The sequence below is a fragment of the Flavitalea flava genome, assembly GCF_054461575.1.
The window spans coordinates 115,344-230,686 of sequence record NZ_JBTLQH010000002.1; the positions used below are offsets into that span (position 1 = coordinate 115,344).

At 46.3% G+C, this 115,343-nt stretch carries 88 protein-coding genes (2 of these 88 cut by a window edge); 38 read left to right on the top strand and 50 right to left on the bottom strand.

Features of this window, described 5'->3' with window-relative positions; translation table 11 throughout:
- From ACX0G9_RS03040 to ACX0G9_RS03095, 12 genes are all read right to left on the bottom strand, one after another.
- On the bottom strand, window positions 1-644 hold the 5' portion of the coding sequence (locus tag ACX0G9_RS03040; RefSeq protein ID WP_459063371.1) for a polysaccharide deacetylase family protein. Its footprint begins 460 nt before the window's first position; only the first 644 of its 1,104 coding nucleotides appear in the window; its start codon is at window positions 642-644; its stop codon lies beyond the left edge, outside the window.
- A 76-nt stretch (window positions 645-720) separates the two neighbouring features.
- A complete protein-coding gene (locus ACX0G9_RS03045) occupies window positions 721-2,394 on the bottom strand; it encodes a glycerophosphodiester phosphodiesterase family protein (RefSeq protein ID WP_459063372.1) in 1,674 nt (557 codons plus the stop codon).
- A 30-nt stretch (window positions 2,395-2,424) separates the two neighbouring features.
- Complete coding sequence (locus tag ACX0G9_RS03050; protein ID WP_459063373.1) at window positions 2,425-3,789, bottom strand: PhoPQ-activated pathogenicity-related family protein; 1,365 nt, start codon at window positions 3,787-3,789, stop codon at window positions 2,425-2,427.
- A 57-nt stretch (window positions 3,790-3,846) separates the two neighbouring features.
- Window positions 3,847-5,184: a hypothetical protein gene (locus ACX0G9_RS03055; RefSeq protein WP_459063374.1), complete on the bottom strand. Its 1,338-nt coding sequence runs from the start codon at window positions 5,182-5,184 to the stop codon at window positions 3,847-3,849.
- A gap of 192 nt (window positions 5,185-5,376) precedes the next feature.
- A complete protein-coding gene (locus ACX0G9_RS03060) occupies window positions 5,377-7,095 on the bottom strand; it encodes a SusD/RagB family nutrient-binding outer membrane lipoprotein (RefSeq protein ID WP_459063375.1) in 1,719 nt (572 codons plus the stop codon).
- A 22-nt stretch (window positions 7,096-7,117) separates the two neighbouring features.
- The gene (locus ACX0G9_RS03065; RefSeq protein WP_459063376.1) at window positions 7,118-10,795 is read right to left on the bottom strand and encodes a SusC/RagA family TonB-linked outer membrane protein; all 3,678 of its coding nucleotides are present in this window, start codon (window positions 10,793-10,795) and stop codon (window positions 7,118-7,120) included.
- Between the two features lie 163 nt (window positions 10,796-10,958).
- Entirely contained in the window at window positions 10,959-12,365 is a 1,407-nt protein-coding gene (locus tag ACX0G9_RS03070) for a FecR family protein (protein ID WP_459063377.1), read from the bottom strand.
- 74 nt (window positions 12,366-12,439) lie between these two features.
- Window positions 12,440-13,045, bottom strand: coding sequence for an RNA polymerase sigma factor (locus ACX0G9_RS03075; RefSeq protein WP_459063378.1), 606 nt, complete (start codon window positions 13,043-13,045; stop codon window positions 12,440-12,442).
- Between the two features lie 64 nt (window positions 13,046-13,109).
- Window positions 13,110-13,640 (bottom strand): hypothetical protein, encoded by a 531-nt coding sequence (locus ACX0G9_RS03080; protein ID WP_459063379.1) that lies wholly within the window; start codon window positions 13,638-13,640, stop codon window positions 13,110-13,112.
- Between the two features lie 371 nt (window positions 13,641-14,011).
- Entirely contained in the window at window positions 14,012-14,509 is a 498-nt protein-coding gene (locus ACX0G9_RS03085; RefSeq protein ID WP_459063380.1) for a MarR family winged helix-turn-helix transcriptional regulator, read from the bottom strand.
- 79 nt (window positions 14,510-14,588) lie between these two features.
- The gene (locus tag ACX0G9_RS03090; RefSeq protein WP_459063381.1) at window positions 14,589-15,098 is read right to left on the bottom strand and encodes a GNAT family N-acetyltransferase; all 510 of its coding nucleotides are present in this window, start codon (window positions 15,096-15,098) and stop codon (window positions 14,589-14,591) included.
- A gap of 798 nt (window positions 15,099-15,896) precedes the next feature.
- Window positions 15,897-16,922 carry a helix-turn-helix transcriptional regulator gene (locus tag ACX0G9_RS03095; RefSeq protein ID WP_459063382.1) on the bottom strand — a complete coding sequence of 342 codons (1,026 nt, stop codon included), beginning with the start codon at window positions 16,920-16,922 and terminating at the stop codon, window positions 15,897-15,899.
- A gap of 144 nt (window positions 16,923-17,066) precedes the next feature.
- Here ACX0G9_RS03095 and ACX0G9_RS03100 point away from each other — a divergent pair, with 144 nt between their 5' ends.
- Window positions 17,067-17,747: a GIN domain-containing protein gene (locus ACX0G9_RS03100; RefSeq protein ID WP_459063383.1), complete on the top strand. Its 681-nt coding sequence runs from the start codon at window positions 17,067-17,069 to the stop codon at window positions 17,745-17,747.
- A 312-nt stretch (window positions 17,748-18,059) separates the two neighbouring features.
- Here ACX0G9_RS03100 and ACX0G9_RS03105 read toward each other — a convergent pair whose 3' ends face one another.
- The 4 genes from ACX0G9_RS03105 to ACX0G9_RS03120 all read right to left on the bottom strand — a co-directional run bounded on the left by ACX0G9_RS03105 (window position 18,060) and on the right by ACX0G9_RS03120 (window position 28,207).
- On the bottom strand, window positions 18,060-20,417 hold the full coding sequence (locus ACX0G9_RS03105; RefSeq protein ID WP_459063384.1) for a hypothetical protein: 2,358 nt from the start codon (window positions 20,415-20,417) through the stop codon (window positions 18,060-18,062).
- 151 nt (window positions 20,418-20,568) lie between these two features.
- Entirely contained in the window at window positions 20,569-22,302 is a 1,734-nt protein-coding gene (locus ACX0G9_RS03110; RefSeq protein WP_459063385.1) for a tetratricopeptide repeat protein, read from the bottom strand.
- A 158-nt stretch (window positions 22,303-22,460) separates the two neighbouring features.
- Window positions 22,461-24,911 carry an ABC transporter permease gene (locus ACX0G9_RS03115; RefSeq protein WP_459063386.1) on the bottom strand — a complete coding sequence of 817 codons (2,451 nt, stop codon included), beginning with the start codon at window positions 24,909-24,911 and terminating at the stop codon, window positions 22,461-22,463.
- A gap of 17 nt (window positions 24,912-24,928) precedes the next feature.
- Window positions 24,929-28,207 (bottom strand): alpha/beta hydrolase family protein, encoded by a 3,279-nt coding sequence (locus tag ACX0G9_RS03120; protein ID WP_459063387.1) that lies wholly within the window; start codon window positions 28,205-28,207, stop codon window positions 24,929-24,931.
- A gap of 209 nt (window positions 28,208-28,416) precedes the next feature.
- On the opposite strand from ACX0G9_RS03120, the gene ACX0G9_RS03125 reads away from it, so the two are divergent.
- Window positions 28,417-29,253, top strand: a complete 837-nt coding sequence (locus tag ACX0G9_RS03125; RefSeq protein ID WP_459063388.1) for an aldo/keto reductase — start codon at window positions 28,417-28,419, stop codon at window positions 29,251-29,253.
- A 107-nt stretch (window positions 29,254-29,360) separates the two neighbouring features.
- On the opposite strand, the gene ACX0G9_RS03130 is transcribed toward ACX0G9_RS03125, so the two are convergent.
- Window positions 29,361-29,843 (bottom strand): glutathione peroxidase, encoded by a 483-nt coding sequence (locus ACX0G9_RS03130; RefSeq protein WP_459063389.1) that lies wholly within the window; start codon window positions 29,841-29,843, stop codon window positions 29,361-29,363.
- Between the two features lie 114 nt (window positions 29,844-29,957).
- Here ACX0G9_RS03130 and ACX0G9_RS03135 point away from each other — a divergent pair, with 114 nt between their 5' ends.
- Window positions 29,958-30,995, top strand: a complete 1,038-nt coding sequence (locus ACX0G9_RS03135) for a glycoside hydrolase family 43 protein (protein ID WP_459063390.1) — start codon at window positions 29,958-29,960, stop codon at window positions 30,993-30,995.
- Between the two features lie 125 nt (window positions 30,996-31,120).
- Window positions 31,121-32,287 (top strand): THUMP domain-containing class I SAM-dependent RNA methyltransferase, encoded by a 1,167-nt coding sequence (locus ACX0G9_RS03140; RefSeq protein WP_459063391.1) that lies wholly within the window; start codon window positions 31,121-31,123, stop codon window positions 32,285-32,287.
- Window positions 32,288-32,392: 105 nt separating this feature from the next.
- Here ACX0G9_RS03140 and ACX0G9_RS03145 read toward each other — a convergent pair whose 3' ends face one another.
- From ACX0G9_RS03145 to ACX0G9_RS03160, 4 genes are all read right to left on the bottom strand, one after another.
- Complete coding sequence (locus ACX0G9_RS03145; RefSeq protein ID WP_459063392.1) at window positions 32,393-32,755, bottom strand: hypothetical protein; 363 nt, start codon at window positions 32,753-32,755, stop codon at window positions 32,393-32,395.
- 305 nt (window positions 32,756-33,060) lie between these two features.
- Complete coding sequence (locus ACX0G9_RS03150) at window positions 33,061-33,969, bottom strand: hypothetical protein (RefSeq protein WP_459063393.1); 909 nt, start codon at window positions 33,967-33,969, stop codon at window positions 33,061-33,063.
- On the bottom strand, window positions 33,966-35,090 hold the full coding sequence (locus ACX0G9_RS03155; protein ID WP_459063394.1) for a relaxase/mobilization nuclease domain-containing protein: 1,125 nt from the start codon (window positions 35,088-35,090) through the stop codon (window positions 33,966-33,968). Before ACX0G9_RS03155 ends, ACX0G9_RS03150 begins: the two co-directional genes overlap by 4 nt.
- Window positions 35,087-35,662, bottom strand: a complete 576-nt coding sequence (locus ACX0G9_RS03160) for a plasmid mobilization protein (RefSeq protein WP_459063395.1) — start codon at window positions 35,660-35,662, stop codon at window positions 35,087-35,089. Before ACX0G9_RS03160 ends, ACX0G9_RS03155 begins: the two co-directional genes overlap by 4 nt.
- Before the next feature lie 406 nt (window positions 35,663-36,068).
- Between ACX0G9_RS03160 and ACX0G9_RS03165 the strand changes: the two genes are divergently transcribed.
- Window positions 36,069-37,337 (top strand): exo-beta-N-acetylmuramidase NamZ family protein, encoded by a 1,269-nt coding sequence (locus tag ACX0G9_RS03165; RefSeq protein WP_459063396.1) that lies wholly within the window; start codon window positions 36,069-36,071, stop codon window positions 37,335-37,337.
- A gap of 207 nt (window positions 37,338-37,544) precedes the next feature.
- On the opposite strand, the gene ACX0G9_RS03170 is transcribed toward ACX0G9_RS03165, so the two are convergent.
- Together ACX0G9_RS03170 and ACX0G9_RS03175 are read right to left on the bottom strand one after the other, a co-directional pair.
- Window positions 37,545-37,841 carry a type II toxin-antitoxin system RelE/ParE family toxin gene (locus ACX0G9_RS03170; protein WP_459063397.1) on the bottom strand — a complete coding sequence of 99 codons (297 nt, stop codon included), beginning with the start codon at window positions 37,839-37,841 and terminating at the stop codon, window positions 37,545-37,547.
- Window positions 37,823-37,993 carry a hypothetical protein gene (locus ACX0G9_RS03175; RefSeq protein ID WP_459063398.1) on the bottom strand — a complete coding sequence of 57 codons (171 nt, stop codon included), beginning with the start codon at window positions 37,991-37,993 and terminating at the stop codon, window positions 37,823-37,825. Before ACX0G9_RS03175 ends, ACX0G9_RS03170 begins: the two co-directional genes overlap by 19 nt.
- Window positions 37,994-38,101: 108 nt before the next feature.
- Between ACX0G9_RS03175 and ACX0G9_RS03180 the strand changes: the two genes are divergently transcribed.
- The gene (locus tag ACX0G9_RS03180; protein WP_459063684.1) at window positions 38,102-38,290 is read left to right on the top strand and encodes an IS66 family transposase; all 189 of its coding nucleotides are present in this window, start codon (window positions 38,102-38,104) and stop codon (window positions 38,288-38,290) included.
- A gap of 494 nt (window positions 38,291-38,784) precedes the next feature.
- Here ACX0G9_RS03180 and ACX0G9_RS03185 read toward each other — a convergent pair whose 3' ends face one another.
- From ACX0G9_RS03185 to ACX0G9_RS03195, 3 genes are all read right to left on the bottom strand, one after another.
- Window positions 38,785-39,483, bottom strand: coding sequence for a hypothetical protein (locus ACX0G9_RS03185; RefSeq protein ID WP_459063399.1), 699 nt, complete (start codon window positions 39,481-39,483; stop codon window positions 38,785-38,787).
- Window positions 39,484-39,554: 71 nt separating this feature from the next.
- On the bottom strand, window positions 39,555-41,108 hold the full coding sequence (locus ACX0G9_RS03190) for a hypothetical protein (RefSeq protein ID WP_459063400.1): 1,554 nt from the start codon (window positions 41,106-41,108) through the stop codon (window positions 39,555-39,557).
- A 65-nt stretch (window positions 41,109-41,173) separates the two neighbouring features.
- The gene (locus ACX0G9_RS03195; protein ID WP_459063401.1) at window positions 41,174-44,194 is read right to left on the bottom strand and encodes a triple tyrosine motif-containing protein; all 3,021 of its coding nucleotides are present in this window, start codon (window positions 44,192-44,194) and stop codon (window positions 41,174-41,176) included.
- Between the two features lie 237 nt (window positions 44,195-44,431).
- Between ACX0G9_RS03195 and ACX0G9_RS03200 the strand changes: the two genes are divergently transcribed.
- From ACX0G9_RS03200 to ACX0G9_RS03220, 5 genes are all read left to right on the top strand, one after another.
- Window positions 44,432-47,497 (top strand): SusC/RagA family TonB-linked outer membrane protein, encoded by a 3,066-nt coding sequence (locus ACX0G9_RS03200; RefSeq protein WP_459063402.1) that lies wholly within the window; start codon window positions 44,432-44,434, stop codon window positions 47,495-47,497.
- A gap of 26 nt (window positions 47,498-47,523) precedes the next feature.
- Window positions 47,524-49,092 carry a RagB/SusD family nutrient uptake outer membrane protein gene (locus tag ACX0G9_RS03205; RefSeq protein WP_459063403.1) on the top strand — a complete coding sequence of 523 codons (1,569 nt, stop codon included), beginning with the start codon at window positions 47,524-47,526 and terminating at the stop codon, window positions 49,090-49,092.
- Between the two features lie 80 nt (window positions 49,093-49,172).
- Window positions 49,173-50,012 (top strand): glycoside hydrolase family 16 protein, encoded by an 840-nt coding sequence (locus ACX0G9_RS03210; protein ID WP_459063404.1) that lies wholly within the window; start codon window positions 49,173-49,175, stop codon window positions 50,010-50,012.
- A gap of 240 nt (window positions 50,013-50,252) precedes the next feature.
- Window positions 50,253-51,050, top strand: a complete 798-nt coding sequence (locus ACX0G9_RS03215) for an acyl-CoA desaturase (RefSeq protein WP_459063405.1) — start codon at window positions 50,253-50,255, stop codon at window positions 51,048-51,050.
- 65 nt (window positions 51,051-51,115) lie between these two features.
- A complete protein-coding gene (locus ACX0G9_RS03220; protein WP_459063406.1) occupies window positions 51,116-52,195 on the top strand; it encodes an SAM-dependent methyltransferase in 1,080 nt (359 codons plus the stop codon).
- Here ACX0G9_RS03220 and ACX0G9_RS03225 read toward each other — a convergent pair.
- The 4 genes from ACX0G9_RS03225 to ACX0G9_RS03240 form a co-directional block, all read right to left on the bottom strand.
- Window positions 52,176-53,516 carry an MFS transporter gene (locus ACX0G9_RS03225; RefSeq protein ID WP_459063407.1) on the bottom strand — a complete coding sequence of 447 codons (1,341 nt, stop codon included), beginning with the start codon at window positions 53,514-53,516 and terminating at the stop codon, window positions 52,176-52,178. The two genes, ACX0G9_RS03220 and ACX0G9_RS03225, sit on opposite strands and share 20 nt — an antisense overlap.
- A gap of 56 nt (window positions 53,517-53,572) precedes the next feature.
- Window positions 53,573-55,786, bottom strand: coding sequence for a peptidase domain-containing ABC transporter (locus ACX0G9_RS03230; RefSeq protein ID WP_459063408.1), 2,214 nt, complete (start codon window positions 55,784-55,786; stop codon window positions 53,573-53,575).
- A gap of 15 nt (window positions 55,787-55,801) precedes the next feature.
- On the bottom strand, window positions 55,802-56,497 hold the full coding sequence (locus ACX0G9_RS03235; protein ID WP_459063409.1) for a hypothetical protein: 696 nt from the start codon (window positions 56,495-56,497) through the stop codon (window positions 55,802-55,804).
- Window positions 56,498-56,579: 82 nt separating this feature from the next.
- A complete protein-coding gene (locus tag ACX0G9_RS03240; RefSeq protein WP_459063410.1) occupies window positions 56,580-56,771 on the bottom strand; it encodes a hypothetical protein in 192 nt (63 codons plus the stop codon).
- A gap of 334 nt (window positions 56,772-57,105) precedes the next feature.
- On the opposite strand from ACX0G9_RS03240, the gene ACX0G9_RS03245 reads away from it, so the two are divergent.
- The 3 genes from ACX0G9_RS03245 (at window position 57,106) to ACX0G9_RS03255 (ending at window position 59,074) form a co-directional block, all read left to right on the top strand.
- Window positions 57,106-57,567: a helix-turn-helix domain-containing protein gene (locus ACX0G9_RS03245; protein ID WP_459063411.1), complete on the top strand. Its 462-nt coding sequence runs from the start codon at window positions 57,106-57,108 to the stop codon at window positions 57,565-57,567.
- A 95-nt stretch (window positions 57,568-57,662) separates the two neighbouring features.
- Complete coding sequence (locus tag ACX0G9_RS03250) at window positions 57,663-58,094, top strand: helix-turn-helix domain-containing protein (RefSeq protein ID WP_459063412.1); 432 nt, start codon at window positions 57,663-57,665, stop codon at window positions 58,092-58,094.
- 11 nt (window positions 58,095-58,105) lie between these two features.
- Window positions 58,106-59,074: an MBL fold metallo-hydrolase gene (locus ACX0G9_RS03255; RefSeq protein WP_459063413.1), complete on the top strand. Its 969-nt coding sequence runs from the start codon at window positions 58,106-58,108 to the stop codon at window positions 59,072-59,074.
- Here the strand turns inward: ACX0G9_RS03255 and ACX0G9_RS03260 are convergent.
- The gene (locus tag ACX0G9_RS03260; RefSeq protein ID WP_459063414.1) at window positions 59,071-59,478 is read right to left on the bottom strand and encodes a hypothetical protein; all 408 of its coding nucleotides are present in this window, start codon (window positions 59,476-59,478) and stop codon (window positions 59,071-59,073) included. The genes ACX0G9_RS03255 and ACX0G9_RS03260 overlap by 4 nt on opposite strands.
- Before the next feature lie 220 nt (window positions 59,479-59,698).
- Window positions 59,699-60,703 carry an Rpn family recombination-promoting nuclease/putative transposase gene (locus ACX0G9_RS03265; protein ID WP_459063415.1) on the bottom strand — a complete coding sequence of 335 codons (1,005 nt, stop codon included), beginning with the start codon at window positions 60,701-60,703 and terminating at the stop codon, window positions 59,699-59,701.
- A gap of 502 nt (window positions 60,704-61,205) precedes the next feature.
- Here ACX0G9_RS03265 and ACX0G9_RS03270 point away from each other — a divergent pair.
- Genes ACX0G9_RS03270 through ACX0G9_RS03280 form a run of 3 tightly spaced genes read left to right on the top strand, consistent with a single transcriptional unit; the run spans window position 61,206 to window position 65,833 of the window.
- Window positions 61,206-63,875, top strand: coding sequence for an XrtN system VIT domain-containing protein (locus ACX0G9_RS03270; protein WP_459063416.1), 2,670 nt, complete (start codon window positions 61,206-61,208; stop codon window positions 63,873-63,875).
- On the top strand, window positions 63,875-65,434 hold the full coding sequence (xrtN, locus tag ACX0G9_RS03275; RefSeq protein ID WP_459063417.1) for an exosortase N: 1,560 nt from the start codon (window positions 63,875-63,877) through the stop codon (window positions 65,432-65,434). The genes ACX0G9_RS03270 and xrtN overlap by 1 nt, the downstream gene beginning before the upstream one ends.
- Before the next feature lie 27 nt (window positions 65,435-65,461).
- Window positions 65,462-65,833 carry a winged helix-turn-helix transcriptional regulator gene (locus ACX0G9_RS03280; RefSeq protein ID WP_459063418.1) on the top strand — a complete coding sequence of 124 codons (372 nt, stop codon included), beginning with the start codon at window positions 65,462-65,464 and terminating at the stop codon, window positions 65,831-65,833.
- On the opposite strand, the gene ACX0G9_RS03285 is transcribed toward ACX0G9_RS03280, so the two are convergent.
- The 4 genes from ACX0G9_RS03285 to ACX0G9_RS03300 all read right to left on the bottom strand — a co-directional run bounded on the left by ACX0G9_RS03285 (window position 65,830) and on the right by ACX0G9_RS03300 (window position 71,241).
- Window positions 65,830-66,801: an alpha/beta hydrolase gene (locus ACX0G9_RS03285; protein ID WP_459063419.1), complete on the bottom strand. Its 972-nt coding sequence runs from the start codon at window positions 66,799-66,801 to the stop codon at window positions 65,830-65,832. The genes ACX0G9_RS03280 and ACX0G9_RS03285 overlap by 4 nt on opposite strands.
- 108 nt (window positions 66,802-66,909) lie before the next feature.
- Window positions 66,910-69,333 (bottom strand): alpha-L-rhamnosidase-related protein, encoded by a 2,424-nt coding sequence (locus ACX0G9_RS03290; RefSeq protein ID WP_459063420.1) that lies wholly within the window; start codon window positions 69,331-69,333, stop codon window positions 66,910-66,912.
- A 53-nt stretch (window positions 69,334-69,386) separates the two neighbouring features.
- The gene (locus ACX0G9_RS03295; protein WP_459063421.1) at window positions 69,387-70,496 is read right to left on the bottom strand and encodes an acyltransferase family protein; all 1,110 of its coding nucleotides are present in this window, start codon (window positions 70,494-70,496) and stop codon (window positions 69,387-69,389) included.
- A gap of 118 nt (window positions 70,497-70,614) precedes the next feature.
- A complete protein-coding gene (locus ACX0G9_RS03300) occupies window positions 70,615-71,241 on the bottom strand; it encodes a class I SAM-dependent DNA methyltransferase (protein ID WP_459063422.1) in 627 nt (208 codons plus the stop codon).
- A gap of 397 nt (window positions 71,242-71,638) precedes the next feature.
- Here ACX0G9_RS03300 and ACX0G9_RS03305 point away from each other — a divergent pair, with 397 nt between their 5' ends.
- From ACX0G9_RS03305 to ACX0G9_RS03335, 7 genes are all read left to right on the top strand, one after another.
- Window positions 71,639-72,736, top strand: coding sequence for a TIGR03118 family protein (locus ACX0G9_RS03305; protein WP_459063423.1), 1,098 nt, complete (start codon window positions 71,639-71,641; stop codon window positions 72,734-72,736).
- A gap of 146 nt (window positions 72,737-72,882) precedes the next feature.
- Window positions 72,883-73,719 (top strand): ABC transporter ATP-binding protein, encoded by an 837-nt coding sequence (locus tag ACX0G9_RS03310; RefSeq protein WP_459063424.1) that lies wholly within the window; start codon window positions 72,883-72,885, stop codon window positions 73,717-73,719.
- Between the two features lie 15 nt (window positions 73,720-73,734).
- On the top strand, window positions 73,735-74,598 hold the full coding sequence (locus tag ACX0G9_RS03315) for a hypothetical protein (protein ID WP_459063425.1): 864 nt from the start codon (window positions 73,735-73,737) through the stop codon (window positions 74,596-74,598).
- Between the two features lie 17 nt (window positions 74,599-74,615).
- The gene (locus ACX0G9_RS03320) at window positions 74,616-74,987 is read left to right on the top strand and encodes a GntR family transcriptional regulator (protein ID WP_459063426.1); all 372 of its coding nucleotides are present in this window, start codon (window positions 74,616-74,618) and stop codon (window positions 74,985-74,987) included.
- Between the two features lie 16 nt (window positions 74,988-75,003).
- A complete protein-coding gene (locus tag ACX0G9_RS03325) occupies window positions 75,004-75,810 on the top strand; it encodes a hypothetical protein (RefSeq protein WP_459063427.1) in 807 nt (268 codons plus the stop codon).
- 43 nt (window positions 75,811-75,853) lie between these two features.
- Window positions 75,854-76,867, top strand: a complete 1,014-nt coding sequence (locus tag ACX0G9_RS03330) for an ABC transporter ATP-binding protein (RefSeq protein ID WP_459063428.1) — start codon at window positions 75,854-75,856, stop codon at window positions 76,865-76,867.
- A 62-nt stretch (window positions 76,868-76,929) separates the two neighbouring features.
- Window positions 76,930-80,661 carry an ABC transporter permease/M1 family aminopeptidase gene (locus ACX0G9_RS03335; RefSeq protein WP_459063429.1) on the top strand — a complete coding sequence of 1,244 codons (3,732 nt, stop codon included), beginning with the start codon at window positions 76,930-76,932 and terminating at the stop codon, window positions 80,659-80,661.
- 60 nt (window positions 80,662-80,721) lie between these two features.
- Here the strand turns inward: ACX0G9_RS03335 and ACX0G9_RS03340 are convergent, their stop codons facing one another.
- Window positions 80,722-81,756, bottom strand: a complete 1,035-nt coding sequence (locus ACX0G9_RS03340; protein WP_459063430.1) for a DUF3500 domain-containing protein — start codon at window positions 81,754-81,756, stop codon at window positions 80,722-80,724.
- A gap of 176 nt (window positions 81,757-81,932) precedes the next feature.
- Between ACX0G9_RS03340 and ACX0G9_RS03345 the strand changes: the two genes are divergently transcribed.
- The 8 genes from ACX0G9_RS03345 to ACX0G9_RS03380 all read left to right on the top strand — a co-directional run bounded on the left by ACX0G9_RS03345 (window position 81,933) and on the right by ACX0G9_RS03380 (window position 89,242).
- A complete protein-coding gene (locus ACX0G9_RS03345) occupies window positions 81,933-82,550 on the top strand; it encodes a TetR/AcrR family transcriptional regulator (protein ID WP_459063431.1) in 618 nt (205 codons plus the stop codon).
- 114 nt (window positions 82,551-82,664) lie between these two features.
- Window positions 82,665-83,327, top strand: coding sequence for a nitroreductase family protein (locus ACX0G9_RS03350; RefSeq protein ID WP_459063432.1), 663 nt, complete (start codon window positions 82,665-82,667; stop codon window positions 83,325-83,327).
- A gap of 178 nt (window positions 83,328-83,505) precedes the next feature.
- Complete coding sequence (locus ACX0G9_RS03355; RefSeq protein WP_459063433.1) at window positions 83,506-84,087, top strand: YceI family protein; 582 nt, start codon at window positions 83,506-83,508, stop codon at window positions 84,085-84,087.
- Window positions 84,088-84,244: 157 nt separating this feature from the next.
- Window positions 84,245-84,781 (top strand): YceI family protein, encoded by a 537-nt coding sequence (locus ACX0G9_RS03360; protein WP_459063434.1) that lies wholly within the window; start codon window positions 84,245-84,247, stop codon window positions 84,779-84,781.
- A 10-nt stretch (window positions 84,782-84,791) separates the two neighbouring features.
- Window positions 84,792-85,184 (top strand): hypothetical protein, encoded by a 393-nt coding sequence (locus tag ACX0G9_RS03365; RefSeq protein WP_459063435.1) that lies wholly within the window; start codon window positions 84,792-84,794, stop codon window positions 85,182-85,184.
- 173 nt (window positions 85,185-85,357) lie between these two features.
- A complete protein-coding gene (locus tag ACX0G9_RS03370) occupies window positions 85,358-87,367 on the top strand; it encodes a RagB/SusD family nutrient uptake outer membrane protein (RefSeq protein ID WP_459063436.1) in 2,010 nt (669 codons plus the stop codon).
- 153 nt (window positions 87,368-87,520) lie between these two features.
- On the top strand, window positions 87,521-87,898 hold the full coding sequence (locus ACX0G9_RS03375; RefSeq protein ID WP_459063437.1) for a response regulator: 378 nt from the start codon (window positions 87,521-87,523) through the stop codon (window positions 87,896-87,898).
- A gap of 132 nt (window positions 87,899-88,030) precedes the next feature.
- Entirely contained in the window at window positions 88,031-89,242 is a 1,212-nt protein-coding gene (locus ACX0G9_RS03380; protein WP_459063438.1) for a DUF1624 domain-containing protein, read from the top strand.
- An 18-nt stretch (window positions 89,243-89,260) separates the two neighbouring features.
- Here ACX0G9_RS03380 and ACX0G9_RS03385 read toward each other — a convergent pair whose 3' ends face one another.
- The 4 genes from ACX0G9_RS03385 to ACX0G9_RS03400 are packed head-to-tail and all read right to left on the bottom strand — an operon-like array spanning window position 89,261 to window position 95,561.
- Window positions 89,261-89,833 (bottom strand): chemotaxis protein CheB, encoded by a 573-nt coding sequence (locus ACX0G9_RS03385; RefSeq protein ID WP_459063439.1) that lies wholly within the window; start codon window positions 89,831-89,833, stop codon window positions 89,261-89,263.
- On the bottom strand, window positions 89,820-90,653 hold the full coding sequence (locus tag ACX0G9_RS03390) for a CheR family methyltransferase (RefSeq protein ID WP_459063440.1): 834 nt from the start codon (window positions 90,651-90,653) through the stop codon (window positions 89,820-89,822). Before ACX0G9_RS03390 ends, ACX0G9_RS03385 begins: the two co-directional genes overlap by 14 nt.
- Window positions 90,654-90,664: 11 nt before the next feature.
- Window positions 90,665-94,324 carry a response regulator gene (locus ACX0G9_RS03395; protein ID WP_459063441.1) on the bottom strand — a complete coding sequence of 1,220 codons (3,660 nt, stop codon included), beginning with the start codon at window positions 94,322-94,324 and terminating at the stop codon, window positions 90,665-90,667.
- 55 nt (window positions 94,325-94,379) lie between these two features.
- Window positions 94,380-95,561 carry a hybrid sensor histidine kinase/response regulator gene (locus ACX0G9_RS03400; protein WP_459063442.1) on the bottom strand — a complete coding sequence of 394 codons (1,182 nt, stop codon included), beginning with the start codon at window positions 95,559-95,561 and terminating at the stop codon, window positions 94,380-94,382.
- A gap of 262 nt (window positions 95,562-95,823) precedes the next feature.
- On the opposite strand from ACX0G9_RS03400, the gene ACX0G9_RS03405 reads away from it, so the two are divergent.
- The 4 genes from ACX0G9_RS03405 (at window position 95,824) to ACX0G9_RS03420 (ending at window position 100,723) form a co-directional block, all read left to right on the top strand.
- A complete protein-coding gene (locus tag ACX0G9_RS03405) occupies window positions 95,824-96,630 on the top strand; it encodes an MlaE family ABC transporter permease (RefSeq protein WP_459063443.1) in 807 nt (268 codons plus the stop codon).
- 7 nt (window positions 96,631-96,637) lie between these two features.
- Entirely contained in the window at window positions 96,638-97,432 is a 795-nt protein-coding gene (locus tag ACX0G9_RS03410; RefSeq protein WP_459063444.1) for an ABC transporter ATP-binding protein, read from the top strand.
- Window positions 97,433-97,445: 13 nt separating this feature from the next.
- Entirely contained in the window at window positions 97,446-98,201 is a 756-nt protein-coding gene (locus ACX0G9_RS03415) for an MlaD family protein (protein WP_459063445.1), read from the top strand.
- Window positions 98,202-98,350: 149 nt separating this feature from the next.
- On the top strand, window positions 98,351-100,723 hold the full coding sequence (locus tag ACX0G9_RS03420) for an ABC transporter permease (protein WP_459063446.1): 2,373 nt from the start codon (window positions 98,351-98,353) through the stop codon (window positions 100,721-100,723).
- Window positions 100,724-100,728: 5 nt separating this feature from the next.
- On the opposite strand, the gene ACX0G9_RS03425 is transcribed toward ACX0G9_RS03420, so the two are convergent.
- Together ACX0G9_RS03425 and ACX0G9_RS03430 are read right to left on the bottom strand one after the other, a co-directional pair.
- Window positions 100,729-101,946 (bottom strand): DUF1624 domain-containing protein, encoded by a 1,218-nt coding sequence (locus ACX0G9_RS03425; protein ID WP_459063447.1) that lies wholly within the window; start codon window positions 101,944-101,946, stop codon window positions 100,729-100,731.
- Window positions 101,947-102,014: 68 nt separating this feature from the next.
- Entirely contained in the window at window positions 102,015-102,812 is a 798-nt protein-coding gene (locus tag ACX0G9_RS03430; protein WP_459063448.1) for a DoxX family membrane protein, read from the bottom strand.
- A gap of 150 nt (window positions 102,813-102,962) precedes the next feature.
- Between ACX0G9_RS03430 and ACX0G9_RS03435 the strand changes: the two genes are divergently transcribed.
- Window positions 102,963-104,258, top strand: coding sequence for a hypothetical protein (locus ACX0G9_RS03435; RefSeq protein WP_459063449.1), 1,296 nt, complete (start codon window positions 102,963-102,965; stop codon window positions 104,256-104,258).
- Between the two features lie 17 nt (window positions 104,259-104,275).
- On the opposite strand, the gene ACX0G9_RS03440 is transcribed toward ACX0G9_RS03435, so the two are convergent.
- A complete protein-coding gene (locus tag ACX0G9_RS03440; RefSeq protein WP_459063450.1) occupies window positions 104,276-106,702 on the bottom strand; it encodes an ABC transporter permease in 2,427 nt (808 codons plus the stop codon).
- Between the two features lie 155 nt (window positions 106,703-106,857).
- On the opposite strand from ACX0G9_RS03440, the gene ACX0G9_RS03445 reads away from it, so the two are divergent.
- Window positions 106,858-107,502, top strand: a complete 645-nt coding sequence (locus ACX0G9_RS03445) for an alpha/beta fold hydrolase (RefSeq protein ID WP_459063451.1) — start codon at window positions 106,858-106,860, stop codon at window positions 107,500-107,502.
- A 20-nt stretch (window positions 107,503-107,522) separates the two neighbouring features.
- Here the strand turns inward: ACX0G9_RS03445 and ACX0G9_RS03450 are convergent, their stop codons facing one another.
- The 6 genes from ACX0G9_RS03450 to ACX0G9_RS03475 all read right to left on the bottom strand — a co-directional run.
- Window positions 107,523-107,888, bottom strand: a complete 366-nt coding sequence (locus ACX0G9_RS03450; protein ID WP_459063452.1) for a helix-turn-helix domain-containing protein — start codon at window positions 107,886-107,888, stop codon at window positions 107,523-107,525.
- Between the two features lie 2 nt (window positions 107,889-107,890).
- Window positions 107,891-108,199 (bottom strand): type II toxin-antitoxin system HigB family toxin, encoded by a 309-nt coding sequence (locus tag ACX0G9_RS03455; protein WP_459063453.1) that lies wholly within the window; start codon window positions 108,197-108,199, stop codon window positions 107,891-107,893.
- Window positions 108,200-108,297: 98 nt separating this feature from the next.
- Window positions 108,298-110,781 carry a hypothetical protein gene (locus ACX0G9_RS03460; RefSeq protein ID WP_459063454.1) on the bottom strand — a complete coding sequence of 828 codons (2,484 nt, stop codon included), beginning with the start codon at window positions 110,779-110,781 and terminating at the stop codon, window positions 108,298-108,300.
- A gap of 53 nt (window positions 110,782-110,834) precedes the next feature.
- Window positions 110,835-111,968 (bottom strand): DUF4249 domain-containing protein, encoded by a 1,134-nt coding sequence (locus ACX0G9_RS03465; protein ID WP_459063455.1) that lies wholly within the window; start codon window positions 111,966-111,968, stop codon window positions 110,835-110,837.
- The gene (locus ACX0G9_RS03470) at window positions 111,968-114,766 is read right to left on the bottom strand and encodes a TonB-dependent receptor (protein ID WP_459063456.1); all 2,799 of its coding nucleotides are present in this window, start codon (window positions 114,764-114,766) and stop codon (window positions 111,968-111,970) included. The genes ACX0G9_RS03465 and ACX0G9_RS03470 overlap by 1 nt, the downstream gene beginning before the upstream one ends.
- A gap of 20 nt (window positions 114,767-114,786) precedes the next feature.
- Window positions 114,787-115,343, bottom strand: partial view of a hypothetical protein gene (locus tag ACX0G9_RS03475; protein ID WP_459063457.1) — the 3' portion only. It continues 154 nt past the right edge of the window; only the last 557 of its 711 coding nucleotides appear in the window; its start codon lies beyond the right edge, outside the window; its stop codon occupies window positions 114,787-114,789.

A 115,343-nucleotide genomic window follows, 5' to 3' on the forward strand; every position in this document is an offset into this window, starting at 1 on the left:
AGCAATTTATTATTCCCTCCCGGAAACATAACCGGTATCCCATATTCGATACCCACCTTTATATACCGCTCCAGGTAAGCCTGGGTAGCAAAAAGGGTTCCCATATGCGAATCCAGGTGAGTTGGTTTCAGACCGACCGCCAAGGCCCTTTCCACCTGGGAACGGATCTCCGCTTCCACTTCGTCCGCACTGGCATGTGCCACCACATCTTCTACCTCCGGCCACAGACACCATTGTTTGTCCACCAAACCCGGCACCTGTTTAATACCGGCCAGCGGAGGCCAACGATAAGACTCCCACTCCGAGGTAAGGGTCAGATGTAATCCCGCATCATATCCTTTGCCCTGGGCATATTGTGCAAAACTTGCCGCCCAGGGGCAAGGCATCATGATACTGGTAGAAGTAGCCAGTCCCTTTTCAATAGAGTTGATAGCCCCCTGGTTGGAGTTATAAGACATCCCTGCATCGTCGACATGGAAGATGATCACTTTGGATCCTTTTGGAAAACCCAGCTTTTCGGCATAGGTTGGTTTAGCCTGGGCGGAGGCAGGTGAAGCCTGTTGCGCAAAGACTGGTCCTCCATTGGAAATAAACAGGGACAGTACGGTTGACACCGCAAGGATGCCGCTATTTTTCAGGGACATAATCATTTATTTAGATGCATTTATTTAGAAGCAATTATTTAGGGGCATTGATTTAGAGACATTTATTTAGAGACATTTATTTAGAAGGGTAATATTTTTCCAGCCATACCAAGGTCTTTGAAAAAACATCCACTGCCGATGCCGGGCTCATACCGTGTTTATCATGCGGGTAAAGCTCGTATTGGGTTGGGATATTCAGAGACAATAGTTTTTTGTACATTTTTTCGGCCTGGCTCACATGCACCAGGGGATCTTCACCGCCATGGAACAGGATAGTGGGAACTCCGGTCTCTTTGGTGATCCGGTAATAGGGACTGGCATCCAGACAGATCTGCGCCTGCGGATCCGATACGCCCAGTAAGGTGACCACCTTGCTGTCGGCATCTTTATTATCCGCCCGAACTGCTTTATCGGACAAATCGGTCGGACCCCAGAAATCCACCACGGTCTTGACCTGTTTGAGGGAATCGTATCCATAGGCATAGAGCATCGCCAGATGTCCGCCTGCACTTCCGCCCATCAGCGCGAATTCGTTGCCTTCGTAATGATATTTGCGCGCATTACCGGAAAGAAAGGACAATACTTTTTTAACGTCTTCGATCTGCGCAGGGAAAAGATTTTGTCCATCTCTGACCAGGCGGTAGTTCATCGATACCACTATATATTTCCGTTTGCCAACGAGCTCTTCCAGCAAGGGTTTGGGAAATTCTGCCTTATCTCCCCCCGTCCAACCGCCTCCATGGATATATACGATCACCCGCGCATTCTCATATTCAGCCGGTATATAGGCATCCAGGTAACAATCCTTATCGTCCTTGCGGTAGGCTATATCCCGAAGCGCCCGGTAGGTAGGCAGATTGTAACCTTGTGCCGGCAGGTTGGCTGCTTTGAAGGCAACCGGTCCGTTACGTAAATTGTTTTGTTTTAAATAATCAATCAGCGCCTTGGGGTGATCTGTCTGAACACCCTGTATGTTTTTCCCAAGAGCCGCATTCCAGGTAACCGGGCCTTCGTCGGGTGCCTCTACATCCAACCAGACCGCCACGCCGGCTTTCCGGGTTACGGCAAGCATGGCCGAATCCATTACATTATCCAGTACTTCTATCTGTATCTGGCCCAGGAAAAAACCCAATTGCTCCGGAGTCCTGATCTCATCGGGCACGCTTGCCATCAGGGGCATATCCGGTGCCGCTTTTTTCCATAGTTTGTAATGGTCCGCTTTGTTGAGATAAACGACCACCTGCTTTTCCATTCCCGCAGCCTTGATCTGGTTGTAGGTCTCCTGGGGATCTGCGTCCTTAAAGTCCAGGTAGATATTAATACGTTTCTTACAAACTTTTAAGACATCTTTAAATTCAGGAACGCGGTAGATTTTTGTATCGGAGGCCACCGGGCTCTTCAATTTCAGTTGTTTTATTTCCTCCAGGGTAAGGTCTTTTACATTCCCTTTCCCGTCTGTCATCCGGTCCACCGATCCGTCGTGACTCAACACGAGAAAACCATCTTTTGTCGTCCGCAGATCCAGCTCCACATAATTAGCACCGCATTTAACGGCTTCGTTGATGGCCGCAATGGAATTCTCCGGGACTTTTACATGATTGGCACGATGGGAGATCACTACAAAACTGTCTTTAATGAAAGGCAAAGGCGACAACCCTTGTTGCGCCTTTGCCCCGGACGGGGAACCGAGAATTCCGCCGAACAATGATAAAAATGCTGCTAACCTGAATATTTTTATGCTATTACACATACCATGCTGTTTGTTCTCCGGATGAATGATTTAATGCAACTTCAATTCGTTCTTATCGGCTACGAACATGCGGGTGCTCTCCGTATACTCACCACCATTAGGGTCCTGGTATTTCAGATCCAGGTAAAAAGCCCTGAAACCTGATTCAGGATAGGGTTCAGTGAATTTGATCTTGGATTTATGGGCGCTACCGAGGCTTTTCCCCTTCCATTCCGCTTTGCGGAAGACCATGTCTTTGGAATCGGCCGACCAGAGAATGGCATCCACCAGGATATCCGGTGTAGTCTTCACCGTAATGTCCACCGCTCCTTTTTTGACGGACGTGCTCCAACTGCATTCAGGATAGGGTTTGTGTGCGAGGGTCAGTCCAAAAAAAGCACTCAGCCCGGTAAATGCCTGTTTGCCATCGCCCAGGCTATGTCCTACATTGGGTACATAATGAATCATATTTCTTCCGGGAATGCTGTCATAATAGTTCTTGATCGCATCGACCACCCAATATTCGTCATTGGTTCCCATAAAGATCATTTTGGGCATCGTGAGATTTTTCCGGTAGGTATAAGGATCAACCATCGTATTGATCGCGTTGCCGCTAGCCGTATGCGAGCCCTGGGGAATCCCCAGTTTCACATAATCCTCGATCTGAATGCTGTATTCATTCCAGGCCTTGATCTGGTAATCCAGGTTGACGGGCATATTGAGGATATCGATGACCATCGGGCCGATCGCCTCGACTCTTTTATCATTAGCACCGGTAAGCCAGGTGGTCCATCCGCGTTTGGAAGCACCGGCAATAGTAAACCGGGTTACCGGATGCTGCAATTTATCGCTGGCTAATTGCTGGATGGCATCCATGGCGCGAACTGCGCTCTTTACCATTGGAAACAACAAAGGCCAGGTATAATCCCCGTCTTTTTGAAAGTTGTGGAGGGTAAAGGAGATCAGGGCATCTTCGCCCAGGTCATTGAACAGGGGCTGATTGGGCGTCTGTTTCAGAACGGCCGTGATCGCCTTGTTCTTCGCAGCCACACCGCTCATGGCTACCATGAATTTATCGTCTTTGTCCGACCAGTTCGGCAAACCATTCTTAACCGATCCGCCGGTGATGAACAACAATGCTCCATCAAAATTATTTTCCTTGGGTACGAATACAGCCAACTGGTGCGTCCAGGTGAATTCCCTCCATTTCTGGGAGGTAAGCAACAGATCGTATACCCGTACATCGCCAACCATGTAATCATTTTTTATTTCCCAATGAAAGGTCGTATCGCCATTATGCAAATAATGCTGTAGGGCATTGGCGGGAGTGGTTACCTCCGATTGCGCCTGAACGCCAAGTATAAAAAATAGCTGTACGGTAAATAATAAGGACAGGGACAGGAATCTTTTTTTCATGTATTTGCTGTTTATGAGTGTAATCTTGAATTTCCGTTTGTATGACTCTCTTTTGATTTATTTTACGCCTGCCGCCAATGGAGCACCGGGAGCGCCGGTAGCAGGTGGACTCGATGCGACCAGTTCAAGCGCTTCTTTCATATAGATCTCCCCGGTCATTTCCCCCAGGCTGGTTCCGCTGACATAATCATAGCGTTTGAAACTTTTAAAATCCACTTTGTCCAGCATGTACCCGAAGGCATCATTGGTCAACCCGAACAGAAATGGAGACTTTGTATGCATATGACGTTTGACATAAAACCCGATATTGGGCAGGGCTTCTCCGGGGATGGTCAGTATCTGGGCCGTTCCGATATTTAACAGGTTTAAGCGCGTAGTAATGGAACTGTCTGTGGCAGCCGGGCTTTTTAACGGCGAATTTTTCAGGATGAATTTCATCATCGCCGATTCGATGGGGAAAGTGATGGTCCTGGAAGTACAGTACAATACCGGATCTTTCTGAATGTCAGCGCCATCGACGATCCGGAGAGCCTCATCGGCCAGGAGTTCACCGATCCGGATACATTCTTCCCAGTTATTGGCTTCTTTTCCATTTTCGCGACGGTTATCCGCCGTTACCATTCCACCCTGAGCACCATTCATAAACAGGGCCACTCCCCCAACTTTGGTTTCGATCCTTGTGTAAAGCGGTCCGCAAAGGTCAGGGCTCAGGATCCCTCTCCCCGATCCGATGACTTCCGGATGGATGGCATAATTGACCAGGGTGGCTATAACCTTACCCTTATCTGTACCTGAAGAAGAGATGGCCTGAATGACCCCGCAACGGGGATCGTATAATTCGCTCGCATAATAATTGTAAGAGATCTTTCCTTTTGCCTCGCCGACCGCGATCTTCAGGGATGCCGGGGCCAGTTTGCCAATAGCTTCATTTACCGCATCGGCCACCTGCCGGGTACACCAGTCCAGGTATTTGAGATCGGCACCGGTCCTGCCTTTTTCATCAGGAAAGGCATAGGCATCCGGAGCGCTATGGGTATGGGTAGCGCCGATAAGTATGTTCTCCGGGGGGATTCCTTTGATCAGTGCCCGTGACCGGTCTCCCAATATGGAGGACCAACCCAGGTTATCGATGCCAACGATCGCTATCCGCGTCCCTCCTTTTTCCATAACAAAAGCCCGGACATAGAGGTCTCCCTTTTTTTCATTGCTTGGTTTGGGGATACCAACGCCGCCCGATACCGGCAATAAAGGATCCGGGGTAAGTATCCTTAGGGCTGCGCCCGCCTTCAGGTCCTGGGCATGCAGCGGAGAAACGGAGAAGATCGTTGCCCCGATCAGGAGGCAGATCCAACCTAAACCGGGCAGGGCCCGGTAGTACACATGGTTTTTTTTCATTGTCTTTTACATTGAGTTTGCCTTATGAATTTGTATGCACAAGGCCTTAACCAACTTAGCCAATTTATTTAACCGCTCACTAGAGTCATTTTAAACAAATCGCTTTCACGGGTTCCGGATTAAGTTCATGAGTAACGGGATTGTTTTCATGAATAACCGGATTTGGGTATAGATAGGCGGATCAGTAAGGGTTTACCAGGGTTTGCCGGTGCCTTGTATAATCCAAGGTTTGGACCAGGCGCTGTTCTTAAATCCATTGGTAGCGTCCGCTCCGTATCCTGAATTGGTGGTTACCTCCAGGTTGCCTTCGGCAGCCAGGGTATTTACCGGGTTCAGATTCCGTTCATCCAGCATATAATAGAACCTTACAGGGAGCACCGGGCCTTTGGAAGCAGGACCTGTTGTCAGAGCGGGATAACCGGTCCTTCTATAATCGAACCAGGATTCCTCTCCAACCGTCCAGAACGATATCCACTTCTGTGTGATCAGTCTTTCCAGCGTGCCATCCCAGGCTACCTGCGGCTGGGCAATATATGCGCCGTAAGAGCCACCTACTCCCCAGGCAGTCAGTGATTGCTGAATGGCCATATTATAATGCATCTGTGCATCACCGGCAGCCCATCCCTTCAGGGCAGCTTCTGCCAGAATAAAATGAACTTCAGCGGCGGACATTATTCTTGCTTTTAACAGGCCGCCCTTGGCGCCCATATAGGTGCTGTTCAGCCAGGATACATGCGGGTTATGTGCCCCCTGGTTGGCATCCGGCCCCATATTATAAACCTGTCCGCCCACAATGGCGGTTGGAATTCCAACATAATCCGGATCCTGGTCGATATCGGCTTCGGTCAGGCCTTTTCCGGCCAGGATATCAGGGGAGAGGTAACGTACTTTTCTGTTTTCTCCGTTAACGACGGTATCCCTGATCTTATCGGTGCCGGTCGGGAAATTGGGATCGACATGCAAAAAAATCTGGACTTTATTGGCCCAAACTCCCAGGCGGGGGTCATTCAATGGCTTAAGGGCATTGATAAAAGTCGCCGCCATTTTATTGACCCGGTAAGTACCGCTGTCGGAATTGTAGTTGACATTCGTAGGCCAGGAATCCGCGGAGCTATTGCCGGCAAAATCCATCAGGGCATCGTCGGAAACCGTGTTCATGATCGGATAGGTTGTTGGATCGGCTACGATCTTTTCTATACCTGCTTTGGCGACATCGGGTAATTTTTCCGATAACCGCATATAAAAACGAAGGGCAAGGGAATTGGCCAGTTTTCTCCATTTGGCCGGATCACCTTTGAAATAAACGTCTACTGCATCCGCAGGGCTTGTATAGGCACTTTTCGGTTTGGAAAGAAGGGTATTGGCCTTTTCCAGGTCGGCGAGTATTCCGGTATAGATATCTTTCTGTGCGTCGAAGACAGGATAGGTATTTTCCAGACCGCCTTCGCCGGACAGCAGGGCATGGCTATAAGGAGCATCTCCCCAAAGATCCGTGATCAAACCGAATATCATCGATTTCATGGTAAGGGAGATACCCTGCTGTAATTCGAATTTCAGATCCACTGACCTGTCATAAACATATTTATTATTACGCAGGATATCATAATATGGAGTCCAGGGGTTGTCACCGCTCCAGTCATATTCATTATGATTGCCCGTCCAGCCATCCACCTGCGTGTACTGCATGATACCGGTGGCATCCCCGAATCCCAGGGTGACGATTTGCTGACCGGCGGTGGTCAGGACTGTAGACAGAACCAGGTTCGGATTCGTCGTGGCAGGATCTGCTCCGTTCGGATTGACGTTGAGCTTCTCCAGGTGTTTTTTACAGGAAGTCATTGCCCCCATGGACAAAATAAGCAATAGCAGGGTTATTTTGTGGCGAAGGAGAAATTTATATACTGATTTCATGATGTAAAGAATTAATGGTTGCTTAAAATATTACGTTCAATTTTATCCCGACAGGTATAACCCATGGGTTGACGTTATATCTTTCTATCCCTTGTTTGAACTGTACGCCCGAGCCCTGCACATCGGTGGAAGGCTGGAAGGCGTTTTCCGGATCGATATTGACCTTGGCTGCCGTCCATAAGATGATGTTGCGGCTGTATACGGAGATACTGGCATTTTGCCCGCCGATCGAATGAATGAACTTCGAAGGCAGCTCATAAGCAAAGGATATTTCCCTCAGCTTAAGATAAGAAGCCGGAAAAGTGAAGGCCCTGGTAAAGCTCCAGGCTGTGGCGCCGGCATAAGGAAGTACCTGCGTTCCATTGGGCTGATTGATATTCTGACCCAGGTTCTCGATATAGCCGGTTGGGTTACCCTGTGCATCGAATCCGGATGCCCGTACGCCCGGCACAAACACACCTCCGAAAGGCAGGGTATAAGGTCCGAAGATGAAAGGATATCCATTATATTGTGGAGTAGGCCCTCCGACCAGCGGAAAGTTATTACCCGTACTTCGGATCATTTTATCCTGGTTGGTTACCAGGTAATCCTTCAAACCCTGTCCCGATTTGTTACCCGGATTGATCAGGTTGTCATAAAACAGGGAGGATTGCCCGTTCTCCTCGCCATAACGATAGGTCTGGGATACAAAATCTCCGCCGCTTCTCCAGTCAAGCGTAAAGCTTAAGGAGAAACTTTTGTAGGAGATCGTGGATTGGAAACCCAGGATAAAGTCAGGGTTAAAATTGCCGATCTTGTTTTTTGTATTGATGGCATCCACGGATTGCCATTTGCCGGTTGCATCCAGCAAAGGATAACCATAATATGGAGAAGCCTTATCCGTAACAGTCACCATTTTTGCATCGTAGATATCACCGATCGTCTCTCCCTTGTAAGTCCAAGCCCCGCCTTTGGCATCTTCCCAAAGCGTGAAATAAGGCATGCCTTCCGGAAGTTCGACGATTTTTGTCCGGGTGCGGGTCAGGTTGGCATTGATATCCCATTTCCAGCTTCTGGTCTGGATAGGTGTACCTCCCAGGGATAATTCGATCCCTTTGCTCCGTAGCAAACCGGCATTGATCGTTTGCGATGAACTGCCTGAGGACGGAGGCAGCTTGGTATTAAAAATCTGATTTTTATTCTCTACCATGTAATAGGTTCCTGCAAAACGCAGACGGCCTTTATACATATTCACGTCGATACCTCCTTCATAAGAAGTGGCGATTTCCGGTTTCAGATTCGGATTGAGCAGGGTGCCGGAGGTACCCAAACGGGGAATACCCCCCCATGCCCCGGAATTGCCCAGCACGGTCTGATACTGATAGGGGTTCGCATCATTACCCACCTGGGCTATGCCGCCGCGTACCTTGATCTGATCAATGGTACGTGAATGAATACCCGCTATTTCATTAACCAGCAGACTTAAAGAAGCCGAAGGATAAAAATAGGGCTGGGCATTAGGCAATGTGCTGGACCAGTCATTACGGGCCGTAACATCCAGGTAGATCATATCCTTATAACCGATATTGGCCAGGCCATACACACTATTAACCCCTTTTTTGTAGGAACTGCTGGAATAGTCCAGGTTATCCGGCAGTATGTTCTGAATGGTAAATACACCAGGCACGATCAGACCGGTACCATTCTTGGTAGCCGTCCGGATATTCGAACCATTCTGATACCGGGTATTGCCGCCACCCGAAACCGACAGGGTGATGTCTCTCCACTCCTTTTTATAAGTAAGCAGGAAGTCTGCATTACTTTCAAAAGTATTCAGGTTGAGAACACCATAGGATCCTCCCGGATCGTTGGTATAACTTTGGGAGATCTTCGTCTCTCTTTTTTCATTATAGGTATCCAGGGCATACCGGGCCATAAAGCTGAAGGCCGGGCTGATCTGCCATTCTGCCTTCACACTTCCGAATACCCGGTCACGCACAAAACCGTTCTTCACTTCATAGGCAAGGAAATAAGGGTTGTTGTATTCTCCCTTGTATTGGGAACGCTGTTGAATTCCTTCCTGTCCGGGCATCCAATAATTTTTCAGATCTCTTATATCCGTATGCGGGGAAACATTATAGGCCCATTGCAAAGGGTTGGTACCTCTTTCGCCGGCAGGACGGTTATTGGAGTTGTTGCGGCTGAAATCCAGATTCGTACTGATACGTAGAGATTTATTGACTTTTATTCCGGAGTTCAGGCTAAGGCTGTTGCGGTAAAGATCGGAACCGGGAATGATACCGCGGTTCGACATGTTCGCATAAGAAAGCCGATAGAACATCTGGTCGTTATTGTTAGCGACAGATACTCCGTTAATGCTGGTGATCCCTGTCTGTACAAAGTTCTTTATATTATCCTTGTGAGAGACCAGCGGCATGGCAATGGGATTACCGGAGGAATCAATCGGGCTGTTCCACTGCACTTCTTCATACCCTCTGTCGAGTTCAGCCCCATAGGTACCTACCACGTTCTCCTGGATCAGGCTTCCAAAGGGATTGGACAACAAATTACCGCTCACCGAAGTGGGTATGCCGGAGAATTGTCCCGAACCGAATTTTTTCTGGAATTTCAGGAATTTATAAGGTTTATCGAAAACCGTATTGGAAGTAACGGTCACGGTCATCTTTTTTGATCCACGTCCTGATTTGGTGGTGATCAGTACGACACCATTACCGGCACGGGATCCATATAACGCCGCGGCGCTCGGTCCTTTCAGGATCGAAACGCTCTCTATATCTTCCGGATTGATACTGGAAAGGGCATTACCATAATCCACCCGGTTGTCATCTCCTACCTGGCTGATATTGTTCAGGGTATTGGCAATGGGTACACCATCTATTACAAAAAGAGGCTGGTTATCGCTGCTCAGCGAAGTTGCCCCCCGGATGACCATACTCACCGATGAACCGGTTCCGCTGGTCGAATTGATCGTAACCCCTGCGACCTTACCGGCCAGACCATTCAGCATATTTTCCTGCGAAACACGGGTAAATTCTTTTCCGCCGACTTCTTCAACAGAATAACCAAGCGAACGTTTGGACCTGGTAATACCCAGTGCAGTAACGACCACATTGGATAGTTCCTGGGAAGAAGTTTCCAGGATCACTTCGATCTGCGTGCGGCCATTCAGTGAAAATTCTACGGTTTTAAAACCAACCGAAGAAAATACCAACACAGCTTCCGGCCCCGAAACCTTTAGTTTGAAATTACCGCTGTTATTGGTTCTGGAGGCATTGGACGTACCCTTTTCCGTAACGGTCACAAATTCGAGCGGACCGCCGTTGACTGTTCGCACATATCCTCTTATCTCCCTGGGCGGAAGAGGGGCGATCTGCGAAGAATCAACCGCCAACGCTACCGGAAGGGGGATATTTTTTTTAATGACAATACTTTTCCCCAACAGCTGGTACCCGATCTGTTGCCCTTTCAGACAATCGTCCAGCACTTCCTGTATGGTGGCATCCTTTACCCGGATACTGACAGGGTCCATTCCCTCCAGTAAGGCTTCTTTATATACAAAAGACACGCCTGTCTGCCGGGTAATTTCTTTGAACACCTTTTTAAGGGAGGCATTCCGGACAGAAAGGGTCACTTTCTGCGAGAAACTACTGGCACTTACCTGTAGACAGATAGCCAAGAGCCAAAAAGCGGTTAGTTTCATAACCAAAAGAGTTTTGGATGACAACCTCCGTTTTATAAACGGATGGTTGCAAAAAGCCCTTAATTGCATAAATTTGCACGAGTTTGGGTGATGTAATATGTGATCCATAACTGTAAGCCGGGGGTGTTCGCAGCACCTTCCGGCCTTTTTTATACCTTATACCTTAAGGAAGTACCAGTACTTTTCTGCCTTCTATCTTAAAATGGTTGATGCCATTCCCTTCCAGCAGTTCAAGCACTTCCTTCAAATTCAAATTCTTACTAAGGCTTCCGCCCAATTCCGTTTCATCGGGGGTAACCCGGTAAACGACCTCGATATCATACCAACGGGCCAACTGGCGCATGATCGAGGCCAGGTCCGTATGATCGAATTCGAAAAGCTCGTTCTTCCAGGCGATCGCCTTGCGGGTATCTGCCTGACTGACGGACAACTGATGACCTGGCCGGTTAAGTGCAGCCTGTTCACCGGGTGCCAGTCTTTTTGCCAGGTCTCCGTCTGAAACGATCACGGCTCCCTGCAACAGGGTCGTATTGATGGTCTTTTCATCCGGATAGGCCATGGCATTGAAACTCGTACCCAATACCTGTATTTTCATGCCTTTCCCTCCGGATGCAGCAGCGATATTCACTTCAAAAGGAATTTTCCCATGGCCACGGGCATTGTTCCCTTCGGCCACTGCCGGCTCTATCTCGAAGTAGGCCTCTCCGGTCAGTTCCACTTCCCGTTTGTCCCCTGAAAAAACAGTCGGAAACCGCAGGGATGAAGACGAGTTAAGCCACACCCTGCTTCCATCGGAAAGCACGATCTCGAATTGGCCGCCACGGGGGGTCAGGATGGTATTATATTGTCTTTCGGGGTGATTCTCCATGGAGGATACGGACGCGGCTCCTTTTCCAGCACCTCTGGGTCCGGATACGGATAGCATCCCGTTCAGCTTGATGATCTTTGTTGCCCCCTGCCGGGCAATCTGCCCGTTCCCAGCGCTATCCAGCAATATCCGCTCCCCACTGGCCAGGATCAGGACCGCTTTATCGGTTCCGGGGGTCACTATGCTGTCCTGCTGGATTTTATGCAGATCAGTTTTTTTCGCCAATGGGTTTTGCAGGTGTTGGAGACTGAACCACCAGGCCGTTGCCACAAAAAATAAAAGGGATGCTGCTATTGCCGCAAACCGGAGTTTACGTCTAATTGCCAACCGTCTGCGCCGGGGAGAAATGGTAAGACCACCGTCAAAAGCAGCGATCCTCAGCAGATCATTGGAATGATCGCCGGATTGATCTTTGAATGGAAATTGATCTTTGGATGGAATATGCAGTTGTTCCTGCTGAAGCTCTTTTTGTTGATCCGACCGGGACGATCCACGCCTGATCTGCTGCCACATGGCGGCTTCCAGTTCCGGGCTCCAGGTTTCGTGTACCCTGTCGCTTTCCACCAGTTGAAAAAAATCTACCCGCAGTTGTTCGTCATGACTTCCTTCCTGTATAGCCAGACGCAGTTCCTCCCAATCTTCGAAGGCAAGACGGCCTGTCTTGTACAAGTTGAAAAGATATTTAAAACGTTCACGGGTCATTTGCTGGGGCATTCATAGTAAAGACGCCGCAAAAAGATCAATGGCCCAATGAAGGATAAACTTTTTTTGAAAATTTATTGAAAAAGGGAAGCCAGTAAAATAAACAGCGGAAGAAGGGCCTGGCCCTGAAGATGATGATGGATGTACTTGCGCACAAAGCGACGTGCGAGTTCAAGGTGTCTTTTGACGGTAAAACGGGAAACCTGCATGCTGGTGGCTATTTCCTCGTAACTCATTTCCTGTTCGCTGGCCAGCAGATAAACTTCCCGCTGACGGCCGGGAAGACGGGAGATGACCTGATTTATTAAATGTCCGCATTCTCTTTCTTCCATATGCACCATGACATTGTCATTCAACTGGGCTGCATGCTCCCTGAGTCCCGCCAGGCAACGGTTCTCGGCCGTTACCTTTTTGAGATGGTCGAAGGTCGCATTCCGTGCGAGAATAAAAAGGTAGTTCTGTAAACTGCGGACCGCCACGAGATTTTTGCGGTGATCCCAAACTTTGATATAAACTACCTGCACTATTTCGCGGGCGGCATGGGGTTCCTTTACGTAAGCCATGACCGCATTGTAAATCCCCGCATTCGTCTGGTGATAGAACCGGCCGAAAGCCCGCTCATCGCCTTCGGCGATAAGCACAAGCAGCTCCTGATCGTTATATAGGGGGATGGCAGACAAGTTTCGGACCTTTTTTAAAATGATAGAACAAATTCTCCGGCTGCGCCAGGGCGCGGGGCCGGTCTTATTTTTGTTTAACCAATAACAAATTCAGTGGTGCAGTGCCAAGACCGGGAATGTCAACGATCATGGAAAGCGATAAAGAATCCGACGAGATAGCGTTGATCCAATGCGGATCGTTCTTTTTATCGGGGGAAGTCAGTTTCAACACGGCATCATACACATCAAGAGCCCAGACTCCTGCGTTTCCGGCTACAGGCAGGATCACATCCGTCTTTCCATCGATCTTATAAGCGCCATCTCCGGTAAAACTGTAGATATTCGCTGTCGTAGGCTCGAAAAATTGGGAAACCCCGAATGCCTGCAGATAAGGATTGGTGATCACACTGGTACCGGCCGGGAAGGAATATTTTGTGCCGCCGACCTTAACAGATACATCCACACCTAATACAATATCTGATTGCGTCCAGGAGCCTGTTACTATCTTGGTTTTTCCGGAATCAACCGGCTGGTTGTTACTTTTTTTGCAGGAAAAGATTATGAGGGAAAAGGCAAGCATTCCAAGCATGGACGCCGCGAAGAGACTCTTTTTCATAAAGCGTTGTTTTAGGTGGTGGTTAACTTCTTTTTCTGCAAACAGTTAGTTCTTACAAGATATGGGACTCGTACAGGGTAAATGTTTGCGTTTAATCATTTCCGGTATAATTCCGATGCTTATTTTCATCGATTCCGCAAAGCTAATAAAAGGATAGGTCTGAAAATTTAAGTGCAAAGCAACATAACAATTAGTTAATGCCCTGTGTCAAATCTAAAGAAAAAGAATTAAAAGTACAAAGTGCAATTTTAATTCTTTTTTATTTTCCTTCATTTTTTGCACCGGAAGATCTACCAGAAAAAAGAAATCCCATCTTTATCGGCCTTACAAACCGGCACACCTCAAACCTTTACCGGATCTACCTTTCCCGATTATGTCTGCGGCCTGGTTGACACCCTGCTTTTTGCCTGTTGCGCCCGCTGAAAAAAACTTTGCCGCTCCATCTGCTGTTCCACCTCTTCAATGGCCTTCATCAGGTTATTGGTCGTATCGGTAAGGGAGGCGAGCGCCTCCTCCATGATGATCCAGACCGGTTTCATTTGCCCGACCAGCGTCTTTCCCTTGTCTGTAAGGGATAACAGCCGCTTCCTTTCGTCCATTTTATCCTTCCTGGAACGGATCAGCTTTAGTTTTTCCAGTTCTTTTAACAGGCTGATCGTCGAAGGATGACTATACCCAATCTCCTGGGCGATCTCCACGACACTGAGGACAGGCTTCTGTTTCAGGATATAAATCACCGGGAACCACTTTGGCTCAAAATCAATCCCACAAGCCTTATAAATCAGATGTCCATCCTTTCGTAACTGATCTCCCAGTCGTTGTAAACGGGTGGAAATGGCCAAAATACCGGACTGGTCAATGATGTTCATATGCAGCTATTAGATAAGATTTTATAATTTATGGATAAGATATAATAATAATTATGTCCTGGTAGTAATCTGCTTTTGGTTAATGGCCAAGATCCAGATGACAAAAGACATTATCCGCTCCCATAACCGGAAACGATCCGGGCAATTCCGATTTGTTTATTTGACGGAATCCGTTCCGTTCATAAAACCGGAGGGCTGCGTGTAGCCGGTCTACCGTACCCAGATAAAGATCCGTTATATTTTTTTCCCTGCAGGATACGATCAGCGTATCCAGTAATTGTTGTGCAATTCCCAATTCCTTACCCCTGAATTCTTTGCGAACGAACATTTTTCGTATCGCTCCGCCCTTGCCGCCGATGTTGATCAGTCCGATCGTCCCTACTACCCTGCCGTCAACCTTGGCTCCCCAGAAACCGCCACCCGACCCCTGGTAGTTCTTTTCGATGTCCAGCAGATCGGGCTGGTCCTCCAGCGTGATGGGCACATTAAATTCCAGTTGCTGAATGGGTAAGATGATGTCTACGATTTCCTTGCCGTATTTGTTGCCGATTGGCTCTATGGATATGCTCCTTTCTGTGGATTTGTGCATGGTCTGGTGATTTTATGTACAAATATACGTAGTTGACTACATATTTGCAAATTTGCCGGTTGATTTTGTCATTTTGCTGGATTGGCGGGTGGGGTGCATAGGCAGCGGGGTATATAAAAATTTGTCTGTTTTTTCTCATGGGCGATGGATATAGCCGGGCATTTGTTAATAATCGGCCGAGCCACTATTAGGCTTCAGTAACTACTCGAAAAAAATGTCAAATTTTTATATACCCCGCTGCCTTGATGCTTTCGATGCGGCAGTAACTATTACAAAATGAATGGAGTGACCAGAGAAAACAAAATTGGAGCATTTGTGCAAACACCGAATGGTATGCCATCATTGCGATAAGATTGAATATGAAATTGAGCGCAACAAAAAATGAACGTACTGCAACTTATTGCAAGAACAGCATACTGAGGAAATACCCACTGATCGCATTAAATATGGCCATTGTACAATTACCAAGTGGCTGCCCGGCGGTATATCGCAAATGGCGCTTTATTTTCTTTAACTACCATTAAAAAAGACATTGACATTAAAAGAAAATTGGCGACAGAGTTGATATACCCTGGGAGCCATCAGAATATTTGGAAATTGGTGACAGAGGTGATATACCCCGGGAGCCATAAGAATATTTGGAAACAATATCGAGAAAAAAAAGCGCATCGTTTTGCGTGAGGGATTGCAGTGGAAAGCCCGGAGTTTAACCAAGCGAAGCGAAGGATTAGCGAGGACTTGCAACGAAAAGCCCGGTCGGCAGCGGGGCTTAAAGAAGAGCAGCGGACACGCCTGACCTTACCTGATCTTTCCAGGGGAAATACCGAATTTCTTTTTGAAGGCGGCGCTAAAATGCTGTAACGAGGAGTACCCCAGGGCGAAAGCAATTTCTGTCAGGGACTTTTTCTTTTCCAACAGATCGATCCTGGCCATTTCCAGACGCGTATCGGAGAGGTATTCAAATACGGTTTGGTTAAAGGTTTCCTTAAAGCCCCGTTTTAACTTATACTCATTGATACCTGCGATCTTCGACAATTCCGTCAGGGTTGGCGGACATTCCAAATTCTTTATTAAATAATCCCGGGCAAACAGCAGCCGTTCCTTGTCGTAATCCTTTTTAATATATTGGAGCTTCTTATCCATTGACCGGTCAAAGGATTCCGCCTGTAGGACCAACATCTCGATTGACCTGGACAAAAAGAACATCCTTTTCAGCAGATCGGAATATTTACAATGCAGGATGGACCGGATACAATTTTGTAAGTTGAGATCGATATTAAGATTGAATTCGGAAAAAGCGACCGGCTTTCCGGCGCCTACCCTATCTGCAAAGCGTTGTAACGCATCATTGCCATCACCCGCAATTTTTAAAAAGGCGTCCCGCGAAAATTGTATTAAAAAAGAGCTCATATTTAGCTCCTCCACCTTCATTTGCCCCTCCGCCTCTTTTCCATAAAACATATTGTGCTGATTGGCCGATAACTCAAAACCTTGTGGCAGGTCCTTATCCAAAATGGACACTTTTCCCTTCAGGTTAAAATGCATGGTGATCATTTCCGAATCTCCCTTCCAGTCCAATACCATGGGTTTATTAAATACGGATTCGGAAAAACTCATTTTAATCCCATCAAAAAACCATTGGGTCGCCTGTATGGTTCCAAAAGGGAGCGGTACGCTAAAGGATTCCGTTCGGAATTTTTCCGGTGCAGGATTATTTGCAGAGACCTTTGCAGAATACTTGCCGGCATTTTTCCCGGGATCTTCCCCCAAAGGATTTTCTTTATACAAACTATCTCCATCCTTATTTTTTACTTCGAATCCCATAGCTCCGTGATATATAAGTTTTACTCCGTTTGGTACAAGCCTGCCGGAACGGCGCACCCTAGTTTTGTGTCAGAAAGTTACGCTTTTGCAAAAGAGGAACGACAAATTAAGTATTAAATGTTAAACTTTAAAAATCTAAGACAAATGATCGAAGTTAAAGGTGACGGAAACATCGTTTCCAAAGTATTTCCCGTGAGCTCATTCCTACGCCTCCACTTATCAGGGAAAGGATTGATCGAACTACATCAGTCCGAAGAAGAAAAGGTAATCGTCGAAACCGATGCCAATCTGCTGGAATATTTCGAGATCGTCAATTCCGGCAGGACGCTCTATGTGACGACGGAAGGCAAATTCAAAAAACCCGTTTGTACAAGTTGTAAGATACAGGTCTTCCTAAGGCAGATCGATGTATTGTATGTTCGCAACGACGGGGCGGATGTTGTTTGCCCCTCGCCTGTTTCCCTTGCCAGTCCAATCGAAATAAAGATCCAAAGTATCGGGAATACGGAACTGGACCTCATCGCCCCGGCCATTAAGATCTTATGCGCCTCGGTGGGCAATGTACTGATCAAAGGCAAATGTTCCTTTATTACGATTAAAAATCAAAGCGAGGGCAATTTTAACTCCATAGACCTGGAAGCTGACGATCTTTCAATCCTGAACAGGGCCGAAGGAAATGTAGATCTGTATGCCGCTAAAAACATATCCATCAGCCATTATGGAGAAGGATATATTCATTATTCGGGAGATGCCGTACTGAACGATGTGAAACAGTATGGAGATGGGGAAATTAAATATGTTTCTGCGGGGAAGGTAATTGCTTAAGACTGAAAGTAGACTTTTGGCGGTTCCCGGTGCTATATCACCTCTGTCGCGAATTTTCTTTACTAAATATGTCTTTTTTAATGGTAGTTAAGAAAATAAAGCGTCATTGGCGATATAGCATCGGGTCGCCTCTTGAGTAAGTGAGTATAGATGGGTAAAATCAGTCAATTTTTTTAGTACTCGCTGCCTAATGTATAGGAAGCTGCAAAGTAAGACGCACTATGGCTGTGCGACCTTTTTAATCTTACGATTACCTGTATCGCAGATATAGGTTAAAAACAGGCGAAAATCAAAGGAAGACCATAAGTCCAATCATTCAACGGGAGATGAGATTATATCCAGATAACGGCCCATCCAGTAAGGCAAGAGCCATACATCCCCTGGTGTCTCTTCAGAACTACCTTGACCGCTCATACCCAGATCAAAACCGGTCTGATTATGTTTTTTCATGATTCCTTCCGAAGGGGATATGATTTCCTTTGCGGACCGGCCCATAAAATTCTTCGGGAGTCTTTCTATATCATGCCTGCGTGAATTTTCAATGTCCCAATAAATATGATCCAGGGGATGTCTCTTAAGCCACCAAATCGATTCTTCCAGATCAAAATCTTTCGCGCCCGTCATAGCATAAGTAAAATTCCATAAGGGATCTTTTTCCGGTCGCAGCATCTCCCAATGATCACGGATCGCCTCCTTATATTTCCCTTTCAGTTCCTCATTCAGGGCATAGGGATAGAGGCACCAGTAACCCAGAAAATACATTTCGTCATCGGAATGATTCCATTCTTCGGAAAGCATTTCCGACCAGTCACTAATTTTCCCTGCTTCTTTCCTCTCGATTTTTCCGATCTCTTTCATCGGTCGGGCGAGGTTTTCCAGATAACCATGTTTTTTAAATAGCGTCAGTATCTCTTGTTTATACTTCTCGTCTTTGGTAAAATGATAGGCTGCCTGCAGAAATCCGGTAATATTAGACGATGTAATCTTCCGGTCCCCTACCTGAGGGGGAAACCCATTGACATACCCGGGATTCCATTTCCCCCAGGTCGTCGGCTGCCCGTTCCAGTCTATCAGGTAGAGATTATTTTTAATCAGATGTTCGGAAAGCCCTGTCAGTAGTTTTTTTGCCCTGTCTTTCCATATCGGATCATCAGCCAGGTCGGCAAAAAGGGAAAGCGCAAAGAAATGCCCCAGTACTTCATCGCTGCTTGTGGTGGATTTCCAAACCCAGCCACTATCGGTCCCCTTGCGCCATGGAGAAGTTTTGACATCGTATCCGGTTTTTTCAAAAAGCTGCCTGTTCTCTTCATTCAACGCATTGGTATAACCGGAAGATTCATATCCCCTTTTCTCATAAGCCCTTGCCGGCAGACCCGGCATCCCGGTTATGCTGTACAATCTTTCAAAGCCCATGAGCGCTTCTTTACAGTTTTCCCAGGCTTCAGGATCCTTCGTAGCGGCATACCGGAAAAGCTGCCCACCGAGATACATAGCCGTCCATAGGCCATCATTATCCGAATCCGAAAGGGTCATTTCCGACAGATTACCATTTGTCATGCCCCCTCCGCTGCAACTAAAGCCATAACGAATATGGTATTTCCTTGTTTGTTCCTCGAGGACCATGGCCTTTTCCTGAAGGGTCATCTTTTTAAAACAAATCTGGCCCAATCCCGTCTTCGTTAGTATCAGTACACTCCCGTCGGGGCCCGGGGCAATATCCACGACATGGTTATCCGGCAACCAGCGCTGAGATGCATAATAATCATATTTATTTTCTGCGTTCAATTTAAAAGCGCCCTCCGTAGAACCAAACCACAATTCTCCTTTTATCTCCTCCACGTCGGTCAGTTCAGGGCAGGGAATCTGGTTTATCAACTCTCCACCGGAAGCACCGGAAATTTTCAACCATCGATATCCGTTGGTAGTCCCCAATACGATTTTATCTCCGCCCTTCGCAAACGTGACACAGGTCAGTCCTGCACCGGAAAAAATCAGGGAAAGTTTTTTGGCGGCAGGATTAAACGACCATAATGAATCTGGGGAAAGTACCAGGAATTGGTTGCTCGCTCCATTGAATTTAATGGAGGTTACCCGGTCAATCGGTTTCTCCCAGCGTTTCCTGCCTTCCTTATCCGAATAAACCAGGGACCTGCCGTCTGCAATAAGAAAATCAAAATCCTTACCCCCCGCCAGGACGGACGGGTTATGCATTCCATGGTCAAGGGACAAGCTACCTGCCCAGGCATTCGAGAAGACGGCCTTTCTGTCTGTATAGACGAACTGATCCTGGTAAACTATTACAGAATTGATCTGCATGTGTTGCATATAACGATAGGTCTTTACCGGCAGCAACTCGCCCGGCTCAAGAAAATGTCCATGATAAGGTATGAGCAATCCTTCGGAAGAGGAGATCTGTATATTACGATTACGGTCTGCGGATACCTGGTAAAGACTCCTCTTATCTTTTTTATTTTGAGGAAGATAATATTTTATACTGAAATCCTGCCAAAATGCAGTATCCTGATAAATCCGCTGCCCCAGGCGGTTAATAGCCGGTTTGGAATCCTTTTTTCCCGGATCGGAAGCACAGGCCGATAGTAAGATTATCGCTATAAATAAGGCTGCCAGCTTTCCGCCTATATTGGTATGATTTTTTATTTTCTTATCCATGACATTCGTAAGAGACCGGAATGCCTTATCGATACTGTCTCAACCGGAGAATTATTTTCATGCTGTCAAAAATGAATTATTTTGACTATCCTACACAATTTCCGGTATCAGTGTTCAGAAAAAAAACTATTTTGAGCGGCGGATGACGGTTCTAAAACACCGAGGCAACCGGATTCACATCGGAGGCTTCGAATGCTGTTTGGTATTTTAGTTTATACCCTGCGGCTTCGGCAGGTTTGTGCTGAGCCATCAGGCTTTGATAAAGGCCCAGAAGGGACCAGCCATTGCCGGGATTGCGGCTCAGGTCGTCCCTGTATACTTTTTCGGCTTCTTTTGTTTGGTGCATTTTTAAAAGACAGAGCCCTAAATATTGGCGGACTGGAATAAGCCATTCCGGGGGTTCCGAATAGATCAGCTCATCTTCCTCCTGCACGGCAAGATTAAAAGCTGCAAGTGCCTCGTCCTGTTTGCCTTCGGCAAATAAAATTTCTCCACGGAGGATCCCGGCTGCAATACGGCCGCATTGGACGGGCTTATTAAAGGGCATAATACGTATGCCAAGCAGGCTGTCCTGCAGATTCCCTTCCAGGCTATCAAGATCTGCTTTTGCCGTCGGAAGATCTTTGTGATGGACATTGGCAAGACCTGACGCAAAATGATAGAGTATGGATGCATATTTCCATTTATTATCAGGCGCTGGTGACTGCCGTATCTCCTCCCATTTACCCAGTCTTACCCAAGCCAACACAGGAAACATATACACAAATTGCGCATCAGGATCCTGTTCAAAGGAGGGTTTGCCTGCCAATAACCTTTCCCGGGCCCGCAAATAAAGCGGCATTCCCTTGCTGTACATACCGGCGTTCATCGCACAATAGGATTGTACTTCATAAACATGAATGAGTTTGTTTTTACCCAGGCCTATCTCAGGCGACAAAGAATCCTCCCGGTTGACAACGGCATTGGCGTCTTCGTTGACCTTAACACCTTTTACAAAAAGACCGTTTCGTTGATAACTATGCGTAGCCATATGCACCATATGGCCCGCACCCGGCATGTCCTCCTTCAGCACATTTGCCCAGGGCAATGCCAATTCCGGTTTGTCGGAAGCCTCGGTAAGGTGAATATAATAATGCAGGCCGCCGGGATGATGGGGATCTTTTTTAAGTATCGTTTCGCAAATCGTTACCAGCTCAGGTGTCCAGGTTTTCGGGGTTCTGTCCGTATTCCAGAAATCCCATTTATGTTCCAGCATGACCGCATCTATATATAAGGCCTTGATGTCATTGTCTTCGGGGTATTGCCGGATAAGGCCAGACATGGCCATGGCATATGAACTGTCCAATTGCGGGCGGTCTGCATTAGTCGTATCGTAAGAATATCGTTGCTGAATAGCATCCATCAGACCGTTTTCTTTTTCGGTGGCTCCGCCGCGATGTCTGTTCATAGCAGCCAATGCGGCAGGAATGCCCATCTTCAATTTATAGTAATATATGTTATAGTAAGGGCCCATCGATAAAGCCTGCCCCCAGTAGGTCATGGCAGCCGTAGAATCGAACAGTGCGGCTTCCCGGAAGGAGGCCAGCGCTTCCCGGAGATGATAACTATAATAAAAATTCAGCCCCTGGTTGAAAAAAAACCTGGCGCTGTCGTTCTGCGTGGTAATGGCATATTGATGATGGCCCAAACCCGGTAATGCGTGAATGAACCTGCCGCCTGCTCCTGCAAGATTGCTCCCCGGGGAATTGGTTTCACCAGGAGCACATCCTATCGCTGTGCTTCTTTCCACCGCAGAGACTGAGATTTTTTTGGCGGGAAAAATGGTTTTCGCGCTTATAAAGGCGAGGAAACAAATTAAGGAAGTTAGCAGCAGAATGAGTTTCATATAGATGAAAGGTTTGGCGTTTGTATAGGTGGAGGGTAACAGATAATAAGTGATAGCTAATAGGAGACGGGGGGTGTATTGGGCAAAGGGTAACGGAAAGAGGACCTAATAAAGATACAGAAAGATACAGAAAAGATACAGATTTTAATGACCTGTACCTATTCGGCCCTCAAGGTTCTCACCGGGTTGGCTAATGCCGCCTTAATGGCCTGAAAACTTATGGTTAACAGCGTGATCAGCAAGGCTGATGCTCCTGCAAAGGCAAATATCCACCAACTGAGGGTCACCCGGTAGGCAAAGCCCTGCAGCCAGTTATGCATCGCCAGCCAGGCTAGGGGAAATGCAACTATGGCGGAAAGAATGACCAGCTTCATAAAGTCCCGGGAAAGCAGAACTACAATATTTCCGGCGTGCGCCCCCAATACTTTCCGGATGCTGATCTCCCTTATCCTTTGCTGGGTGGCATAAGCGGCAAGCCCCAACAAACCTATACAGGCAATAAATATGGCGAGAAAGGAAAAGATGGTGAACAAACGCTGAATAGTCTGCTCCGCCTTATATTGGGAAGCCAGGTTCTGATCGAGAAAGGAATAATGAAAGGGCCGCTTCGGAACAAATTGTTTCCAGGTCTGCTCAACGGCCAGGATCGTGCTGCGGAAATCTTCCCCCTTTATCCTCACCGAGGTAACCGGAGTAATATCCCTGAATTTTGCCGCATTCGCAAAAACTAACGGCGCAATGGCCTGATGCAGGGTCTGGAAATGAAAGTCCCTTATCACCCCCACAACCGTATAAGTATACGGTGAACCATTGGGTGCATTGAACTCTGGGCTTGTCGTGTTAAGACGGGAACCGATCACCGGATCCTTTAATCCCATGGCCTTCACCGCTCTCTCATTCAACACCACGGAAAGAGAGTCCAGGCCATAAGCTGCCGAGAAAAAACGTCCTTCTTTCAGCTCCAGCCCGAGGGTGGAAGCAAACTGATCATCCACGATGATCCCCCTTCCCGTCATCGGTTCCCTTGCCCCTTCCTGCTGAAAGGTGATTCCCTGGAAACCATTCCCACCGGGTAAGGTACTGGCACCGCTTACGGCCTCTACTCCGGAGATTTTGGAAAGCTCATTGCGAAATGCCCGGGTCCTGCTATCCACCAGGTCGGTACGTTCAATTTCAATAATGTGATCCCTTCTGAAGCCCAGTTTATCACCCAGCATATAACGCATCTGACTGTTGACGACAATGGTACAAATGATAAGGATAATGGATATCGCAAATTGAAAGACAACGAGTCCGTTGCGTAATGCAGTGCCAAATTTATTGGACTGGAATTTTCCTTTTAAAACTTTTATGGGTTGAAAGGAGGATAAGACAAATGCCGGATAAAAACCTGCCATCAAACCTACCCCCAACGCAAAAACAAGTATCAGGCTTATTCGTAAAGGATCAAGCCACCCGGCAAGGCTCAGTTCCTTCCCCGAGATCCTGTTAAAGAGAGGTAAGAGCACCAATACCAGCAATACTGCCAAAACTACGCTCAACAGGGAGACCAGAACCGATTCCAGCAAAAATTGAAGGATAAGCGCTCTTTTCTCGGAACCGAATGTTTTACGGATGCCTACTTCCTTAGCCCTCTCTACGGAGCGTGCAGTGGAAAGATTTATAAAATTGATACAGGCAATTCCCAAAATAAAAATGGCGATGATCCCGAAGATTGTTACGGACCGTTTGCTACCATTGGGTTTGATCTCCGCCTCCAGGTCGGAGGTGAGATGAATCTGCTGCAAAGGCTGCAGATAATAATGATAACCATTTCCTGCTGCCAGGAATTGGGGAAAGGTTTCTCCAAAATTCCGGGCAATATCTCCCGATACATATTTTTCGATGATCGTTGGAAATTTAGCCTCGAGAGCAAAGGAGGAAATGTTCTTACGGACCAGCAAATAGGTATAGGTTGAAAACCCGGTATAGTTCGGTTCCTTTAAAAATGGAAAGCTGGATGCGGAAAGCAGCATATCGAACTGCATATGAGAATTTTCCGGCCAGTCCCTGCAAATGCCAGTGATCATAAATTGACGCTGGCCATCGGTTTCAAAGGTCCTGCCGATCGCAGCAGCGGCAGATCCAAAATATTTTTTGGCCGTCCGTTCGTTCAGGATCGCGGCATTGGGTTTTCGCAGCGCAGTAGCCGTATCCCCTTCCAATAACCCCATATTAAAAACGCAGAAGAAATTTGAATCGGCAGAAAACACCTTTTTTTCTTCAAAGATCCTTTCACCGATCTGTACAAATTGTGAGCCCGTCCCTACGAGATCGATCAGCCCGGTGGAAGCCTCTACTTCCGGAAATTCCTTCCGGATGGCCCCACCGATAGAGGAGGGAATGATAGCATAAGAAGTTGTTCTTTCCGGATATTTCCGGTCAAGCACTACCCGGTATATCCGGTCTCCATTCCCCTGAAAATGATCATAACTGAGCTCATGCCCGATGAACAGGATGATTAGCATACAAACTGCCATCCCTGTCGCCAGTCCCAGAATATTGATCAGTGTGTATACCTTCCTTTTAAGAAGGTTCCTGATCGCCACTTTAAGATAGTTCTTAAACATATGCGGAGATATTTGAATTAATAACCTGGTCCTGCCGTTCCTGTCGTTGCCGGGGCCCCGGAGTTCGCCTGCGGTGTATGTTGTAAAACCTGCGGTGAAGGCGTCTCCAATCCCCAATCGATACCCTTCAGCGTGGCCGGCACTCCTTCTGTGATCCACCTGGCCGGTGGCTCACCTTTCAGATAATAACCGAAAAATTGCCCCAGACGGATGGACCAGTCTTTCCGGTTCCTTCTTTCCGTCAACCCATGGTCCTCGCCGTTATATTGGATCATCCAGACTTTTTTACCCAGCCGGCGGAGCGCGGAAAAGTATTCGATGCCCTGATACCAGGGTACGGCTCCATCCGCATCATTATGCATCATCAACAAAGGGGTCTTGACTTTATCGGCCCTGAACAGGGGAGAATTTTTTATGTACAATTCAGGCCGCTCCCAAAGCGAGTAACCCAGGCGGCTTTGTGATTTTTCGTATTGAAATTGGCGGCTGATGCCGGTGCCCCAACGGATTCCCCCATAAGCGCTGGTCATATTGGCCACCGGTGCTCCTGCCTCGGCCGCTGCAAACAGATTCGTTCGCGTAACCAGGTAAGCAATCTGATATCCACCCCAGCTATGCCCCTGCAATCCCATTTTTGTGCTGTCCACCCATTTGAAACGGCTCATATAGCGGGCGGCAGAAACGACAGCGTTATAGGCATCCTCTCCCGGCCGCCCGGTTTTATAGTAGATATTCGGATCGAAAACGATATAACCATTGCTCACAAACCAGGGAATATTGATCGAGGACCGCACAGGTTGTGGCGCCAGGTAGTTGTAACGGGTTTCGGCATCACGCTCGTAGAAATAGAAGATGACGGGATATTTTTTGGTGCTGTCAAAATTCTCCGGTTTGTATAAAAGCCCCTCGCTCATCCTTCCATCCAGCATTTTCCAATGACATAGTTCGGTAGTGAACCAATTGTAAGTGGATTGTTGCGGATTGATCCTGCTAAGCCGGAGTTCGTCGGAAAGGTCTGCAGAGGATTGACTTCCTGTGTAAGATTGATTGCCGGGAGAGGATTGACTTCCAATGGAGGATTGGTTGCCTGCAGGAGATTGGATGCGGGAAAAAGATTGGGCGGAATCCGTTATAAAAAGATCATACGGTTTGTCAAAGCTTCCTTTCAGATAACCAAGGGTCCAGCTGTCCTTTGCCTTGAAGAAGTTGTTGTAACTGAATGGACCTGTCGGGGATATTACCTGGCCGGCGGAAGATTTTACATTGCCGTTACTGGCTGGAGATTTTACATTGCTGTTAGAGTAGGTTGCCTTATTCAGCGTAAACGGAGTTCCCATCCGGTATAGCTGCCAACCACTGCTCATGTCCTTTCGATTGAACAGGGTCAGCAGAACGAGTTGACCGGGAACCAGGTAACGTTCTTCTTTGTCCAGCTTTATATAACGGAAAGTTATTTTATCCGATCTGCCTATCCCTTTGGTAAGATTGACGGGATTTCTTTGTCCGGCCGGATCTGTCTCCCAGACATCGTAGCGGTCATAGACGTACATAGATCGATCGTTCGCGCTCCATCCCATCATTCCATGCGCAGGCGGATCATCCGGATGGTCATCCTCTTCATCATAAAGAGGTACCAGGATTTGTTGCGTGGGAATGGTGATACGACCGGTCCCCGCTTCATAGGTGAACCAGTTCTTTTTTTTCCAGTCATACCAGCTTATAAACCGGCCTTCCGGAGAGAGGCTCCCTCCTCCCCTTACTTCTTCTTTTACCAGCTTACGGGAACCATCCCGGAGATCGACCAGGTACAATTTCTGCAAACCACTCTGCTCCCATTGTTCCCGCGACCGATAACCCTTCGAGCTTTGCCCAAGTGCAAATTTACCATTGCCTTCTGCAGCTACAATGACCGTTTCGCAATTTTCATCGCCCAGAGGAATGAGTTTGCCGCTCTCCCTGCCGTCTCCCTGATCGATCTGGTTGATCACGGCCAGGTAACTTTTTTTTAATTCGTAATTCAACTGAACCAACTGCTGCGGGGAAAGATAATCGTCCTTATAATTCCAGACATCCAATCTCGCTGTCTCGAACTCAACCAGCGTGGTGTCTTTTGGTCGCCTGACGGGAGCAAGCCCCAGGAAGAGGCGCGAGCCATCCTTGCTGAAGATGTTTTCAAAATCCGAACTGATGGTCAGTCCTGGTTTGTTCAACGCCAAAAGAGTTCTCCTGTCCGCCTTGATTCCCGCGCTATCCATACCGGGGCGGTAGTACCACAAACGGTAAAATTTGACGAGGGCCTTGGTCACGCTGTCCCGCTCGGCCACAAATGCCAGTTGGCGGCCCTCCTCATCTAGTGTGTAATTGCGGGCATCCTGGAAACCCCGCATTACCGTATCGATTTCGGAACTCCGGCTTGCGGATCCGGAACTCCCAATATTCATCCAAAGGATCAATGCCTTGCTCAGGGTATCGCTTTTTTTCCGGGTGGTCTCCACCACCAGGGTGTTCCCCCTGGCAGAGAAAAGATATTCGCTGACCAGGGGAATCTTCTTTTCTTTCCCGTCGTTCAGATTTTTTATGATCAGATCCGTTCCTTCTTCCACCGTTTCTGCGGAGGAAGGGTTTTCTTTTTTGGCGGGGACAGACAGGATTGACATGCCTTTCAATCGAACATCCGCCACTTTTGAACGAAGGCTGTCTGCCACCCTTGTCAAACTATCGGCCTGCGCGAGCAATTGCCGTATCCGGGTCAGCGAATCAGGTTGGGTTGCCGGTTGGACGGCCGGTGGTACGGCAAGCTGGCCCGGTTGGACCGCAGGCTGGCCCGGATTGATCGAGGGCTGGCCCGGATTGATCGAACTGGCAGAATCGGATGATTTACCCGGAGCGGGTGATGATTTCTCAAGGAGATAAGCCAGCCAGGCTTCATCGCCCGCTGAAGGATTTTTCTTTGCCGGGATCTTAAAAGATTTTACCCGGGGAACCTTGACCAGGCTATCCCTTCCCAATTCCAGCCAGGCAAGACTATCTTTTGGGGATTGTTCCGGGGTCTTCTTTTTTATCCGTGCCTCACGACTGTCTTTAAAAAAAGGTTTGATCTGAAATACAAGATAACGGCTATCGGAAGTGATGGCGGCACCCGCGCCCCGGGGAAACTCTTTCCGGTAATGACCATCCGTACTGCTGACCACCAATCGGCCGTCACCCTCCTGGGGAATGATCGTATAAACTACGTATTTCCCATCAGACGAAAAGATATGTTCGCCGATGCTCTCCCATCCATCATACGGCAGCATCCAACGGTTTTTTTTGCGGAAAAACCGGTCCCGCAAAACAAAATAAAAAAATAGTAAAGAAGATTATTCCCGGGCTGTAACGCATGGTATTTGGGTATTGTTACCGAATTTAAATAATGAAGACGGTAATTCCGAACAATTTCCCAGAGCGGGGGGTTATTTTCTTTTTAGCGAATTCATACCAATTATCTATTATAACTATCTGTGCTATGAACAATCAAACATTCAGCATCGGAGGTGACCTGACTGTAAACCGTATGGGCTACGGCGCTATGCGCATAACCGGTGAAGGCATTTGGGGCCCTCCTAAAGACAAGGCAGAAGCGATCCGGGTGCTGCAAAAAGCGCTGGAACTCGGTATAAATTTTATCGACACGGCTGACAGTTATGGCCCTGATGTTTCTGAGGAGTTGATCGCCGAAGCCCTCTACCCCTACCCAAAAGAACTCGTTATTGCTACTAAAGGGGGACTGACCCGGACCGGACCCAATCAGTGGCCCGTCAATGCTCACCCTGACCACCTGAAAAAAGCACTGGCAGGAAGTCTTTCCCGGCTCAAAAAGGACCGCATCGATCTTTATCAATTACACAGGATAGACCCCAACGTTCCCTTCGAGAAAAGTTTGGAATTCCTGCAGGATGCACAGGAAAAGGGATTGATCAAACATATCGGACTCTCGGAGGTAGGTGTGGAGGATATCAAAAAAGCGGAAACCTTTGTCAGGATCGTATCCGTTCAAAATATGTACAGCCCTGACAATCGTAAATGGGAGTCCGTCCTGACCTATTGCGAACAGACCGGCAAGGCTTTTATTCCCTGGTACCCGCTCAATGCCGGGAAGGTGGAACAAATGAAAAAGATCAACCGGGTTGGCACCCGGCTCAAGGCCAGCCCCCACCAGGTTGCCCTGTCCTGGCTGCTGCATCATAGTCCGAATATCCTGCTGATCCCCGGCACTTCCCGGGTCAAGCATCTGGAAGAAAATGTAAAAGCCGGAGAGCTTGCCCTGGATGCGGCGACGATCAGGGAACTGGACGGACTTTGACGATTTTTGAGGATCCTTGAGGAACGTTGAGGATCTTTTGCCGGGATCATTGAGGATAGTTGGAATTTGTGATCTATACAGAAAATAAGGGATTAAACTGAAATAGTCTATTTAAGAAGGGCGCGGATATGCGGTTCGATCTGCTCCGGTTTGGTGACCGGGGAAAATCGTTTGAATGGTTTGCCATTGGTATCAATGAGAAACTTGGTAAAATTCCATTTGATCCGGTTGCCGAAAAAACCGCCTAATTTGCTTTTTAGATATCTGAATACCGGGTTCGTCTCTTTTCCGTTAACATCCGATTTCTCAAATAATGGAAAGGTAACGCCATGATTTACTTTACAGGTCTGCTCCATCACTTCATTCGCCAAGGGTTCCTGATTTCCAAACTGGTTACAGGGAAAACCAAGGATCACCAGCCCTTTGTCCTTATATTCCTGGTATAATTTTTCCAGGCCTTCAAACTGGGGGGTCAACCCGCATTGGGTTGCCGTATTTACCACCAAAACAACTTTTCCTTTAAAGTCGGACATTTCCACTTTTTTGCCACCAGGCGTATTGGCACTGAGCTGATAAAATTCGTTCGGCATGGTAAATGATAAAATTCGTTATAACAAAGGTATAGGATTTGACTACATTTAATTAGTCATTCGTTAACCAGGCAGCCTTTATTAACTCGCCTGAAAAACAGGATGGATCCTTGCATGAAAAAATATAGCTATATCTACTTTTGGTTGGTCATAATAATCAGGCCGCTCGGGCTGAGTTTGTTGGTCATGATTTTCATACTGACCGGAATATTGCCTACGAAAGGACAGTCAGGCCCGCGTAACCTGCCGGGAGATCCTGTTTATTTGTTTGCTTATTTTAAAGATAATGGAGAAGATGGCCTTCACCTGGCCTATAGCCGGAATGGGTATGCCTGGAATGCCCTGAAAAAGGACAGCTCCTTCCTGACCCCTCTCGTAAGCAAGGACAAGCTCATGCGGGATCCCTGTATTATAAGGGGCGGTGACGGATTGTTCCATATGGTTTGGACTGTTAGCTGGGCAGATAAAGGCATTGGTTATGCCACATCCCGTGATCTGATCCACTGGTCGATACAGCAGTTCCTGCCTGTTATGATCCATGAACCCAATGCCAGGAATTGCTGGGCTCCTGAAATAACCTATGATAATTCCACCGGGATCTATATGATCTATTGGGCGACCACCATAACCGGAAAATTCCCGGAGACCGCCTCTGTGAAAGAAAACGGAAATAATCACCGGATTTATTATACGACTACCAAAGATTTTAAAACATATTCCAAAACCAGTCTCTTGTACGATCCAGGTTTTAGTGTGATCGATGCAACGATCATAAAAACGGACAACCGTTTTGTCATGTTCCTCAAGGATGAAACACCGGATCCACCGCAGAAAAATTTGAAAATGGCCTTCAGCAATTCCCTTACAGGCCCATACCTGGCCAGAGGAGATGGCAGTGGAAGTAAAGGGGGCAGTGCCAGTCGCCCTATAACGGGGAAATATTGGGCGGAGGGACCTACCACCCTTCTGAAGGACAAGGAAGTGGTCGTCTATTTTGACAAATACACCGAACATAGGTTTGGGGCCATCCGTTCTTCTGATTGGAGGAACTGGACCGATGTTTCCGATAAGATCAGTCTTCCCCGGGGAATCCGGCATGGTACGATCTTTACGATAAGACAGGAAGAGCTTGGCCCTTTACTGAAGCTTTGAACATTGCTGAAGGTTGGACCTTTACTGAACCTTTGACCTTTGTTGAAGGTTGGACCATAGCTGAGGCTTGGAGGAGTTGGTCCTTACCTGAAAAGTTATGGATTTAGTTTTACCTTCGCGGCTCTATGTCTTTATTCGATACGATTTCACCCATTACGATCACCTGCAATAAACGCCTTGCCCCCTACCTGGAACAGGAAGTGAGGGACCTGGGTTTCAGGATCGAAGAAACCTTCGTGACCGGCCTGCGTCTTAAAGGGACGATCAATGACTGTATACGGCTCAATCTGAACCTGCGTTGTGCCAGCCAGGTCCTGTACAGCCTTAAACAGTTCGAGGCTAATAATGCCGATGACGTCTATAACAGACTGCTCGCCCTTCCCTGGGAAACTATTTTGCCGGATCAGGGGTATTTTTCCGTTACCAGCAACGTGCTCAATCCCACGATCAATAACAGTATGTTCGCCAATCTGCGGGTCAAGGATGCGATAGTCGACCGTCTGCGGGAAAAAACAAATACCCGCCCCACAACCGGGTCCGAACTGAACGGCGCTGTGGTGCACCTGTTCTGGAAAAATGAACGGGCGGAAGTGTTCATCGATACTTCCGGAGATTCCCTGGCCAGGCACGGTTACCGGAAGATCCCCGGCCTCGCTCCTATGCTGGAAGCACTCGCAGCAGCTACTTTGATGGCGACTGTCTGGGACAAACATTCCCCCTTTGTCAACCCGATGTGCGGTTCGGGAACGCTTGCCATCGAGGCTGCCCTTCTGGCCACCAATCGCCGCCCCGGTTTATTCCGGACCAATTATGCCTTTATGCACCTGAAAGGATATGATCCCCTGGTGTACGAAGGAGAAGACAGGAGGCTGGAAGAACAGATAACCGATGTACCCGGGTTACGGATCATCGCCTCCGATTACAGCGAACTGGCCATTGTAAATGCCCGCAAGAATGCAGTGGCTGCAGGAGTAGCCGGCCTGATCGAATTCTCCGTATGCGATTTTGCAGATACCGAAGTTCCGGAGGGGGCAGGAGGTATCGTATTGCTCAACCCCGAATATGGGGAACGTCTCGGGGAGATCGCCGAACTGGAAAATACCTATAGCCGGATCGGGGATTTTATGAAACAAAAATGCCGCGGTTACTATGGTTATATTTTTACCGGCAACCTGGATCTCGCCAAAAAGATCGGCCTGAAAGCCAAAAGAAGGATCGAGTTCTATACCAGCATTATCGATTGTCGTTTACTGGAATATGAATTGTACGGGGGAAGTAAAAGAGCTCCATAGGAAGGGGAAGGATGAGCAGAAAATGCTAAAAGGGCAGGTTCTCAGGAGAATCTGCCCTTTCATTTGTAAAGGTGGTAGGCAATCGTTATTCAAAATTCCGAATCATTAATTCTCAGAGAATCGCAGGGCTTCATTTTTTAATAACCCTTTTACGGTTACTTCAAAATCGCTGACCGTGACTTCAAATTTATTATGAAATTCCTCGTCCAGCGAATCGATGATCCTGTTAATATGGAACACATCACTGACCGAATCCGAATTGGCATTTTGCTGACCTTCCGTAAGATACTTTTTGCTTATCCGTACTTCCTTCCTGTTATCCCCGAACAAACTGCTCATGGATTTTTCCACTTTAATGAGGTATTCACCCGGTTTTACCGGACTTTCTGAAATATAGACCTTTTTTATTTCCCCATTATGAACATCATTTTTCCAGGTGATTAACCGATGTTTTAAATCCTGGCGCATAGCTGACTTTTTAGGTTAGTAAAGAATATAATGGTGCACCTAATACGTAAAAATAGTGCTTTTATTGTTCGCTTTCGCACGCCGGCCCGTTGGCCCATGCATCGCAAACCCTTTATTCACAATACTTTCAGCGCATACATCTTCCATAAAACCATTTTTTAAAAGGTTTTGTATCTAAAAAATCAGTCCTCCCTTCCCGAAAGTTATTTTATTTCGCGAGGGTGAAATGATGAGCCAAGTGGTTGACGATTTTATTTGATATTCAATATTTTTATTATTTGTTCAAAAATAATTTTTATTTTTTTTTAATTTTTCCCTCTTTTGAGGTTTTTGACCTGCTTCTCGAAGGAATTGATCGAATCGGCTAAATCCCGATAACTCATCTTTTGGTATTTTTCTGCCGACCCGGTACCGTTTGAATTTTTGGAATGATCATGCAAGGCCATTGCTCCCAGCGAATACAGGAAAAAGAAAAGGACGATCGCCACCGAAGCTATCATTACGGCTCTTACCAGGTACCGGTAACTTTCACCTTGGTAACTCTCCGGATAAAAGAGAAACCTCCATTGCCGGATTACCGCTTTGGGTTGGCCCTCCACGATCTGACCGACGCGGGTTAATCCATCCGTAACCGCGCCATTTACGGAAGTATTTATTCCGGCAACTTCTTCTTTTACCGATGAATGTATATCTGCCATCCCCTCTTTCACAACACCATTCATGTTGTTTATCCCGTTGGCCATCTCGTCGGCAAGCGGTCTTAAGTCGACAGCAGGAGCTATTAATTGTTTGCCCTCCAGCCATTCCCTAAAATCATCCTGCTGTTGTTCCATAGCCTCCTTATATTCTACCTGCTGTTGATCCATGGCTGTCTTGAATTCCTCCTGCTGCTGATACAGGGCTGCCTTGAATTCTTCCTGCTTTCGATTTAACTCTTTGAGAAGCTCCAGATGCATGGCCACTATTTTCTCCTGCAACTCTGCAATGATCTGTTTGTTTTCCTCCCGTTCTCTTTTCCCATCCTTGATTACTTCCAGAAGGCTACGCTCGAAAATCGCCTGCTGATTAATGGTATTTGTGAGGTGTACTTCGAATTGGTACATTTTAGCGGCAACCGATTTAACTAATTCCTGGAGACCCAAAAAAGCGTTGTTTGTTTCACGGGACTCGTTGGCCAGTTCCTTTAATATTTTTTCTATTATTTCTATGTTCATAAACCTCGAATTTTAAAATGGTGAGTTAATGTTTGTTGATTTTCTTCGGCAAGATTTTCTTCGGCAAGATTTTCTTCTGTAAGACATTCCGTTGCCAGATTTCCCTTTGCCAGGCTTTCATTTAACCGGATTGCCTCCGACGGTAGAATTTGCAACAGATCTTCTCTGAGTAGGATTTCTTCCTCCAAATTTTCTTTCCGCAGATCTTCTATCAGGATATCTTCTTTTGGGAGGGTTTCTTTTGGGAGATCCTCATTCAACAGATGTTCTTTCAACAGATGTTCTTTTTCCAATTGCTGATCCAGTAGATTTTGTTTGTGCGTGGCCTCCTTTTCTTTTTGATGTAATTGTTGAATCCAGTTATTTTCTTTTTGAGCAAGTTTTTCCCGGTTTTCTTTGATAATACCGGTAATGACCCTGAAAGGATATCCTGCCTCAGAACCTTTGTAGACGACCTTTTTGGAATCCATAAAAGCGTAGCCCTGTGATTTATATACCGTATACCCGTTTTGCCGCATGGTCCTTTCAAACTCATTCAGGTCCCGGCATCCGTTCAGGGCGTCTGCGATTTCCTCTTTCAGCCTGTCCAGACGAATACCCGACCTTTTGCGCTGGCCCTGCTCTTTTTTGAGATAGCGGGAAGGACCTAATTCCTTTATAAGGCCATGTTTGATCTCGGACGCCCGGCTGTAATCCGCAATCCGGCCTTTCGAAAAACTATCCGATACTGTCTTTTTGTAAAAGCCAATCCGGTTAACCACTATATGGATATGTTGCTGGGCTGTATCCTTATGGAGTACGACTACATACTGATTATGACTAAACTCCATAGCCTCCGCGCAATCCCTTGCAAAATCTACCCAATCGCCTTTACCCCGGGTCTCCCCCCGGGGAAGACTGAGCGTAATATGCATAATCGGCTCTTTTATCCCGGGTCTCAGTTTGCGAACTTCCTGGAATTGCCGGATCAACTCTTCTTTATCCCCGTAACATTGCGAATAGTTCAGGACCTCGGCCCGGTCTTTATACAATACCTCTCCGGTCAGTACATCCAGTTTATCCTCCAGACAATAACCCAAAGCTTCGGAGATCTTAGCCTGGGTATACACTCTCCCCATCATAATTGTAAGTTGTGTGTTATTTTATCGGTTACCTCCTTCACCTGTCTCCCCAGTTCCTCCAGCTCTGCCCTTTCCACAACATTCAACACTTCATTGTTATCCCGTTTACGGGCTATGCGGTATAAAAGCCCGTTAGTCGTTCGCAGTTCACCCAAAAACTCAAGGACTTCTCCGGGAAGGGTGCGTGGAATTCTGACTATTTTGTTCAGCCCATTTTTCCGAAGGAATTCCGAGGTGGAAAGATTGGCCAACCGGGCAAGCGTGTCAATCTTCACCTTTTCCTCCGGAGAACACCAGACAGTGATCTTCTTAGTCAAACGGTGCGCTTTGGGCGGCGGCCCACTTTTTTTCCGCGGCGGCTTGGCGAGTGGTCGCGGGGTTGCCGGGATTGCCGGAGACTCAGGGGCCACAGGATTTGCCACGGTTTCCTGGGGCTCTGGGACCTTGGGATTTGCCGGGGCTCCTTTGATTTGCGAACTATCGTCAACGTTAGTCTTTGGATCATTCATCAGATCCTGACTGTCAGGGACGGGTGATACAGACTCACCTTCCCTGATAATGGGGAATACCATTTTACCTCCTTTTTAATAAATTATGTAATGATTTCAATCCCGGAGAAGCCCTTGTAACAGGCGTTCTCCAAATGCCCTAAGAAGAAGGGACTTTAATTAGAAGTGTTGGATTTAAAAACTTCAGGGAATTCCTGCAGTTGATTTCTCAGTTGATTTCTGCCAGGGGAATTCCTGTGTTTTGAAGAAATGATTATTTCACGATAAGGCTATCATAGAATAAATTTACAGCGTTTTAGATATACAAACAAAATAACAAGTGTATTTTTTTGAAATTTTCCCATTTTTAAATGTTAAAATTCACTATAGGACTTTTCCTTACATGAAATGGCCGACTTACAAAAAAACAGGCAGCACCGGATAATATTCTGAAAAAAGGATAGTTTTAGCCTTGAAAAAAACCGGAAATATGAAGATCTGTTATCTCTTAAGTTTGTTGATCCTTGTTGTCAAGGCCACCCCGGGTTTCTCAGGGAGCCCTATGCCAGCAACCAATGTTCCTCATTTATCTGCCTGGTTTCACCGGTCCAACCAACCAAACCATAAGGATAAACCGATCATTACCGGAGCGGATCAAACGGAAAAATATGTTCCTTTCCTGAAAGGCAAGCGGATAGGCATCCTTGCCAACCCAACCACTATTATTGGCAAAAGGCATTTGGTAGATAGTTTGTTGTCTATTGGTATCTCCGTGATAAAGGTTTTCGGCCCGGAACATGGATTCAGGGGAAAGGCCAGTGCCGGTATTAAGGTGAATGACGAGACGGATCCGGCGACAGGGGTAAAGGTTATTTCCCTTTACGGCGCAAAACGCAAACCATCGAAAGAGGATCTTTCAGATATTGACCTGATGATCTTCGACGTCCAGGACGTGGGATGCCGGTTCTACACCTATATAAATGTATTGAGGGATGTGATGGAAGCCTGTGCAGAAAACAATAAAGAATTACTGATCCTGGACCGGCCGAACCCGAATGGCTACCTGGTTGACGGCCCCATATTGGATATGCGGCTGAAATCCGGCATCGGAATGTTCCCCATTCCCATTGCCCATGGAATGACGATTGCTGAATTCGCTCAAATGATCAACGGAGAAGGATGGCTAGCGGGTAAAATAACCTGTAAACTAAAAATCATTCCGGTGGTGGGTTATGATCATGACAAGTCCTATACCATTCCGGTTCCCCCCTCCCCTAACCTGAATACCGGGCAAAGTGTACTGCTGTATCCCACCCTCTGTTTATTCGAAGGAACGATCATCAGCCAAGGCCGGGGTACCCATTTCCCCTTTTCCGTACTGGGCGCCCCTGCTTTAAAAGACAAATTCTCCTTTTCCTTCACCCCGGTCAGCATTCCGGGCATGAGCGAGACGCCCTTGCATATGAATGCGGAATGTTTTGGTATGGATCTGCGGAATTATGATGTCAGCGAATTACGAAAAACGAAAAGGATCAATATCGAATGGATGATCGAACTATATTCAGTTTATCCCGATAAGGATAAATTCTTTGACAGAACCCAAAGCAAGGAGATGGGGAATATCGATGTCCTGGCAGGGACCTATGATTTCAGAAAACAGATCGCCGCCGGGAAAACAGCCAGGGAGATCCGGGCTTCCTGGGAGCCGGGTTTATCGAATTATAAGATCATACGGAAGAAGTATCTTTTGTATCTGTGAGGAGGGTATTTCAAATAGGATTACCAAGCTCAACCTGTTTAGAAAAAACATTGCAGGTTCAATTCACGATCCACGCACAACGCCCCCACTACGCGGAATATAAAGACATTTGATGGAACTGCGGCGAGTGATTCGGTTCGCAGAGCATATGGTATCCTTTGCCCTGCAACAAAAAATGGAAGACCCGGTTAGGTTTATTTGAAGGAGTTATTGGAGTAACTTTTGCAAGGCAAATTCGCAGATAATTATTTCATCAGTATTATCAAGGTATGAAACGATATATTTCTTTCGGAAATTAATGCAACGATACCCCAATCCTCTCCAGGAGGGCTGTTTACAGGGACGATGGATTATCCGTTCATCAGATAAAGATTCAAAGAAGGTAAAAACATCATCAACAAAACGTATTGCAGTTTTAGGCAATCCTTTAGCCTCAATGTAAAGGGAAATTAGAGCAATTTCTTCAACAGCTGGCTCAAGAATAGTTATTTTTCTTTTGCCCATTTGTCAATCAATTTATAGGCGAGCTTCTTTCCTTCTGTAAGTGAAAGTTTTTTTGCAGTAACATGTTTTGATGCCGCTTTGGTCCTCAAATCTTCGTATTCCTTTTGGGGAATTACTACGTATTTCTTATTTTCTATAGTAAGTGTATTCATTTGTCTTATTTCATAGCTAAGATAGCAAATTTCTGTTTAAAAAGTAAGAATTTGGGGTTGGTTCGGGCCATTTTCTAATCTGGTAATTAGGCTTTTTATTCAAATCAAATCAAGGCCAATTTCCTCTCCTCCCAAGTAATTGAGCTCCGCCAGCAGGAGTCCTTGCCGATCCTGGAATCCCTGTGCAAATGGATTCACAAAGCCTATATTGAGATGTTACCCAAAAGCGCCATAGGGAAGACGTTCGCTTATAGTATTGAGAGATGGAAGCAATTAATGATCTATACTCCCTGGTAGGAACATTTAAGCTCCTTGATATTAACGCCTTGATTGGCTAAAAAATGTGTTACAAGTAATGCCGACTCATCCAATTAATAGAATCCAGGAGCTCTTCCAATATAATTGGCAACCAAAACAGTAATTTGAAATCTATTTGCCATACAGCCAGCCTTTGAAGCTGGGAGGCAATCTATAACCCGGATTTTAATTATGCCTAATACAGAACCCCAAAAGTATACAATGCAAATTAGTTATGCTTCCTGGATTTTGGGAGTCCAACGGTTTTCAACATTTCATTTGCCTTATCCACCTTCTCCTTGAAAAGTACCTGATCTTTGTATTTTTCCAGGGATTTGTCGATACGCACTACAGGTAATTTGCTTTTATTTAATTATTTAACCTTCATAATAGCAAATTTAAACTAATTAGATATTCGCATCCACTGCTTCAGAACTGGGAGTTAATTGAATTTGCGAATATTTTTAATTATTTTGACAAGATAAAAAATGGGTTTAGGCATTTTTCAGGGTCCTGTTCCAGCCATCTATAAAACCTGGAACCAAGATGAACAAAAGAAACCCGGTAACCAGCCAATGACTTTGCCTGATATCAAATACTACCCCGTCCCACCAGAGACCAAAACTCTGGCTAAACAATTCCCATTTGGAGGGCGAAGTTGGTGTTAAGTTTGGTAGGATGTATGGCTGGTCGGATATCGGAATTCCGAAGTTTATTTCCCCTGCTGACATTCTTTGAGGTGGTGGATTTTGGAGATAATAAAAATCATCATCCACATAAACATATCGCCTATAGTCGTAAACCCTCGCCATATTGATAGCCCAGATGAATTGTCCGTAGGTGTTGTTATTTCCGAAACGAAGCCGGAAAACGGTATTCGTATCACCAGTGAACTGCAATCTCTCTATCTCCCGGGATACGAAGGCCAATTTTCTATCGCGTTCGTATTCGCTACGCTCGTCATAAGGATAATCATCAATGTCAACTGAAATGAGCTTCTTGTTTTTAATAGTGTGGAAAAAATCGACTTTATTGAAACTTAGGTGCCCTCCGCTGCGGGGCTTGTCGGAAGGCAGGTTTAACCGAATAACGGTATGGTAGATAGGATCTTCCGGACCCAGGAAAAAAAACAGGATGGGCAGCCCTACAAGACTGATTAAGCCGGGAACATAAAATTGTTTTTTATGAGGCATGAATTAGAGATGCCTTTCGCCTGAATTTCCACAAAAAACTATTCAGGCTTCAAATCAGGAAAGGACTTTTTTTACGGAGCAAACGGCAGATCGAATGTTCCTTCCGTAACAATCTTTTTGATAGTACTACCCTGAACAATATTTGTTATGGTGCCGCTGAAGGTTCCTTGGACCCGGGTTGCAGTGACGCTTGTAACCTTTATGGTAAATGGCGGATGCGTCGAAAGCAAGGAACTGCTGGTGTTCCATAAAGTGACAGACAGGTCTGGGTTAACCTCCTTGTAATCAATTTCTATCTCATAACCTGATGGGCCTCCAAAAGCAAAGCCATCTACATTATAGGTACCTGCCTTCACCAATGTTTTGTTATTATTGATGATAAATAGCTGCAGCTCTGGTACGGTACCACCATTGGCCGGGCCGGTATGTCCGTCCAGATAAAGTTGAATTCCCCCGAAGCCATCATCCGTAGAAAAACCGGAACGGTCATTAAAGGCCATAAACACTCCATCGATCTTGCAGGTGTATACGCCAGGGGTGACTGGCGGGGCTACGTCAACGATAAGACTGAAGGTACAGGAAGAATTGCCGAATTGTGGCGTCAGGACAAAAGTCCCCTGGCTGGTGGGAGTCCCTGCCCCGTTTAGGATAACCGTTTGACCTGCTCCGACAGCGAGGATACCCGTAGCTGAAAAACTGATCCCGTTGACGAGATCGGTTGAAAGGGTATAACTTCCCGCAGTGGTAACATCCAGTTTAACGGCGATGGTATTCGCTGAGTTTAAGGATACTCCGGCCTGGTAGGCCCCGCTGATTACCGGGGAGGTACAGGCGCCCGGAGCACCGTTTAGGGTAAAGACGGCAGGGGTGGAACCTGCTTTGGGATTTACGGTAATGCTAAAAGAACAAGTATTGGACGCTCCGTTGATCGTGAAACTGAAGCTACCGGCATTGGAAGGAGTTCCCGAAGCGGTAAGGGTAATCTGCTGGGCGCCGGTGCCCGTAAAGACACCCGTTTTCTTGAAGGTTATGCCATCGGCAGGGGTTACGCCCAGTGTATAAGCGCCGGGTATGGTCACATTTACAGTAATGGTGACGGTATTGGAGATGTCCAGGGGGGTGCCGACCTGGTAATTTCCCCCCGGAACTGAACCGGTGCAACTTTTGGAGGCATCGGCCCCAAGGGTAAAGACCGCAGAAGGAGTATTGGCATCTATTACAGAAATGTCAATCGAACAAATATCCGAATCGTAGGTAAAATGGAAGGTACTGGTTATCGCATTGAGCGGTTTGCCTGATCCGGTCAGGCGAACCGTATTCAAACCGACTACCGTAAATGCTCCTTCGCCTTTGAAGGAGAATCCGTTGAGGGTATCGGTGGTTATCAGGTAACTGCCTGTTTTCGTTACTGTCACCTGTATATCAATATAGTTGGAGGCAGCCGTCAGGGCTATGCCGGTCTTGAAGATCCCATTGGATGCCGAAGGCAGGCAATCGCCGGAAGAAGTCTTTAAAGAGCCTGAAGATGAGGCAGATAGGGAGTGTTCAATGCTTTTTTCTTTAACACAGGAAAACACAAGGATAAAAGAGGCGAATAAGGCCCAGGCAGTTAATTTACGGTTCATCGGGGAATTTGAACGGCAAAAATAGGATAATTCCAGGTTTTAGATTAATTCCTGTTTTTGAAGATTCACCCCTTCCAACCATCGCGCTGCAAATCGAAAAGAAACTGGAAAAGATTTGTCTCCGTCGGTATTTCCAGTTTCTTACGCACCCGGTAACGGCTTACTTCTACCCCACGGACGGAAATGCTCATCAGCCGGGCGATCTCCTTGCTGGACAGGTTCATCCGGAGATAGGCACAAAGCTTGAGCTCATGGGCCTTCAGGTCCGGATATTTTTCTTTAAGGATGATCAGCAGATCGCTGTGTACCTTATTAAAATGAATGGAGAATTTTTCCCACTCCTTACTCAGTCCTTCTTCTAAAGAAAGGCTGCGGAGGATCTTTTTTACTTCGGTGGGGTCAGTCTTTTCCTTACCGGCCTTTTCAAGATGTTGTAATTCACTTTTGATCCTGGTGATGAATTCCTCCTTCTGTACCAGGTGCATGGCCGTCGTAGCCAGTTCGGAATTTTTAAATTCGATATCCGATTCCAGCTTCTCATTACGGAGCTTGACCACTTCCTTCTCGGATTTTTCCAGTTCCAGCTGGTGCAGATATACCTGACGCTTCTGCTCCTCCTGGTGTTTGAGCCTTTCGGTCAGGAGTTTTTTCGCCTGTCTGCGATAAAGATAATAGACCAGGTAAATGCCCAGCAGCAGGTAGATGGTATACGCCAGCGGCGTCTGATGCCAGGGCGGCTGTACTATAAAGGTATATGCATCAATGGTCGATTCATTACCCAGGTTATTCCGGGCCTTGACCTGGAAAGTATAGGTGCCGGCCGGGAGATTGGTATAATCCTTCTCCGTCCTTTTAGACCATTCGGACCAGCCCTTATCAAAGCCTTCCAGGGAATAGCTGTATTCGACATTTGAATGCTGTTCGAAAAGAGGGGACGCATATTCGATATGGAAGGAATTCCAGTGATGACTGACAGAGGGTGTCCTCTCTTTTCCTTGCAGTCTTTCTTCATTGGCTTCTCCGAAATAGCCTCCGAACAACAGGCTATCCACCTTATCCCTGGCCTTTACCGTCCTTATGTACACGCTCAGCGTATTTTTATTCTGTTTGTATTTCGCAAAATTGATATGGTAAAAACCTTTTTCGCCGCCTATGAAGATATTTTTGTCATTCACCGGGTAGATATGCTCAAACCCGCTGAGCATCTTGCTCTTTAGTTCCGGCAAATAGATGATGGAAGGTTTCAGCGTGGAAAAATCCACCACACCGAGGGTCTTCTCCTGGATAAACCAGATATTGCCGCTGGGATCTTCTTTGAGATATCGCACACTCTGATTGCCAAAGATGTCCTGGAAATAACCGGAAGGACCAAAAGCATCTGTAGCGGAATTGTATTCATATACACCCTTTTCCGTGGCGATGACAATGCGGTTTTTGACCTTATACACGTGATTATTCAGCGAAGAAGGTAAACCATTCTTTTCCGTATACAGCTTAAAAGCTGCATCCGCAGCAGTGGACAGCGGGAGCCTGTATACCCCCCGGTAAGGGTGGGAAACCCATATTGTGTTGTTATTGTCTACTGCTACAAAACGTGCCGACTCCGTGAAGCCCGTGATATTTCCCTTATCTTCAAAGCCCTTTCCACCCGAAGCAAAAAGCCGCACACCATTATAATTTCCGGCCACCAGCATGGCTCCCTGACGGACATCCTCCAGGGGCTGGAAAGTCCAGAACCCCCTACCCTTCATAACCGGCTCCACCTTACCTTCCCCCACCCGGAAAAACCCATCTTCCTTACCAGCCAATAACTGGTCATTCACCAGGGATAGCCCCCAGGTTTGACCCTCAGCAATAATCTTGCATTCGTTTGGCGCATAGCTCAGGTCTTGTATATCCGGCAGCGGTAATTCATAAATGCCGTTGGAAAGGCCAAGGAAAAGCTTATTATGATGGATGACTGCGGCATACCCCGACCCGGAATTCATCACCGCCAGGTTGATATGCTTGATAGCATTGTTGAAGGCCATAAAGTCGATACCGCTGTCCAGCCCCAGCCAGATATTGTGGTTCCGGTCCATGAACAGGCTCCTGACATTATTGTTCTGAAGCCCTTCCCGTTTGGATAGGTTCTCCAGTATCTGCCCCCTTTTATTGATCAGGTAAAAACCATTGGTATAGGAACCAACGATAAAGCTCTCCTCGTCCACCCTTACCGCATCTGAAAAACTCTGTTTGGGAAAGAATCCTTTCCCGGAAGGTGTAAAGGGAATAAGACGGTCTCCTTTTAATATGAACAGACCACTTTGCGAAGTGGTCACCAGGGAGGAATCCTGTCCAATAGTGATGACAGATGTAATTTGTATTCCTTTCGGCAGGGCAGCTCCATTTATTAAAGGCTCCCATGCACCCAGTTTAAAAACAAAAAGCCCCTTTTCGATGTCCTGAGCGAACAGCCTTCCACCCGCCTGGCCCATAAAAAGCCAGTCGGCAAAAGGATTGAATACCTCGATTGTACCAGAACGAATCGGAGATTCGTTGTCCGAAGGACCGACATTAGATATGTCCGGAGAACGGGTATTATTTTGCAGCGTACCCGTTTTCCGGACATCCTTTTTGGGTCCATCATTGGTATACCGAAATATTTTATTATCGCTGCGAAAAAAAATACTACGGCCATCCGAAACGATATTCCAGATGTCCGCAAATGTTCTGTCCGCCTCAGGCAACAGGTTCCTCAGAGAGGTATATACCAATTTTCCGGATCCGTCAGGAGAGAAATAGCCGATCTCATCCTGAGCCCCGATATAGATCCTGTTATCAGCCCCGAATTCGATCGATCGTACAATGGTTTTATTTGGCAGGGGATAAAGCTTCCAGTATGTCCCATCAAAACAGAGGAGCCCTTCGTTATTGGCAAAATACATTCTACCCTGGATATCCTGGCGAATAGACCAGTTCTGAGCACCCGCATTATAAGTCAGCTTATCGTAATTCACTACTTCCCGCAGACCAATGGTCCCTTGAGAAATAGCCGTTGACACCCATGCCGATACAACCAGCATTAAAAGTGTTCTATGTTTCATAATGACAGGCAATTTTTGGACCTCATCTTTTTCAGATGTAGTACAGATGTAGTCGGTTGAGCTTAAAAATAGTCTTTTTTAAGATTGGTAGTAGTAGGGATGTAGTCAAATACTTTTTTATCAGATGTAGGGGGTATACTTTTACTCTGCATAATTTTCAACCAAAAAGGACCATACTAACGCTTTGTTTACCTGGAAGCATATGGCCATTGTCAACAGATAAACTAAAACTTGCATATGAAAAGAACATTGACTCAAGTCCTTGTATCCCTCCTATCTTTATTATTAGGAACCCATCTATCCACACAAGCCCAAAACACAGTAATCACCGGTAAAGTAGCCAATGACAGGAACGAGCCCCTGGCAGGTGCATCCGTTGTGGTGAAGAACAGGCCCACAACAGGAACCACCACGTCCGGGAGCGGCACATTCACCCTCACCGTTTTATCTACCGACGATTCCCTGGTTGTATCGACCATTGGGTATGAAAGACAAACAGTTGCCATTTCAAGTGCCACTCAGATCAGACTTTCACCAAGCCGGAAACAACTGGATGAAGTGGTAATCATCGGGTACGGAACCCAAAAAAGGGCCGACCTGACCTCCCCTGTTACTACAGTAAATACGGAGAACATGCTTAAGCGCACCACCGCCACCCCGATGGAGGCGCTGCAAGGCAGTGTTCCCGGGGTCCAGGTAGTAAGTTCCGGCGCTCCGGGTAGTTCCCCCAATGTGCGGATACGTGGGGTGGGGTCTTTTAATAATGAGAACCCGCTGTATGTGGTCGACGGAATGTTTGTCTCAGATATCGGGTTTCTTAATCCGAATGATATAGCTGAGATGTCTGTCCTTAAAGATGCATCCGGAGCAGCCATTTATGGAGTGCGCGCAGCTAATGGGGTCGTGCTGATCACGACGAAAAAAGGGTCTCTCAATATGAAAACCAGGGTTACCTACAACGGGTATGTCGGTTTTCAGACTCCTACCCACCGGCTTAAAATGGCCAACGGGAAAGAATACACCGCTTTCTCATTAGGACGGGGATCCGCTCAGGATAGCGGTACGGCAAGTCTTTCCGCGCAAAAGTTTGGAGGCAGCGGACTTAATCCTACCACCAGCACCGATTGGTATGGCGAATTGCTGCGAAGCAAGGCGATGATGTCAAACAATGGCGTCGACTTGCAGGGCGGCAGCGACAAGGTGACCTATGCCGCCGGCTTCAATTATACGTATCAGAATGGTATTATGGAAGCCAGGAACAATTTTAGCAGGTATAATATCCACCTTCAGATGGAGGCCAAAGCCTATTCGTGGTTGAAAGTAGGTTTTACCGTCCATCTCAACAACTCTACTACATTTAACCCGTCTAATGGAGCCTGGGCACAGGCATATTCATCATCTCCCCTGTTCCCTGTATACGACAGTACCAATGTCAATGCATCCCCGGTAAGATTTGCAACTGCCTCTGTAATTGGACGGGGGGATGATGCAAATCCTGTAGCCACTGCTCATTATAATTTTGACAGGGCTAAAGTATTCCAGGTATTACCAACTATTTATGCAGAAGCCGGTTTCTGGAAAAATAAGATCACTTTTCGATCCCAGCTGAGTGAACTTTATAGTTCCCTGTCGGGCATTAATTATAGCGAACGGCGCAATCTGGGACCAGGCACAGATTTTACCCCTTCTCATCTGGACTCCAGACAGGAGCGCAACACCAACTACATTTTAGATAATCTGCTTACTTACAGGGATGGTATAGGTCCGCATCACTGGAATTTGTTATTGGGACAGTCCACCAGGGAAGAACGGTGGAGGAAAACTTCGGTAAGCGCAGATGGCGTACCTAACAATGAGGAATCCTGGTACGTAGGCCAGGGTACTATTACCTATCCCCCTACTGAGGACGGCACGCGCAACGCGAACATGTCCTATTTTACACGCGGCACTTATGATTTTGACAATAAATACCTGCTTACAGCCACCTTCCGTGCGGACGGCAGCTCGAAATACCAGACCAAATGGGGCTATTTCCCTTCAGTAGGTTTGGGCTGGGTCATCAGTAAAGAAAATTTCATGAAAGATCAAAGGGTCTTCGATTTCTTAAAGCTGCGGGGAAGCTGGGGCAAGTTGGGCAATGACGGCGTTACTCCAAATGCAGCATATGCCAGAGTTCACCAGGGGATTAATAACTCCGCCATCTTTGGCAGTACAGCAACAGGGAATGGTCAGTACGAATCGGGCTATACGGTCGAAAGGTATTTTACAAATCTGGCTTGGGAAGTTGTTACCGAAGTGGACGGCGGCGTTGATTTTGAATTGTTGAACAGGAAACTAAAAGGTTCTGTAGATTATTATAACCGTAAAACAAACAGACTTGCATTTAACTCGCCTTTACCATATCTCTACACATCCGTTTATGGCAATTGGGGCGATATGGTCAATAGTGGTTTTGATGTTGTATTGAACTGGAGCGATCGGATAGGCAAATTGGGCTACCAGATCGGCGGCAATTTTTCCACCTTGAAAAACAGGGTTACAAGTTTAGGTTCCCTTCCCTTGCTCACCGGCGGTTTCCCCGAGTGGACTGCAGAATTTCCCAATCGTACTACAGTGGGGCAGCCTATTAACTATTTTTATGGCTACCAGTCCATAGGCGTTTACCAAACACAGGAAGAAGTCGACAAGGACCCGATTGCTTCCAGTTACAATGCAACGGCCATAACAAAAATAGTTCCTGGATTTCTTAAATATAAGGACCAGGATGGCAATGGCAAACTGGATAATAATGACCGTATCAATATGGGAAGCTATCTGCCGAAATTGACATACGGATTCAACCTGGGACTTGATTATAAAAATTTTGATTTTAGTATCGCTTTCCAGGGGGTTGCAGGCAATAAAATACTCAATCTGAATCGGGGAAAGCTCTACAAAGCATCTACCACGCTAAATATCGATGAAAAATTTGCCAACGGTCTTTGGACCGGCCCCGGTTCTACCAACTCCTATCCTTCAGCATATGCCATCGGACAAGGATGGTTCAAGCAGAGCAACACCTTTTTCGTGGAAAGCGGCGCGTACCTGCGGATACAAAACATACAGCTGGGGTATAACTTTACTATGGGCAAGACCTCGCCCATCAGCTTGCGGGTATTTGCCACTGCTGACAGACCGTTCATCTTCACCAAATACAACGGGTTTACTCCCGAAATTCCGTCCTATAACGGAGTATATGGCTATGATGCCAATGTCTACCCCATCTCGGCAACCTACAGCATGGGGGTAAGAGCTACTTTCTGATTAGTATAACCTTAAGATCAAAAAACATGAAAAATAAAAACATTAATATGAACCGGTATATGAAAATAATAGCCTGGGTAATCACCATTTCTGTTCTATCAGGCTGTTCCAAATTCTTAGACCGCCCTTTGGAAAACCAGGGGCAGGCAACAAAAATTGACTATACGAACTTGTCAAACATGTACCAACCTGTGTCCGGCGTTTACAGGGCCGCCAGCAGTGGCAGTTTTAACAGGTGGATCATCACTGCTATGCTCTCTGAACGCAGCGATGATATAGAGCCGGGGAATGATGACGCAGGACAGATCGGCATCCATAATTTCCAGACGGATGTGACGGTGAAGAGTTATTGGGCAGTAAATGATATGTGGATCAACCTTTATGCCGTTGCCTTGGCAGCTAACAGCGCGTTGGTGGAATTGGAGCAATTTGGTAAGAACATACCCGCATCGGATGCCGCCAATACAAAGCTCCTCGCCCGATATCAGGCGGAAGTGCGGTTTTTCAGAGCGCTGGCCCATTTTTATATCTGCAGGCAATACGGCTCCGTACCCATACTTGGGTTGGAGAGCAACAATGCGTCGACGCTGGCCAGCTCAAAAAAGAGCAGCGTTGAAGAGGTAAAAAAATATGTGATGAGTGAAATGGATACCTGCATTGCCAATCTGGAAGACACCAGGCCAAACCAGGCAACGCATATCGGAGGTGTAACCAAATACACCGCATTGATGTTAAAAGCCAAAGCAGCGATGGACCTTGCGGGCAATGACAACGGAAGTCCCAACTGGGATGTGGCGTTGGATTGTACCAACCAGATCATCAACAGTAACAAGTTCACTTTATTTAATGATTTTTACCAGTTATGGAAACAACCAGGCAAGCTTTCCGATGAGGCTATCCTGGAATTCCAATATTCGGATTTTGGCAACCCATCAGGCGATATCGTAACATCAGGCGCAAACCCCGGTGAAACATGGGCGAATTTTTTCCTTTTCCAGGCTCCCGAAAACTCGTTCGGAGGCGTGATCAAAGGACCGGGCTGGATGGTCCCTACTCAAAAAGCAGTTGACTTCCTGACAGCGCGCAGTGATAACATCCGATTAAAAACGGCCATACAGTATTGCGGCATAAATGGCGATATCAACACTTTCGTTGTCACACCCGATGGCGACAAAGTTTCCGGCAATGCCGGAAAGAAAAAGTATTTTAATGGCAAAGCATATTTCCCTACATCACAAATGACCGCGGGCAGGGTGGACTATTATGGTGCCAATAACAATATCCATATGCTCCGCTATGCAGAGGTGTTGTTGATGAATGCCGAGGCAAAAATTCGTAAGGGACAAAACGGAGACGCCCAGATCAATGAGGTGCGTAACCGGGTAGGCCTTGGACCACTGTCGAATGCCACCATAGATCAATTGCTGGACGAACGTCATGCAGAGCTGATCTGTGAGTGGTGGGGCGAACGCTATAATGATCTGCTAAGGACCGATCAGGCAGCCACCGTATTGGCGCCGGGTTTTATAAAGGGCAAAAGCGAATACATCCCCATTCCGCAAGCCCAGGAAGATGTAAATACAAATCTTAAATAGTATATTATCTCATTATGTATTCAGTATCTCTTTTACGTTGGGCCGTCCTTCTAAGTAGTGGGCTTATCCTGTCTTGTTCGATGATTAAAAATAATGGGGCTGTCCCGGAAGACCGGCCCCTGGAAATTAAGGACAAGACCGTCTTTTTCGATGACTTTTCCGGCAGGGAGCTGGACAGGAGCAAATGGAATGTAGAGATCACGGGCAATACGAACAATAAAGAACAGCAGGCCTATGTAGATTCTTCGGCAACTATCTATATAGCGCATGGAGCCGACGCCGAAGGAGCCGCTAACGGAGCCCTTGTCCTGCAGCCCAGATTTGCCCCAGGTTTTAAAACGCCGGAGGGGAGATCATTCGATTTTATCTCGGGACGGATCAATACGCAGAAAAAAGTGCAGTTCACCTATGGCGAGGCTTCTGCAAGGATCCGCCTTACAGAAGGAGAAGGCCTCTGGCCAGCCTGGTGGATGCTTGGAGACGGACAATGGCCCGATGCCGGGGAGATCGATGTGATGGAATATATTGGAGAACATGACTGGGCCAGCGCAGCCGTCCATGGTCCCGGCTACAGTGGCGAAACGCCATTTGTAAACAGGCTCTATTTCCCCGGCAGGAATGATGTCACCCATTGGCATGTATATGCTGTGAATTGGACGCCGGACAGTCTGGTATTCAAATATGACGGCGTCCCTATGTTCAGAGTTACGCGCAGGATGGCGGAGCATTATGGTAAATGGGCCTTTGATAACGGACAATTCCTCATCCTGAACTTTGCCCTGGGAGGCGCGTATCCTGTAAAGATCAACGGAGTGAAGGAACCCTACTATGGACTTCCCGCTCCTACCGTGGAAGCGATCAAACAAGGTCGAAGCCGGCTTATGGTGGATTGGGTTAAAGTGGTGAAAAAAGCATCCTGAAGGAAAATCAACTCGCTGCATCCACTTAAAAGCGGATAGGTGACACAATTGAAAATGGCTTACAAATCAATGATTTGTAAGCCATTTTCAATTTTAAGAAGGCCAGATCCGCTCCCCTGTAGCCGTTTGGCGTAATTTTTGACTTTCAAGGATTTACACAAACGTAATTTAACTATTTAATAAGCCCAAAAGACCTAAATTTGCGGGTGATAATAGAGCATTCTTATTTTATAATATCGTATGGCAATTTTACTTTTTTTTCTCTGTCACTGGTTCCTGTCCCTATTCTCCCAGACATTTTTTCTGCATAGATACTCGTCCCATAAAATGTTCAAAATGAACAAGTTTTGGGAGAAATTCTTTTATTTTTTCACCTTTATTACCCAAGGTTCCTCTTTTCTTAATCCAAGGGCCTATGCCATCCTTCACCGGATGCATCATGCCTACAGCGATACGGAAAAAGACCCCCATTCCCCCCATTTCTTTAAAGATGTATGGTCGATGACCATTCAGACCAAGAATATATACATGGACTATCTCCTCCATAAGAAAGAACCTGAACCCGCTTTTCGGGGCAATTATCCTACCTGGCCCCTGATCGACCGGATCAGCGACCTTTGGATCACCCGCCTTGCCTTTGCCCTGGGTTATGTCGCCTTTTATGCTGCTTTCGCCACCCAGTGGTGGATGTATCTGCTGTTGCCCGTTCACTTTTTTATGGGTCCGATCCATGGAGCTGCCGTTAACTGGTGCGGTCACAAATATGGCTATTCCAATTATGATAACGACGATCATAGCAAAAACAGCATTCCAATCGATCTGCTGATGATGGGAGAGCTTTTCCAGAATAATCACCACAAACGCCCTAACGATGCAAATTTTGCCAAAAAATGGTTTGAATTCGATCCGACCTGGGTGCTCATCAAAGCCATGAACGCCGTTCACATTATCCGGTTGAGAAAAAATTATTCCGCTGACACCTATGCACCGGCAACCACCCTGGTAACGAAAGAACCTGAAGAAGTGCTGAACGATTGATCATTGGTGAATGAAGGGGTCTGTCGCTTATTGGTCTTCTTGCCTGCCTGAATGTGTTATATTAAATGTGGTACATTTCTTTACTTGAGAAAAACAGGATACCGGACTTTTTACTCCGGCAAGGCATTCGAAAGCTATTGAAACAACGGCTGAAGGATGAGGACAAAGGCGCCCCGGTAGCTCAACAGACCCATTTTGCCTCCCTGATCGAATTACTCAAGGCCTCTCCCATTGCCATCAATACCCGGGAAGCCAATGAGCAGCATTTTGAATTACCCACCTCTTTTTACCAGTTCTGCCTGGGGAAGCATCTCAAATACTCTTCCGGATACTGGAATCCGGGAGTAACCGATCTGGACCAGGCCGAAGCAGACATGCTGGAATTGACCTGTCAGCGGGCTGAATTAAAGGACGGTCAACAAGTTCTGGAACTGGGTTGTGGTTGGGGTTCGTTATCCCTCTTTATGGCTGCCCGTTATCCCAATAGCCGTTTCACCGTAGTTTCCAATTCGCGAACGCAGAAAGAATTTATTGACAGCAGGATTCCCGAACGGGGATTGACTAATCTCCGGGTGATCACCGCCGATATGAACGATCTGGGGGATTTGGCCGGTCTCCACCATAGCCCGGAGAAGGGATCATTCGACCGGATCGTGTCTGTAGAAATGTTCGAACACATGCGCAATTATCAACTACTGATGGAATTATGCGCCTCTTTTTTAAAACCCGAAGGCAAATTATTCGTGCATATTTTCACCCACCGTCAATTTGTTTACCTGTTTGAAGAGAAGGACGGAACCGATTGGATGAGCCGGTATTTTTTCACCGGAGGGATCATGCCCAGCAATGATCTGCTCCTTCATTTTTCGGATCATCTTTCCATAGAAAAACAATGGTCTGTGAATGGGACACATTACGGCCGTACGGCCGGGGCCTGGCTACAAAATATGGACAGGCATAAACCAGAAATCATACCGCTGTTCGAACGGGTATACGGACGACCGGAAGCCTTGAAATGGTGGGTGCATTGGCGGATATTCTTTATGGCCTGCACAGAATTATGGAATTACGGGCAGGGAAACGAATGGATGGTCAGCCATTATTTGTTCCGCAAACCCCAGGATTTCAGGCCTTCTTTTCTTTAAACCGGGTGAAGAACACAAAGGCAAACATGCAAAGCACGAAACCGCAGACCCCATTAAGACGCAGACCACGATCGTTGCCCGGGTCCTTTCCATAAATAGTGAGGAATGCAAATAAAGCGATGCCCAGGGTCTGGCCCATCTTTACAAAAAAATATTTAACGGCAAAGAACATACCTTCCCGGTTCTCCCCGGTATGCTGTGCATCCAACTGGGCGATCTCGGCCAGGATAGCGTTGGGAAGGATTCCCAGGGAAGCCAGGGGAAAGGAAGCGCAAATGATCAGGGTATAAATCTGTACATTGGGCGATGCGGGAAATTTGCCCAGGAAATAAATGGCTATGAAGATCAGGCTCAGCAGAGCGAAAGAAAAAAGGACGATGGGCTTTTTGCCCCATCGGGCGGCCAGCCAGTTGATAAGGGGATAAAAGACGAGGGAAACCAGTACCATCACGCCCATCAGCATACCTCCTTCCGATTCCGGCAAACGCAGCAAAACCGTGACAAAAAACAGGAGACCGCTGGAGATGATGCTCAGGGCCATGTAATAGGAGAAATCGGAGATCAGGTAATATTTAAAATTGGTATTGCCGAAGGTTTTGCGGATGGCAGGCCAGAGCGGAAGATGAGAAGGTTTGCTATCCGAATATTTTTTTTCATCGATCCAAAGGACCGGGATAAGCATGATCAGGGCAGCCAGGGTACATAAACCAGCTATCGTGATCTGGACGGCTGTATTGCGGTCGGAGATCTGAAAGCCCGACTGCACCCAGTCTGCAAAATTATTGACCAGGGCCGAAACGATGATCCCCAATACAAAACCGACCTGCTGGAAAGAAGACAGCTTTACCTTGTCTTTGGCAGAATGCGTCATTTCCGGTAACAAAGCATTATAGGGAATGATATAGGTTGTCGCCGATACGAAGAACAGGATAAGGGTGAGGGTCAGCCACCAGGCATTCCGGAGGCTTTCTCCTTTGACCAGCGGATGAAAGCTGAGAAAACAAAACAGGGCAGCCGGAAGGATCGCGATCCGCATGAAAGGGATACGCCTCCCTTTCGGATTGGTGCTTTTATCGCTTCGGGAAGCGATGAACGGATCGAAAAAGGCATCCACCAAACGGCCGGAAGCGGCAATGAGGGACATGATATTCAGTACCCCGAGGATCAGCAGTTGTGGCACCAGGGGAATCAATCCGGCATTGGAGGGAGGAAGATAATAATAGGGGAGCATTACGATCACGATGTTGGTCAGCATACTCCACCCCATCATTCCGGCAGCATAGACAAGTTCTTTACTAAACGGCAATTTTTCCCTTGGCATACTGCAAGATGCAAATAAAAAAGCATATTTGACGGTGACCAGCGTTGTTGGCGCCCTTAGTTCGAAACCGGGAAAGCTGTCTGTCCCGGCAACTGATAACTGATCCCTTTATCCAGCAGATAGATCCGGTCGGCAATGGCCGTTAGCGAATCTTTATGGGAAATGATCAGGATACCGGCCTTTTGGCGGTAATGTTGTAAAACGGTAATAACGAATTGTTCGGTTAGTGCATCCATGGAAGCGGTGGGCTCATCCAGCAGTAACAATTGAGGATTGCCGTAAAGGCATCGGGCCAGAGCCAGCAATTGTTTCTGCCCACCGGACAAGGATACTCCGCCCTCCCCCAATAAAGTGGTATAGGATTGCGGGAAAGTTTCGAAGAAACGATCGAATCCATAATGATGACAGAAATGACGGACCTTCTCCACATTCTCCAAACCCGGGTCCAGACAGATATTAGCCAGTAAGGTTCCGCTGAATACCACGATATCCTGGGGAACTACGCCGATCATTTTCCGCCAGGCAACCGGATGGATCGTTTTTAATTCCAAACCATTTGCCAGGACAACGCCACCCTCATAGGGATAAAACTTCTGCAGGACCTGCAGCAGTGTGCTTTTTCCCTGGCCGCTTTCGCCGGATAAAGCGATGATCTCGCCCATTTTTAATTCCAGGGCGACTTCTTTCAATAACAATTTTTTACCAGGGAACCGGAACCCCAGTTTGCCGATTGATAATTTTTCAAAGATCAGCGGTGTTTCCTCTTCTGTGGTCTTTTCCATTCTATCTTTTTTTTCCGGTACCGGTTCGAATTCAGGCTCCAGCATCGTGAATTCATACATCCTGTCCAGCGCAACGGCGGCTTCCTGGACCTGAAGATTGGTGAGTGCTACTACGATGGCAGTTTGCATGAATATGCCTGCCAGTTGAAGGATAGCGATCATTTGCCCGGTTAGCAAAGAACCATTCCAGGTGTCCATCGCCGCCCATCCGATAATGACGATTAGAAAAAGGGCTGTAATTATTTCCAGCAAGATGGAAAACCGGATCCTGATCTTTCCGAGTTGCATGACCGAGTTTTGAAAGGATAAGAAAAAATTGCCGGCGATGCCGGCAAAAAGGGTTTGCCTGTTCATCACCTTGATGGTATGTATACCCCGTATACTGTCTACATAATTGCTTTCGTTCTGCGCATGAGCGATCATGACGGACCGCTGGCCGCTGATAATATCGCCTTCGAAATATTTTACGATCCCGAAAATGAGAGGAAGGGTAAATAAAGAAAAAACGGCAATCGGCCAGGAGTAAAGGAACAGTATCCCGAGGGTGACCAGCAGGGTTAATGATTGAATGGCCATATCGCCCAGTATATAACTGGCCGCCTGCTGAATACGCAGGGTATCATTGAGACGGGAGGTCAGATCTCCTGTCTTGCGGTGATCGAAGAAAAATTTATTCAGGTTGAGGATCGAACGAAAAAAGCTGCCGGTGAGCCGGATATTAAAAGTGTATCCCTGCCGGACCAAAAAATGCTGACGCAGATAAGAGAACCCGCTCTTCATCAGTAATAATATCCCCAGCAAACTCAAGCCAAGGACCAGATCGCGGGTATGCCTGCCCGGAAGGATCTGATCCAGCAATTTTTGGGTAAAGATGGCCGTGGACAGGTTGAGTACCGCGCAAATTGCCCCCAGTCCAAGGGCTACATACAATAAATGAATATCTTCTTTGAGGGTTTGCCAAAGCCAGCGAATCTTTTTTTGCCGCTGCCGTTGCCAATGTTCCAGTTTCTCTCCGGGTTCCAATAATAAGACAGTCTGGGAAGTCCAGATCTTTACCAGTTCTTCCTCATCGAGGTATACGAGCCCCCTGGCCGGATCCCCGATCAAAAGACGGTCGTTTGTCTTTTCTTTTACCGCCCTTTCACCAGCTTTTTCGGCCTTTTCTGCTTTTTCTGCCTTTTCGGGGAAATAAACGACATAGTGTAAAAAGGCGCCTTCCAGGGTTACGTGCAGGATACAGGGATGCTGCACTTCACGGAGATCTGCGATGCTTCCCGCACGGGCTCCCTGTGCGTTAAACCCCGCCTGGCTGGCCGCCTGGTGCAGTCCGAGGAGTGTTGTGCCCTGCATGCCGGCTCCGCTCCATTCACGCAATTTTTCAAGGGATATGTCCGCATCGTAATAACCCAGGATATTACGAAGACAGGTGACCCCGCAATCATATTGATCGTGCTGTAGTTTAAACGTATTGGGTTTGAGCTTTTTCATCAGTGGAGTTTATGCTCAGGTATGCGGATTGAAACTGATCGTAACAAAAACGAGCACGACCAGCCAACAGAAAAGCCCCAATCCATAACTTCCCAGCACCAATACCAGGTTATCCCGAAGGGTCTTGCCGAGAAAAAAACGCAGGCCTGCCGCAAGAAAAAGACAATAGATCACCAGGAAAAGATCGAAGGTTTGCAAGGGCATGATCAGCCAATCAGGGACAGCCCATGCTTTTACCAGGCTGAAAACAGATAAAGGCGCAAAAGCCTGAAATTGAGCCAGACTTTCCACCTGGGTGGAAAAGGCCAGGAGCAATAATTTTAACAGGGTGCTGGCCGCAAAGGCCGCCTCCGCAAAAACGACTATTTTAAAAATGACGTTAAAGGGTAATTTCCTTGAAGTAAGCAGCAGGCCGGTAAGCAGACAAAAGGAAACAAGGGTCATTTTTACCAGCAGGATCATGGGAACCATCAGATAACTTAAGAAACCCATGGAATGCTGGAAGGACAGAAATGCGCTTAATTTTTCAGCGCCAACCCTCCCTCCCAGGGAGTTGTAATAGACTTCATCCGTAAGCACCTGGGATTGAAGATACCAGTTGTAGAAGAGGTAGATAAAACAAATACCTGAAAAAACCAGCCAGGTATTGATCGCATAGATCGGCTGTTCGTTAGACAATGTTCTTTCTTGTCTGCCAGCGAGGTCAGTCATGAAGATATATTATAGGATATCAAATAATCAGGAAAAAAACAGGATGACAATTGCCGGGAACAATCATCATCCTGCATTAACATTATAAACTGATTCCGAGCGAGTTTAAGCCGGGCAGGGTTAAATTGAATCCAACACCAGCCGCCAGGCCGAGACCCAAAAGACCGCCTAAACCCAAAGAGGCCAAAAGGGCATTGATAGGCAGGTTGATGGAAATGATGCCGGCAAGACCGCCCTGAATGTTTTCCATTGCTGTTAAGTCCAAGCTTTTCATATTTTATAGTTTTAATAGCATCGCAAGATCGCGATGTAGGGTAAAATTGTCCACAATGGCCCGACTATCCTATCCCCTTTGCCTATATAATATGTTTAATGAGAATAATTTATAGTTGACAGTTTTTTATGTTTTCTACGGCAATCACTTGATAATCCATAAAAAAGGAGTTTGAAAAATCCAATCCGGTCATTTTATCGTATGTACTGACGGTTATAAATTATACACTCTTTCCCAGAATTGGCCTTTGGTTAGTAGCGCCCGGTATACCCTTACCAGCATGGTCGCGTTGTTGATACTATCCATATTCATGTTAAACCTAATCAGATCCCACATGACAGGCCAAAAACTCAGGATTTTAAGGGAATTCCGCAACTATTCACAAGAGTACATCGCAGACAAACTCGGCATTACCCAAAATGCCTATTCCCGCATTGAAACCAATCAGACAAAGATCTCTACAGAAAGACTAGGAAAACTTGCCATAATTCTAAATATTCCTCCCGTTGAGCTGTTATCCGACAAGGAGCCGGTCATTCACTTTGTTGACCCCTACGCTGCCCCAGCCACTTCCACCCAGGCCAGGAATGAACAACTGGAGGAGAAAGAGGAGTATTGGAAACAGATGTTCGAAATCACCCGGCAGCTCCATAAACAAGCGGTCAGCAGCAAGGATGAAAAGATCGCCTATCTGGAAGACGAAATTCATACACTCCGTAAAGAAAGAGATCAGATCATCCATCTTGTAGAGAAATTAACCACAGGCCCGGTCTCCTTTTCTTTCGCCGCCAGTTGATTGGATTTAATTTGGAAAGCCGGTAGTTTGCATCTAATTTGCCGGGGTACCTGAACCTTTTGCAACCGCAAAAGCGTCTGTGGGTTAATCCAAAGATGATCCTTCCAAAAAAAATATTATCCCGTCAGACAGAAATCACCAGCGATTTTCTGAAAGAGGTCGACAAACACCTGGAGGATATCCTGGCAGGGAAAGCGGATAAAATGTACCATATCAAGGATTTTGCCTCCCGGCTGTCTATCCACCCCGTTCATCTGAGCAATACGATCAAATTGACCACCGGACACTCCCCCTTCTATTTTTTTGAAGAGAAACTGATGGCAGAAGCCAAACGGTTACTGCTGGACAAACGGGTCACAATCGCAGATATAGCCGATAAGCTGACCTTCGATACTTCCAATTTCACGAAGTTCTTTAAACGTTTTGAAGGGGTTACGCCTTCCGCGTACCGAATATATACTGCCGTGAATGCCTCAGGCACAAAGATGGAAGCAAAAGACCTTATGAAAGCCAACCTTTCCCTATAAACAGCATCCACATGACCAGTCAACGTTTTTTCAGCCTTTTGTTCCTGCTCCTGTACACAACGATCGCCGCCCGTTCCCAGCAAACGGAAAAGACTGCTGCATTTACAGTTGTTCCTCTCGGAGTCAAAGGCGGTCTGGATGAAAGTAATCTTTCCGCCTATATGGTTGCTCCGGAAGGAAGTGCTGATTTCATTTGTCTGGACGCAGGCACTTTATATGCGGGAATCCGCAAAGCCGTGAATTCGGGCATCTTTCAAACCAGTGTCAGCGAGGTGTTGCAAAACAATATCAAGGCCTACTTTATTTCCCATCCGCATCTTGACCACGTGGCCGGTCTGATTCTCAATTCCCCGGATGACAAGGCCAAAACGATCTATGGACTGCCGTCCTGCCTGGATGTACTGAAAGACAAATACTTTACCTGGGAAAGCTGGGCCAATTTCGGAGACGCCGGAGAGAAACCCTTCTTACATAAATACCATTATGCACCGCTGACGCCCGGTTTGGAAACGGCCATCGATCATACGGCCTTAATGGTGACCGCTTTTCCCCTGAGTCATGGCAATCCCTATCAAAGTACTGCTTTTTTGGTCAGCAGTGCCGGGGTCAGCCTGTTGTACCTCGGTGATACAGGTGCTGATTCCATCGAACATTCCGACAAACTCGGGTTGTTGTGGAAGGCGATCAGTCCGCTGATAAAAGGGGGTACCTTAAAAGCCATTTTTATTGAAGTATCTTTTCCCGACAGCCAACCCGATAAATTATTATTCGGTCATCTTACTCCGCGTTTGCTGTTAAAAGAAATGACCGGGCTGGGCGGGTTGACCGGTATGTCCCTTCTGCGGGGATTGCCTGTAGTCATTACTCACCGGAAACCTTCCGGCGACCAGGAGACGATTATCCGAAATGAACTGGAGAAGGAGAATACGCTGGGTTTGCGGCTTGTTTACCCGGAACAGGGTAAGGCGCTGCATTTTTAATAAAAACAGTCGATCAGCCGGTCATCATGGTCTTCGTCGCTATCTTCACTTTCATAGGTCCTTTCGGTACCTTCAAAGGCACTGGCTGACCCAACGGAAATGAAACTATCATCCCCGGAAATTATCTTTTTTGGATCTTCTTTTTGTTCAACCGGCTGTTCTCCGGACTCTTCTTTTGAGGCAGGAACTCTTTCACCGAAACCGGTTTCAGCCGCAGAGAAGGATGCATTTCCAGTATAGATACCCTCTCCTCCTTCACCAAGATTGATCTCCACTCCTAAGCCTGTTTCATTTTCAGACAAAGGATTATTCGTTACAAAAGATGAATTTGCGGTTGAACCCTCCTTTTTAGAAACGTTCATTTGCAGCATCCCACCCCCCATTGAATCCATTGATCGTTTCATAATTGTTGATTTAGGTTCTTCCGAATATGATTACCCTTGTTATGAAGTTATTGAAAATCCGGGATTTTTCCCTGGAGATTTTCGAAAAGTTGGAAGATTTATCAGGGGAGGAACGGGTGGAATTAAGTAGACGATTTTATGCGATTTGACCGCAGGCACCAATAAAAAAAGACCGTCCGGATTACCCCGGACGATTTATTATCAAATTATTAAAGATTATTTAGTTTGATTTTTTAGAGGCAAGACTTTTCCTGGCTTTTTTAACAAAATCAAGAGGGACATTGGCAAGAGCAGCGATTTTGGAATCATCAAAATCAGTACTTGCCAAAAGGTTACCTACAAAAAGGGTGTCCTTTTTATTTTCAGCTTCCTTTGTCTTTATTTCGCCTTCTTTCATGGCTTCCTTTCTGGCCTCTTCAGCCTTTATTTCTGCCAATTGTTCAAGAATTCCCATGGTATTTTTTTTACCGGTTATCTGGTCGATTCCTTTTCTAAAGGTAACATTCATTTCCGAGTTTTTAAATAATAGATAATTGTTAAGAAAAATTAGAACAGCTTCAATTTTAGGTTTATCAAATAAGCCTTTCGAATATAACAGTCTGGCAATCAATAATTTTTGCTCCAGCAATTTCTCCTCTATTTCCTTTTCCGGTCCTTTCAGTAAAGCCTTTTTTGCTACCAACATCGCCAATGCAAAAGGATTATCGCTTGCCGATAACAATTCATCCGGATAATCGAGTACCGAAATGGTGTTGTAGCGATAATGAAAATGTGTCCCATAAGAATCATACTTATACCCATTATGCATTTTATCATTTTTTGTACCTGAAAAAATCGCTATTGCAGATACAGGTTGCCGTAAACGATCGTATATGCGGTAAAAATATTTAAACATCCGCTCGGAAAAAAGCTTGTCATTATACCCTTGTACCTCCACGTGTAAAAATAGCCAACCTTCTTTTCCTCCTTTCATATAAACCTTTACCAATTTATCGATATGCCGGGTATCTGATTTTTTATCCGGTTCCGGATATAATTCTCCCAGCTCTTTATCTAAAAAAACAAAGCCCCGCTTCATATTAAATAACTTATCCGCATTAGGAAAAACAAAGCGTAAAAAGTCCTCAAAAACTACCTCTAATAACCCTTTCCAGAGAATATCATTCTTTCGTTTAAAAGGCAATTCGCCTTTTTGTTCTAAAACAATTTCGTTCTTTTGTTCCATCGATATAAAATAAGATTGTTATAAAAATTTTTGTCATTAAGAGCGCTAACTGAATATTTTTTCTCATAAGTAAATAATTAAATAGCCCTTCCGGTAACCCGTTGAGCCGGTTAAAAAATAGTGTTTGCATGGCGATCCCAGACAGCATTTAGCTGTAGAGCATTTTACAAAAGAATGATAATAAGGATTAGAATTATTAACGTGGTGGCGCGAAGGATGAAGTCAAAAGTAAACGATTGGATAATACGCTCCAAACTATTTTTTCAACAATTATTTTTTAAAGGGGTATTGGAAATACCAAATCTTTACTTTTACTTTGTATTTCAAAGTGCTTTTAATTACATTTAATCTGAAAAGGTAAACCGCACATGAATTCATGTGGAAGGAAGCTTTTTGGCCTTTGGACCCCGGATAGACCGAAATGGGAGCCGGGTAGTTTTTTGCGTAAATACTTTGTATTTCAAAGCACTTTTAAATATTGATTATTAAACAAGCAACTACTATGAACCGCGTTTCCTTTTTCTATGTATTGACCAGGGACAGGGTCTGGTGCATCGGGCTGGCCCTGATCGTCCTTTCTCTGTTCATCTTTTGTTATCCCTTCTTTATGCCCAATGCCCCTACTGATGGGACGGGTTTGTTCCTCCTCAATTATGTATGCGCCGTCTCCTATTTCATTTTTATTTGGGTAAAAGGCTGCCTGAAACATGGCAATAAAACATTGGGGCCGATTTTTCTTTTTCTTATTCTCTTCCTGATCAGTGCCTACGCCCTCAACCGGGAAATGACGGTATTCGAAATATCCACGACATGGTTCGCCACTCTTTTGGTGCTCTGCTGTCTGAACTATCTCTGGATCCCCGTTTTTTTCCGGCTGCCCTCCTTTGTCAAACACCTGGTTTGTTTTGGCGCCGGGGTCTCCCTGATCGTATTCCTGTATCTGACCCTTTATCTATGTCCGATGTACGGTATCGCCGCCTTAGGGGCCATTTTCCTGGGGATTTCCCTGCACACCTTCGTTCCACTTCTTTTCGTTATTTATACGATCCTTTTTATCTGCAGGGAAGGGAGCAAAAGAAAAAGTTTATACAGCAGCTTTTTTACCGGTGCAGGATTAATCGTGGTGATCGTTTTTGTATTCGTTACCCGCTGGTCGCTCATCATCCATGATATGAACCGCAGCTATGACCAGGCCTCAGATGCGAAGGCGACAGGTCTGCCCGCCTGGGTCCTGACGGCACAACGCATACCACATGGCATGATAACCGAAAAGATCCTCAAAACCGGATTGGTATATAGCCAATATATCGGTGACTGGGATTTATTCAGGATGCCGACCCGCAATTTTGGGGAAGAAAAAAAACACGACCCACTGGTTATGATCGCTAGTATGGTAGCAGGAAAGCCGGAGCTCACGGAAGAACAACGTATCAACGTATTGGAATCGCTATATGACTCCCGTCACCAGGCACAGGAAAGACTTTGGTCGGGAGACGATCTGCGAACGGAAAAAGTGAGAACAAAGGTGGAACTCTGGCCCAGCCTTCATATCGCCTATACTGAAAAAACGATCACCATTCAGAATCTTTCCGACAAACGCGTTTGGCGCAATCAACAGGAAGCGATCTATACCTTTCATTTGCCGGAAGGATCCGTCGTCAGTTCCTTATCGCTATTGATCGATGGTAAAGAACAACCAGGTCTGCTGACTTCGAAAGGAAAAGCGGATTCTGCCTATAAACGGATCGTCGGCTATGAACGCCGCGATCCCTCTGTGGTGCATTGGCAGGAAGGGAATACCGTTTCGGTCCGGGTATTCCCGGTGATCGCCGGAGAAAGCCGCCAGTTTAAGATCGGCGTCACCACCCCCCTACAGAAAAAGAACGAAGAATTAGTATATGAAAATATTTATTTCGACGGGCCTCCGTCTGCTTCGGCCCGGGAGGACGTGGTTATCCGCTGCGAAAAACCGCTTACCCATTTATCCCTGCCTTCTTTCTTTTCATCCGGCAATGATCAAATGATCTACCGCGAGGGAGATTATAAACCGGATTGGAGCCTCCGTTTTCATGACGAAGGGCAGGAAATACGGTCTTTTGATTTTGCCGGGAAAACCTATACGCTCCAATCCTATCAAAAGCAATGGGAGCCCATGTCTCTGAACAAAGTTTACCTGGATCTTAATAATAGCTGGACCAGGCAGGAATTCGAGTCTGTGCTTGCCGCGGTAAAGGACAAAAAGGTTTTTGTCTACCGGACCGAAACCAATTCCTTTCCTGAAACAATTTCCTTTCCTGAAACCCGGGATACTACCAGTACTTCAACGGCATGGACCTGGGACAACGAACCCCATATCGTTGCCCTTACGCCGACCAATCAGATACAACTTTTTGAGGAGCTCTCCCATAACCAATTCAGTCTTTTTCCCCTGTTTGCCATTACCGATCCGGCGACTTCCCTGTTGATCAGCAAAAGTCCGGCCTCTTCTCCTTCTGTTACCGATCTGAAGAACAGCCCCTTTGCGGTAAAACTGCAGCATCATTTTTCCAGGACAGAAAAGATCAGGCTGTATTGCCTGGGAGAGGATCTATCCCCTTACCTGAAGGCCTTAAAAGAATACCGGGCTTTTGCCTATGAACAAGGCGACACGGCCCATCTGAAGGACCTGATCGCCAAAGGGCAATTCGTTCGTGCTATAGAGAACGACAATCAAATTGTAATGGATAAAGCAGGTTTGTGTATTTCGCGAAATGACACAGCGCAAACAAACCATTCGATCCGGTCTTTGAACTCAGGCCAACAAGGAAGCCTGGCCCCGGACCACCTGATGCGACTTTTCGCTTATAATCATATCCTGGAAAGAATGGGACCGGTCTTGGGTGGTATGTCCCCTGTGGAAACTACAGTGGTGAAAAACGAAGATGAAATGGTTAATGAAGCTCAGCAAGCCTATGTGGTATCTCCCGTTTCCAGCCTGGTTGTCCTGGAAAAAAAGGAAGACTATGATCGATTCAATATCCAGGATAATAAAAACAGCCTGCATAACGCCAGTCTGCATTCCAATGGCTCGGCACCGGAACCCGGGCAATGGATGCTCATCCTGATCGTTCTGGCAGCCCTCTGGTATATTCGATGGACGCCTGCTTCTGCTAAACATAAAATGCCGAATTAATGCAAAGCCCCTTATCCCTAAATACCCATGACCGGTTTCTTTCCGCCAGGAAAGGAAGCCGGTCTTCTTTTGAAGAAGCTAAGCATGGAACATCTGAAGAAGCTAAGAACGCAACAAAGGAAGAACCTTGCAGCCTTAAAGAAACCATCGATCGATCCTGGGGCCGCGGTCCTCTTTGGCGGCGATGGCCGGTAAGTTGCCGACTGCTTTGTCTGCTCTACTTTGTTCTTACGCTAACTGCTTTCCGGCAATATATCGATTGGAGATCTGTTAATTTTATTCTTGGTCCACTTGCCGTTTTTCTTTTTCCTGCCAACCGGGAACGCTCCGCCTATCCCTACCGTTATGCCTTTGCTGCTGCCGTTTTTTTTCTGCTCTTCCTGCTGCTGCCTGTAAAAACTTTTCTGTATATGGCGATGGCTGCCTCTATCTTCTTTTTCCGGGAAAGTTTTTATGGAAAGATCGACCGGTGTATTGTATTTGCCGTGCTCCTTTCCTCTCCCATCATGGATTATTTTGTCAACCTGTTCAGTTTCCCTATCCGTCTACAACTGACCACCCTGGCGGGCAGCCTCTTGCAGCACTGCGGCATACCGGTCGTTGCGGAAGGCAATCTGCTCATCTACCAGGGAAATGAATTTACGATAGACCCTGCCTGCATGGGACTGCATATGCTGATCGCTTCCCTGCTGGCGGGTATACTCCTGATCCGGCATTACCAGGCAAAATCCCATCGCATTCTGGGAACCCTACCTATCCTCTTATTGTTGCTGGGCATTACCGTATTGAATATTTTTGCGAATCTTGTACGCATCATTTGTCTTACGGTTTTCTGCATCCTTCCGGAAAATCCTATGCATTCCCTTTCAGGAATCATCTGTCTGATCCTCTATGTACTGATCCCGATGATCCCGGTCTGCCGGGCCCTGGCGAAACGTTTGGGAAAGCCGGATAAAAAAAACCGCAAATTCAGTGGCAGAGAAAAGATCATGGGCAAACCCTACCGCATCCTTTCGATCAACCTGTTGATAGCCTGTTCCATGTTAACGGGAGTCATAATAAGTTTGGTAAAGGATCACCGGCAGCAAGTGGCTGCGACTACTTTGACCGGAGGGTCATTGGTTGGAGGGTCATTGCCTGGAGGGTCAGGATATTCAGTTGAGCGGCTGGCCGGTCAAACACTTAAACTAACCAATGGGCTATCCCTGATTTATGTAAAACCGATCCCGGATTTTTATTATACCGATCATTTGCCTACCATTTGCTGGCAGGGAGGCGGGTATGATTTTCACCAGGTAAAAGAAGAAATAATCGGCGGGCAAATGGTCTATTCGGGGTTGCTGAATAAAAATAAAGAGATCCTTTATACGGCCTGGTGGTATGATAATGGGCAACTCCGTACAAGGGCGCAACTGGAATGGCGATGGGATGTCCTGCGGGGCGGAGCAAAATATTCCCTGATTAATGTCACCAGTGCCTGCCGGAGCGATCTGGAAAAAGAAATCGCCAGGATCTTAACAACCGGCGATCTGCGTCAATACATCAGAGAGGGTCAATAATTGGTAGAATTGGCTTAAATTAGCGTCATGCCGGAAAGAAAAACAAGTTCCACTAATTACCGTAACCAGTCCTTCCTGGAAGACAAGTGTTCTCTGAACGAGTTACTGGACCTGGTCAGCAAAAGATGGTTCACCGAAGTCCTGTTTTGTATCGAGGAAAGCAATAACCGGTTTACGCTCATTAAAGACAATCTGAAATTTATCAGCGATACCGTTCTCTCCGACCGTCTTAAACTCCTGGAAAAATATAAACTGATCACCCGCACCGATTTCGAAGGAACTCCACCCCGCGTTGAATATGCCATTACCGGCAAAGGTATTGAGCTTTCCGGTCTGCTGGACAAGATGTGTGCGTTCAGCGAAAGCATCATCCCCTTAAGAATGGTGGAAAATCATTAGGGTTTGAGGTTCATTTCCTTCATCCAATAAATACAACGACCGAACCATTCTTCAAAAGACGGCCCGGTCAGAAAACCATGTTCTCCTTTGCTATAGATATGCATACCGGCCGGAATTTTATTTCTGCGCAGGGCTTCATAAAATTGAATGCTGTTACTAACGGGGACCACACTATCTGCTCCGGAATGAACCAGGAAGGCCGGAGGCGTATCTGCTTTTACCTGATATTCGTTCGAGAAATATAAAATCTGTTCCGGCGAAGGAGACTGTCCGAGAAGATTAAACCGGGATCCCCGATGCCCGATGCTATCCGTAAAACTGATCACCGGATTGATCAGGAGCATAAAATCGGGGCGAAGACTACGATTTTTTTGGGTCTCACCTTCATTGGATTTTGCCTGGGATTCCTCTTTATCAATAACAGGCTTATAAAAATGCGTGCCTACTGTCGAAGCCAGATGCCCGCCCGCCGAGAATCCCATAACCCCAATCCGATCCTGGTTGATCCCCCATTCAGCGGCCCTGCCCCGCACGATCCTGATCGCCTGCTGCGCATCCTGTAAAGGCCCGATACCCGGGTCGACCATAATACTGCTATCCGGCAATCTGTATTTGACGACAAAGGCAGCAATGCCCAATTTGACAAATTCCCTGGCTACATCACTGCCTTCCCGTTTGGTCAGCAACACGCCATACCCGCCTCCCGGAAAGATGATAACCGCCGTACCATTCGCCTTGCCTTTCGGCGGCAGGAAAATAGATAAGGTTGGCCTGGATACATGTGATACCACGGTATCCACTACAAGATCCTTCTTTGCGGTTTCCCTGTCGATATTCTGTTTCGCATTTGGTATGCGCCCAGGATAGAGCGGTATCTGCTGCTGGGCCCGAACAGTGGCCGAACCAAAAAGGAAAAGGAGACAAAGAAGCCCCTTAACTTTATTAAAATATGCTGAATTATTTTTCAAAGTTTATTTCGATAGTCTATTCACAACAATTTATCAGGGATTGATTTATTACCAATCGACTTGTTACCGATCGACATATTACAGATCGGTTAACTACAGATTGATTTATTACAGATCGATTTTCTGAGCCCCGCCAGTCAGGGTTATTTCTTTTCCCTGCCAAACGAATCGTCCGCTGACGCCTTCCGGAAGCACGACTTCTCCTTCGATCCCGGAGTTACCGGAAGTAAGTCCGGAGCTGTTAGGTTTCCGCTTTAACGTTACGCTGATCGTTCCTGCAGGATGCGGCATCACACCTTTTACTTCCGTTAATTCGCCCAGAGCCGGCTGGATCAGTACCTTGCTGAATCCCGGTGCATCGGGCATGATGCCGCAAATGGTAGCCAGGAAATCATAATTCGGGCTGGAACTCCAGGCATGGCAATCGGATCTTGTCGGTTCGGGTTTTTCCGCGAAAGTCGTGAGACCGATCTTCAGCATATCCCTCCATGGTGTCAGCTGTGAATAATACAGGTCTGCCATACCTGCTTTTTTCAAGGCACGCACGAGGTAGAACCGGTAAAAAAAAGTGACCTGGTTCATCGACGTATCGTCCAGAATCTTTTGCATGACTGCCCTGGACTGATTATCGGGAACGGCGCTGCTGAGTATGCCCAGGATGCTGGCATGCTGACTGAAAGCAATTTTGTCAGGCGTATCCCCCATTTCTCCTTTGCCGGTATCGAAGCAACGTTGATAGGTCCCTTCATTCAGTGTTCCGGCCAAGGTACGATAATAACCGGCTTCGTATGGTTTATGGAAATTGTCGAAAAGATCGGCTGCCTGTTGAAGGGTGTAGGCAAATTGTAAGGTGGCAATGGATGAGTTTCCATCTTCCGTTCCTTCGGCTTCTCCCATTGCTTTGAACTTCGTACTCCAATCTACAAAATTCCACCACTTTAACGGGCCCAGCATATTCTTACCCTTATCGATATTTTTTTCATACCAGGACAACACGCCTTGAATGGACGGCAGGAATTGCACTATAAAGGCCCTGTCCTCCTTATGCATCCAGTAATCATAGACCATAGAGACCCAGAATAAAGAGAACGGAGGGATAACCTGCAGACGATTGCTGGGGTACCTTCCCTGCGTCAGTCCTTCCGGTACTCTGGAATGATAAAAGTCCAGCAATGCTTTGCGCATCAACCGGTCGTCACCCGTCATATATAAGGAGATCAAAGACTGAATACGGGTATCGCCTTCATATTGCAGTTGTTCATAATAAGGACAGTCAAAATAATTTTCCCCGGCACAGAGCTGCGCCGTTCTCCACCCTACATCCCAGATTTGTTTCAACGAAGGGTCGTTGCTGGTAAAGGATGCACTGACCTGGAAGGGATAACCGGTATGCATCCCGTATACATCATCAAGAGTCAGCGGCTGGCTGCCTGTGGTTATATCCAATTGCAAATAACGAAATCCCCGGAACCATAAGGGACGGAACAATCTTTTGTTGCCTCCATCCGGTTCGAAGAGATCAAAATTCCCTTTGATCTCCATCCCGTTTATTTCATTGCGATTCCCTTTCTCTCCTGCTGCATTAAATAAGGCCTCCGCATAAGTAAGTTTGATTTTAGCGCCCTTTCCACCACTGGTCATCAGTTCAGGATAGGCCACGGTATTCACCCCCTGATCCAGCAATATGGTGACCGTGGCCCTGGCAGGAATTGTCAGCGGATGACCGCCCCTTAGAAAATCATCTTTTGCCGTCACCCCTTTACTACGACGCACAGTCGATATTCGCTGTTGGTATTCCGGGAATAAAGGAATGTTCCGCGGGGCCAGGGTCCAGATATTGTCGGTACCGTTACCCGAGGTTACCGCAGCGGCAACTGAAGCAGCCTGCTGCCATCCTTTATCGATATAACCCGGCAGTTCCCAGCCCCAGGGAAAGGCGTTTCCCTTTACCTGGTCTCCCGGACCGATCACCATATATGTATGTAACCTGGAGCCATTGTCTATCGAACAGGGTTGGTAAGCACTGTCACGTAATACCTTCCAGCTTTTGTCCGTATTGATCATCTGCTCGCCCATTCCATCGCCTTGCAACAGAAATCCGGTTTGATTCGTAACCTGGGCAACGGCTGCCAATTCGGCCATGTTCCAGACTAACGCAGCTATCGTATTTTTTCCGGCCTTTAAAAATGGAGCCAGATCGACCGTTTCAAAAAACCAATTGTAGAGATCTCCTCTTGCAGGACCGTTACAAACAGCTTCTCCGTTTACGAACAACCGATAGCGGTTATCTGCCGATACATGCACGATAAATTTTCCCGGTTTGGCTGACAGATCTATGGTTTTCCGGAAATGATAAACGCCATAACTCCGTTGCCCGGACCCGGGGTAACCGATCCAGGCGGCGGGCCAATATCCTTTTAACAAAGCCGGGTTAATGCTGAGTACGGGCGCCTGGTGATCTGAAGCATTCTGAGCATTCAGGAACGGAGCGGTTAGCAGCAATGATAAAAACAAGACAAAGTTCATTTTCATATCTGTGGTCGTTAGGTAGTTATGGGTAGCTGGAACCCTTGTTCCGGAAATACTTAAACCCGCAAAAAAACCTTCTTTTTGTACATAAAATATAAAAAGAGCCATTTGATGAACACATAACAAATAGCCATTGCCACGATATTGAAGGGATCCCCTACCAGTTGGCCGACCCATTGAAAGAAACCATTGGTCGCATATTCCCAATCGATAAAATGTCCCGACATATAAATAAGAATGGAATTCATACCGATCACGGAAAAGAAGAAAGCCCATTTTTTATACCCCTTCACATCGATGACATAATAAAAAAGGGCCAGCAGCATCAGGCTCCATCCGCCCACGTTCAATACAAAGGAACTGGACCACAAATTTTTGTTGATCGGAAAAACGATATTCCAGAGATGCGCCAGACCCCAGGATACGACACCTGCGATAAACAGATACAACGCTTTTTTTGCCCCGCCGAGTGGGCTGTTCTTTAATAAATTTCCCGCCATTATCCCCAGCAGGCCTGTTCCGATAGCCGGAATGGTGGATACCAATCCTTCGGGATCATGGATTCCCAGGTAGAGTTTGCCCGGCATGATGCTCCGGTCAAGGTAAGAAGCAAAATTGCCTTCCATGGTCAGATCTCCATGCGCAAAACCGGGAGCCGAATTAAATACCAATAATAACCAGTACCCGATCAGCAAGGCACAGAACCAGATGATCTGGCCCCTTTGTTTGGTATAGAGATAGATGATATTGGCAAACATATAAGCAAGCCCTATACGGCCAAGTACGCTGCCGAAACGAACTTCGGCCAATGGCCGGAAATGCAGCCCGTTATTGTAAATCAGCCCTAATAAAACCAGGGTCAGTCCTCGTCTGATCACCCTGATCAGCAATTGATTTCTGGGTGTTCCTTTTTCCAATTCCCGTCCAACAGAATAGGGGGTCGCCACTCCTGCCATGAACAGAAAAAGTGGGAAGATCAGGTCATAAAAATGAAACCCATTCCAGGCGGGATGGGTAAACTCTTCGGCAATGGCGCCCCAAAAGGGAGAACCAGTGGCCTTGGCCAGGCTATGAAAAATCTCTTCTGCTCCCATGATCCAGAACATGTCGAATCCACGAAGCGCGTCAAGGGAATAAAGTCGTTGGGAAGGATTTAGTTGGGACATAAGCAGTTTAAGGGGGTTACCAGTGAGTTGTTTAAGGGTTTATCTTCTCTTTCTTAAGGTTTTACCTGCAATTTTTAAGGTATGAATATAAGCAAATTAGTAGACTGATAAAATAAAATCACCCTTTTTTCAACAGAACGGTAAGTATCCTGGGAATTTCACGACGGTCGTCGTCATCGAAATATTCGTCCATATCCACCAGGGTCAATCCGTGCTGTTCCGGTATGCGGATGAAGTCGGACAAATTGTGATCGAAACAAGCCAGGACCTGACGCCCTTCTTCCGTATCGAACCTGGCCTTGGTCCCTGTATATTGTTTGAATGGGTGTAACTCACCGATATATACTTTACCGCCAGGTTTCAAGGCCTTGGCGACCTCTTCGAATACGGGTTCCAGGTTATCGATATGTTCCAAAACCAGGCTGAAGGTGATCAGATCGACCTCTTCCTTTACAAAAGTCCAGGGTTTGGTGATATCGGCTTGTTGGAACAGTATCTTTTCCGACTGGATCTTTTCCCTGGCCTTTTCCAGCATTTCTTCGGAAAGGTCGACGGCCGTTACTTTCTGCGCCTTTTGAATCAGCCATTCGGTGTTTTTTCCGGTCCCGCAGCCAATTTCCAGGCAGGTTTCAAAAGGAATATCCGCAAGGACCTTCCGCAAGGCCAGCCCTTCCAGATCCCTTGTCCGGTTGCCGTTCGTATCGTATTGCGCTGCCCATTTGTTGTATGCCTCCCTGGTGTCCATAGTTTGTTTTTTTTTGCTTTTTATAATAGGATTGGATGATGTCCAAAATTAAGGGAATTTTCAGGGAAACGATTGGTTAATGCTTCACTATGAAAGGATTATAGGTGAAAAATGAATAACTGTATATTTTACTGACGAATTTAGAAGAAAAAAAATAATACCCTATCCAGGCAACCCTTTATCCATTAGCCTGGTTTATTCTCCTGTTACCAGGGATCCCGTTATATTTTCCGTAGCCGCTTACCTCTTCATTATATAATCATCTTTCTTACTCAGGCCAAGCGTCGATATCCGCCCTTTGGACACCAGACTTATGTCTGCTAAACCCAGATCAGTAGAGAAAAAGAACGATTCTTCTCATCAAACGATTCTTTTCATCATTTTAAATCCAGGAAAAATGTCACCAACACTACCAAAAAAGCTATCCTTGTCTACAGGACGCATTATCATTTTTTTGTTTGTTCTTTCAGGTCTTATAGCAGGTCCGGCTTGCAGAAAGACGGAAATTCCCCGCTTCTTATTAAATGGTTATGAACAAACCAATCTTGTCTCCGACATACCCGGCTATGGAGCTGCCTTTGTCGATAGCACCCTGGTCAATCCCTGGGGCATCGCAGTAGCTCCCTCCGGCCCGATCTGGATCTCGGACAATGGGACAGGTCTGAGCCCTGTTTATAGTAAAACCGGCGCTACGCTGCGGCCTCCTGTCGTTATTCCCACACCATGGGATTCTGTAGGAGGAACACCGACGGGGATTGTATTTAACGCGACCACCGACTTTGCCTTCTGGGTTAATAAAGTAAAAATGGCCAGCCGGTTTATTTTCGCCACCGAAGACGGCACCATTGCCGCCTGGGGAGGAGGTAACAAAGCCACGATCGTAGCGGACCAATCCAAATGGAATGCCGTATATAAAGGTCTGGCTATGGCGAGTGACGGCTCCGCCAATTTTCTGTATGCGGCCAATTTCCATGCTGGTACCATCGATGTATTCGATAAGAACTTTACAAAAGTGCCGACAACCGGATTTCACGATCCGAATCTGCCCTGGGGCTTTGCGCCATTTAATATCCGCAATATCGGGGGCTGGTTATATGTGACTTATGCCAAACAGAATGCCGAAAAACATGACGACGTGGCCGGGGCAGGAAACGGGTTTGTGAATATATTCAAACCTAACGGCACCTGGGTCAAACGATTCGCTTCCCGCGGCGCCCTGAATTCACCCTGGGGGATCATTAGGTCCACCGTTGCTTTTTGCAAGGAGACGGAACATGCCATCCTGATCGGAAATTTCGGAGACGGTCATATAAATGTATATGATGACGACGGAAAATGGGTAGGTCCACTAAAAGATGACGGAAGGGCAATCTGGATCGACGGTTTATGGGCATTGGAAAACAATGTGCCGGCGACCGACTCCACCCAGGTATACTTTACAGCAGGCCCTGGCCATGAAAAACATGGAGTTTTCGGATACCTGCAACGGAGATAGAAAAACGGAAATAGTTTTAGGGGTAAATTGAGATAGATACACCGGCCCTCCAAATTTTTGAAAAAAGATTTGGAAGGGCCGGATTTTTTACTGACCTTAGTGTACTAGATAACTAGTACACTATATCTGAATCTTAAATCTCTATTATGGTCACTATCCGGGATTTTCATTTTGCCTACCGCCGCAAACCTGTTTTCACAGGGCTTAACCTGGATCTTGAGCCAGGCTATATATATGGATTGTTGGGAAAAAATGGTACCGGTAAATCCACTTTATTGAGAAATTTAGCAGGATTTCTTTTTCCGCAAAAGGGAGATTTGAGCGTATTTGGATTTATTCCCGGGAAACGTCAACCGGCTTTTTTGCAGCAGGTATTTCTTGTCCCGGAGGAGTTTTATTTGCCGGCCATTTCCATTGAAAGTTGGGTGAACTACCATTCCCCTTTTTATAAACGCTTCGATAGGGCTTTGTTCGACCGTACCATGCAGGAGTTCAGTATGCCTGCCGGGGGAAAGCTTGATGAAATGAGTTACGGTCAGCAAAAAAAGACCCTGATCAGTTTTGCCCTGGCCACCAACGCTTCCCTGTTGTTGATGGATGAACCTACCAATGGCCTGGACATTCTCAGCAAAAGCCAGTTCCGTAAGATTATTGCCGGCGCTCTGGATGAAAATAAATGTATGGTGATCAGTACCCACCAGGTAAAGGACCTGGAAAATCTGATCGACCGGGTCATGGTCATCGATGAAGGAAAGATACTTTTCGATCAGACGATGCGCAGTATCTCCCAAAAATTAAATTTTAAATTTTCTTTTGATCCGCAGGAGTCTGTTCATGCCTTATACAAGGAGAATTCCCTGAAAGGCAATGCGCTGATCCTGGTTAATACGGAAGGAGAAGAAACACAGCCAGACCTGGAAATGCTGTATAAAGCCATCGTCCTGAATGGAAAAGAAGTTAATGAGGTATTCCTGGCAAAGTAAGAACCTTAAAAAATTATGAACCAGATGACTGAGAACGCATTTTTTAATCCTGCCCGCTTCCGGATGCTAATCAACCTTCATTGGATGGAGAATCGAAAAAAGTATCTACTGGGATTACTGGCCATTGGGGGCCTGATATTCGCCTGGTATGCATTTATGCTGACTATGGACGATCGCGACCCTTTTAATTTTTTTGTACAGTTCGCCACGTATTATTGCGGCCTGTATTTCGTAGGCTGTTTGTATGCCAGCACTCTCTTTTCCCCCTTAGGCTCCAAAGCACAGGGTACTCATTTTCTTTCCGTTCCCGCTTCTCATTTTGAGAAATTATTATGCGCCATTTTTTTCGGAGTTTTTCTTTTTTTTATCGCCTATACGCTGATCTTTTACCTGGTGGATATTCCGATGGTACACCTCGCCAACCGGATCAATTTACAACGTCACGGTTTGTTACCCGGAAACACCGAGGGCCTGGGTGCCATGGAAGTATACAATATGTTCACGGATAGCGGACTGCCCGTTCCGGAAATTCATTATCATATTTTTTCTCTTGGTTTTTTCGCGGTTCAGGCGACTTTTATCCTGGGCTCCGTTTATTTTACCCGATATGGGTTCATTAAAACCATTGTAGCTGTTTTGTTTTTCTTTTCGCTCGAAGTGATCTTATACGTAAAGGTGGTGTTGGATTGTATCGTTCCGGAAGGATGGCACCAGGACGGGCCCTTGAGATGGATGAAATATAACACAACCCCCGGGGCGGGAAGTATTGTCCTGCTACCCCATTGGTTCGAAAGTACCCTTATATTCCTGCTACAGTTCGGGCTTCCTTTTATATTTTGGTTCATCACTTATTTCCGGTTGAAAGAGAAAGAATTGTAGGGCTTAAACTTGTCATTATGCAGTTCAGAGAATCACAGGCTATATACTTGCAGATCGCGGATTATGTGTGCGAGAAGATCCTTCTCCAGGAATGGAAGGCGGGTGAACGGATCCCATCTGTCCGGGAACTGGCGATCCAATTGGAGGTAAATCCCAATACCGTCATGCGCACCTATGAATTCCTGCAGCAGCAGGCAATCATATTTAACCAACGCGGAATTGGTTTTTTTACGGCAGATGATGCGGTAAAGCAGGTTACCCGATACCGGAAGGAATCCTTCCTCGAAAAAGAACTGCCTCCTATTTTCAGAAGTCTCATCCTGCTGGGAATGGATCCCGATGAGCTGAAACCCAGGTTCGAAAAATATAAAAAACAATTTTTCCCTTGAAAAATACCAGTTGTATATGAAACCGAGCAATAAACTTTTACTGGCTTTTTATCTTTTTGTCCTTGGTTCCATTGGGATCATCAGCCTTACCTTATATGCCAACTATAAAAATGGCAATATACTTTCGGGGAAGAGCCTGCGGGAAGAACAATTCACCACGGTCCGGATGCCTGCCCCACAATTTATTTCCGTCAGGGGGCTCTTCCAGGTTCACCTGTTGCCATCCGATTCTTTTTATCTTGAATTCGAAAAAGAGGACGGCAGGATGAAAAAAGGTAAGCGCGTGGTGGTCCTGAAACATGACGACCAGCAGGAGGCTACCCATCAGGATTACCGGATGAACGGCGATACCCTGGAAATAGGATGGACCAACGATCTGAAAATTAATCTTCCCTCAGACGATCCCCAATATAAATGGGCCATCCCGGTAATCAATATACACGCTAACCGGATAAATACTATTCTATTGGAAAATGGACAGATTATCCTGGAGGGAGGCAAAAGGGAATCAACGCCTCTGTTCCCTGCCAATCTGTTCATCCGGAATGGTGTCCTTTGGATCGGGGAAAACTATGAGAATGGTAACGATTTTATTCCCCAAAATACTTTTTATGACTCCTTATCCATTAAAGCAGAAAACAGCGCCATTCTACTGAACAAATACAGTTTCATCAGCGGTCTTCATATTCAATTGGATGGAAAGTCCGCCCTTTACGACCATGGGGCAGAAATTCAACAACCGGATATCGATTGCCGTAAGGAATCAAGGATCAACTTACGACCGGCTAATCTAAAAAAACTGCAATTGACCGTTCGAAATTAACCAATCAATAATACTGTCCGAATAAAATAGCAGTCGCTGACGAATGTACATCGCCGGACTGAAACCTATTGCCCGGCAAGCAGGCAGTTATCGCCTGAACGGTATTACGTTCTTTCAAAAGAAATATAATTACAAACAGCCTAATCATAATTCAATGCAACTAGTCATCGACTCTTTATCAAAAACTTATCCCAACGGCGTTCGTGCCCTGAGGAACATTTCCCTTACCCTCACCAACGGGATGTTCGGTCTCCTGGGACCCAATGGCGCCGGAAAATCGTCCTTAATGCGAACCATCGCTACCCTCCAGGAAGCAGACAGCGGCAAAATTTTCCTGGATGACCTTGATGTATTACACAACAAAACCAAAGTTCGTCAACTGCTGGGCTATCTCCCCCAGGAATTCGGTGTATATCCGAAAATATCGGCGCAACAAATGCTGGACCATATCGCCCGTTTAAAAGGTATTGAAAGCTCAGGGGAACGTAAAGAACTGATAGGTGAACTATTAAATAGTGTGAACCTGTATAAAGACAAAAATAAAAATATGGGAGGGTTTTCAGGAGGAATGAAACAACGGTTCGGTATAGCCCAGGCCCTGATCGGCAGCCCCAGACTGATCATCGTCGATGAACCTACTGCCGGTCTTGACCCTGCGGAACGAAACCGGTTCTATAACCTGCTCAGTCACCTGGGTGAAAATACGATCGTGATCCTGTCCACACATATTGTGGAGGATGTCAGCACCCTTTGTTCCCGGTTTGCCATTATTTACCAGGGAGAGGTATTGTATAAAGGAGAGCCTGATGCGGCTATCGCAGGATTGGAAGGAAAAATATTCAGCAAAATGATACCCAAGGATTCCCTTGCCCGGTACCGGAAAAATTACCCGATCATTTCCACCCAGCTTAAATCCGGCAACCTGCATATCCGCATTGCTCAGGATTCGGCTCCTGGTAATGAATTCCTGCCGGCGGCGGCAAACCTCGAGGATGTCTATTTCAGCAATATCCTTTCCCATGAAACAAAGGGAAAGGAATACAGCGGAGCAAAATGACCATTTTCGGGGTCCGATACAATAATCCCATCTAAATAATCTTCCCTTCTAAATAATCTTTTATGTTCTTTCAGATCTTTCTGTTCGAAATAAAATACAGGCTCCGGCGGCCTGCCTTTTACCTGTATTTCTTTTTTATTTTTATATTCAGCCTGATTTCCTTTGCCAATGGAGCCTTACCGTTACAGGAAAAAGAGTTCATCAATGCTCCTGGCGTAATGATCCTATTTTCATCCATGCTAAGCCTTTTTCTAATGTTGGTCAGCTCGGCCATTATGGGCACTCCCCTATTCCGCGACATCGAATATAATACCCGGGAATATTATCTGTCCTATCCTATTACAAAGGCCGGTTATTTCTGGGGACGATACCTGGGTTCATTTTTATTTGTCCTGCTAACCGGAGCTGGGATTTATCTGGGTGCCTGGCTGGGCACAACACTGGGGCCTGCACTGGGCTGGACGGAGGCCCGACGCTATGGGCCGAATCCGGCTATTAATTACCTGTATCCTTTTCTTACGATCATGCTCCCCAATATATTTTTTACCTCCTCTTTATTTTTTGGCCTGGTGGCTATTTTTCGAAATGTAAAAGTGATCTACAGCAGCGGCATGTTCCTTTTCCTGGGATATATCATCGCCAATTTTTTTTTACATAATATCCACAATCCTACAGTGATCTGGCTCAGCGATCCCTTTGCCATCAATGGATTGAGAATGGAAACGGGCGGGTATTCTGCGGATCAATTAAACAGCTCCTTCTTTCCATTTCGGGGATTGTTCCTGCAAAACAGGCTGCTCTGGATCGCCTTAGGGGGAATAGGCCTCCTGTTCACCTATCTGCGGTTCAGTTTTGAAAAATTCTTTAGCGGCAGACAGCGGAAACCGACAAGACAAAAGGAGGAAAGGCAAGAAAAGGCAGAATTACCTGGTGGGCAGGAGTTTCCGGCCGGACAGGAAAAGAACAGCACAACATTATTGCCCCAGAATTTTACCGGGAATTATTTCCGGAAAAATCTCGCAGGGCTAACCAGGATTGAAATCCTGAATATTGTCCGGGATAATTATTTCTGGATCATCTTATCCGGCGGGCTGATCTTTCTTTCTTTTGTATTTTGGCATGGGCCTGGCCGCGATGGGGTGGGCGATTTTCCCCGTACGGCTTTTTTCATGGATGTATTCAGCAATGATTTTATTTTCTTCATTTTTCTAATAATAATGTTTTACACGGGAGAAACGGTTCACCGTGAAAAACTAACGGGTTATGCCTTTATCAATGATGCACTTCCTCCTCCGACCTGGATGCTGAATGGCGCCAAGTTATTAAGCTTATGCGGGCTTGCTTTTTTTCTCTCACTTACCCCCATGTTGATCGGCATCGGCGTACAGCTCCTGCGGGGATACACCCAGTTTAATTTTCCCTTGTATTTTACTACCCTGTTTGCCGTTAGTTACCCCAAACTCCTGGAAATGGTTTTCTTTTGTTATGCCCTCCATATCGTCGTCAATAACAAATTCGCTGCCCATGGAATCGGCATCATCATCTATGTTATAATTTTTCTTGTCCTGAATTTTAATTATTTCACCTATACCCTGTTCCTCTACTCCTTTACGCCTCCCTTCGCGCTTTCAGATATGGATGGTATCGGTCATATGCTGGTTCCGGTTGCCTGGTTCAACGGATACTGGTTATTAGCCGGAGCCTTCCTGGTGGTAACCGGATCTCTTTATTACGCAAGGGGAACAGCATCTTCGTTTAAGGAAAGAACGAACCTGGCTGTGGAAAGATTCCGCGGGCCAACCCGCATAGGCGCACTGACCCTGTTCGCGGCCTTCCTTGCCATTGGCGGCTTTATTTATTATAATGTCAGTTATCTGCATGAATATCTTTCCCCCAGCGAAAAAACAGAGCGGGCCGTGCTCGCCGAAAAACAATTAAAACAGTATGCCGGATTGCCTTTACCAACTGTTACCCGCATGCGTCTGGAAACCGACCTGTACCCGGATGGGCAAAAGGCTGAGACACATGCCTGGCTGACCCTGCTGAATAAGCATGATCAGCCGGTCGATAGTCTGCTGCTGGATGGCGATCATGTGGCGGAATATACGTTTCGATATAACAGTCAGGACCTGTCGTATACCCTTCCGCTTTATTATCCAAGGGGGAAGTTCAACCTGTTCAGACCCAGGAAAGAAGCAGGCGAATACCGGCTCTACCGGTTCCCACAACCACTGATGCCCGGCGACACGGCGCTGGTCGAAGTTTATGCGCGGGCAGGCAGTTCCGGATTTCAAAATAGTTTGTATGCCGCCAACCTGCTCCGGAACGGAACCATTTTTACCGGTGGATTACCCGGCATGGGTTATGATGAGGATGATGAATTAAGTGATAATGAAAAACGAAAAGAAAATGGACTGCCGGAAAAGGTCCCAAGGCCCATTCCGCATAATGACCGGCAAGGCTCACACAGCCTGTCCATTGGAAATGAGACACCTCTTCTGAATCTGGATATCACCGTTAGCACCGCTGGTGACCAGACGGCGCTGGCTCCCGGAACACTGGTTAAACAATGGAAAAAAGGCGGCAGAAATTATTTTCATTATGTACAGGACAAGGATATCACGATCGATAAACAGGTGACCTATTGGCCTTTTGCCATGCTCTCCGGGAGATACGCGGTTTGGAAAGATACGGTGATGCTGGAAAAAGAAGATTTGTCCGGAGAACAGATACCTGGAAAACAGCATTTCACGAAACGATCCGTCGCGATTGAGATCTGGTATGACCCTGCCCACGGGGCAAATGTTCCGCGTTTGGCCGCAGCATACAAGGAAGGATTACATTTTTATTCCAGGGTATTTGGCCCCAGTCCTGAAAAACAATTCCGTCTCATCGAAGGGTCTGTTTACGGACCCGGGGACGCTTCTTTTCCCAATATCACCATTTTTTCGGAACGTTTTTACTGGAATGCTGACATTAGGGAGCCGGATAAATTCGATTATGGCTATTATGCAGCAGCAGAGCACCTGGCCAGGCAATGGTGGGGATTCCAGGTCGCTCCCAATAATACGGTCGGCTCCCTGGTCATTTCAGAAGGATTGGCGAAATATGCAGCCATGCTGATGGAAAAGAAGTTCAAAGAAGGGGACAGGGTTCTGAGGATGGAAAAAGATGGCTACAATTGGGGAAGACGGAATAATCTTTTTAAGGAGAATGACCTTCTCCATGCCGACCGCTACAGCGAATGGAATCAAAAAACCGGCGTCGTACTATACGGTCTTCAGGACCTGATCGGAGAAGACAGCCTCAACGCCGCTTTGCGGGAATTCCTTTCAGTTTATGCTTTCCGGAAAGAAGGCCCTTATGCCGGAAGCGAAGATCTCTACAGGGTATTGCAACGCCATGTTCCGGATTCTTTCCGCTATTATCTGACCGATACCTGGGAAAAAGTCTGCTTCTATGATAATAAAATAGTGGCAGCTTCCGTGAGCCCGCTGAAAGGAAAAGACGAATACAAAGTAAGCCTTACCGTCCGGATCGGAAAAACCTATGCGGATAGTTCCGGAAATGAACGGACAGCTCCGGTGATCCATGATTATATGGCTATCGGCCTATACACGGTAGAACAGGAAGGTCGGGGCCCTTCACATGAGATCTATCTGAAAAAACATTGGTTTCATTCAGGCATCCAGACTATCGAACTCATCGTACATGGTAAGCCTGACAGGGTCGCCATCGATCCGGAAGAAATGTTATTGGATAGAAATATGGCCGACAATCAGAAAGACCTGTAGGAATATGCTGGAATAATCCGAAGAATCTTAAGAATCTGTAAAAGGTTAATGATCCTGCTGTTAATGATTTTGGCGGTAATGTTCCAGTAAGGGATCGCCGCCAAAATCATGTTTAAGATCACGAATTACGGTATGCACATGGTTGGCATTGTTCTGAATATTATCGTATTCGATGATAATGGTTGGTCCCTGGATCCTGTAATAATAAGGTTTGCCCAATTCATGCTTCGTATAACCGGCCCAGGTAAACCAGAGGTTTTCCAGACCTGCGGTTTGTATTTCTTTCAGCATATCGTCGGCAAATAATTTTGTATACCGGTGCACATATATACTAATGAGCTGAAGCAGCAACTGCTGATTTGGAGGCGAAAGCTCTTTATACCGGATCCCCGTAGGATGATCGATCATGGCTTTCCGGTCCGTGCCGGTGATTATTTCGCCGGGAGCCACCGAATCGATAATGGCTTTTTTTAATTCTTCTTTGGAGAGCGCCCGGATCAATTCGAATCCCCGGTCCGTTTCTTCTTTTAACAACTCCTCGCCCTTTTGGGGGCCATTGAGCACTATGCCCGGGTTGGAGCCGAGAAAACTTGGCGTACCGGCCACCAGTTGATTCTTATCGGCGCAGAAATGAAAGGCGACATGATGTCCCTCAAATCGCCATCCCCAGATGGTTCCCGCACCAGGTATGCCGAAAATGCTGACAAAATATTTACCCGGGTCACGAAAATGATCTTCGGGTTTACGATGTTCCATTTCCTTCAGGATAATATCCAGCTGCATGATGCCTTTCACTTTTTTTACCGTTGGTTCGCTGAGACAGGTTCTTAACAAATCCATCACCGCCTCCTGCTGAACCGTATTCAGCTCATTCATGGAGATTCCTTTCCGGTTGTCCAGGGGCACAAAATTGAACCGGTAACGTTCTGCGTCATCGAATGGAAAAGTAGTTTGTATACGTTGTGCTGAGTCGAGAAGCTTTAGAAAGGTATTTGCCTTACCAGCCAGATCCTGAGCCTGCAAGCCAGGAGCAGCAAAAAGAAAAAACAGCGAAAAGGTTATGGACAGGGCGACATTAATTTTTTGAAGCTTCATATTGCAGGCGTTAAGGGACTTAAAGATAAGGGGAAAGGAGAGATTAGGTAGAAACAGGGTTTGTTCAAACAGAGGAAAATGTTAAAAAAACCATGCCAGCCCCCTAAAAGATTTGGCGATAATAAAAACATTCGTATATTTGCTAACGGTGTTATAAAAAGTAACATCATTATCAAATGGGCATTACAGATCGGAAATTAAGGCAGAAAGAAGAGGTTCGGGCGAGTATCCTGGACTCGGCCTGGGAAACGGTGGTCACCGAAGGGTGGCAGTCGCTTTCAATCCGGAAGATTGCCGATGCGATTGAATATAGTGTACCGGTCATTTATGCCCATTTTGAAAACAAAGATGCTATCCTATTGGAATTCAACAGGAAAGGCTTCAGGTTAATGATTGAAAAATTAAAAGAGGCCAAGGCGGGACAGCCCAAACCAGAAGATCAGATCAGGGCCATGGGAAGGGCCTATTGGGATTTTGCTTTTTCCAATAAAGAATATTACCAGTTGATGTTCGGCCTGGGAATACCTACCTGTGAATCGGTAAGGAGGATCCCGGAAATGGCCGATCTCAATACCGTGATCACCGGAAGCATAGTGGCTATGATCCCGGAAGGTAAAGAGGCTCCATTCGACCCGTTCCTTAAATATCAATCTTTCTGGTCTACCATGCATGGCCTGGTTTCGATCAATATGTTGGGCAAACCCGGTCAGCACACCGGCCTGGCCGAAAAGGTGCTGGAAGATGTGCTCTGTAGTTTTATACAGGGAGTATTAAGCAGCGGAAACCGAGGCTAGGTTAAATCAGGTTTAAAGGGTTTCCTTTTTTTTGCCCCTACCCCTAACAGTGTTATAATTAATAATAACGCTAGGATTTATACTAGTACTAACAAAAACAATAAAAACAATTAAATGAGCAACATACTGGAAGCGCTGAATTGGCGCTATGCTACCAAAAGAATGAATGGCAAAAAAGTGCCGCAGGGGAAAGTGGATATCATTTTAGAAGCAGCCAGGCTGGCTCCTACTGCCGTCGGTCTCCAGCCTTTTAATATTATCGTGGTTACGGACCCGGAATGGTTAGCTAAGATAAAAGGGGTCGCCAATAATCAACCACAGATCACCGAGGCTTCGCATTTACTCATTTTTGCCGCCTGGGATAATATTACCGATCCGCAGATAGACGATTTTTTCGACCATCTGATCAAAGAACGGAATATACCGGCCGAAAGCATGGAAGCCTACCGGAGCAAGGTGAAGGGTGTCTTTTCATCCAAAACCCAGGAAGAACGTTTCCAATCTGCCGCCAGGCAAACTTATATCGCCTTTGGGACGGCCATCGCCGCCGCTGCCACCGAAGAAGTGGATGCGACCCCAATGGAAGGGTTTAACAATACAGAATTGGATCAATTATTGGGATTACCTGAAAAAGGTTTACGCAGCGTAACTTTATTACCGCTGGGTTACCGGGATTCAACGAATGACTGGTTAGCCAGACAGAAAAAAGTTCGCCGTTCAAAAGAGAATTTGGTCATTGAATTGACCAATCATAAAAACAGCCATTTTGCCAATTAAACCGTATAGGATAATAAATCCGTATGGGTCGAATTTCGTACTGTATTCATGAAATATGTATCTGTGAAATATGTAAACATAAAATGCACCCGTGAAGGCTATCCATCAAAAAATCAATAAATCAACCAAAAAAAAACAAATGAAATCCCAGATTCACGAACACCAAAAAACATCAATTATGTCAGTGAGTAAAAAGATCGTTTTTCTTTCAGCAGCATTTCTTCTTTTAGCGACAGCAGGATTTTCCCAGGGTTGGACGGCGGACAAAAACCACTCCCAGCTGAATTTCTCCATCGGGCACATGGGAATTTCTGAAATTGCCGGTTCTTTCACCTCCTTTGATGCCAAGATCACTTCTTCCAAAGACGATCTGAGCGATGCGGTAGTCGAATTGACAGCTGATGTCAACAGCATCAATACCCAGAATGAAAAAAGGAACGAACATTTAAAAAGCCCTGATTTTTTCGATGCAGCCAAATATGGCACGCTTACTTTCAAAAGCACCTCTTTTAAGAAATTGAGCGGCAAAAACTACCAGGTGACCGGTGATCTGACTCTTCATGGTGTTACCAAACCAGTCGTATTGAACGCCGTTTTTAATGGTACGGTAGTAAACCCGATGAGCAAAAAAACCGTGGGAGGCTTCAAAGTCACCGGCACGATCAAACGTACGGATTTCGGTATTGCAACCGGCTTCCCCGCAACTATGCTCAGCGATGAAGTGGCGCTGAACGCCAACGCAGAATTTATTAAAGACTAAGCATTTATCACAGACCTACAGCCTATTGGAATGATAAAAAATCTCCCGGGAGATCCTTCCCACTTAAGGAGCGGATCCCGGGAGATTTTTCCAACCATTCCTATTTATTACTTACGTTTTTTATTATTACAGCATTTTTAATCGTTAAAGCAGAGTTATGAAGAAGTTAGTGTATCCTGTAGCAGCCGTATTGATCCTGACTGCCAGTGCCTTTACCTTTATTGCCGCCCAGAACTGGCAGATTGCAGATGGTTATTCGATCAATTTCAGCAGCAATGATGCTTCGGGAATCTTCAAGGGTTTTAAAGGAGATCTTTCCTTCGACGAACAGAATCCCGCTGCCTCGAAATTCGATATTACGATCGATGCCGCGTCCATCAATACCGGTAACGGTCTGCAGAATAAACACGCCAAAAGCGACGAATGGTTCGATGTAACCAAGTATCCAACCATTCATTATGTCTCCCAAAAGTTCGTCAAGGCAGGCAATGCATACCAGGTGACCGGCGATCTCGAAGTTCATGGGGTTAAGAAATCAGTAACCATTCCCTTCACTTTCCAGAAAACTCCTAAAGGAGCCGTATTTACGGGCTCCTTCACGGTGAACCGGAATGATTTTAAACTGGGTAAACCTGGCGGAGATGTTGCCGAGCAGATCAAAATCGACATATCGGTACCTGTTATAAAAAAATAAAAAGCACCTCATGTTTAAAAAAGCATTGTTTTTGGGAATCGTATCCGGAATATTGGCGGCAGTCGCTGCCCTGATCTATAACAAGGTCTATCATTCCGCTAACGAAGCAGACTTTTCAAAAGTAGTCAACCCGGTAATGATCTTTGCCTCCAGTATTTTTGGTACGATCCTGGCTGCTGTTGGTTTTTGGGCCCTTGATAAATGGCTGAAAGAAAAAGGAGAGATCGTTTTTAATCTCCTTTTCACCATACTGAGTTTTGCGACTATCCTTGCTCCTATTGCAGCAAAACTGCCCCTCACCCAGGAAACCCCGGAATTATTCCCCGGCCTCGCCATCCCCATGCATTTTTTCCCGGCCCTGGCCTGGTTCACTTTAAAACCGATATTCATCCGGAGATCATGATATTCATCCGGAGATCGTCGTGAATTTATCCTGTATAACACTGCGGCAAAATACTATCTGGTTCCGTAAAAATACGCAGAAAAAAAATTCGTTTATCCGGGTACGGTAGATTTGGATCTTTACAAAGTATTTATTTGCTTTGCGATTCAATATCTTAATGAAAACCCCGTACCATGAAACTATCGTATTGGATCTTTTGTATATGTATGAGCCTGGTTGTCGCCTGTAAAAAAAGCGATACTTCGCCGCCCTCCACTCCGGACGGACTGGCCAAGACCATAAGTTCCCAGCTCGCAAAAACAGACAGTTTAGATTCTTTCAACAGTTTTTTCGGCCAGGTCACTTTAAGCAGCGATGAGATCTCTGGCGGCATCACCGTCTTTGCGCTGCCCAACAGCGCCTTCGGGAGTGGAACACCCCCACCCGGGGCCTATTTCCCGGACTCTTCCCTGTTAAAGGATTATATCGTAAAAGGGATCCTGAAATCATCGGATCTTACCGATAACAAGGTACTTACCACCCTCAGCGGAAAAACACTGACCATAACCGTAAATGGAGATACAACCCGTGTGAACGGTGTGGTCATTCAAACGACGATTTTCCTTTCCGGGGATGGATATGCCGTGTATATAGCCAGGCAACTTTTCAGGGCCGTTGGTCCCATCGTCATTTCGGTTTGGGATGCCACGCAATGGACTTCAGTCAAACCTAAAGGCGATCCGGCCGCACAGGCGACGGTCTCCCTGTACTTTACACAAGCCGATTATGCGGCAGGTAAACCTGCAGCCTATACAGCCGTTACCGGATCAGACGGAAAAGCGGTATTCTCTATCGTCGGCGCGGGTCATTATTATGCGGTTGCCTCCAAAGGTGCCATCAACTCTGTACTGAACCAATATTCCGGGCTATATGAAGGAACCTACCTGGGTTATGCAAGCGCCGGTCCGCAACTTAACGGCACGGGAGGTTTCGTCTATAAAGATGTAAATGCAGACGAGATTATCAACCGCGATGATATTACCGCCCTTCCTTTCGAAAATTTTACGGCCGTCAAAGGTGAGCCGGTAGCGCTGGATCTTTCCATGGGTAATGCATTTGAACCGCTGAAAACCCAGGAAGATGTCCAAACCCTGCTGAATTCCGTATATTCCGGGATCAGACCTGTCTATGAAAATCTTTTGCTCATCGATGGAATGATGAGTGACGACGCCATATGCGAAACCAGTAATTCCTATTGCGTCTACGATAATTTTACCCATACCGGGCTTTCTCCGGAACTGGATAAAATATGGAGCAATGCTTATTTTACGAATATTCCCAGGTTGAATCATCTGCTGCGGGATATTCCCACCCTTAACCTGTCTGCCGGTCAGAAAAATGACCTTATCGCACAGGCAAAAGTATTGCGGGGTTTTATCTACCTGGAATTACTGACTTATTTCGGGGATATTCCCGTCCAGATCGATCTGGCGGGTAGTTTTATTCCCAATATCAGTAAAAGTCCGTCTTCCGTTATTTATGATTCGATCACCAATGATCTTGGCGCCGGGTTATCGGGGTTGCCCCTGACAAGGACCGGAGATAAACAGGTGCTTACCAAATATGCGGCCCTGGGTCTTTTGGCAAAAGCGGCGCTTTGGAAAAAGGATTATACAAAAGCAAGGGATTATAGCGATCAGATCATAGATGCCGCGGTATTTACCTTGTCTCCTGTCAATTCCTGGCTCAATGAGGAGGTCACTCCTGAAACCATCTGGTCGCCTGTATTCTCACAGATCGGGAGTACGACAAGCTGGTATTATAATGCAACCGCTTTTCCCAATACTACGGTTACCCTATGTCCTGTCCTGCGTTTGGGGGAAATTACCCTGATCAATGCAGAAGCCAGGATCAATTTAGCCGATTTCAACAATGCAGCGATATTGGTCAACACGATCCGGACCCGCAACGGTCTTGGTACAGCATCCTTCACGTCTGTCAGCAATGCCTATACGGTTTTTTCCGAAACCTGGCAAAAGGAGATGTACAGACAGGGAGACCGGTTCAGCAGCCTGATCAGATGGGGAACCGTAGCACCTGTATTAGGGTCTAAAGGTTTTGTCCCCGGCAAGAATAATCTGTTACCCGTTCCTCAATCAATGCTCAATATCTATCCGAATATTATCCAGAATCCCGGATATTAAATTGTTGGTTTATGGCAAGGGTGGGCAATTTTGTCCACCCTTTTTCAATTTTACCCCTTCTTCCTCCCCAGTACTCCCTTTAAAAAATCCTGGCACGAATTTTTTAACCTAGGGTTTGGCAACCATAAGCCTGGAAGCAATTAATTTTACACCATGAACAAAAGGGTCCTTATATTGGATGATGATCTGGATATACTCCAGATTTGCACGATCGTACTGAGGAAAAAAGGGTTTGATGTCTCTACGCTGAATAACTCCAATCAGGTACAGCAACATGTCCGGAATTACAAACCGGATGTTATCCTTATGGATAACTGGATACCCGGACCCGGCGGGATCGAGGCCACCCGGGCGTTGAAAGCGGATCCGGAACTCAGGGATATTCCGGTGATCTTTTTCAGCGCCAACAGCAATGCCGTTCAGTTAGCCCGGGAAGCCATGGCAGACTATTTCCTGCAAAAACCTTTCGATATTATTGAACTGGAAGCTATCGTACAACAGGCGATCAGTCGTGCCGCTACCGTAAAATAAGGGACACAAAACAATATAAACGGCGGCTATCTCTGGCCAATATCAGAATTATATTCTTAAAATTTGATTTTTTTAGTATTTAATTCTTTTTTTTGCTAAGTTTGCGGTACTAAGAAAGCAAACCAGCTAATTATGCCCATCCCCGCTACTGCCCCTACGATACAGGCAGTTAAAACAAAACGTATTGAATCCATCGATCTTTTAAGAGGTATTGTCATGATCATTATGGCTCTCGATCATGTACGGGATTATTTTCACGGGAGTGCCTATCTTTTCGATCCCACAGATCTTTCCCAAACCAGCCCGCCCATTTTCTTTACCCGCTGGATAACTCATTTTTGCGCACCCGTATTTATGTTGCTGGCAGGAGTTTCGGCCTTTTTATATGGCGCCAAACGGAGCAGAAAAGAATTATCCTTCTTCCTGTTGACCAGGGGAGTTTGGCTATTACTGGCAGAGCTGTTCCTCATCACCCTGGGCTGGTCATTCAACCCTCATTACCCGGTTTATATCCTGCAGGTGATCTGGGCCTTCGGAATAAGTATGATCGTCCTTTCCGCCCTGATCTACCTCGACCGGCGCCTGATCCTTTTTATAGGGATCTTACTGGTAGGCGCTCATAATTTATTGGACCAGGTGCATGTACCCGGAACCCAATTTTCCCATTTTCTCTGGGCAGCCCTGCATGAACAAAGCCCTTATAGTTTTGGCCCGGTTGCGGTATTCATGGGTTATCCCATAATTCCCTGGATCGGTATCATCGCCCTCGGGTATTGTCTTGGAGGCATTTATACGGCCGGCTATGATCCGGTCCGGAGAAAAAAGAATCTTATATCGCTCGGTCTTGGATCCATCGCCCTTTTCATCCTTTTACGATCCGGCAATTTTTATGGCGATCACGCGCATTGGTCCGTACAAAAGAACGGACTCTATTCGTCGATGTCCTTTTTAAATACCACCAAGTATCCACCCTCCCTTTTATATGTATTAATGACCCTGGGGCCTTCTCTCCTGTTCCTGGCCTTTGCCGAAAAACCCCTGAATGCCCTGACTCAAAAGATCACTGTTTTTGGCAGGGTGCCCATGTTCTTTTACATCCTCCATATTTATTTTATTCACCTGCTTGCCATTTTTGGAGCGACACTCACGGATCATAAATGGACCGATATGATTCTGACGGGCTGGGTAACCGCCAATCCCCAATTGAGAGGATACGGGTTTTCTTTAGCGATCGTATACCTGATCTGGATCGGCGTGATGCTGGTTTTATATCCGTTGTGCAGAAGTTTCGATCGGTATAAAAGAGCCAATCAGGCCAGACAAAAATGGTTAAGTTATTTTTGAAGATTATCTTTTCATAAATCAGAAGGCCAGGCCTAACCGGCTGATAAAACCAGGAATTTCCATAGCAGGAAGGATATGATCGACGGTTGTCCTGGCAATGGCCTGTTCCGGCATATAGGATACATCTGCCGAAGCGGGATCCTGGACGATGGTCATTCCACCCATTATTTTTGCATACTCCAATCCCTCCGCGCCATCGGCATTGCCGCCGGAAAGCAGGATACAGGCCAGTCCCTCCCCATAGGCGTCTGCAGCGGAACGGAAAGTGACATCGATGCTCGGTCTGCTGTAATTCACCCGCTCGGAATAATCCAGCGAGAAGCTATGCTCTTTTTCAATCAGCACATGATAATCTGCCGGACAGATATAGATGGTACCAGCCGTGACGGCATCCTTTTCTTCCACTTCTTTTATGATCGCCTTTGTTTTGGAAGCGAGCAATTCTTCCAAACTGGATTCGAAGGCGCTGTTCCGGTGCAGGACGACCAGCATGGGAATAGGAAAGTTCGCGGGTATAACCGACAATATATTGAGCAAAACCTGCAGGCTGCCTGCAGACCCTCCGATGACGATCAATTTAATCTGCTTCATGGATGACTTTCCTCCAAATTTTTTCTTTACCGACCTGCCTGTACCGCCCGGCGATAGGGGAAAACCGGAGAGACTCCTTTGATCCCAGGGCGAGATAACCGAACTTTTCCAGGCTGTAATCAAAGAGATTAAAGACCTTGGCCTGTAATTCCTTTTCGAAATAGATCAGGGTATTACGGCAAAGGATCAGTTGAAATTCTGAAAAGGAATAATCCGAAACGAGATTATGCGTCGAAAAGATCATCTTCCTGCTTAGATCGGCATTGAATTTTGCCAGTTGATAGTTAGCCGTATAGTAGGAAGAAAAATCCCTGACTCCCCCGGATTGGATATAATTCCCGGAATATTTTTGCATCTGGCTGATGGGAAAGATCCCTTTGCGGGCCTTTTCGATGACCAGGGGATTGATATCCGTGCCATACAACAAAGATTTATGCAAAAGACCCGCTTCTTTTAATAAGATCGCCATCGAATACACTTCCTCCCCTGTCGAGCAACCGGCATGCCAGATCCGGATAAACGGATAGGTAGCCAGCACCGGAAGTACCGTACTCCGTAACGTACGGTAAAAAGAGGGATCCCGCATCATTTCGGTTACGTTCACCGTGATCTCTTCTACAAAACGGCGGAAATAAAAAGCATCGTTCTGCAAACGATATCTGAATTCTGCAAAACCGGGAAATTTATCCACCGAAAAAAGACGTTGTATCCTGCGCTGGAGGGAGGCCTTGGAATAGCCGGTAAAATCATACCCATACAAGGTGAACAGATCATTCAGCAATATTTCCAGCTCCTCTTCTTGTATGACGGATATTTCCATGCAGGTATTTATTATTTTTCATAGAGCCATATACGCAATAAGGATATCATCTGATCGATGTCCACCGGTTTGGATATATAATCCGATGCGCCTGCCTGAATACATTTTTCCCGGTCACCCGCCATGGCTTTGGCCGTCACCGCTATTATGGGCAAATCCCTGAAACGCGGATCCTTCCGGATACGGGCAATGGTATCATAACCATCCAATTCGGGCATCATCATGTCCATCAAAATGATGTCGACCGGGATGGCAACATTCTCTATTACTGCTAGCGCCTCTTTTCCATCCATGGCCGAAAGCACTTTCATTTTATGATTTTCCAATGCCCTGGTGAGTGAAAAGATATTGCGAACATCATCATCCGCTACCAGGACGGTCTTGTTTTTCAGCGCCTCGTCCAATCCACCCAATTTCCCCAATGCATTTCCGGGTTTCTTTTCCTTGCCTTCATCCACCAAATGCAGGAAAAGGGAAACTTCATCCAATATCCGCTGATAGGAATGAGCGGTTTTTACCACAATGGAATCGGCGTATTGTTTGATCTGGCCTTCTTCTCCTTTTGAAATGTTCTTACCCGTGAAAACGATAATCGGAATGGCCGCCAGGGCAGGATCCTGCTTTAGGGAATTCAGGGTCTCATAGGCTTTCATATCCGGCGCTCCCATGTTCAGGATAACACAATCCACTCCTGTTCCTTTTAAAGACTCCACGCTTTTTTCCAGGCTCTGGCTTACCTCCGCCCGAAAATCATGCGTGGCCAGGAAATATGCCAGTGCCTGCGCATGTTTGGCATTGTCCTCCACGATCAGCACTTTCCTTGCCCCCCGGTTAAGCGCAACCTCTATTTTTTTAAATAAAAGGTCCATATCTTCCGGGCCAACCGGTTTGCGCATAAAATCAATGGCCCCTTTCAGCAGGCTTTCATTTTTTACTTCGAAGGAAGAAATGATATGGACAGGGATCTTCCTGGTTTCCTGATCCCGTTTCAATTCATCCATGACCTCCCATCCATTTTTAACCGGCAGCTGGATATCTAAAAGGATCCCCAGGGGTTTGTACAACTTTGCCAGGGTAAGCGCAAGATCTCCCCTGACCGAAACAATCCCTTTATATCCTTTTTTCCGGGTAAAGTCGAGAAGGGCCCGTGCAAAATGAGGATCGTCCTCAACGATCAGCAATATTTTATCTTCCGGAACCAGGCTGTTCCGGTCATCGGGAATATCCGCCGGGATCTGCGTCAAGGTTAACAGCGGGCGATCCGTTTCCTGCCCCCATCCCGAATGGTTCGCTCCGGATGGGGGCAGGCCCTGCTGTACTGTTCCGTGTAATTGTACCAGCTCGCCTCCGATAAAACCGGCACTTGCAAGCGGCTCCTCCAGGGCAGGATCCAGCTTGAATTGAGGGATGGTCAGCCTGAATTGAGATCCTTCGCCAGGAACACTGGTCAAGGTTATATCCCCTCCAAGCAGCTTAGCCAGTTCACGGCTGATGGAAAGCCCCAGACCCGTACCTCCGTATTTCCTGCGGGTAGAGCCGTCCGCCTGCTGAAAGGCCTCGAAGATCAACTGGTGTTTGTTTTCAGGGATACCGATACCGGAGTCGGTTACCGTAAAATCCAGATAATTTTTTCGTTCCGGCGAGGGAGATATGCTTAGCGTAATGGTTCCTTTCGGCGTAAATTTAAACGCATTGGATAATAAATTCTTAAGGATCTGCTCCAATCTCATCTTATCCGTCTCCAGCTGGACAGGTGTTCCCTGATGGGTAAGGATCTGTAGTTCCAGATTTTTGTCTTTGGCCATGGGTTGGAAAAGACTTCGCATATCATCGGCAATTCCCTCCACCCTTACCAGGCTATGTTCCAATGGCAGTTTTCCGGATTCGATCCGGGAAAGATCAAGGATCTCGTCTATAAGAGACAGTAGCCCATGACCCGAATTCTGAATGACCCGCGCGTACTCAACCTGGTCTGTAGACAGATTTTGCGTGGAATTTTCGGTCAGTAATCTCGACAATAAAAGAATGGAATTAAGCGGGGTTCGTAATTCATGGGACATATTGGCCATGAATTCCGATTTATATTTGGTGCTGACGGTCAGTTCCTCGGCCTTTTTCTGAATATCCAGGTTGCGCAAAAGGATCAACTGATTCTTTTCTTCAAGGGAACGGCTTCTTTCTTCCAGCTCCTGATTGGTCTGCATCAATTCCTCCTGCTGCACCTTCAGTTCTTCTTCGGATACCTGCAATTTTTCTGCCTGGGTTTCCAGTTCCATGTTCAGGTTTTCCATTTCACTGTGCTGGACCTGTAATTCCTCGGTCTGAGCCTGCGTCTCTTCCAGTAATTCCTGCAAACGGGAACGGGTCTCGATGCTGTTGACCGCCATACCGATATTCTCGCTTATGCAGGCAAAAAATTCAAGATCACGATCGGTATAGGATTCCAGCGTTCCCAGTTCGATTACTCCTTTGACCATTTTCTCGAAGAAAAAAGGAAAGGCAATTACTGTTTTGGGCAGGATCGCACCCGAAGCCAGGCTGATCACCCATCCGGCCGGATCTATATCCTTTACCTGGATCGTGCTCCCATCCCTGGCCACCTGGCCTGCCAGCCCCTGACCATAACGCAGGGTCTCCCGGCGGCCTTCTGCAGCCAATGCATACCCTCCGTGGAGACGAAGCGTTTCTCCATCCGTTATATATAAAGCCCCCAGCTGGCTGCGGCTGTAGCCGGCAATAAACGCAATGACATCCGAGACCAAAACCTGCATATTCGTTTCACCCACCATTTCTTCATTCAGCCCGGCGATGCCAGTCTGCAGCCACTCCTTATCGGATAATTGCAGAAAGGAATCTTCCAGTGATTCCGCCATTTTATTCAGGGAACCCGACAAATTGCCCAGCCCGTCTTTTTGCTCATCCGAGACACGGGTCTGGTAATCCCCTTCCGATATTTTGTCCGCGATCTCCCGGATGATATCTATGCGCCGCGAGATTTCGGCATCCTTTTTTTCTAATTCATTATACAAACCCGCTCTTTCCAGGTAATCCCCAAATACCCTCCGGTAGAAAAAGATCGTGATCAGGATGGAGAGAAAAGCGGCAACAAGAATTAATATGGGGGTGTATTCTGAGAATTTCTCCACCCGGGCCATTCGCTGGGCCAGCAGCCGCTGTTCTTCTGCCTGCATTTTTTGCACCAGTTCGCGGGCCTGGTCCATATATTCCCTGCCTCTTTTCAGATCGGACAGGTTATAAATATTGTCGGACCGTTTTTGCTCGATGATCTCCTGAAGGACGCTCAACCGCTGGCCAATAATGCGCTTAAGGTCTGCGCTGTTCACTTGCTGCACCGGATTGTCCATCGTCATGGCCTGGACACGTTCGGAAATGGTCAGCGCCCGATCCTGTGCACCGTTAAAAGGCTGAAGGAAGGTAGTATCACCGGTCAGCAGAAACCCCCGTTGTCCCGTTTCGGCATCCTTTAGTGTGGAAAGGGCGCTCTCCAGCTGGATGATCACAGAGTCGGTATGCGACACCCAGCGGGAACCCTCCAGCAAATTGTGGATGCTGCTGTAAGCGGCTACAGAACTAATGATCAGGATCAATAACGATAATCCGAAACCTATCTGCAGGTTGCGTAATAACCGGGGTTGACTCGTATTATTCATCGGACTATGCTTGTTTGTTATTATTTCGTTGAATTTTCTTTTCAGGACAGGCTATTCAGGACAGCTTATTCAGGACAGGCTGTTCGGGACAGGGCTGTTCAGAAGACCCGTCATAAACCGGTATGGAAAAAAAGAAGGCCGAACCATTTTCGGGCTCGCTCTCTACCCCAAATTCCCCGTCGTGCCTGCGGATGATCTCGGCGCAAATATATAAACCGATCCCAAGCCCCTGGAAACGGTTCGAGGCCTGTTCCACCCGGTAAAATTTACTGAAGATATTGGATTGAAATTCTTTCGGTATGCCGATCCCGAAATCTTTTACCTGGACGAAGATCCGGTTGCCTTCCCTCCTGGAGACCGTGATATGTACCTCTTTTTGGTCAGGAGAGTATTTTATGGCATTCGTCAGATAGTTGATGACGACCTGCTCGATACGCATTTCATCCCCGAATAAACAAATGTCTGTCACCTGACCTTTCCTGATAATCTGATAGTCAGGATAAGTCTGCCGGATGGTTTCTACCGCCCCGGACAACATGGTTTCGAAATTAAAGGTCTTTTTGTTGAATTTCAGTTTGCCGCTCTCGATCTTGGAGAGATCCAACAGGTCAACGATCAGATTGTCCAGCTTGCGAATCTGCACCAGGGCCCTTGCCACATAGGTCTTGGTAGGATCCGTTTCGTCCAGGGACCGGTCCAGCAACTGCACATAAGCTTTAATGGTAGTGAGCGGGGTTTTCAACTCATGGCTGGCGATACTGATGAATTCATCCTTTTTTTTCACGGCATCCTGCAATTCCATCTCCACCTTTTTCCGGAATTCTATCTCTGACCGCAAACTGTTATGGATCTCGATCAATTCCCGGTTCTGTTCATAAAGCCGGTAGAAGGTTTTTACTTTAAGCAAAAGAATATCCTGGTCGATGGGTTTGGTGATATAATCCATTCCCCCGGAACTATATCCTTTGGTAATGAATTTTTTGTCCGTATTGGCTGCAGAAAGGAAAATAATGGGAATATCCTTGGCCTTGCTATAGCCGCTGATCGCCTCGGCCACCTCGAAACCATCCATTCCCGGCATCTGCACATCGAGTATAATAAGGGCATAAGACTGCTTCAGGATTTTCTTCAGCGCTTCTTCCCCGCTCAAAGCCGTATCCGTAGGAAAGGAGTTCAGTTCCAGGATAGTCTTGAGTGAAAAAATATTTTCAGGCTTGTCGTCAACGATCAATATCATACTGGGAATTTATGAGAGATACCGGAGGGAACAAATGTAAGCGATAATATAGATTTTTTAGTGTGAATAGTTGGGGAAGTATTTCCACAATTTTTGAAAGAAACGGTCTTGCCTGCCCGGTCATTTTAAAGAGTATTGTGCGGGATCTTCAGGTAATCCGCCGGTTTTGGAGGTTTTAAAGCCCTTGCCGGATAAAAAATCCTGGTTTGGATTAATAATTGAATCTATGGCTTTGTTACCGTTATGTAAACCATAAGCCATTATGCATACCAGCCTTAACCCATATCAAAAAGCAAAAGTAAAAGTCACCCAGAAAAGGAGTGACCTGAAAGGTTTTTTTTACGCCGCCGGAGATATGGTCGCCTTTGCAGGCCGGTTCTTCCGGGAAGCCATCAAGCCTCCCTATGAATGGAGAGAGATCCTTTATCAATGTTACCTGGTTGGTTATAAATCAACTTTTCTCATCGGTCTTACAGGTTTTATCATGGGATTGGTCATGACCATCCAGAGCCGTCCGTCTATGGCAACTTTTGGCGCTGTTTCCATGTTACCGGGCATGGTAGCCGTATCCGTGGTTAGAGAGATCGGGCCGGTCATTACTGCCCTGATCTGCTGCGGAAATATCGGATCCAGGATGGGAGCGGAATTAGGCTCCATGAAAGTGACCGAGCAGATCGACGCCATGGAGGTCTCCGCCGTTAATCCATACCGTTATCTGGTCGTTACGCGGGTGCTGGCAACGACGCTGATGATCCCCCTGCTGACCATTTTCGCGGATGTGATCTCTCTGATCGGAGGATATGTAGCGATGAATATCCATGACACCACGACCATCCGCCGCTTTTTTGTATCGGCCCTGGCTCATCTGGAATTCATCGACATCTTTCCTGCGATCATCAAAACTTTTTTCTTCGGTTTTGTGGTGGGTATTATTGGCTGTTATAAAGGCTATCATGCCCGAAGAGGAACTGAAAGCGTGGGCATAGCCGCTAACTCAGCGGTCGTAGCTGCATCACTCGCCGTCTTTATCATCGATCTGCTGGCCGCCCAGATCACCGACATTTTATAATTCACGTATGGTACAGGATATAGAAATAAAAGAATATAACGAAGACTTGAAGGAAGAGCACCATGAATCTTTTGAGGGACCTGTCGTTTGTATCAAGGGGCTGCAGAAATCTTTTAAAGACCATGAGGTGCTGAAAGGGATCGATCTGGTGGTCAATAAAGGAGAGAACCTGGTGGTTCTGGGAAAATCCGGGTCCGGCAAATCCGTTCTGATAAAATGCCTGGTCAGACTGGAATGGCCGGATTCCGGAGAATTGAAGGTATTCGGTAAAGATATTTCCACCCTCAATTACCATGACCTGAATGAAATGAGATTGCGGACTGGTTTTCTTTTCCAGAATGCCGCCCTTTACGATTCAATGACTGTCCGGGAAAATCTTGCCTTTCCGCTCAAACAACATAAAAAGAAAATGCCCAAGGAAAAACGGGATGCCCTTATACAGGAAACGCTCGACAATGTCGGCCTGGCGGAGGCTATCGACCAGATGCCTTCCAAATTGTCCGGAGGGCAGAACAAACGCATCGGTCTGGCCAGGACATTGATCCTTCATCCGGAACTGATGTTGTACGACGAACCCACTACCGGGCTGGATACCGCCACTTCCAAAGAGATCAGCGAACTGATGATGTCTACCAAAAAAAAATATAATATTTCTTCCATTACGATAACGCACGATATGGCCTGCGCAAAGATGACGGCCGATCGAATTATTATGTTGAAAGAAGGACAGATCGTCGCCGAAGGTTCCTATGAAGAACTGGAAAAATCGGAAGACGAATGGATCAAATCATTTTTTCCTTAAAAAATTTACTGCCATGCCAAAAGAAAAAAATTATAAATGGAAATTGGGAATGTTCGCCGTGGTCGCTCTGATCGTAGCCGTTGCCGGAATTTATTATATCGGTAAACAAAAAAACAAATTCGGCTCCGTCATCCATGTCAATGCGATGTTCAATTCCGTGGCCGGTCTGAAGATCGGCAGCAATGTTCGTCTTGGCGGGATCAATATCGGAACCGTAGATGGGATTGCCCTGGTCAATGATACCACTGTTCAGGTACAGATGATCATTCAGAAACCTATCCAGAAATTCATAAAAAAAGACGCCAGGGCCAATATTGGCTCAGAAGGGTTGATGGGGGATAAAGTGGTCGTTATCTCTCCGGGAACTCCTACACAGACAATGGTAGCGGAAGGCGATTCACTTGGCTCCCGTCAACCCATTGAAACCGATGCGATCATGGCCAGCCTGAAGACTTCAGCGGACAACGCCGCCCTGATCACCTCCAACCTGGCGGAGATCTCCGATCGAATCGTGCATGGAAAAGGCGCCCTGGGCAAACTGCTTCATGACACCACGCTTTCCACGAACCTCAGTTCGACCATGAAGAATCTCAAAAAGAGTTCAGAGGGCCTGAATGAAAATATGGAGGCAGCCAAACACAGTTTCTTATTACGTGGTTATTTTAAAAAGAAAGATAAAGAAAAACAGAAAAAAATAGAAGAACAGAAGAAAAAAGAGGAAGAGGATAATAAGAATGCGGATCAGGGGAATAAAAAGGATAAGAATTAATCGGACACTGGTTGTACTAAAAGTGAACAGTCCAATTGGTGACCCAGGAATAAAAAATTGATTACCAGCATAATACAAAACCGGCATTTCCTTGGCAGGGTTAAAGATCTACCGGTATTGTTATTATTCAACCAATCAATTTTTGACACATGTTCCGGAATTATTTCAAAATCAGTTGGCGCAATCTTTTTAAGACCAAAGCGCTCTCTTTTATCAATATTTTCGGTCTGGCCACAGGAATGGCTTTCGCCTTCCTTATCGGTCTCTGGATACAGCAGGAAACCAGCTTCGATAATTTCCATCAACATGAGGACCGGCTGGCCATGGTGATGAAAAATACCATTTTCAATAATCAACGTAATACCCAGGAATCCTCTCCGCTGCCACTCCACGACGAATTGAAAAACAATTACCCGGAGGTAAAAAATGCCTCCCGTCTGAGCTGGAACTCCAGCCACAGCCTGATGACCACTACCAATAAGTTCAGCCGGGCCGGCAGATATGTCGATCCTGATTTTTTAGAAATGTTTACGTTCCCCCTGGTAAAAGGCAATACGGCCACCGCATTAAAAGATCCCAATTCCATAGTACTTACCGAATCCCTCGCCAACGTTTTATTCGGAACCGCCGATCCTATTGGCAAAACCGTCCGGCTGGATAATCAGTATGAACTCCAGGTAACCGGTCTGATAAAAGATGTACCTAAGAACTCCACCCTGGATTTTGATTTTCTGGCTCCTTACCAGTTTGTAATCGATCACGACAACTGGGTCAAAGGCAACAAAACAAATTGGTCGAATAATTTCCTGATGAATGTCGTAGAATTAAAGGAGGGTGTTTCGATGGAAGCCTTTTCCAAAAAGATAATGAACCTGAACATGGAAAAAGACCCTACCCTCAAAAATCAAACACTTTTCCTGCACCCCTTGAGTAAATGGCATCTTCATAATGATTTTAAGAACGGAGAATATGCGGGCGGGAAAATAACCTATGTCCGGCTATTTGGCATCATCGGCATTTTTGTACTCCTGATCGCATGCATCAATTTTATGAATCTGTCCACGGCCCGTTCAGAGACCAGAATGAAAGAAGTTGGGATTCGCAAAACACTTGGTTCAAGAAGGATCGATCTGATCTTCCAGTTCCTGGGAGAATCGCTGCTGACCGCTTGTTTGGCTTTTATTCTTTCTCTTGGTTTAATTAAACTTTTATTACCTCAGTTGGCCGATCTGGGGTTTGAAAATATTAGGGTCGATCTGACGAAGATATCTCTTTTGGGGGCGGCATTATTGTTTTGCCTGATTACAGGATTGATCGCCGGAAGTTATCCGGCCTTGTATCTTTCCTCCTTCCTCCCTGTACGGATATTAAAAGGATTAAACAAACAGGGAAAGGGGGCTGTTTCTTTTCGCAAGGTTTTGGTCGTTTCACAGTTCAGTATTTCCATTGGTCTGATCATCTGCACCTTTATCGTTTTTCAACAGATCAACCATGCCAGGGAGCGTTCTATCGGTTATAATCCTAAGCGGCTGCTTTCCGTTGCCGCAAGCAACGACCTGGTAAAACATTATGATGCATTAAAACAGGATCTGCTGAACACAGGAGGTATCGAATCGGTGGCAACAGCCTCGCAGCCGATGACTGCCACCTATAATATCTGGAGTGATTTTTCCTGGGAAGGGAAAGACCCGCATGCAGATATCGCATTGGATGCCATCATGGCGGAATGGGATTTTGGCAATACCGTAGGTTTGAAACTCAAACAGGGGCGTTTTTTCTCCAAAGCGTATAAGACCGATTCCAATGCCGTGATCCTAAATGAAACCGCGCTGAAATTGATCGGTTATAAAAACCCGATTGGCAAAACAATGAAATCAGCAACAAACCCGCTTACCATCATTGGAATCGTGGAAGATGTGGTACTAACCGATCCATTCAAAACAGTTTCGCCGCTGGCTATCATTTTTAACCGCTATAATAATGTAAATAATATATTCCTGCGCTTTAAATCAACCGCCGACCTTTCCAAAACCCTGACGGCTATTCAACCTGTCTTTGACAAATACAATCCTTCCCTGCCCTTCGAATATCATTTTGCAGACGAGGATTTCGATAAAAAGTTCACTACGGAAAAGCAGGTCGGCAAATTAGCAGGCATTTTTGCCGGAATGGCGATCTTTATTTCCAGTCTTGGGCTTTTCGGTCTCGCCATGTTCATGGCGGAAAGAAGAAACAAGGAAATTGGTATCCGGAAAGTCCTGGGTGCTTCAATCGCCAATTTGGTGATGCTGTTGTCAAAAGAATTTGTCCTGCTTGTCGGCGTCTCCTGTCTGATTGCTTCTCCCCTCGCCTACTGGTTGATGAAAGGCTGGCTGGACAAGTATGATTACCGGATCGATTTCAGCTGGTCCGTGTTTGTCCTGGCAGGTCTGGGCGCGGTTGCCATTGCCCTGGTAACAGTCAGTTCCCAGGCCATCAAAGCAGCGATCGCCAATCCGGTGAAGAGTTTGCGATCGGAATGAGATTTTTACATATACCGTAGCCACCAGTATTTATGCATCGCTTTATAATGGCCAAACCAGGCACAGGGTTTATATAATAAAGCTACGACGGCTATCCATACCGGATAAACCGCCCATAGCGGAATCCCGCTCTCTTTCCCCTTCGGTCTGCCGAATGTCCCTGAAGAAAAATTAAGGTCAGCCCAATGAAAACCCTGGCAAAAAAGGATCAGGAGCAATATGGTATGAATGATATAAAAGTGAACGATAAAATAAAATAAGGGTACTTTCCCGTAAACACGGACAATAGCGGTGATCCTGTTATTCACCCCTTCCGTAAAAGCCAGGATCAGAAAAAGTATTCCCAACGTAACCAAAGAATATAAGAGGGATGGAGGATACTTGGTGATATTCATGAAGGAAAGGAAGGTATAGATCATCGTTTTTTGGGATGACCAGGGTACAGGGTCACCATAAAAATTGAGGAATCGTAAAAACACAAACAGCAGCAAGGATGCTATTGCCAACCTTAGGAAGACTCTTTTTCGCGGGGTTTCCTGCCAATCAAAGAATTTACCGGTGGCGAACCCCACCATCATAATCCCCAGCCAAGGAACTGGCGGATAACCGATCATAAAAATGCGGCCGCCAGATACGGGAAATCCTATGGGGCTGTAAAAGGGTGACAAAAAAGCCTTCAGGACCGAGCCTTCCCCAAATGAGATCAGGGGCAGGAGGTTGTGACAAAAAATAATCAACAGGCCAATAAGGCCGATGGTTTTAGCGGACCATTTCATGAACAGGGAAAGAAGGATAAATCCAACCCCGATCGCTGCGATTACCTCGAAAAGCAGGTTATGGAAACCCAGGTCAAAAAACAAACCAACGTTCACGATGGAAAATTCAAGCAGGACAAGCCAAAGTCCCCGTTTGAATAAAAAAATCCTGCTTTGCCGGACATCGTTTTTACGGGTAAAGGATAAATACGCTGATGTGCCGGCCAGAAAAACAAATATCGGAGCACATAAATGGGTAATCCATCTGGTAAAAAATAACAGGGGGGTCGTAGTCGCCAGATTGGTGGGGCTCTGGTCTATTGCGTTCGCATGCAGAAGATCACGGACATGGTCCAGGGTCATAATGACCATAACAAGCCCCCGGGCAATATCGATAGCATAAAATCTTTTACCCGATTCCCGGGTTATCATAGATTGTTGCATTTCCCTGGATTCCTGAATTATCATAGGTGGTTGTATTTTCTTAGATTCATGAATTTCATAGATACCTTCCATTTCAATTTCAATATAGTGTTTTATTGGTGTTTTCTTAAGCGACTGCCTGCAATAACAAAAGCAATTCCGCTAAAGGCCAGGGCTGAAAAGGCGCTGGTCACTTCGTTCCCCTTATCCGTAAAGGGATGAGCGATTGCCCCGGGAATATGCAGGAAGATAAACCAAAGAAGGATCATCAGCCCCAGCAGAGTCGCAGTCAGCCTGTCTTTGATCTTCAGTATGATGGTAATGCCTGATCCAATCAGGGCGAAGGCGGCAAAATAAGTCCAGAAGATATGAGCCGGAATCCAGGCAGGGATCATGGTTGAGATAGGCTTTGTATAATACAAATGATCGATGCCAAAGCTGATCATGGTTATCGAAAAGAATATCCTGCCAAAGGGAATGAGTTTTTCCAGGAACCGGATAAAAAGAGGTTTTTTTTGGGTATTTCCGTTTTCGCAGGTATATGTCCCTGCGATAACAAAACCGCCACCTGACAAAGCCAGTTCTTTTTCAGCCTCCCCCCATTCTCCCAAATGTTTATAATAAGGATCAACGAATAGTTCATAGGGAATATAATAAAAACAAAAAATAGCCAGGAGTACGGTTCCGAGAACAAGCGAAACAGTTCTCACCTTTACCGCAAAAACTATCGCGGCACCGGATGCCAGGAAAGCGGCACCGGAAAACCAGGCCCAAAACCCCAATGCGGGAAGCCAGGTATGCCCGGGTGGTAAAACCATGGGGTGAAAATCAGCGTAAAAGCATTGCTGAAACCCAACGGCTGCGATGGCAATTCCATAGAATATCCTGCCAGTTCCGATCAATTTTTCCATGTACTTGTATAGTTGATACTTCCAGGCAATTTCGGAAATACGGAAGATGGGGCAAATTCCCAGGTTGTTCTTATTGGAACAAACCTGAACAAACTGCTACAGATCGGCTCTTTTAAAATATCTTTGCCTCATATAAAGTTTAATACCCATATGCACGCCGACTTGGATTTTCTTGCCCATGCTAAAAACAAGATCGAGGAAAAGCTCGGCTGGGGTAAGAGCGTCGAATGGGCAAACCAGGATTTCATCGCCTTAAGTAAAAAAATCCAGCAGGAAACCGGCGCTTCGGTTAGCCACATAACCCTTAAACGGATCTGGGGAAAGGTTAAATACGAAGGCCTGCCCCAAATGTATACGCTCAATACACTGGTGCAATTTATCGGCTATGAAAGCTGGCGGGAATTTAAGGTAAAAAATGCCGGCGATTACCAGCAGGGTGCCCTACTCCCGGAAATGCCGGCTGAAGGTATTGGGCCGGTTGAAAATCGTAAGGAGGCCAGGGGGAAATCCAGGATAGTAAAACAACTGATTTTTGTCTTTCTGCTGATTTGCCTGGCTGCAGCCGCCATGTGGTTAATTCCTTCCATAAAAAAGAAGATCCCCCCTGGTAATTACGCTTTCAGCAGCAAAAGAATCCTAACGGCCGGTATACCCAATTCCGTGGTTTTTAATTTTGATGCTACCAAGGCGCCATCCGATTCCGTGGTCCTTCAGCAATCCTGGGATAACAGGCTGCGGACCAAAATTTCCAAAGACCAGCATCAGCATACCCTGATCTATTATTACCCTGGTTTTTTTAACCCCAAATTGGTGGTCAATGACCAGATTGTTAAAGAGTTGGATCTTCTGATCCGGTCCGATGGATGGGTTACAGCCATGGCCGCTTCACCTGTGCCTGTCTATTTTAACAAAAAGGATGTAGTTTCCAACGGGAAAATGTCTTTACCCATCGAAAAAATCAAAGCGCAGAATGTCCCGCTGACGCCCCAGGCGCCCCTGCTGTCCTATTGTAATGTACCTGATCTGGGAGAAATATATACCGACGACTTTGTCTTTGAAACTTTTTTGAGAAATGACTACCGGGAAGGGTCATCCGTATGCCAAATGAGCAATATCTATCTGCTGTGTGAGGGTACCGCTGTCGGCATTCCGCTATGCGCCAAAGGATGCGAATCTGCCATCAATTTCTTTTTTACAGATTATAAGATCTCTGGAAAAGAAAAGGACCTGTCCGCTTTCGGCGTAGATTTTAACAACTTTGTCAAAGTGAGGGTCGAATCGGCCAACGGAAAGGCCAGCATATTTTTGAATGGCAAATTTGTGCTTCAGGCAGATCATATTACCCGATCAAAAATTATCGGGATAGATTTTGTATTCCAGGGAACCGGATCAGTGGACTATGTCAGATTATCGAATAAGAAAGTATCCTTTGATGATGAGTTCTGATTTTCAAGCTTATTTTTTTAGGCTGATTCTCTCAGGCTGATTACCGGGTTGGCTCTTGCCGTTTGGAAAGTCCGGTAAGAAATCGTAAGAAAAGTGATCAATACCGCCGATCCTACGGACAAGACAAATATCAACCAACCAACGGCCGATCTGTAAGCAAAATCCTGTAGCCACCGGTGCATTCCCCACCAGGCAAGCGGACAGGCAATAATGGCCGCAAGGATCACCAACTTCAGAAAATCTTTGGCGAGCAAAACAACCAACTGTCCAACAGTCGCTCCCAGCACTTTGCGTATCCCGATCTCTTTTATCCGTTGTTCCGCAGCATAGGTCGCGAGTCCGAACAAACCCAGGCAGGCTAAAAAAATGGCGAAAAAAGCAAAGGATAAAAAAAGTTTACCGGTTCGCCGATCGGATTGATATAACTTATTGAAATCATCATCCATAAAGGAATAAATAAAAGGCTGGCCGCCTGCCGTTCCCGTCGATTGGTAAAGCCCTTTGATCTTCGGTAGCAACCCTTGGATTTTATCCTGATTAATCTTAAAAGAAATAGCCCTTGTGTTTTCCGCCAGATGAAATACGATCGGTTCAATTTTATCGCGGGGAGTTCCTCCGTTAAAATCTTTGACCACTCCCACAATCGGGTATCTTACTACCTGATCAGGTCCGGTATAAATCGATTCATGAAGAGGATCCTTATATCCTAATATACGGGCAGCTGTCTCATTGATCAGCACACAGGAAGAATCTGTCGGCAAGGAAGGGGAAAAATTTCTTCCTTCAAGAATTTTCATCCCGAGCGTGGGAATATAGTCGGCATCTATTTTCCAGCTTCCCAGCAAATAGGTTTGATCCGCTACTGCCGAAGCATTCTTAAAATAACCCCTGGATCCATCATAAACCCGGCCAGGCAGAAATTCGGTCATCGTACCGCCTGTAATACCGGGTAATTTCTCTACTTCCTTCTTGAACAATCTGGCCTGCGGGCCAAGACCGCTTGTGTTCTTTATCGTAAGTACCTGATCCCGGTTAAAACCTAAGTCCTTGTTCCGGATATAATTAAGCTGGTTGTATATACCCAGTGTACAGATGATTAGAAAAATGGCCGTGGCAAACTGAAAAACAACCAGGCAATTTCGTAACCAATTGTTCGTAAATCCGGTAGCCAACCGCCCTTTTAATACGAGAACGGGTTGAAAAGCAGAAAGAAAGAAGGCCGGGTAAGTTCCAGCCAATAACCCAACCAACAAAGCAGCCGGTAATAAACCAAAGAGTATGCCCCTTTTACCCAGTACCATCAGGGTCATCTGTTTGCCGGAGAGTTGATTAAAATAAGGTAGCAGGACAAGGGCTATCAGTACGGCCAGCAACATGGCGGCAAAACTGGTCAGCAAGGACTCCGCCAGGAACCGGCAGATCAGGTCCCGACGTGAAGAACCCAGGATCTTCCTCACGCCCACCTCCCGGGAACGACCGACACTTCTGGCTGTAGACAGATTGACAAAATTGAAACAGGCGATCAGTAAGATCAGAACCGCGATGACCAGGAATATATAAACGCTTTGAAGACTCCCGTTGGATTCGAACTCTCCTTTAAAATTGGAATGTAAATGAATATCAGTCAGGGGCATGACATAAAATCTATAATAATCACCGTTCTTAGCCAGATCGGCCAGGCTGCTATGCATCTCGTTCTGTAATTGAGGCCCGACATATTTTATTACCGTCGCCGTCAGCATTTTATCCAGGTCCCTGGTAGTAATACCGGGTTTTGTCAGCAGGTAGGTTGAAGAGAAAAAATTTACCCATTGCAGCCCCCCCTTGAAAGTATATTCGGACATAGACCGTATAAAATGAAAATGGAAATGGGATTGAGCCGGCATTTCCCGGATGACCCCGGTGATCTTATAAATAGTGGAATCACCGGTTACCAGGATTTTACCAAGGACGTCCAGGCTATTGAAATACTTTTTAGCGATGTTCTCCGAAATTACCATAGAATATGGCTCCAGCAGGGCGGTATTCTGATCTCCCACGATCAGGGGTATCGTAAATACTTCGAAAAAAGAAGGATCGGTAAAGACCGCATTCGATTCCATTATTTTTTCACTGCCCGACCGAATAGTCAATTCGCCCACTCCCATGTACCGGATGCGAACAGCCTTTTCAATCTGCGGGTAATCCTTGGCTAAAGCAGGAGCCAGTGGTGATGGGCCGTAAATCGTAGTGAGGGAATTGCCATTGATATGTATATCGGATACTACCCGGAAGATCCTGCCGGCCTTTTCATTATAACGGTCATAACTGTATTCATCGGTGATGAATAAGGTGATCAACAGGCAAACAGCCAGTCCTAGTCCAAGGCCAAATATATTTATGCCTGTTGTGCTCCCTTCTTTCTTAAGATGCCGCAGGGCCGGTTTGATGTAGTTGCTGAACATGATATGGATCAGGATATAAAGCTTTAGTTTGTTTTGCAAAAGAAGACGCAGAAAGAAGATGTTTCCATATCAGGTTTAAACATTTTTTCCGAATATTGCTGAGGGGGAAGAGTTTACCGGGTTCAGGACATCAGATTTCCGGCAATTATTTTTCTATGAACACTATTTATCTTTTTGGCGGCCTTGGAACAGATGAAAGGGTTTTCAAGGATATTAACCTAAGTGGGTTCAGGACCGTGTTTATTCAATGGATACCTCCGTTGGCCGGTGAAAGTATTGAAAATTATTGCAGAAGGCTGAGTCAAAAGATCGACACCCCGGACCCTGTTTTAATCGGGCTTTCTTTTGGAGGAATGGTCGCTGTAGAGATATCGAAACTTATAGAGACCCAAAAGGTAATTCTGATTGCTTCGGCTAAAACGAAGTTCGAGATTCCATTTTATTACCGGATAGCCCGTTCCCTCCGGCTTCATAAATTAGTATCTGCTGCATTTTTAAAACAACCGACTTTCTTTAGTAACTGGTTTTTCGGAACCGCAGGCCGGGAAGATAAAAAAGTACTGGCCACTATTTTAAGAGATACTGATGCGGCTTTTTTGAAATGGGCCATCGATATTATTGTCGGCTGGAAAAACGTGACCATTCCCGGAAAGATTATCCATATTCATGGAACAAAGGACCTGGTATTACCCTATCGGTTTGTACGACCTGATATTACCATTGCTAAGGGCGGACATTTAATGACCTTGAATAAAGCGAGGGAGATAACAGAGGTTTTGAGAGGGTTACTGAAGGAATAACATGCATGAAACCTATAGCGTTATACATGATTTAGTAAAAACGAGGCGTCAATTCCCAGCTTTTGATGGGCAGCTTTCAGGAAGGCTATATCAGGCATTCTCTTGCCAGTAAGTATTTGTGACAACTTCGGTTCACTAAGCCCCATCAGCTTAGCTAATTCCTTTTGTTTTAGCTTTTTTTCATACATTTTAAGTTCAATCATTCCTTCAATGGTAGAAGGCGGAGGTATAGTATAAATACTTTTTTCGTAAGCTTGCGCAGAAAGGGCCATATTTCGTAATTTATCACTTTCGGCTTTTGATAAATTAGCTTCCCCTTTATTCATAATTGCGAGAATCTCGCTCATTGCTTTTTTATATTGAGCTTCTGTTTTTAATGTTTTCATGATTACCGTTTTTTATATTTAATCGTAGAGGCATCAATCTTATCGTATTCTGAATGAGTACCGACAAACAGGATATAAACTGTTCTGATGCCAAACGCAATTAATGCTATAAGTCTATAGTTATTACCTTTAATATTAAAAACATATCGATCATTACCGACCGCATCAACGGAATTAAACACAGTTCTCAACTCATTGAAATTAGCAAAATCAGCTTTTTCAATAATTGTATACCAGATATTTAAAGCATCCTTAATATCATAGTGTTTATCACTAAACTCTCTGATCGTCTTATAACTTATAACTACCATTGGCTTCGCTTTCGTTAAGCAAATGTAGTCATTTTATTTCATAAAATGAAATAAAATTTCAATTTATGAAATATCTTAATTGGATTGTTTAGAAAACCCTATTTCACCTCAAAATCAAAGGACTTCACCCCTGCTTTACCGTCTTCGGTAATTCCCTGAATGACGACACGGTATTTTCCGGGAAGATCGGAAGTGTAGAAACTGTAGTCCTTCTTCCCCTGGTTATCGGTATGAATGTCGGGGGACCAGAAAAGGAGATTGCGAAAATCGGGCACACGGCTGGCGGCATCCTGATCCGTCGCATATACCGGAGAATAAAATTCACGGGGCAATTGCAGCCCTTCATAATCGATAAGTAGCGAACGGGCATCCAGTTCGAGCCCTTCATAGTCTCCTTTATAGGTGGTAAAGCTCAATATACCGCTAAACGTCGATGGACCAAGGATGTACTGACGGGGTATCACTTCCAGCCTGTTTACTTTTAAGGGATCGTATGAAAAGATCTTATCGTCCATCACCTGGATCCCATCCAGCAGGACCAGGGTGTTATTATCTTCAAAAAATTGTTTCAATGGTTCATTCAGCATCAATACATGCAAGTGCCCATGCCATCTGTTCACATTGACCTCCCGTACATATTCGCGCAATACTTCTTCCATGGTCGTAAACCGGACATAATCGTCCAGTTTGTATGTATAATCAGGTTTACCATAAAACCGAAAACTATCTATTGCCGGAATTCTGTATTTCTTGAGACTGTCACCCGCATATACGTTTTGCACCTGCATACCAAGGCTATTCTCCTGCAATATATTATGTAATGTCTCCCGTAAACCGAACACAGGCAGGGTATCCTTGGTATATTGCTCAGAGAAGGGACTGAAAATTTCGATCTTATAGTTATTAACCTTTTCTGTATTGGTCTGTACGGCAATTCCGCCGGCCCCGTAAAAGTCTTTTATATCAAACACGAATTTACCTTTTTGATCCGTACGCGAGGTTCGAAACTGATATTGGATACCAGGAGTCGATAAAAAGACGATGACCCCTTTGGCAGGTTCACCCGTAGCAGAATTGGTAAGCCGTCCTGTAATCAACTGGCCCCGGTGTTCGGGCGGCGTCAATGATGACAAATTCGATGGGCTATGAAAAATATCTTCCCAACGAAATCTTCGCCATCCATGCGTCAACATCAAATTATCCAACATCTCCGTGGCCTGCTCTCCGTCACCGGACAGATAGGATTCCGCAGATTCGATCTTTCCCTTAAGATCGGAACCCAGCCATAAATAGGTAAAGATGTCTGTGCCTTCCGTGGATATCGATTGGAGGGAATCACACCGGTAAACGGCCATAGACAAACTGGCGGGAACAAACTGCCCGCCCTCTCCTTTCGCCGATAAAGACAGCTGCACTTTTTTCCGGGTGCCATATACCATGGTTTCGGTGCCAGCCTCGATGAACAAGTCTTTTTGCGGACGAACACCATATAAACGTTCACAAACAGGTTTGCCTGCACTGTTGAATAAAGTGATCTGATTCACCCCCTCTCCCAGCAAGGTTTTATCCACCAATACCAAGGCCGAGTCTCCCGTTAAAGCCGTTCTCCCGGCCAGATGAAGCACTCCTCCTGACCGTACGAAAAGAGAAACATCCCCGGAAGCGAGGTCATTGCTGGCATAAATATGTACTCCCAGTTGTGCATTTTCCATTTCCCGCACCTGCAGGGCAAAACCACTTCCATAGGCCGCCGGTATTTCCATTACCAACGACTTTCCATCGGGAAATAATACGATGGCTTTATAGGAATGCCCTGATTCAGGCTTAAAACTAAAATTCCCAATCCCGGAAAACAAAGGCTGGAATGTAGTCAGTGTATCCATTTTTTCATTCACCACCCAACCCCTTCCCACTGTTCCTTTTCCATAGGTATCGGTCATCTGAAAGGCTACCTTGGACCTGATCCCATTCACCAGATTACCTCCTTCGGGAAAAAAACCAATATGCCAGGAAGGTCGGATAGAATCCGATAGTAATTCAACCGGCAGATTCTTAAACGTATTGACAATGGTAACCATCTGTTCAAAAAAACAATCAACACCCTGGTTCTTCATCCAGTTTGTATAAGCCCTGAGTTTGTATTGCCCTGAATTTAGTGTAGGGGGCAAATAAAAAGAACCTTTACCCTCTCCCTTTTCCAATAAGACCTTTCCCTGCATGGCCGGTTTATCTCCGCTACCCAGCAGTTCCAGGTAAGCCACTGTGCTAAGATCCAAGGGTGTATGGATAAAGCCTTCCACGCAATAAATCTTGTACCACAAGATTTCGCCGGCCAGGTATAAAGGTTTGTCCACATGAACAAATATTTTTTCCTGCATCGCTCTGGCACGGTATTCCCTGAATGAAGCGGGCAATGCTCCCAACTGAACCTGATCCCCTTGTGCAAAAGAAGCTGGCATAGCGCTCATGGAAAACAACAGCAGGCAAAAACCCGAAAACAGGGAAGGACGTAATGACCGGGCCCTCCGAAAGATCTCGTGATAAATACAGAATAATATAAGTCTGATAAGTCTTTTGTTCATGTCGGTATGTTGGTCCGGTGGAATTTTGCCCCGGTAGTAAACTTTAATTTTGATCATGGCCAGTAATAGGGCCTTTTATTACTCCCTGTCAGGGTACAATCCACACAGGATCCATAGGCCATATTATAGCCTGGGGGTCTGAAGTTCATGTCAATCAGGTCATATCCGCTACTAATATAAAAGCCTACGCTATCCGATGGAACTACTCTGCTTTTGCAGTCCACCGTATAACCCCAGTTCGGAACATCGCCGGAAGAAATGAAGATCCTTTTGGTGGCAGCAGAACCGGCACTGATATATCCGATGACCAATTCGGCGGAATCCGTGAGGCAGTGCAAATTTCCTTTCGTGCCCGTTGGCATGATCCCGAATATGGATCCTATCTGCTCGGTATTCTTCAGCATTTCCTGCCACCAGGCGTAAGCATCCTGCGTCAGCGGGTATTGTTTAACCAGGAGACTGTATTTGACACTGATCTGCTGGGAACCTGCCGGTACCTTTAACAAAGGTTCCCGGTAGATCTCATCTTGGGCGAGCCGCGCCGACGACGCGATTATTATGTTGCTGGAAGAGAATGATTTCCAGCAATCGAATATAGTATTGGGATTCAGATTGACAATCTGCCCGTTCTGTATGGTTAAACTGGCAAAAAAGGTAGAATTAAATTCCCAGGTCTCTTCATAACTCCATCGGTAATAACGGGTGGCATTTTGCGGATCATGTGTATTAGCATAGATCTGCACACCGTCATTACCCCGGATCCAGTTAACGCTGTCGATGGGCGGCGAATTCCGAATGTCCACATAATCGGAAACATATTCTTTTTGAGCGGAAGTACGGATATGAAGCCGGTATTGAACTCCGGTTTGCAAAGGAAGATAAGGGATCTGGTAATTACCGTTACCGGTCTGATATAAGGGAAATGAGGTATTGTCCTTTCCCTCCACCTGCACATCCGCATTGTTTTCAGGGGTTACATAGGAAGTATCACTCAGTTGAAAGGTGTGACTGAGTCTGATATTGGTCGTATCGGTTCCTCCCTGGATAAATCCTTCCACGACAAGATAGGACCTGTCGGTGGAGACGGCAGGTGGCGCATAGGATTGTTTGCAACCGGTCGAAAGGCGGCCCAGGCTTATGGAAACAAGCAGGAGAATGACAAATATGCTGACACCTGTTTTTTTCATCAGAACCTGATATTATAGTTTACAAAAGGAATGGCGCTTCCAAAAATGGATAGTTTATATCCGTTCACTCCGCCATTTTCGGAGATAAAATACACGTTGTATGGATTCTTCCTTCCTGTCAGATTATAGACACCGATCGTCCAGGAATTATGGGTAAACTGATGTACTTTATGATTGCCGTCGATATTCATGGAAAAGTCAGTGCGGAAATAATCCGGTATCCGGTATTGATTCCTGTCGGAATACAAAACCCGTTGCGAACCTCCGTAATAATACCGGGCAATGGGCAGGGTAATGGGACGTCCGGTATAATACAGCATATTCAGAGACAGGCTGAACCGGTGATTGATCTTTAAATTGCCCACCATGGTAACGTCATTGGGTATGTCAAAATCAGCCGGGTAATATTCTCCCCGGTTCACTTTTTCACCTGCATTCGGATCCGTTGTACGCAGTAAGGTCCGGGACCAGGTATAACTTATCCAGCCATTCAGTTTGCCGGCCGATTTTTTAACCATCAATTCTACTCCGTATGCCTTACCTCCGGAGTTCAATACATCGGTTTCGATGTGATGGTTCAGGATCAGGGTGGCACCGGACCGGTAGTCCAGATAGTTCTTCAATCTTTTATAATATACTTCTATCGAGGTTTCGATGGTATTCGACTTCAGGTTCTTGTAGAATCCCAGGGAGACCTGATCCCCCAACTGGGGTTTGATGTTAGGATCGCTCAGTTTCCAGATATCCGTCGGTGCCATTGCCGTCGTGTTGGATAAGACATGGGTGTATTGCCGCAGCGAGTTATAACCCGCCTTTACGGAAAAACTGGTGGTTAAGGCATAACGCATGGACAGGCGGTATTCCGGCCCCTTGTAGGTATTAATAACCTTTCCGCTGGCATAGTCCCTGGTATCCACCAGGTTCGAACCGGTGACCGGTAATCCGGGTGCATAAATATTCACGGAATGAGGTCCCAGGTAATTATACAGGGAATAACGCAGGCCGGCCACGATGGATAATTTAGGGCTTACCGTAAAACGGTCCGACAGGTATACAGCGCTTTCCAGGGCCTGCTCGGCAGGAACCACATCGGGAACGACCAGCGATTGCCCTTTATCGGGTTGATAAGACCCCGGATGAAGGGTATACCGTATAGCACTAAGGCCAAAATCCAGCGTATGTTTGGAATGGAGATACCAGACGAAGTCGGCCTTGCCGTTCGCCTGACTGATATCGAAAGCCAGCCGGTAGGCATTCACCGGGTTGGCATCGCTGCCGATATTGTACCGGTATTTGTCGAATCCTACCGTATAAACACTGTTCAGCTTATTGCTGAATATATGTTTCCATTTCACCGAGATGTTCTGGTTACCGTATTTATAGGTGGTATCGTTATTCAGATTGAACTTGTCGTTGCTGAGGTAACCGGTAAAATACAAATTATTTTTCCGGTTGATCTCGTGACTGATGGACAGATTAAGATCGTTAAATGACCCGCGGCTATGTTTGTACTCATCGGGAAGCAGGTTCAATAACCAATTCGCATAGGTCGTCCGTCCCCCCAGGATAAAAGAGGTCTTATCTTTTGCCAATGGCCCTTCAAGAGTGAGCCGGCTCGTTAGAAAACCAACACCTGCCGTTCCGTGAAATTCTTTTTTATTCCCTTCCCGGCTGGTAATGTCCAGCACAGACGAAACCCGCCCTCCGAATTTTGCGGGGATACTGCTCTTGTATAATTCGATATCCTTCACTACATCCGGATTGAACGCAGAGAACATCCCGAAAAAATGAGAAGGATTATAGATCGTGGCATCATTGAAGAGGATCAGGTTCTGGTCTGCTGCCCCTCCCCGGACGTTCAGCCCCGTACTGGCCTCCCCGACTGTCTTCACTCCAGGCAGCGTCAGCACTACCCGGAGAATATCCGCCTCGCCCATAACGGAAGGTACCTGTTTGATGGTCTGTATGCTGAGTTTTTCAACGCCCAACTGGACCCTGTTGATATTTGCCGTCTTCTGGGAAGACACGACCACTTCTCGTAACGTAATAACCTGTTCCCGCAGATCCATATCCAGTTTCCCATCAGAATACAGCATTACCTGAAATTTGGTATCCCTCATCCCGATGGCCTGTACCGTTAAATTATGATGGCCTCTGGGTAGGGTCAGGGAAAAATAACCATATTGGTCGGACAACCTCGTCATCACCGGCCCATCTGCCGTAATGGCCGCTCCTGCCACGGGTTCTCCGGTACGTGTATTGCGGACGTAGCCGTTGACAATGGCATTGCCGGAAGCAAGGGTATTGGTCCTGATCCCTATATCGTACAATTTGTTCTCTATAATGGTAGACTGTCTTCCTTTTTTATCCGCACCGAAACTAACCTGTGTCCCCCTTGCCAGGGCGCTGTCCCTGGCGGCAAGGCCCTTTCCGAAAAAGCCTTCCGGCAATTCGGCCTGGATGATCCAACCTTTGCTGAGAAAAACATGCCCATTGCCGTCGATGGCAAAATGATAGGTAGTATTCCGGAAAAGACTTTCCAAAACTGCATCCAGCGGCTGCTCCTGCACGTTGACCGTAATCAGTAAACTATCGAATTGTGCGGGATCATAATAAAAACGGAGCCCGGTCTGGCCTTCGATCACCCGTACAAATTCGCCGATCTTTAACTGCTGGAAACGGCCGCTGATGAGGGGTGATTTTTTTTGCTGGGCTGCAGCAGTATAACCACATGAAATGAAGATCATCCCAAAAAGGAAAGGTATTAACGTATTCACCGGGAAGGATAAGGTTCTCATTTTATTGGAAGGTTCTCATGTTACTTGGATAATTGGTTATAATAACCGGTAATGGATACGATAGCATTCTCCCGGTCCTTTCTGAACTTTATCTTGTTTGCCCGGATGAATTGTTTCACCTCCTTTTTTTTGTCGGCCATTAAGGCCAGCAAACTGCGTTGATTGCTGATTTCGGTGGTGACACTATCCTTTACCACATAAAAATAATCTTTGGGGACGATGGTATGGATAAGCGTCATCCCTTCTATCGATTCTTCGATCTTTTTCGTTCTTTTGGCCTTAAGGGTAAGCCTGCCCTGGCTCATCAGGTCAATATATCCGGATCCCGTATTTATAAAATGATGGCCCATCAGAAAAAATTCGCGGACATTCCGGTTAATCAGGCCGATCAGATAACCGCCTTCATTCAACAGTATCGGCTGGTCCAGTACCAGATCATACATCAGGGGCATATCCCTGTACTGAATTCCTTCGTAGATAATGGTACCCTCCACCAGGCTGTCGATCTGAAAATAGGCATGACCGCGTGTCGCGGGGTCGTAGGAGATATTGGCAATGCCATTATAGACAGAAGATT

Excerpts from the sequence above, each read along its gene's own strand:
- ACX0G9_RS03045 (WP_459063372.1), bottom strand. The coding sequence starts at position 2,394 with ATGTGTAATAGCATAAAAATATTCAGGTTAGCAGCATTTTTATCATTG.
- ACX0G9_RS03050 (WP_459063373.1), bottom strand. The coding sequence starts at position 3,789 with ATGAAAAAAAGATTCCTGTCCCTGTCCTTATTATTTACCGTACAGCTA.
- ACX0G9_RS03055 (WP_459063374.1), bottom strand. The coding sequence starts at position 5,184 with ATGAAAAAAAACCATGTGTACTACCGGGCCCTGCCCGGTTTAGGTTGG.
- ACX0G9_RS03060 (WP_459063375.1), bottom strand. The coding sequence starts at position 7,095 with ATGAAATCAGTATATAAATTTCTCCTTCGCCACAAAATAACCCTGCTA.
- ACX0G9_RS03065 (WP_459063376.1), bottom strand. The coding sequence starts at position 10,795 with ATGAAACTAACCGCTTTTTGGCTCTTGGCTATCTGTCTACAGGTAAGT.
- ACX0G9_RS03070 (WP_459063377.1), bottom strand. The coding sequence starts at position 12,365 with ATGACCCGTGAACGTTTTAAATATCTTTTCAACTTGTACAAGACAGGC.
- ACX0G9_RS03080 (WP_459063379.1), bottom strand. The coding sequence starts at position 13,640 with ATGAAAAAGAGTCTCTTCGCGGCGTCCATGCTTGGAATGCTTGCCTTT.
- ACX0G9_RS03085 (WP_459063380.1), bottom strand. The coding sequence starts at position 14,509 with ATGAACATCATTGACCAGTCCGGTATTTTGGCCATTTCCACCCGTTTA.
- ACX0G9_RS03090 (WP_459063381.1), bottom strand. The coding sequence starts at position 15,098 with ATGCACAAATCCACAGAAAGGAGCATATCCATAGAGCCAATCGGCAAC.
- ACX0G9_RS03095 (WP_459063382.1), bottom strand. The coding sequence starts at position 16,922 with ATGGGATTCGAAGTAAAAAATAAGGATGGAGATAGTTTGTATAAAGAA.
- ACX0G9_RS03100 (WP_459063383.1), top strand. The coding sequence starts at position 17,067 with ATGATCGAAGTTAAAGGTGACGGAAACATCGTTTCCAAAGTATTTCCC.
- ACX0G9_RS03105 (WP_459063384.1), bottom strand. The coding sequence starts at position 20,417 with ATGGATAAGAAAATAAAAAATCATACCAATATAGGCGGAAAGCTGGCA.
- ACX0G9_RS03110 (WP_459063385.1), bottom strand. The coding sequence starts at position 22,302 with ATGAAACTCATTCTGCTGCTAACTTCCTTAATTTGTTTCCTCGCCTTT.
- ACX0G9_RS03115 (WP_459063386.1), bottom strand. The coding sequence starts at position 24,911 with ATGTTTAAGAACTATCTTAAAGTGGCGATCAGGAACCTTCTTAAAAGG.
- ACX0G9_RS03120 (WP_459063387.1), bottom strand. The coding sequence starts at position 28,207 with ATGCTGCCGTATGATGGATGGGAGAGCATCGGCGAACATATCTTTTCG.
- ACX0G9_RS03125 (WP_459063388.1), top strand. The coding sequence starts at position 28,417 with ATGAACAATCAAACATTCAGCATCGGAGGTGACCTGACTGTAAACCGT.
- ACX0G9_RS03130 (WP_459063389.1), bottom strand. The coding sequence starts at position 29,843 with ATGCCGAACGAATTTTATCAGCTCAGTGCCAATACGCCTGGTGGCAAA.
- ACX0G9_RS03135 (WP_459063390.1), top strand. The coding sequence starts at position 29,958 with ATGAAAAAATATAGCTATATCTACTTTTGGTTGGTCATAATAATCAGG.
- ACX0G9_RS03140 (WP_459063391.1), top strand. The coding sequence starts at position 31,121 with ATGTCTTTATTCGATACGATTTCACCCATTACGATCACCTGCAATAAA.
- ACX0G9_RS03145 (WP_459063392.1), bottom strand. The coding sequence starts at position 32,755 with ATGCGCCAGGATTTAAAACATCGGTTAATCACCTGGAAAAATGATGTT.
- ACX0G9_RS03150 (WP_459063393.1), bottom strand. The coding sequence starts at position 33,969 with ATGAACATAGAAATAATAGAAAAAATATTAAAGGAACTGGCCAACGAG.
- ACX0G9_RS03155 (WP_459063394.1), bottom strand. The coding sequence starts at position 35,090 with ATGATGGGGAGAGTGTATACCCAGGCTAAGATCTCCGAAGCTTTGGGT.
- ACX0G9_RS03160 (WP_459063395.1), bottom strand. The coding sequence starts at position 35,662 with ATGGTATTCCCCATTATCAGGGAAGGTGAGTCTGTATCACCCGTCCCT.
- ACX0G9_RS03165 (WP_459063396.1), top strand. The coding sequence starts at position 36,069 with ATGAAGATCTGTTATCTCTTAAGTTTGTTGATCCTTGTTGTCAAGGCC.
- ACX0G9_RS03170 (WP_459063397.1), bottom strand. The coding sequence starts at position 37,841 with ATGGGCAAAAGAAAAATAACTATTCTTGAGCCAGCTGTTGAAGAAATT.
- ACX0G9_RS03175 (WP_459063398.1), bottom strand. The coding sequence starts at position 37,993 with ATGAATACACTTACTATAGAAAATAAGAAATACGTAGTAATTCCCCAA.
- ACX0G9_RS03185 (WP_459063399.1), bottom strand. The coding sequence starts at position 39,483 with ATGCCTCATAAAAAACAATTTTATGTTCCCGGCTTAATCAGTCTTGTA.
- ACX0G9_RS03190 (WP_459063400.1), bottom strand. The coding sequence starts at position 41,108 with ATGAACCGTAAATTAACTGCCTGGGCCTTATTCGCCTCTTTTATCCTT.
- ACX0G9_RS03195 (WP_459063401.1), bottom strand. The coding sequence starts at position 44,194 with ATGAAACATAGAACACTTTTAATGCTGGTTGTATCGGCATGGGTGTCA.
- ACX0G9_RS03200 (WP_459063402.1), top strand. The coding sequence starts at position 44,432 with ATGAAAAGAACATTGACTCAAGTCCTTGTATCCCTCCTATCTTTATTA.
- ACX0G9_RS03205 (WP_459063403.1), top strand. The coding sequence starts at position 47,524 with ATGAAAAATAAAAACATTAATATGAACCGGTATATGAAAATAATAGCC.
- ACX0G9_RS03210 (WP_459063404.1), top strand. The coding sequence starts at position 49,173 with ATGATTAAAAATAATGGGGCTGTCCCGGAAGACCGGCCCCTGGAAATT.
- ACX0G9_RS03215 (WP_459063405.1), top strand. The coding sequence starts at position 50,253 with ATGGCAATTTTACTTTTTTTTCTCTGTCACTGGTTCCTGTCCCTATTC.
- ACX0G9_RS03220 (WP_459063406.1), top strand. The coding sequence starts at position 51,116 with ATGTGGTACATTTCTTTACTTGAGAAAAACAGGATACCGGACTTTTTA.
- ACX0G9_RS03225 (WP_459063407.1), bottom strand. The coding sequence starts at position 53,516 with ATGCCAAGGGAAAAATTGCCGTTTAGTAAAGAACTTGTCTATGCTGCC.
- ACX0G9_RS03230 (WP_459063408.1), bottom strand. The coding sequence starts at position 55,786 with ATGAAAAAGCTCAAACCCAATACGTTTAAACTACAGCACGATCAATAT.
- ACX0G9_RS03235 (WP_459063409.1), bottom strand. The coding sequence starts at position 56,497 with ATGACTGACCTCGCTGGCAGACAAGAAAGAACATTGTCTAACGAACAG.
- ACX0G9_RS03240 (WP_459063410.1), bottom strand. The coding sequence starts at position 56,771 with ATGAAAAGCTTGGACTTAACAGCAATGGAAAACATTCAGGGCGGTCTT.
- ACX0G9_RS03245 (WP_459063411.1), top strand. The coding sequence starts at position 57,106 with ATGACAGGCCAAAAACTCAGGATTTTAAGGGAATTCCGCAACTATTCA.
- ACX0G9_RS03250 (WP_459063412.1), top strand. The coding sequence starts at position 57,663 with ATGATCCTTCCAAAAAAAATATTATCCCGTCAGACAGAAATCACCAGC.
- ACX0G9_RS03255 (WP_459063413.1), top strand. The coding sequence starts at position 58,106 with ATGACCAGTCAACGTTTTTTCAGCCTTTTGTTCCTGCTCCTGTACACA.
- ACX0G9_RS03260 (WP_459063414.1), bottom strand. The coding sequence starts at position 59,478 with ATGAAACGATCAATGGATTCAATGGGGGGTGGGATGCTGCAAATGAAC.
- ACX0G9_RS03265 (WP_459063415.1), bottom strand. The coding sequence starts at position 60,703 with ATGGAACAAAAGAACGAAATTGTTTTAGAACAAAAAGGCGAATTGCCT.
- ACX0G9_RS03270 (WP_459063416.1), top strand. The coding sequence starts at position 61,206 with ATGAACCGCGTTTCCTTTTTCTATGTATTGACCAGGGACAGGGTCTGG.
- xrtN (WP_459063417.1), top strand. The coding sequence starts at position 63,875 with ATGCAAAGCCCCTTATCCCTAAATACCCATGACCGGTTTCTTTCCGCC.
- ACX0G9_RS03280 (WP_459063418.1), top strand. The coding sequence starts at position 65,462 with ATGCCGGAAAGAAAAACAAGTTCCACTAATTACCGTAACCAGTCCTTC.
- ACX0G9_RS03290 (WP_459063420.1), bottom strand. The coding sequence starts at position 69,333 with ATGAAAATGAACTTTGTCTTGTTTTTATCATTGCTGCTAACCGCTCCG.
- ACX0G9_RS03295 (WP_459063421.1), bottom strand. The coding sequence starts at position 70,496 with ATGTCCCAACTAAATCCTTCCCAACGACTTTATTCCCTTGACGCGCTT.
- ACX0G9_RS03300 (WP_459063422.1), bottom strand. The coding sequence starts at position 71,241 with ATGGACACCAGGGAGGCATACAACAAATGGGCAGCGCAATACGATACG.
- ACX0G9_RS03305 (WP_459063423.1), top strand. The coding sequence starts at position 71,639 with ATGTCACCAACACTACCAAAAAAGCTATCCTTGTCTACAGGACGCATT.
- ACX0G9_RS03310 (WP_459063424.1), top strand. The coding sequence starts at position 72,883 with ATGGTCACTATCCGGGATTTTCATTTTGCCTACCGCCGCAAACCTGTT.
- ACX0G9_RS03315 (WP_459063425.1), top strand. The coding sequence starts at position 73,735 with ATGAACCAGATGACTGAGAACGCATTTTTTAATCCTGCCCGCTTCCGG.
- ACX0G9_RS03320 (WP_459063426.1), top strand. The coding sequence starts at position 74,616 with ATGCAGTTCAGAGAATCACAGGCTATATACTTGCAGATCGCGGATTAT.
- ACX0G9_RS03325 (WP_459063427.1), top strand. The coding sequence starts at position 75,004 with ATGAAACCGAGCAATAAACTTTTACTGGCTTTTTATCTTTTTGTCCTT.
- ACX0G9_RS03330 (WP_459063428.1), top strand. The coding sequence starts at position 75,854 with ATGTACATCGCCGGACTGAAACCTATTGCCCGGCAAGCAGGCAGTTAT.
- ACX0G9_RS03335 (WP_459063429.1), top strand. The coding sequence starts at position 76,930 with ATGTTCTTTCAGATCTTTCTGTTCGAAATAAAATACAGGCTCCGGCGG.
- ACX0G9_RS03340 (WP_459063430.1), bottom strand. The coding sequence starts at position 81,756 with ATGAAGCTTCAAAAAATTAATGTCGCCCTGTCCATAACCTTTTCGCTG.
- ACX0G9_RS03345 (WP_459063431.1), top strand. The coding sequence starts at position 81,933 with ATGGGCATTACAGATCGGAAATTAAGGCAGAAAGAAGAGGTTCGGGCG.
- ACX0G9_RS03350 (WP_459063432.1), top strand. The coding sequence starts at position 82,665 with ATGAGCAACATACTGGAAGCGCTGAATTGGCGCTATGCTACCAAAAGA.
- ACX0G9_RS03355 (WP_459063433.1), top strand. The coding sequence starts at position 83,506 with ATGTCAGTGAGTAAAAAGATCGTTTTTCTTTCAGCAGCATTTCTTCTT.
- ACX0G9_RS03360 (WP_459063434.1), top strand. The coding sequence starts at position 84,245 with ATGAAGAAGTTAGTGTATCCTGTAGCAGCCGTATTGATCCTGACTGCC.
- ACX0G9_RS03365 (WP_459063435.1), top strand. The coding sequence starts at position 84,792 with ATGTTTAAAAAAGCATTGTTTTTGGGAATCGTATCCGGAATATTGGCG.
- ACX0G9_RS03370 (WP_459063436.1), top strand. The coding sequence starts at position 85,358 with ATGAAACTATCGTATTGGATCTTTTGTATATGTATGAGCCTGGTTGTC.
- ACX0G9_RS03375 (WP_459063437.1), top strand. The coding sequence starts at position 87,521 with ATGAACAAAAGGGTCCTTATATTGGATGATGATCTGGATATACTCCAG.
- ACX0G9_RS03380 (WP_459063438.1), top strand. The coding sequence starts at position 88,031 with ATGCCCATCCCCGCTACTGCCCCTACGATACAGGCAGTTAAAACAAAA.
- ACX0G9_RS03385 (WP_459063439.1), bottom strand. The coding sequence starts at position 89,833 with ATGAAGCAGATTAAATTGATCGTCATCGGAGGGTCTGCAGGCAGCCTG.
- ACX0G9_RS03390 (WP_459063440.1), bottom strand. The coding sequence starts at position 90,653 with ATGGAAATATCCGTCATACAAGAAGAGGAGCTGGAAATATTGCTGAAT.
- ACX0G9_RS03395 (WP_459063441.1), bottom strand. The coding sequence starts at position 94,324 with ATGAATAATACGAGTCAACCCCGGTTATTACGCAACCTGCAGATAGGT.
- ACX0G9_RS03400 (WP_459063442.1), bottom strand. The coding sequence starts at position 95,561 with ATGATATTGATCGTTGACGACAAGCCTGAAAATATTTTTTCACTCAAG.
- ACX0G9_RS03405 (WP_459063443.1), top strand. The coding sequence starts at position 95,824 with ATGCATACCAGCCTTAACCCATATCAAAAAGCAAAAGTAAAAGTCACC.
- ACX0G9_RS03410 (WP_459063444.1), top strand. The coding sequence starts at position 96,638 with ATGGTACAGGATATAGAAATAAAAGAATATAACGAAGACTTGAAGGAA.
- ACX0G9_RS03415 (WP_459063445.1), top strand. The coding sequence starts at position 97,446 with ATGCCAAAAGAAAAAAATTATAAATGGAAATTGGGAATGTTCGCCGTG.
- ACX0G9_RS03420 (WP_459063446.1), top strand. The coding sequence starts at position 98,351 with ATGTTCCGGAATTATTTCAAAATCAGTTGGCGCAATCTTTTTAAGACC.
- ACX0G9_RS03425 (WP_459063447.1), bottom strand. The coding sequence starts at position 101,946 with ATGATAATTCAGGAATCCAGGGAAATGCAACAATCTATGATAACCCGG.
- ACX0G9_RS03430 (WP_459063448.1), bottom strand. The coding sequence starts at position 102,812 with ATGGAAAAATTGATCGGAACTGGCAGGATATTCTATGGAATTGCCATC.
- ACX0G9_RS03435 (WP_459063449.1), top strand. The coding sequence starts at position 102,963 with ATGCACGCCGACTTGGATTTTCTTGCCCATGCTAAAAACAAGATCGAG.
- ACX0G9_RS03440 (WP_459063450.1), bottom strand. The coding sequence starts at position 106,702 with ATGTTCAGCAACTACATCAAACCGGCCCTGCGGCATCTTAAGAAAGAA.
- ACX0G9_RS03445 (WP_459063451.1), top strand. The coding sequence starts at position 106,858 with ATGAACACTATTTATCTTTTTGGCGGCCTTGGAACAGATGAAAGGGTT.
- ACX0G9_RS03450 (WP_459063452.1), bottom strand. The coding sequence starts at position 107,888 with ATGAAAACATTAAAAACAGAAGCTCAATATAAAAAAGCAATGAGCGAG.
- ACX0G9_RS03455 (WP_459063453.1), bottom strand. The coding sequence starts at position 108,199 with ATGGTAGTTATAAGTTATAAGACGATCAGAGAGTTTAGTGATAAACAC.
- ACX0G9_RS03460 (WP_459063454.1), bottom strand. The coding sequence starts at position 110,781 with ATGAACAAAAGACTTATCAGACTTATATTATTCTGTATTTATCACGAG.
- ACX0G9_RS03465 (WP_459063455.1), bottom strand. The coding sequence starts at position 111,968 with ATGAAAAAAACAGGTGTCAGCATATTTGTCATTCTCCTGCTTGTTTCC.
- ACX0G9_RS03470 (WP_459063456.1), bottom strand. The coding sequence starts at position 114,766 with ATGAGAACCTTATCCTTCCCGGTGAATACGTTAATACCTTTCCTTTTT.